This window comes from Haladaptatus rarus (genome assembly GCF_054177585.1).
On record NZ_JBPEHG010000005.1, the window covers coordinates 1 to 110,495 of the forward strand.

119 protein-coding genes and 1 pseudogene (1 of these 120 running past the window's edge) are annotated in these 110,495 nt (G+C 59.6%); 67 read left to right on the plus strand and 53 right to left on the minus strand.

The features are described from left to right. Window positions 1-138: 138 nt before the first annotated feature. The 4 genes from ACR3FE_RS12920 (at window position 139) to ACR3FE_RS12935 (ending at window position 4,515) form a co-directional block, all read left to right on the plus strand. The gene (locus ACR3FE_RS12920; RefSeq protein WP_458207563.1) at window positions 139-549 is read left to right on the plus strand and encodes a DUF4870 domain-containing protein; all 411 of its coding nucleotides are present in this window, start codon (window positions 139-141) and stop codon (window positions 547-549) included. Window positions 550-619: 70 nt separating this feature from the next. After that, entirely contained in the window at window positions 620-1,192 is a 573-nt protein-coding gene (locus ACR3FE_RS12925) for a hypothetical protein (RefSeq protein ID WP_458207564.1), read from the plus strand. 118 nt (window positions 1,193-1,310) lie between these two features. Further along, window positions 1,311-2,027, plus strand: a complete 717-nt coding sequence (locus ACR3FE_RS12930) for a winged helix-turn-helix transcriptional regulator (protein ID WP_458207565.1) — start codon at window positions 1,311-1,313, stop codon at window positions 2,025-2,027. Window positions 2,028-2,454: 427 nt separating this feature from the next. Further along, complete coding sequence (locus ACR3FE_RS12935; RefSeq protein WP_458207566.1) at window positions 2,455-4,515, plus strand: S9 family peptidase; 2,061 nt, start codon at window positions 2,455-2,457, stop codon at window positions 4,513-4,515. 52 nt (window positions 4,516-4,567) lie between these two features. On the opposite strand, the gene ACR3FE_RS12940 is transcribed toward ACR3FE_RS12935, so the two are convergent. From ACR3FE_RS12940 to ACR3FE_RS12960, 5 genes are all read right to left on the minus strand, one after another. Continuing rightward, window positions 4,568-4,759 carry a DUF7511 domain-containing protein gene (locus ACR3FE_RS12940; protein WP_458207567.1) on the minus strand — a complete coding sequence of 64 codons (192 nt, stop codon included), beginning with the start codon at window positions 4,757-4,759 and terminating at the stop codon, window positions 4,568-4,570. Window positions 4,760-4,828: 69 nt separating this feature from the next. Then, entirely contained in the window at window positions 4,829-5,263 is a 435-nt protein-coding gene (locus ACR3FE_RS12945; RefSeq protein WP_458207568.1) for a universal stress protein, read from the minus strand. Between the two features lie 116 nt (window positions 5,264-5,379). Then, on the minus strand, window positions 5,380-6,747 hold the full coding sequence (locus ACR3FE_RS12950; protein WP_458207569.1) for a serine hydrolase: 1,368 nt from the start codon (window positions 6,745-6,747) through the stop codon (window positions 5,380-5,382). A 216-nt stretch (window positions 6,748-6,963) separates the two neighbouring features. Next, window positions 6,964-7,332, minus strand: coding sequence for a hypothetical protein (locus ACR3FE_RS12955; protein WP_458207570.1), 369 nt, complete (start codon window positions 7,330-7,332; stop codon window positions 6,964-6,966). Window positions 7,333-7,427: 95 nt separating this feature from the next. Next, complete coding sequence (locus ACR3FE_RS12960; RefSeq protein ID WP_458207571.1) at window positions 7,428-7,619, minus strand: DUF8028 family protein; 192 nt, start codon at window positions 7,617-7,619, stop codon at window positions 7,428-7,430. Between the two features lie 372 nt (window positions 7,620-7,991). Here ACR3FE_RS12960 and ACR3FE_RS12965 point away from each other — a divergent pair, with 372 nt between their 5' ends. From ACR3FE_RS12965 to ACR3FE_RS12990, 6 genes are all read left to right on the plus strand, one after another. Next, the gene (locus ACR3FE_RS12965; RefSeq protein ID WP_458207572.1) at window positions 7,992-8,309 is read left to right on the plus strand and encodes a HalOD1 output domain-containing protein; all 318 of its coding nucleotides are present in this window, start codon (window positions 7,992-7,994) and stop codon (window positions 8,307-8,309) included. Window positions 8,310-8,484: 175 nt separating this feature from the next. Then, window positions 8,485-9,579: a tyrosine-type recombinase/integrase gene (locus ACR3FE_RS12970; protein WP_458207573.1), complete on the plus strand. Its 1,095-nt coding sequence runs from the start codon at window positions 8,485-8,487 to the stop codon at window positions 9,577-9,579. A gap of 119 nt (window positions 9,580-9,698) precedes the next feature. Beyond that, window positions 9,699-10,040, plus strand: a complete 342-nt coding sequence (locus ACR3FE_RS12975; protein ID WP_458207574.1) for a DUF7344 domain-containing protein — start codon at window positions 9,699-9,701, stop codon at window positions 10,038-10,040. 126 nt (window positions 10,041-10,166) lie between these two features. Next, window positions 10,167-11,498: a hypothetical protein gene (locus tag ACR3FE_RS12980; protein WP_458207575.1), complete on the plus strand. Its 1,332-nt coding sequence runs from the start codon at window positions 10,167-10,169 to the stop codon at window positions 11,496-11,498. Between the two features lie 88 nt (window positions 11,499-11,586). After that, window positions 11,587-12,882: a DUF7405 family protein gene (locus ACR3FE_RS12985; protein WP_458207576.1), complete on the plus strand. Its 1,296-nt coding sequence runs from the start codon at window positions 11,587-11,589 to the stop codon at window positions 12,880-12,882. Window positions 12,883-13,578: 696 nt separating this feature from the next. After that, entirely contained in the window at window positions 13,579-14,637 is a 1,059-nt protein-coding gene (locus tag ACR3FE_RS12990) for a DUF7350 domain-containing protein (protein ID WP_458207577.1), read from the plus strand. Window positions 14,638-14,697: 60 nt separating this feature from the next. Here ACR3FE_RS12990 and ACR3FE_RS12995 read toward each other — a convergent pair whose 3' ends face one another. The 3 genes from ACR3FE_RS12995 to ACR3FE_RS13005 form a co-directional block, all read right to left on the minus strand. Further along, window positions 14,698-15,987, minus strand: a complete 1,290-nt coding sequence (locus ACR3FE_RS12995) for a hypothetical protein (protein ID WP_458207578.1) — start codon at window positions 15,985-15,987, stop codon at window positions 14,698-14,700. Between the two features lie 156 nt (window positions 15,988-16,143). Beyond that, entirely contained in the window at window positions 16,144-17,133 is a 990-nt protein-coding gene (locus tag ACR3FE_RS13000; RefSeq protein ID WP_458207579.1) for a transcription initiation factor IIB, read from the minus strand. 323 nt (window positions 17,134-17,456) lie between these two features. Continuing rightward, a complete protein-coding gene (locus ACR3FE_RS13005; RefSeq protein ID WP_458207580.1) occupies window positions 17,457-18,080 on the minus strand; it encodes a phosphoribosyltransferase in 624 nt (207 codons plus the stop codon). 123 nt (window positions 18,081-18,203) lie between these two features. Between ACR3FE_RS13005 and ACR3FE_RS13010 the strand changes: the two genes are divergently transcribed. From ACR3FE_RS13010 to ACR3FE_RS13035, 6 genes are all read left to right on the plus strand, one after another. Continuing rightward, on the plus strand, window positions 18,204-18,800 hold the full coding sequence (locus ACR3FE_RS13010; RefSeq protein ID WP_458207581.1) for a hypothetical protein: 597 nt from the start codon (window positions 18,204-18,206) through the stop codon (window positions 18,798-18,800). A 37-nt stretch (window positions 18,801-18,837) separates the two neighbouring features. Beyond that, window positions 18,838-19,866, plus strand: coding sequence for a zinc-dependent alcohol dehydrogenase (locus ACR3FE_RS13015; protein WP_458207582.1), 1,029 nt, complete (start codon window positions 18,838-18,840; stop codon window positions 19,864-19,866). Between the two features lie 2 nt (window positions 19,867-19,868). Further along, window positions 19,869-20,255 (plus strand): 6-pyruvoyl trahydropterin synthase family protein, encoded by a 387-nt coding sequence (locus ACR3FE_RS13020; protein WP_458207583.1) that lies wholly within the window; start codon window positions 19,869-19,871, stop codon window positions 20,253-20,255. Then, window positions 20,252-21,331, plus strand: coding sequence for a glycosyltransferase family 4 protein (locus ACR3FE_RS13025; RefSeq protein WP_458207584.1), 1,080 nt, complete (start codon window positions 20,252-20,254; stop codon window positions 21,329-21,331). The genes ACR3FE_RS13020 and ACR3FE_RS13025 overlap by 4 nt, the downstream gene beginning before the upstream one ends. Next, window positions 21,328-22,191, plus strand: a complete 864-nt coding sequence (locus ACR3FE_RS13030) for a class I SAM-dependent methyltransferase (RefSeq protein ID WP_458207585.1) — start codon at window positions 21,328-21,330, stop codon at window positions 22,189-22,191. Before ACR3FE_RS13025 ends, ACR3FE_RS13030 begins: the two co-directional genes overlap by 4 nt. A 150-nt stretch (window positions 22,192-22,341) precedes the next feature. Further along, window positions 22,342-23,742, plus strand: coding sequence for an aryl-sulfate sulfotransferase (locus ACR3FE_RS13035; protein WP_458207586.1), 1,401 nt, complete (start codon window positions 22,342-22,344; stop codon window positions 23,740-23,742). 9 nt (window positions 23,743-23,751) lie between these two features. Here the strand turns inward: ACR3FE_RS13035 and ACR3FE_RS13040 are convergent, their stop codons facing one another. Genes ACR3FE_RS13040 through ACR3FE_RS13050 form a run of 3 tightly spaced genes read right to left on the minus strand, consistent with a single transcriptional unit; the run spans window position 23,752 to window position 26,515 of the window. Continuing rightward, window positions 23,752-24,213: a NuoI/complex I 23 kDa subunit family protein gene (locus tag ACR3FE_RS13040; RefSeq protein ID WP_458207587.1), complete on the minus strand. Its 462-nt coding sequence runs from the start codon at window positions 24,211-24,213 to the stop codon at window positions 23,752-23,754. Beyond that, the gene (locus ACR3FE_RS13045) at window positions 24,210-25,856 is read right to left on the minus strand and encodes an NADH-quinone oxidoreductase subunit D (RefSeq protein WP_458207588.1); all 1,647 of its coding nucleotides are present in this window, start codon (window positions 25,854-25,856) and stop codon (window positions 24,210-24,212) included. Before ACR3FE_RS13045 ends, ACR3FE_RS13040 begins: the two co-directional genes overlap by 4 nt. Then, complete coding sequence (locus tag ACR3FE_RS13050) at window positions 25,853-26,515, minus strand: NADH-quinone oxidoreductase subunit B (protein ID WP_458207854.1); 663 nt, start codon at window positions 26,513-26,515, stop codon at window positions 25,853-25,855. Before ACR3FE_RS13050 ends, ACR3FE_RS13045 begins: the two co-directional genes overlap by 4 nt. 112 nt (window positions 26,516-26,627) lie before the next feature. Here ACR3FE_RS13050 and ACR3FE_RS13055 point away from each other — a divergent pair, with 112 nt between their 5' ends. Continuing rightward, entirely contained in the window at window positions 26,628-26,819 is a 192-nt protein-coding gene (locus ACR3FE_RS13055) for a hypothetical protein (protein WP_458207589.1), read from the plus strand. On the opposite strand, the gene ACR3FE_RS13060 is transcribed toward ACR3FE_RS13055, so the two are convergent. Both ACR3FE_RS13060 and ACR3FE_RS13065 read right to left on the minus strand, forming a co-directional pair. Further along, window positions 26,812-27,387 (minus strand): DsrE/DsrF/DrsH-like family protein, encoded by a 576-nt coding sequence (locus ACR3FE_RS13060; RefSeq protein WP_458207590.1) that lies wholly within the window; start codon window positions 27,385-27,387, stop codon window positions 26,812-26,814. The genes ACR3FE_RS13055 and ACR3FE_RS13060 overlap by 8 nt on opposite strands. Before the next feature lie 2 nt (window positions 27,388-27,389). Then, complete coding sequence (locus tag ACR3FE_RS13065; protein ID WP_458207591.1) at window positions 27,390-27,647, minus strand: sulfurtransferase TusA family protein; 258 nt, start codon at window positions 27,645-27,647, stop codon at window positions 27,390-27,392. A gap of 281 nt (window positions 27,648-27,928) precedes the next feature. Between ACR3FE_RS13065 and ACR3FE_RS13070 the strand changes: the two genes are divergently transcribed. From ACR3FE_RS13070 to ACR3FE_RS13125, 12 genes are all read left to right on the plus strand, one after another. Next, window positions 27,929-29,119, plus strand: a complete 1,191-nt coding sequence (locus tag ACR3FE_RS13070; RefSeq protein ID WP_458207592.1) for an MBL fold metallo-hydrolase — start codon at window positions 27,929-27,931, stop codon at window positions 29,117-29,119. Between the two features lie 24 nt (window positions 29,120-29,143). Next, complete coding sequence (locus ACR3FE_RS13075; protein ID WP_458207593.1) at window positions 29,144-29,641, plus strand: YeeE/YedE family protein; 498 nt, start codon at window positions 29,144-29,146, stop codon at window positions 29,639-29,641. Beyond that, window positions 29,638-30,099 (plus strand): DUF6691 family protein, encoded by a 462-nt coding sequence (locus ACR3FE_RS13080; RefSeq protein WP_458207594.1) that lies wholly within the window; start codon window positions 29,638-29,640, stop codon window positions 30,097-30,099. The genes ACR3FE_RS13075 and ACR3FE_RS13080 overlap by 4 nt, the downstream gene beginning before the upstream one ends. Before the next feature lie 183 nt (window positions 30,100-30,282). Next, window positions 30,283-31,461: an inorganic phosphate transporter gene (locus ACR3FE_RS13085; RefSeq protein WP_458207595.1), complete on the plus strand. Its 1,179-nt coding sequence runs from the start codon at window positions 30,283-30,285 to the stop codon at window positions 31,459-31,461. Between the two features lie 160 nt (window positions 31,462-31,621). Continuing rightward, window positions 31,622-31,810: a hypothetical protein gene (locus ACR3FE_RS13090; protein WP_458207596.1), complete on the plus strand. Its 189-nt coding sequence runs from the start codon at window positions 31,622-31,624 to the stop codon at window positions 31,808-31,810. Further along, window positions 31,810-32,793, plus strand: coding sequence for a sulfite exporter TauE/SafE family protein (locus tag ACR3FE_RS13095; RefSeq protein WP_458207597.1), 984 nt, complete (start codon window positions 31,810-31,812; stop codon window positions 32,791-32,793). Before ACR3FE_RS13090 ends, ACR3FE_RS13095 begins: the two co-directional genes overlap by 1 nt. Before the next feature lie 204 nt (window positions 32,794-32,997). After that, the gene (locus ACR3FE_RS13100) at window positions 32,998-33,147 is read left to right on the plus strand and encodes a DUF7512 family protein (RefSeq protein WP_458207598.1); all 150 of its coding nucleotides are present in this window, start codon (window positions 32,998-33,000) and stop codon (window positions 33,145-33,147) included. A gap of 3 nt (window positions 33,148-33,150) precedes the next feature. Continuing rightward, entirely contained in the window at window positions 33,151-34,182 is a 1,032-nt protein-coding gene (locus tag ACR3FE_RS13105; RefSeq protein WP_458207599.1) for a sulfite exporter TauE/SafE family protein, read from the plus strand. A 70-nt stretch (window positions 34,183-34,252) separates the two neighbouring features. Further along, window positions 34,253-34,651 (plus strand): helix-turn-helix domain-containing protein, encoded by a 399-nt coding sequence (locus ACR3FE_RS13110; RefSeq protein ID WP_458207600.1) that lies wholly within the window; start codon window positions 34,253-34,255, stop codon window positions 34,649-34,651. 66 nt (window positions 34,652-34,717) lie between these two features. Next, a complete protein-coding gene (locus ACR3FE_RS13115) occupies window positions 34,718-35,155 on the plus strand; it encodes a CopD family protein (protein ID WP_458207601.1) in 438 nt (145 codons plus the stop codon). After that, complete coding sequence (locus ACR3FE_RS13120; protein ID WP_458207602.1) at window positions 35,155-36,435, plus strand: MFS transporter; 1,281 nt, start codon at window positions 35,155-35,157, stop codon at window positions 36,433-36,435. Before ACR3FE_RS13115 ends, ACR3FE_RS13120 begins: the two co-directional genes overlap by 1 nt. A gap of 67 nt (window positions 36,436-36,502) precedes the next feature. Beyond that, complete coding sequence (locus tag ACR3FE_RS13125) at window positions 36,503-36,772, plus strand: hypothetical protein (RefSeq protein WP_458207603.1); 270 nt, start codon at window positions 36,503-36,505, stop codon at window positions 36,770-36,772. On the opposite strand, the gene cydB is transcribed toward ACR3FE_RS13125, so the two are convergent. Together cydB and ACR3FE_RS13135 are read right to left on the minus strand one after the other, a co-directional pair. Further along, on the minus strand, window positions 36,727-37,689 hold the full coding sequence (gene cydB / locus ACR3FE_RS13130) for a cytochrome d ubiquinol oxidase subunit II (RefSeq protein ID WP_458207604.1): 963 nt from the start codon (window positions 37,687-37,689) through the stop codon (window positions 36,727-36,729). The two genes, ACR3FE_RS13125 and cydB, sit on opposite strands and share 46 nt — an antisense overlap. Further along, entirely contained in the window at window positions 37,682-39,079 is a 1,398-nt protein-coding gene (locus tag ACR3FE_RS13135; protein ID WP_458207605.1) for a cytochrome ubiquinol oxidase subunit I, read from the minus strand. The genes cydB and ACR3FE_RS13135 overlap by 8 nt, the downstream gene beginning before the upstream one ends. 101 nt (window positions 39,080-39,180) lie before the next feature. Here ACR3FE_RS13135 and ACR3FE_RS13140 point away from each other — a divergent pair, with 101 nt between their 5' ends. The 4 genes from ACR3FE_RS13140 to ACR3FE_RS13155 all read left to right on the plus strand — a co-directional run bounded on the left by ACR3FE_RS13140 (window position 39,181) and on the right by ACR3FE_RS13155 (window position 43,619). Continuing rightward, window positions 39,181-39,624, plus strand: a complete 444-nt coding sequence (locus ACR3FE_RS13140) for a universal stress protein (RefSeq protein WP_458207606.1) — start codon at window positions 39,181-39,183, stop codon at window positions 39,622-39,624. A 196-nt stretch (window positions 39,625-39,820) separates the two neighbouring features. Then, on the plus strand, window positions 39,821-41,080 hold the full coding sequence (locus tag ACR3FE_RS13145) for an ABC transporter permease (protein ID WP_458207607.1): 1,260 nt from the start codon (window positions 39,821-39,823) through the stop codon (window positions 41,078-41,080). 318 nt (window positions 41,081-41,398) lie between these two features. After that, the gene (locus ACR3FE_RS13150; protein WP_458207855.1) at window positions 41,399-41,779 is read left to right on the plus strand and encodes a response regulator; all 381 of its coding nucleotides are present in this window, start codon (window positions 41,399-41,401) and stop codon (window positions 41,777-41,779) included. 214 nt (window positions 41,780-41,993) lie between these two features. Next, complete coding sequence (locus ACR3FE_RS13155) at window positions 41,994-43,619, plus strand: ArnT family glycosyltransferase (protein ID WP_458207608.1); 1,626 nt, start codon at window positions 41,994-41,996, stop codon at window positions 43,617-43,619. A 54-nt stretch (window positions 43,620-43,673) separates the two neighbouring features. Here ACR3FE_RS13155 and ACR3FE_RS13160 read toward each other — a convergent pair whose 3' ends face one another. Then, a complete protein-coding gene (locus ACR3FE_RS13160) occupies window positions 43,674-44,504 on the minus strand; it encodes an SIR2 family NAD-dependent protein deacylase (protein ID WP_458207609.1) in 831 nt (276 codons plus the stop codon). 146 nt (window positions 44,505-44,650) lie between these two features. On the opposite strand from ACR3FE_RS13160, the gene ACR3FE_RS13165 reads away from it, so the two are divergent. Next, the gene (locus tag ACR3FE_RS13165) at window positions 44,651-45,052 is read left to right on the plus strand and encodes a universal stress protein (protein ID WP_458207610.1); all 402 of its coding nucleotides are present in this window, start codon (window positions 44,651-44,653) and stop codon (window positions 45,050-45,052) included. Window positions 45,053-45,188: 136 nt separating this feature from the next. Continuing rightward, complete coding sequence (locus tag ACR3FE_RS13170; protein ID WP_458207611.1) at window positions 45,189-46,943, plus strand: cbb3-type cytochrome c oxidase subunit I; 1,755 nt, start codon at window positions 45,189-45,191, stop codon at window positions 46,941-46,943. 25 nt (window positions 46,944-46,968) lie between these two features. On the opposite strand, the gene ACR3FE_RS13175 is transcribed toward ACR3FE_RS13170, so the two are convergent. Then, entirely contained in the window at window positions 46,969-47,445 is a 477-nt protein-coding gene (locus ACR3FE_RS13175) for a DUF6789 family protein (protein WP_458207612.1), read from the minus strand. 146 nt (window positions 47,446-47,591) lie between these two features. Here ACR3FE_RS13175 and ACR3FE_RS13180 point away from each other — a divergent pair, with 146 nt between their 5' ends. After that, window positions 47,592-48,437: an aldo/keto reductase gene (locus ACR3FE_RS13180; protein ID WP_458207613.1), complete on the plus strand. Its 846-nt coding sequence runs from the start codon at window positions 47,592-47,594 to the stop codon at window positions 48,435-48,437. On the opposite strand, the gene ACR3FE_RS13185 is transcribed toward ACR3FE_RS13180, so the two are convergent. Next, window positions 48,434-48,940, minus strand: coding sequence for a DUF6653 family protein (locus tag ACR3FE_RS13185; RefSeq protein ID WP_458207614.1), 507 nt, complete (start codon window positions 48,938-48,940; stop codon window positions 48,434-48,436). The genes ACR3FE_RS13180 and ACR3FE_RS13185 overlap by 4 nt on opposite strands. A 59-nt stretch (window positions 48,941-48,999) precedes the next feature. Between ACR3FE_RS13185 and ACR3FE_RS13190 the strand changes: the two genes are divergently transcribed. Further along, window positions 49,000-49,542 (plus strand): SprT-like domain-containing protein, encoded by a 543-nt coding sequence (locus tag ACR3FE_RS13190; RefSeq protein ID WP_458207615.1) that lies wholly within the window; start codon window positions 49,000-49,002, stop codon window positions 49,540-49,542. 53 nt (window positions 49,543-49,595) lie between these two features. Here ACR3FE_RS13190 and ACR3FE_RS13195 read toward each other — a convergent pair whose 3' ends face one another. The 3 genes from ACR3FE_RS13195 to ACR3FE_RS13205 all read right to left on the minus strand — a co-directional run bounded on the left by ACR3FE_RS13195 (window position 49,596) and on the right by ACR3FE_RS13205 (window position 51,021). Continuing rightward, entirely contained in the window at window positions 49,596-49,958 is a 363-nt protein-coding gene (locus ACR3FE_RS13195) for a DUF7344 domain-containing protein (RefSeq protein ID WP_458207616.1), read from the minus strand. A 103-nt stretch (window positions 49,959-50,061) separates the two neighbouring features. Continuing rightward, a complete protein-coding gene (locus ACR3FE_RS13200; RefSeq protein ID WP_458207617.1) occupies window positions 50,062-50,508 on the minus strand; it encodes a universal stress protein in 447 nt (148 codons plus the stop codon). 51 nt (window positions 50,509-50,559) lie between these two features. Then, window positions 50,560-51,021 carry a VOC family protein gene (locus ACR3FE_RS13205; RefSeq protein ID WP_458207618.1) on the minus strand — a complete coding sequence of 154 codons (462 nt, stop codon included), beginning with the start codon at window positions 51,019-51,021 and terminating at the stop codon, window positions 50,560-50,562. 136 nt (window positions 51,022-51,157) lie between these two features. On the opposite strand from ACR3FE_RS13205, the gene ACR3FE_RS13210 reads away from it, so the two are divergent. Next, window positions 51,158-51,472: a winged helix-turn-helix transcriptional regulator gene (locus ACR3FE_RS13210; protein ID WP_458207619.1), complete on the plus strand. Its 315-nt coding sequence runs from the start codon at window positions 51,158-51,160 to the stop codon at window positions 51,470-51,472. Here ACR3FE_RS13210 and ACR3FE_RS13215 read toward each other — a convergent pair. Beyond that, on the minus strand, window positions 51,469-53,256 hold the full coding sequence (locus tag ACR3FE_RS13215) for an ABC transporter substrate-binding protein (protein WP_458207620.1): 1,788 nt from the start codon (window positions 53,254-53,256) through the stop codon (window positions 51,469-51,471). The genes ACR3FE_RS13210 and ACR3FE_RS13215 overlap by 4 nt on opposite strands. A 535-nt stretch (window positions 53,257-53,791) precedes the next feature. Here ACR3FE_RS13215 and hemH point away from each other — a divergent pair. Together hemH and hemG are read left to right on the plus strand one after the other, a co-directional pair. Further along, a complete protein-coding gene (gene hemH, locus ACR3FE_RS13220; protein WP_458207621.1) occupies window positions 53,792-54,841 on the plus strand; it encodes a ferrochelatase in 1,050 nt (349 codons plus the stop codon). Continuing rightward, window positions 54,814-56,127, plus strand: a complete 1,314-nt coding sequence (gene hemG, locus ACR3FE_RS13225; RefSeq protein WP_458207622.1) for a protoporphyrinogen oxidase — start codon at window positions 54,814-54,816, stop codon at window positions 56,125-56,127. Before hemH ends, hemG begins: the two co-directional genes overlap by 28 nt. Window positions 56,128-56,173: 46 nt before the next feature. Here hemG and hemE read toward each other — a convergent pair whose 3' ends face one another. The 3 genes from hemE to ACR3FE_RS13240 all read right to left on the minus strand — a co-directional run bounded on the left by hemE (window position 56,174) and on the right by ACR3FE_RS13240 (window position 58,243). Further along, complete coding sequence (gene hemE, locus ACR3FE_RS13230; protein WP_458207623.1) at window positions 56,174-57,178, minus strand: uroporphyrinogen decarboxylase; 1,005 nt, start codon at window positions 57,176-57,178, stop codon at window positions 56,174-56,176. A 133-nt stretch (window positions 57,179-57,311) separates the two neighbouring features. Then, window positions 57,312-57,509: a heavy-metal-associated domain-containing protein gene (locus ACR3FE_RS13235; RefSeq protein ID WP_458207624.1), complete on the minus strand. Its 198-nt coding sequence runs from the start codon at window positions 57,507-57,509 to the stop codon at window positions 57,312-57,314. A gap of 44 nt (window positions 57,510-57,553) precedes the next feature. Beyond that, window positions 57,554-58,243 (minus strand): plastocyanin/azurin family copper-binding protein, encoded by a 690-nt coding sequence (locus tag ACR3FE_RS13240; protein ID WP_458207625.1) that lies wholly within the window; start codon window positions 58,241-58,243, stop codon window positions 57,554-57,556. Between the two features lie 108 nt (window positions 58,244-58,351). Here ACR3FE_RS13240 and ACR3FE_RS13245 point away from each other — a divergent pair, with 108 nt between their 5' ends. The 6 genes from ACR3FE_RS13245 (at window position 58,352) to ACR3FE_RS13270 (ending at window position 65,040) form a co-directional block, all read left to right on the plus strand. Continuing rightward, entirely contained in the window at window positions 58,352-58,708 is a 357-nt protein-coding gene (locus tag ACR3FE_RS13245; protein ID WP_458207626.1) for a helix-turn-helix domain-containing protein, read from the plus strand. Further along, a complete protein-coding gene (locus ACR3FE_RS13250) occupies window positions 58,708-58,971 on the plus strand; it encodes a DUF7521 family protein (protein ID WP_458207856.1) in 264 nt (87 codons plus the stop codon). The genes ACR3FE_RS13245 and ACR3FE_RS13250 overlap by 1 nt, the downstream gene beginning before the upstream one ends. A 116-nt stretch (window positions 58,972-59,087) precedes the next feature. Next, window positions 59,088-59,684, plus strand: coding sequence for an AsnC family transcriptional regulator (locus ACR3FE_RS13255; protein ID WP_458207627.1), 597 nt, complete (start codon window positions 59,088-59,090; stop codon window positions 59,682-59,684). 63 nt (window positions 59,685-59,747) lie between these two features. Beyond that, entirely contained in the window at window positions 59,748-61,487 is a 1,740-nt protein-coding gene (locus tag ACR3FE_RS13260) for a Rieske (2Fe-2S) protein (protein WP_458207628.1), read from the plus strand. 110 nt (window positions 61,488-61,597) lie between these two features. Further along, entirely contained in the window at window positions 61,598-64,033 is a 2,436-nt protein-coding gene (locus tag ACR3FE_RS13265; protein ID WP_458207629.1) for a ribonucleoside-diphosphate reductase subunit alpha, read from the plus strand. An 11-nt stretch (window positions 64,034-64,044) separates the two neighbouring features. Further along, a complete protein-coding gene (locus ACR3FE_RS13270; protein ID WP_458207630.1) occupies window positions 64,045-65,040 on the plus strand; it encodes a ribonucleotide-diphosphate reductase subunit beta in 996 nt (331 codons plus the stop codon). On the opposite strand, the gene ACR3FE_RS13275 is transcribed toward ACR3FE_RS13270, so the two are convergent. After that, window positions 65,037-65,513 (minus strand): acyl-CoA thioesterase, encoded by a 477-nt coding sequence (locus tag ACR3FE_RS13275; protein WP_458207631.1) that lies wholly within the window; start codon window positions 65,511-65,513, stop codon window positions 65,037-65,039. The genes ACR3FE_RS13270 and ACR3FE_RS13275 overlap by 4 nt on opposite strands. A gap of 115 nt (window positions 65,514-65,628) precedes the next feature. On the opposite strand from ACR3FE_RS13275, the gene ACR3FE_RS13280 reads away from it, so the two are divergent. Then, window positions 65,629-66,006 (plus strand): SPW repeat domain-containing protein, encoded by a 378-nt coding sequence (locus ACR3FE_RS13280; protein ID WP_458207632.1) that lies wholly within the window; start codon window positions 65,629-65,631, stop codon window positions 66,004-66,006. Window position 66,007: 1 nt separating this feature from the next. On the opposite strand, the gene ACR3FE_RS13285 is transcribed toward ACR3FE_RS13280, so the two are convergent. Beyond that, a complete protein-coding gene (locus tag ACR3FE_RS13285) occupies window positions 66,008-66,832 on the minus strand; it encodes a DUF7537 family lipoprotein (RefSeq protein WP_458207633.1) in 825 nt (274 codons plus the stop codon). Between the two features lie 211 nt (window positions 66,833-67,043). Here ACR3FE_RS13285 and ACR3FE_RS13290 point away from each other — a divergent pair, with 211 nt between their 5' ends. The 5 genes from ACR3FE_RS13290 (at window position 67,044) to ACR3FE_RS13310 (ending at window position 75,330) form a co-directional block, all read left to right on the plus strand. Continuing rightward, window positions 67,044-69,665 (plus strand): heavy metal translocating P-type ATPase, encoded by a 2,622-nt coding sequence (locus ACR3FE_RS13290; RefSeq protein WP_458207634.1) that lies wholly within the window; start codon window positions 67,044-67,046, stop codon window positions 69,663-69,665. Window positions 69,666-69,785: 120 nt separating this feature from the next. Then, a complete protein-coding gene (locus ACR3FE_RS13295; protein ID WP_458207635.1) occupies window positions 69,786-70,157 on the plus strand; it encodes an ArsR/SmtB family transcription factor in 372 nt (123 codons plus the stop codon). Then, window positions 70,154-70,426 (plus strand): DUF7521 family protein, encoded by a 273-nt coding sequence (locus tag ACR3FE_RS13300; protein WP_458207636.1) that lies wholly within the window; start codon window positions 70,154-70,156, stop codon window positions 70,424-70,426. Before ACR3FE_RS13295 ends, ACR3FE_RS13300 begins: the two co-directional genes overlap by 4 nt. A gap of 31 nt (window positions 70,427-70,457) precedes the next feature. Further along, window positions 70,458-72,929, plus strand: coding sequence for an Eco57I restriction-modification methylase domain-containing protein (locus ACR3FE_RS13305; protein ID WP_458207637.1), 2,472 nt, complete (start codon window positions 70,458-70,460; stop codon window positions 72,927-72,929). A gap of 571 nt (window positions 72,930-73,500) precedes the next feature. Then, the gene (locus ACR3FE_RS13310) at window positions 73,501-75,330 is read left to right on the plus strand and encodes an SLC13 family permease (protein WP_458207638.1); all 1,830 of its coding nucleotides are present in this window, start codon (window positions 73,501-73,503) and stop codon (window positions 75,328-75,330) included. Between the two features lie 79 nt (window positions 75,331-75,409). Here the strand turns inward: ACR3FE_RS13310 and ACR3FE_RS13315 are convergent, their stop codons facing one another. Beyond that, a complete protein-coding gene (locus ACR3FE_RS13315) occupies window positions 75,410-75,772 on the minus strand; it encodes a hypothetical protein (protein WP_458207639.1) in 363 nt (120 codons plus the stop codon). A gap of 89 nt (window positions 75,773-75,861) precedes the next feature. Continuing rightward, window positions 75,862-76,059 (minus strand): HVO_2901 family zinc finger protein, encoded by a 198-nt coding sequence (locus tag ACR3FE_RS13320; RefSeq protein ID WP_458207640.1) that lies wholly within the window; start codon window positions 76,057-76,059, stop codon window positions 75,862-75,864. A gap of 117 nt (window positions 76,060-76,176) precedes the next feature. Between ACR3FE_RS13320 and ACR3FE_RS13325 the strand changes: the two genes are divergently transcribed. Then, window positions 76,177-76,452: a MarR family transcriptional regulator gene (locus tag ACR3FE_RS13325; RefSeq protein WP_458207641.1), complete on the plus strand. Its 276-nt coding sequence runs from the start codon at window positions 76,177-76,179 to the stop codon at window positions 76,450-76,452. Between the two features lie 33 nt (window positions 76,453-76,485). Here the strand turns inward: ACR3FE_RS13325 and ACR3FE_RS13330 are convergent, their stop codons facing one another. The 3 genes from ACR3FE_RS13330 to ACR3FE_RS13340 form a co-directional block, all read right to left on the minus strand. Then, on the minus strand, window positions 76,486-76,716 hold the full coding sequence (locus tag ACR3FE_RS13330) for a hypothetical protein (RefSeq protein ID WP_458207642.1): 231 nt from the start codon (window positions 76,714-76,716) through the stop codon (window positions 76,486-76,488). A 64-nt stretch (window positions 76,717-76,780) separates the two neighbouring features. After that, on the minus strand, window positions 76,781-77,836 hold the full coding sequence (locus tag ACR3FE_RS13335; RefSeq protein ID WP_458207643.1) for a zinc-dependent alcohol dehydrogenase family protein: 1,056 nt from the start codon (window positions 77,834-77,836) through the stop codon (window positions 76,781-76,783). Window positions 77,837-77,899: 63 nt separating this feature from the next. Beyond that, entirely contained in the window at window positions 77,900-78,220 is a 321-nt protein-coding gene (locus ACR3FE_RS13340; RefSeq protein WP_458207644.1) for a hypothetical protein, read from the minus strand. A gap of 291 nt (window positions 78,221-78,511) precedes the next feature. Here ACR3FE_RS13340 and tuf point away from each other — a divergent pair, with 291 nt between their 5' ends. After that, on the plus strand, window positions 78,512-79,777 hold the full coding sequence (gene tuf, locus ACR3FE_RS13345) for a translation elongation factor EF-1 subunit alpha (RefSeq protein WP_458207645.1): 1,266 nt from the start codon (window positions 78,512-78,514) through the stop codon (window positions 79,775-79,777). Window positions 79,778-79,935: 158 nt separating this feature from the next. Here tuf and ACR3FE_RS13350 read toward each other — a convergent pair whose 3' ends face one another. After that, window positions 79,936-81,789 carry a glycoside hydrolase family 15 protein gene (locus ACR3FE_RS13350; RefSeq protein WP_458207646.1) on the minus strand — a complete coding sequence of 618 codons (1,854 nt, stop codon included), beginning with the start codon at window positions 81,787-81,789 and terminating at the stop codon, window positions 79,936-79,938. Window positions 81,790-82,151: 362 nt separating this feature from the next. Between ACR3FE_RS13350 and ACR3FE_RS13355 the strand changes: the two genes are divergently transcribed. Next, window positions 82,152-82,814 carry a uracil-DNA glycosylase family protein gene (locus ACR3FE_RS13355; protein WP_458207647.1) on the plus strand — a complete coding sequence of 221 codons (663 nt, stop codon included), beginning with the start codon at window positions 82,152-82,154 and terminating at the stop codon, window positions 82,812-82,814. On the opposite strand, the gene ACR3FE_RS13360 is transcribed toward ACR3FE_RS13355, so the two are convergent. The 3 genes from ACR3FE_RS13360 to ACR3FE_RS13370 form a co-directional block, all read right to left on the minus strand. Then, window positions 82,780-82,965: a hypothetical protein gene (locus tag ACR3FE_RS13360; RefSeq protein ID WP_458207648.1), complete on the minus strand. Its 186-nt coding sequence runs from the start codon at window positions 82,963-82,965 to the stop codon at window positions 82,780-82,782. The two genes, ACR3FE_RS13355 and ACR3FE_RS13360, sit on opposite strands and share 35 nt — an antisense overlap. Window positions 82,966-83,073: 108 nt before the next feature. After that, window positions 83,074-83,265 (minus strand): DUF7576 family protein, encoded by a 192-nt coding sequence (locus tag ACR3FE_RS13365; protein ID WP_458207649.1) that lies wholly within the window; start codon window positions 83,263-83,265, stop codon window positions 83,074-83,076. A 144-nt stretch (window positions 83,266-83,409) separates the two neighbouring features. Further along, a complete protein-coding gene (locus tag ACR3FE_RS13370) occupies window positions 83,410-83,724 on the minus strand; it encodes a hypothetical protein (RefSeq protein ID WP_458207650.1) in 315 nt (104 codons plus the stop codon). Window positions 83,725-84,082: 358 nt separating this feature from the next. On the opposite strand from ACR3FE_RS13370, the gene ACR3FE_RS13375 reads away from it, so the two are divergent. Further along, the gene (locus ACR3FE_RS13375; RefSeq protein ID WP_458207651.1) at window positions 84,083-84,676 is read left to right on the plus strand and encodes a DUF7344 domain-containing protein; all 594 of its coding nucleotides are present in this window, start codon (window positions 84,083-84,085) and stop codon (window positions 84,674-84,676) included. Window positions 84,677-84,848: 172 nt separating this feature from the next. On the opposite strand, the gene ACR3FE_RS13380 is transcribed toward ACR3FE_RS13375, so the two are convergent. Further along, a complete protein-coding gene (locus tag ACR3FE_RS13380) occupies window positions 84,849-85,223 on the minus strand; it encodes a DUF4112 domain-containing protein (protein ID WP_458207652.1) in 375 nt (124 codons plus the stop codon). Between the two features lie 199 nt (window positions 85,224-85,422). On the opposite strand from ACR3FE_RS13380, the gene ACR3FE_RS13385 reads away from it, so the two are divergent. Beyond that, on the plus strand, window positions 85,423-86,157 hold the full coding sequence (locus ACR3FE_RS13385; protein WP_458207653.1) for a ferredoxin--NADP reductase: 735 nt from the start codon (window positions 85,423-85,425) through the stop codon (window positions 86,155-86,157). Window positions 86,158-86,166: 9 nt separating this feature from the next. Here the strand turns inward: ACR3FE_RS13385 and ACR3FE_RS13390 are convergent, their stop codons facing one another. Further along, window positions 86,167-86,592: a VOC family protein gene (locus ACR3FE_RS13390; protein WP_458207654.1), complete on the minus strand. Its 426-nt coding sequence runs from the start codon at window positions 86,590-86,592 to the stop codon at window positions 86,167-86,169. Between the two features lie 133 nt (window positions 86,593-86,725). On the opposite strand from ACR3FE_RS13390, the gene ACR3FE_RS13395 reads away from it, so the two are divergent. The 6 genes from ACR3FE_RS13395 to ACR3FE_RS13420 all read left to right on the plus strand — a co-directional run bounded on the left by ACR3FE_RS13395 (window position 86,726) and on the right by ACR3FE_RS13420 (window position 93,276). Further along, on the plus strand, window positions 86,726-87,460 hold the full coding sequence (locus ACR3FE_RS13395) for a ThuA domain-containing protein (RefSeq protein ID WP_458207655.1): 735 nt from the start codon (window positions 86,726-86,728) through the stop codon (window positions 87,458-87,460). 81 nt (window positions 87,461-87,541) lie between these two features. After that, complete coding sequence (locus ACR3FE_RS13400; protein ID WP_458207656.1) at window positions 87,542-88,345, plus strand: response regulator; 804 nt, start codon at window positions 87,542-87,544, stop codon at window positions 88,343-88,345. Next, window positions 88,234-88,749, plus strand: coding sequence for a GAF domain-containing protein (locus ACR3FE_RS13405; protein WP_458207857.1), 516 nt, complete (start codon window positions 88,234-88,236; stop codon window positions 88,747-88,749). The genes ACR3FE_RS13400 and ACR3FE_RS13405 overlap by 112 nt, the downstream gene beginning before the upstream one ends. A 32-nt stretch (window positions 88,750-88,781) precedes the next feature. Next, complete coding sequence (locus tag ACR3FE_RS13410; RefSeq protein ID WP_458207657.1) at window positions 88,782-89,132, plus strand: sensor histidine kinase; 351 nt, start codon at window positions 88,782-88,784, stop codon at window positions 89,130-89,132. 139 nt (window positions 89,133-89,271) lie between these two features. Beyond that, complete coding sequence (locus ACR3FE_RS13415; RefSeq protein ID WP_472850187.1) at window positions 89,272-90,075, plus strand: DUF8054 domain-containing protein; 804 nt, start codon at window positions 89,272-89,274, stop codon at window positions 90,073-90,075. Window positions 90,076-92,034: 1,959 nt separating this feature from the next. Continuing rightward, window positions 92,035-93,276 carry an orc1/cdc6 family replication initiation protein gene (locus ACR3FE_RS13420; protein ID WP_458207659.1) on the plus strand — a complete coding sequence of 414 codons (1,242 nt, stop codon included), beginning with the start codon at window positions 92,035-92,037 and terminating at the stop codon, window positions 93,274-93,276. A gap of 504 nt (window positions 93,277-93,780) precedes the next feature. Here ACR3FE_RS13420 and ACR3FE_RS13425 read toward each other — a convergent pair. Both ACR3FE_RS13425 and fdhF read right to left on the minus strand, forming a co-directional pair. Further along, on the minus strand, window positions 93,781-94,773 hold the full coding sequence (locus ACR3FE_RS13425; RefSeq protein ID WP_458207660.1) for a S1C family serine protease: 993 nt from the start codon (window positions 94,771-94,773) through the stop codon (window positions 93,781-93,783). 159 nt (window positions 94,774-94,932) lie between these two features. Then, a pseudogene (gene fdhF, locus ACR3FE_RS13430) lies at window positions 94,933-96,990 on the minus strand (formate dehydrogenase subunit alpha). A 181-nt stretch (window positions 96,991-97,171) separates the two neighbouring features. Here fdhF and ACR3FE_RS13435 point away from each other — a divergent pair. Then, window positions 97,172-98,170 carry a succinylglutamate desuccinylase/aspartoacylase family protein gene (locus ACR3FE_RS13435; protein ID WP_458207661.1) on the plus strand — a complete coding sequence of 333 codons (999 nt, stop codon included), beginning with the start codon at window positions 97,172-97,174 and terminating at the stop codon, window positions 98,168-98,170. A gap of 77 nt (window positions 98,171-98,247) precedes the next feature. On the opposite strand, the gene ACR3FE_RS13440 is transcribed toward ACR3FE_RS13435, so the two are convergent. The 10 genes from ACR3FE_RS13440 to ACR3FE_RS13485 all read right to left on the minus strand — a co-directional run bounded on the left by ACR3FE_RS13440 (window position 98,248) and on the right by ACR3FE_RS13485 (window position 105,009). Further along, window positions 98,248-98,595, minus strand: a complete 348-nt coding sequence (locus ACR3FE_RS13440) for a thioredoxin domain-containing protein (protein ID WP_458207662.1) — start codon at window positions 98,593-98,595, stop codon at window positions 98,248-98,250. A 355-nt stretch (window positions 98,596-98,950) separates the two neighbouring features. Next, entirely contained in the window at window positions 98,951-99,304 is a 354-nt protein-coding gene (locus ACR3FE_RS13445; RefSeq protein WP_458207663.1) for a DsrE family protein, read from the minus strand. 79 nt (window positions 99,305-99,383) lie between these two features. Beyond that, complete coding sequence (locus tag ACR3FE_RS13450; protein WP_458207664.1) at window positions 99,384-99,701, minus strand: DUF7853 family protein; 318 nt, start codon at window positions 99,699-99,701, stop codon at window positions 99,384-99,386. A gap of 158 nt (window positions 99,702-99,859) precedes the next feature. Further along, window positions 99,860-100,234: a winged helix-turn-helix transcriptional regulator gene (locus ACR3FE_RS13455; RefSeq protein ID WP_458207665.1), complete on the minus strand. Its 375-nt coding sequence runs from the start codon at window positions 100,232-100,234 to the stop codon at window positions 99,860-99,862. A gap of 107 nt (window positions 100,235-100,341) precedes the next feature. After that, entirely contained in the window at window positions 100,342-100,842 is a 501-nt protein-coding gene (locus tag ACR3FE_RS13460; protein ID WP_458207666.1) for a hypothetical protein, read from the minus strand. Window positions 100,843-101,173: 331 nt separating this feature from the next. Further along, window positions 101,174-101,728 (minus strand): class I SAM-dependent methyltransferase, encoded by a 555-nt coding sequence (locus ACR3FE_RS13465; protein WP_458207667.1) that lies wholly within the window; start codon window positions 101,726-101,728, stop codon window positions 101,174-101,176. Window positions 101,729-101,768: 40 nt separating this feature from the next. Continuing rightward, complete coding sequence (trxA, locus tag ACR3FE_RS13470; RefSeq protein WP_458207668.1) at window positions 101,769-102,167, minus strand: thioredoxin; 399 nt, start codon at window positions 102,165-102,167, stop codon at window positions 101,769-101,771. Window positions 102,168-102,407: 240 nt separating this feature from the next. Further along, window positions 102,408-102,818, minus strand: coding sequence for a DUF7970 domain-containing protein (locus tag ACR3FE_RS13475; protein WP_458207669.1), 411 nt, complete (start codon window positions 102,816-102,818; stop codon window positions 102,408-102,410). Next, complete coding sequence (locus ACR3FE_RS13480) at window positions 102,815-103,648, minus strand: ParA family protein (protein WP_458207670.1); 834 nt, start codon at window positions 103,646-103,648, stop codon at window positions 102,815-102,817. Before ACR3FE_RS13480 ends, ACR3FE_RS13475 begins: the two co-directional genes overlap by 4 nt. Before the next feature lie 386 nt (window positions 103,649-104,034). After that, on the minus strand, window positions 104,035-105,009 hold the full coding sequence (locus ACR3FE_RS13485) for an ornithine cyclodeaminase family protein (protein ID WP_458207671.1): 975 nt from the start codon (window positions 105,007-105,009) through the stop codon (window positions 104,035-104,037). Window positions 105,010-105,081: 72 nt separating this feature from the next. Between ACR3FE_RS13485 and ACR3FE_RS13490 the strand changes: the two genes are divergently transcribed. From ACR3FE_RS13490 to ACR3FE_RS13500, 3 genes are all read left to right on the plus strand, one after another. Continuing rightward, window positions 105,082-106,227, plus strand: coding sequence for an NAD(P)/FAD-dependent oxidoreductase (locus ACR3FE_RS13490; RefSeq protein ID WP_458207672.1), 1,146 nt, complete (start codon window positions 105,082-105,084; stop codon window positions 106,225-106,227). 81 nt (window positions 106,228-106,308) lie between these two features. Continuing rightward, window positions 106,309-108,378: a S9 family peptidase gene (locus tag ACR3FE_RS13495; protein ID WP_458207673.1), complete on the plus strand. Its 2,070-nt coding sequence runs from the start codon at window positions 106,309-106,311 to the stop codon at window positions 108,376-108,378. A 72-nt stretch (window positions 108,379-108,450) separates the two neighbouring features. Next, on the plus strand, window positions 108,451-108,867 hold the full coding sequence (locus ACR3FE_RS13500) for an SPW repeat domain-containing protein (RefSeq protein WP_458207674.1): 417 nt from the start codon (window positions 108,451-108,453) through the stop codon (window positions 108,865-108,867). On the opposite strand, the gene ACR3FE_RS13505 is transcribed toward ACR3FE_RS13500, so the two are convergent. The 3 genes from ACR3FE_RS13505 to ACR3FE_RS13515 form a co-directional block, all read right to left on the minus strand. After that, entirely contained in the window at window positions 108,864-109,100 is a 237-nt protein-coding gene (locus ACR3FE_RS13505) for a hypothetical protein (RefSeq protein ID WP_458207675.1), read from the minus strand. The genes ACR3FE_RS13500 and ACR3FE_RS13505 overlap by 4 nt on opposite strands. 92 nt (window positions 109,101-109,192) lie before the next feature. Then, entirely contained in the window at window positions 109,193-109,516 is a 324-nt protein-coding gene (locus ACR3FE_RS13510) for a HalOD1 output domain-containing protein (RefSeq protein ID WP_458207676.1), read from the minus strand. Between the two features lie 165 nt (window positions 109,517-109,681). Continuing rightward, window positions 109,682-110,495 carry the 3' portion of a hypothetical protein gene (locus tag ACR3FE_RS13515; protein ID WP_458207677.1) on the minus strand. It continues 683 nt past the right edge of the window, so 814 of the gene's 1,497 nt are visible here — the last part of the coding sequence; the start codon falls outside the window, past its right edge; its stop codon occupies window positions 109,682-109,684.

Here is a 110,495-nt window from a genome sequence, read left to right on the forward strand (position 1 = left end):
GTGCGTGCTCGCACCTGGTACCGAGAATTTCGTGAACTCGTCGTGAAATGTGTCGTTTACAACATCAAGCGAGCCGTGATACGGTGAAATCAAGCGCTGTATGGCGATTCACCAGAGCCAATCGTTCAAATTAATGCTATGGCAGTAGAGCCGACGACTCGGTCAGACGTGGAAGAATCGACTCACTCGGAGACAGGAACGGGACTCGACGAAAATCTCGCCGGTGCATTAGCGTATCTGCTCGGCCCACTGAGCGGACTCCTGTTTTTCGTAATCGAGAGCGAAAACGAGTTCGTGCGGTTTCACGCCGCACAGAGCATCGTCTTCGGTGTCGGGATGTTCGCCGTCTACATGCTCATGGGCATCTTCCAGTTCGCGTTGCTTCTCATCCCGCGCATCGGGGGACTGTTCTCCCTGCTGTTCACGCTCGTCTACTTCGTCGTCGGTTTCTTCACGTTCATGGCGTGGCTCTTCCTGATGTACAAGGCGTACTCTGAAGAGAAGTACGAACTACCAGTGTTCGGGAATCTGGCGGCCCGCATCGCGTAGGTGCGACTCACCGTTTTCGTGGTCGTCGCAGTACTCCTCGCAGGATGTACTGGCGGTACCGATCTACTCGATGACGAAAACGTTCCTGAAGGGTCAGGGATCGAGGATACGACCCCCCAACCGTAATGCGTTCACCCCCTTCGCGTTCGACCACCCCGCGACGTACACGTTCGAGATACGTGACCAGCGAGAAAGATCTGGAAATCTCGTCTGGGACGTGGAATCGATCGAGGGAGACCGGATAACGATGCGAATCGTGTTCACATTCGAAGGTGAGACACAGGAGAAGACGATGACGTTCGCACGCGACGATGCGTTCGCGCAAGTCGCGTTCTCACCGGGAGGTCACTACGCGATGACGACGATATTCTCGTCGTCGATGAGCAGCGTATACGAGAAAGACCTCCGAGTCGGTCAGTCGTGGACTGCGGTGTCCGGAGAGGGAACCATGCGGTACGACGTCGTCGAGAAACGAAACTACGCCGGAGTCGAGTGTTACTTCTCCCAGATCCGGATGAACGGAAGCGTATCGATGGAAGGTTGCTACGCGCCGAATCACGGCGTCGCACCGTACGGAGCCTACTACGACGACTCCGGAACGCAATTGGTCGAAGTGAAGTTAGCGTCCTACGAGCGAAAGTAGCTTCTATCGAGCGACTTCAGCATTTTTTTCCAGCGATTTTCGAAGAATTCCTCCATAAGAGAGATAATCTTTCAGTACCCACGGTGTCTTTCAGACAGTCCAGGGGCATCTCGATATCATGACTCGACATAGACAGCGAGTAGGCGCTGCGTTCGTCGTCTTTCTCGTCGTCGCCACCGTCTCCCTCCCGTTCGCGCTCCCCGTGAGCGCGAACGCGCCATACGCGACGCCAGCAGACGACGCGGGTACAGACCTCCGAACCATCGACGTTCCAAGCCACACGGGGACGAACCTCCCCTACGCGGGGTACATCCTCTCGTCCACGGAGTACGCCGAACTGGACGCTATACCGGGTTCGAGCACCGTCCGGAGCTATAGCCGCCACGACAGTTCGAATCCACTCGACAACGTGACGCGGGCGACGGTACACGATGCCGTCACCGACGACCCCGGTCTCTCCCTGTCGGCGCTCAGCGACCGGGCCGGGATTCCGCGCTCGACGGTTCGCTATCACGTCAGGATCCTCGAAGAGGAAGGGCTGGTCGAGACGGCGACGGTTCGTGGAAAACGTCGAGTCTCCCCGACTGACGGCGTCGATCCGGAACTCGCCGCGTCGCTCTCCGACGATTCGACGGCCCAACTGCTCGAAACCGTCGCTCGCAACGGCCCGGCCAGCGTCTCGGAACTCGCGGAGGCGCTCGACCGGACGCCGGGAACCGTCTCGTACCATCTAGACCGCCTCGCCGACGACGGACTCGTCGAACGGGAGCGTGCAGGTAACGCCGTCGTCACGACGCTTCCCGACCGAGTGCAGGCCGCTATCGACGCCGACTGAGTCGGTTTCGAGAGATTGGTCAAAACTTCCTTTGTGTCGTCGTGGATGATTCCGACTGGGGAACGACACCGGGGAACGTTCCCCCTAAAAAACGACGACGAACCTGACACACCAGACGTGACACACGGCAACCGAATCGTGAGACAGATTCGTCCGCCCAGATAACGAAACACCACACTGTTCGCCCGAGATGCACGCGCTCGGGAGGCGAGGAACATCTGACGACGAACCCGCTGACGAACTGCTATCGAGCTCTCGGCCGATATCGATAGCGAATAACCGTCTGAACAGCACTCGAGGCTTCGGCCCTCCCGAGTCGCCGCGACCCGAAGATCCTGATTTTCCCGCCGACCGTACCGGTATCGGCGTCGAGCACCGCCTTTCCGCTTGGCATACATTCACAAACCAGGACTGAGAGAAGATGTGTATGCCCCTGGATTTCGCGGTCGAAGACGCACTCGACCTCGCATACGTGTCTGAGCACGCGTGGAACGCGGATGATTCCCGACTCGGCTATCTCCGGTACGAGCGCGGCGAGACGAAACTAGCGGTGTGTGACGTGCCGAATGCCGAGGAAACCGACCTGTCTCCGGGGGGCGACCGACGACTGATCGGTGAAGACGTTTCGGAGTTCGCGTGGCGACCCGACCATCCGACAGAAGCCGCGTTCGTGGCAGATGGTGCGATACGGCTGTTCGATTACGATACCGGCGAGACCGACGAAACCAGTGTCGTCGCCTCGGGCGGCGACCACAGTTCGCTCGCGTGGCATCCCGCTGGAGACGTGTTAGCGTACCTCCGCAACGAGACACTGTGGTTACACGACCTCGACGATGGGAGTGTTCGAGCCATCGAAACGAACGTCGCAGACCTCTTTTCGGGAACACCGGTTCGGTGGAGTCCAGACGGCCGCTATCTGGCGACGATGGTCGCTTCCGAACACGGGACGCTCGGACTGGCTGTCTTCGAGGCTGGACGAGTCGGGGACGAAGACGAATCGAACGAAGTAGCGTGGACGCGAGAACCGACCCCCGCAGAGGAACGTGCTGTCTCGTCGTTCACGTGGGTCGGCGACGACCACCTCGTCTACGCCGAGGACGCAACTGACGGGACGGCACGAACGTATCGCTCGGTTCGACCGGGCGAAGACGACAGTGGCGTTCCCATCCTCACGGAGAGCGACGACCGCGTCCTCGCGCACGACCAGCCAGTCGGCAACGACTACGGACAGTTCGCACTCTACTCCGGGCGAACTGGATTTCACCATTGCTACGTCGTCGATGCCGAAGCTCGACGCGGGAGTGGAGAGACGAGCTTCGAAAGCGAAGGTATCACTCAGGTCACAGCAGGCGGGTTCGAAGCGCGTGGTGATGCCCCGGACGTGCCTGCGTGGAGCGACGACGGCACTCGCGTTGCCGTCGTGACGAACGAACACGACCCCGGAGAACGACGCCTGCACGTGGCGACCATCGAGGATAGCGCGGTCGCCGACACGACCGCCTTCGAGTTCGACGGGAACGCCTTGCGTCCGACGTGGGCCAGTGACGGTGACCACATCGCCGTCATTCGTGCAGGAAGACGAACCCCGGCGGATGTTCACGTGGCGAATCGGAAAACCGGTTCGTTGGTTCGCGTGTCGTCGGCCTATCCGAACGGCGAGAAACTCGACGCCTTTCCCGACCCGGAACCGATATCGTTCACGGGGACGGGCGATACGACCGTCCACGGCTACTGCTACGCGCCACCCGACGCCGAACCCGGCGACGACCTCCCTGCGGTCGTCTGGTGTCACGGCGGCCCGATCAGGCAGATGCGCCGTGGCTTCCACCACATGCGCTCGTACGCCTTCTTCCACGTCTTCAACCACGTCCTCGTGAGCAAGGGCTACGTCGTCCTCGAACTGAACTATCGCGGTGGAATCGGCTACGGCAGGGAGTTCGAACACGGTATCCACCACGCTATCGGACGCGACGACGTGGCAGACTCTGTGGACGCTGCAGCGTTCCTCCGTGACCACGAACTCGTCGGCGACCAGGTCGGGTTATGGGGGCTCTCCTACGGTGGCTTCCTCGCCAACGCGGTGGCGACACAGACGGAGGCGTTCGACTGTGCCGTCAACTTCGCGGGCATCTGGGACTGGCGACCGTGGGTCGAGTACGTCGCCGACATGTACTGGGGTGCAGGGCGGCGATTCATCGCTAAATTCGACGGTATGCCCGACGATGATGGAGCGAAAGAGCACTACGCGGCAGGGTCGCCCGCCGACCACTACGACGGTCTCGACACACCGCTGTTCGCACTGCACGGCACCGACGACCCAAACGTCCCCTTCGAACAGATGGATCTGCTCGTGGATGCGCTCGTCACGGGTGGCGACGAGTTCGAGATGGCGCACTACCCCGGCGAAGACCACATGTTCGAACAGGCGACGACGTGGCAGGACGCGCTGAGTCGGGTTCTCCCCTTCCTCGAATCGCATCTGGAGTGACTATCGGATGTGAAGTTTCGAACGAAGATCTAAGAGCGAGTGAAAAGAGGCGTCAACGCATCGATTCGAGATCGACGTACGACCCTTCTTTTGCCGTGATCCAGTGGGTCACGAGCGCCTCTCCATCCACGTCACGGGGGTAGACTGTGTATTCGTCGGGGCGGGAATCGTATTTGACAACGGTTCCGATCAGTTCCTTCTCTCTCGTCGGTTCGTCCTGCTTCGTGCGGTAATCTATCGCCATGATGGTGGGCTGGTGGATTGGTTCGGGTGTTCGTCTGCGATAGCTGCGGGGTGTTCTACTGTCGATATCCTACTCTTCGGCGGAGATATCTACGACGAGTACCGGATGTCGTGAGAGGGTGACCACCTTCTGGGAGACGCTTCCGAGGAGGTTGCGTCGGGGGTCTGCACCGTGAGTGCCCATGACGACGAGGTCGATATCGTTCTCGTCGGCGTAGGTGACGATCTCGTCCGCGGGATTCCCCTGACGGAGTTCGCCCTTCGCGTCGAGTTCGGCGGATTCGACCTTCGTTACGGCGTAATCGAGAGCCTGTTCGCCCTCGGCATGGAACTCGTCGGTCACTGCTGGAATCCGTTCCTCGTCGAGCGTCAGAAATGCCCTGTCGTCGACGACGTGCAGGACGTGGATCGTTGCGTCACGTCTCCCTGCGATCTCGAGCGCGTGCTCGATGACGGTTTCGGTGGCCTCGCTTCCGTCCGTGGGGAGCAGGATATCGTCGTACATCTGTATCTGTACGTTCTGACTGGGTCAGTATATAGTGGAACTGTCGTTCTCGGGGGATGAAAACGGTTCTCAGCGGCTGAAAATCACCTGTAAGCGAAGCAATAGCAGGATACCGATCAGTTCGTCCGATGCAACCGCCAGCGTTCGTAGAAACAGTCGACACCCGATTCGGTCTCCTCGAATGTTACCGTGCGCTTTTCGCCTTCGGGCGAGAGGGTGTAGAACTCCCCGCCTTCGATATCCTGTGTCTTCGGGACCAAGGTTTCACCCGACCCCGAGTACGGCCCCTCGAACGAGAGTCGGAGGACTTCGCCATCCCGCGAGACGGTCGCACGCCTGACACCGCGATAGGCTTCGTACTCACCCGTCAAATCGTCGAGGCGTTTTCGACGGGCGAAGAAGGAAGTGGGCTTCTCGGGATTCGCACCGAGGAGGAGCGCCAGTACCCCTTCGCCGAGTGCCGAGAGCGCGTGATCTGGGGCTGTGTTCGCGGCGAGCGCGACGCCGTACTCACCGTCTTCGAGGAAGCCGAGGTAGGACGACGAGACGCCGAGCGACCCACTGTGTCCGACGACCGTGCGGTCTCGCAGGTCGCGTCGTCGCCAGCCGTAGCCGTACGGCCCCGCTTCGGTTTCGACGTGTCCAGCGTGCATCGAATCCAGGGAATCTTGCGAGACGAGGGCGGTTCCCTCGAACTCGCCGTGCATCTGGAATCGGAGGTAGTTCGTCAGTTCGCGCACCGAACTGAGCAGTCCACCCGGTGCGTGACTGAGCTCTCTGACGGGAAGGGGCGTGGCCCTCGAGATGGGTTCGTCGTCTTCCAGGATGTAGGGCGTCATCACGTCGTCGTCCGACTCGAACTCGCTCGCGTCGAACGTCGAGCGCGTCATCCCGAGGGGGGCGAGGATCTCCTCGGTGGCGTACTCGTCGAACGACCTCCCTGAGCAGGCTTCGATAACCTCGCCGAGGAGCATGTAGCTGCTGTTCGAGTAAAAGAACTGGTCGCCGGGGGCGGCGGCGATCTCGTCCGTCGCGTTCCGCAGGTGGTAGTGGAAATCACCGTCGTCTGCCATCGGGATTCCGACTTCCTCCAGTTCCGCCCGGCGTGAGATGAGCGTCTCGCTGACGCCGAGGGAGGGCATCCCGGAGGAGTGGGTCAGTAGGTCGTGGATCGTCGCGCCGTTCAGGTCGATGTCGAGGTGGTCTGCGACGGGGTCGCCCACGTCGAGGTCGCCAGCCTCCTGCAATTGGACGATTGCGAGCGCGACGAACGATTTCGTGACGGACGCGACCCCGTACAGCGTGTCAGGTGTCGCCGATCGGTTCGTCGTCAGATCACGTGACCCGTACCCGTCGGCGAAGACGACCTCGTCGTCCTGAACAGCCGCGATACTCAATCCGGGGACGCGATGGTCGGTCTGCCACTCGACGAGAAGCGTTTCCAGTGCTCGACGATTGGTCTCAGAAAGCTCCGAATCGGCCATATGCGCGGGATTCGAACCGATCGACGATAAAACCAACCCGGCGAGATTTCACTTTCACCGTGCTCTGGTGAACTATTTACTTCTTACCTTCGAAGCGCGGGGCATGGGACTGATGCGACGACTCGGAGTATCCTCCGACCAGGAGACCCCATACGAATGCAAGGGGTGTGGTACCACCTTCGGGGTTCTACCCCAAGTCTGCCCCGAGTGCGGTAGCTACATCATCGAACGAGACGACTGGGACTGACGAACGACGAGTTCGTCTCCCGGTTTCACGCCGTCCACCCCTCCCGCCGAAAATTCGAAGACACGATCTCCCTCCCCGTGCGCGATTCCCGTCCACGAACCCAGTCGGGCGACTCCCGTCACCCGGCCATCGTTCGTCCAGACGACGTCGAGCGACAGCGGCGTCAGTGCTGTCGACGCACGACGTTCACCGACCGAATCGAACTCGAACTGGAGCGCGTACTCGTCGTGCCGAACCAGTCTGGCAAGTCCACAGATTCGAGCGCGGAGCGAATCGACCTGTTGGACCCGAGATGCAAGCGTTCGTTCGGTCCCATCCCGGCGGTGGACGACGTACATGATCGGTGACTATGCGGTCGGGACGATTATCGTTTTCGTGGGTCGGTTCGGTGGGCCGTTCCGGTGGGTCGGGTCGGACGTGTCGCGCACTGCGGTCACGCTTTCTCGCGGTGGTAGTTGCGCCCAAGGAAGAGGGTAAGGACGTGGAGGGCGACCAGTCCAGCGAACAACGTGAAGAGCTTTCCACTCGATCCTTCGAATAGCAGCGGAACGTATAGTATCGGGAGGGCGACTGACAGCCAGAAGCTGACGACCTGTAACGGTGCAGTGACGAATTGGTGGCTCATTGTGGAGAGGACATCGACCCACGACATACCAACGTATACGCGAACAGATACGAATACTATTGACCGGTTAATCACTTCTAACTGACTGTTAAACCGGTGTCGGACAATCAAAATCGAACCTTTCAAGACAGTGGTGGTTCGGAAAGGAGAGACTATCGTGATGTTCTCACACTGTCTGTCACAGCGCAGACAGACAAGAATCGCAAGACGGAAGCGCGTAAGACAATCTTCGAAACGGGACGGAACCCCCGTCTTGCTTTTTTTCGTCCGACTGTATGACTTCTACCCGTTTTTCGTCTGACAGGGCTTTATGATTTTTCAGGTGCTATGTGAGACGCACACGATTCCCGTGTCCCACGGAGGCAATCCCCAATGAGCAAATCAGAACCCGAGACGTGGCGAACCGGAACGAACCGGTCGACGTACCACACCCAACACGATTGGACCACGACAGAACCCCTCAGCACGACGGTGATGACGGCTGTTGCCGATGCGATGGGCGAAGACCCGGCCGAGATCGGCCCCCTGTACGAACGATTCGACCCCGATGCGCTGGACGGGTTGTTCTCTCCCCGACCAGATGGAGCGCCGCGAACGGGTGGTCACGTCGCGTTCACGTTCGAAGGCTATCACGTCTTCATCCAGAGCGACGGTCACATCGCCATCCACCCACCAGCAGAAAGGACGTAACTTTTTGTCTCTTCCGTTCCCACGGAACGACAGATGCGATGATCCAGCTACCGATACGGCGCTGTTCGGCCTGTGGCTACATCGGCCCAGTCGGCCGGTTCAAGACTGACGAGCGAGAACTGACGTGTCCCCGGTGTGGCCACGAACTGGCAGGGACGTTCGATCCACGACTGGCATGACAGGGACGACACTCGCCGCCGTCATCGAAGAGTACCTCGTCAGTATCGAGGGTGGAAACTACCGCACCAACACCGAATCCGTGCTCCGACAGTGGGAAGCGTGGCTCGCGCGCGAACGCGACGTTACCCACGTAGAGGACGTCGAGGTCATCGATTGTCGTCGGTACGCTCGTCACCTGAAACGAGAAGTGCGTGAGGGGAACCTGAAGGCATCGACGGCACACACCTACTACGCCTACGTCCGGGCGTTCCTCGGATTCTGTGAGGCGGACGAACTCATCTCGCGCAATCCCGCAGCCGTCTCGCGTGCACAGGCCGAACTGCCGGAGGACAACGCCGACACGAACCGCCAGTTCTGGTCGGAACGCGACCGGAAAGCGATCCTCGCGTTCATGGACAGACGGGTCGAACAGGCGCTAGACGAGGAGGCCGACGTCTCGCGCGAACGAGCGTACCGCGACCGTGCGCTCGTCCGCCTGCTCGCGCTCTCGGGTGTACGCGGCGCGGAGGTGTTCCGTGACCCCGGCGACGAGAAACGAACCGGCATCACCTGGGAAGACGTGGACATCGAAGGCGGCGCAGTCCGAGTCTTCGGCAAATCGCGGGAGTACGAGTACGCCCAGCTACCCCGCAAGGCAGCCGAGGCACTGGAACGCTACCACCGAGTGTCCGACCCGCCGACACCACGATTTCCGGTGTTCCCGACCGACCACGCACCCTCGAAGTATCGGGCCGTCCGCGAGCAGTTGGCCGACGACTACGACGAGGAGCAGATCGAGACCATCCTCGACGCGAACGACATCGACGACGTGGTACGAGAGTACGAGATCGTCATCCCCGCCATCTCGACTCGCGGGGCGCGCAACCTGATGAAGCGTCTCTGCGAGGAGGCCGAACTGGACATCGACGGCGAGTATCTGAAACCACATGGTGCGCGGCGGGGGTTGGGCCATCATCTCTACAGCGCGGGCCACGCCGAACTGGCACAGTCCGCACTTCGCCACGCCTCGATTGCGACCACCCACGAGAGCTACTCGAACATCCGAGCGAGCGAGACGGCAGAGCGCGTCGACGACGTTCTCGAAGACTGATCACTGGAATCCGTCCCCGTCCGGAGATCCTGTGACAGGGCTCTGCCTGTGCCGTTTTTCCGCCACCAACCCAACCAGGAAGGGGATGTGACTATATTCGTGATGTCCAATGTGAAGGTATGGAGCACGGTGAATCCCTCGACGGCTCATCCGATTCCCTGACGACGGCGTTCGAGGTTCTCTCAAACGACCAACGACGACAGATCCTCTTCGAACTCCTGGAGGAGTATCCACAGAAGGACGACGTATCGCTTCGCCTCGGCACCGATTCCGAGCTTCGATTGACCGCCGAAGTGATGCTTTTCAACTCACATCTGCCGAAACTCGAAGACTACGGTCTCATCGAGTGGAATCGGGAGGAGGGAGTGATAGCGAAAGGTCCACAGTTCGACGAGATTCGACCCGTTCTCGAACGTCTGGAGCCGTATCACGCCGAGTTGTTGGAAGACGTGTCGTCGTAACGCGGAAACCGACCGACTGAGCAGGGGACCGAGCACACCAGCGATCACGATTCGGGGGCAGACTAACGACCGCGATTCGAGAGACAGACCAACAGCCCCTTTTCCTCGCACTGCCGAGATTCGCCAATGCGATTCCGCCGGACGCTGACGGTCGCCCTGCTCGCCCTTCCACTCCTTGGGGGCGTGGCGACCGCACATGGCGTCACGACGCGGTTCGACGCGCCGATTCCGCTTTCCCTCCTGTTCGGGGGAGCGGGGGCGACCGTCGCGCTCACAGCGCTCGCGCTCACCGCCACGGTCGAACACACACCGACTGGAACGCGCCACGTGTCGCTAGTCTCGTCCGAAACTGCTCGTGCACTTCAACTCGCTGCTCGCGTGCTCTTTCTCGCAGCGTTCGTGTCTGTGTTGGTGGCTGGTGCGCTCGCGTCGCCGAACCCACGGGAGAATCCCGCGACCCTGTTCACGTGGTCGGTCTGGCTGAAGGGTGTCGGCCTACTGGCGGTGCTGTTCGGCAGTCCGTGGCAAACGCTCTCACCCTGGCGCACGATCCACGATGGGCTTTCGTGGCTCGAAGACGGGGAACTGGCCCTTTTCTCGTATCCCGACCGGCTCAGCGATTGGCCCGCGCTCGTCGGGTTTCTCGCCCTCGTCGGCGTCGCGGAGAACCTGACCGCGATTCCGGACTCACCACGACTGACCACTGCGCTCCTCGCGAGCTACGCCCTCTTCATGCTCTTCGGGGGTGTGCTGTTCGGTCGCGTATGGTTCCGACGTGCCGACCCCCTCGCCGTTCTCTATCGGCTGTTCGGTCGCGTCGCACCCATTCGAATCGCGGGAAGGGAAACAACCCTTCGACCCCCGTGGCAGGGGTGTCATCGTGCAGGCCGCTCGTTAGTGCTCGCGGCCTTCGTCGTGGCGAGCGTCTACACGGTGAGTTTCGACGGGTTCACCGAGACGCCGGAGTATCAGACGCTCTCGTTCGCGGCTCGGGACGTGACGGGACTGGGGGCTGTCGTCTCCCTCCCGCTCTACCTCGTGGGCTTTCTCGCGTTCCTCATCCTCTTCGGGGCAATCGCGGAGCTTACTCGACAGGTTTCGGGGACGGAAGATACGTGGCAGGAGATGGCCCGCGCACTTGCACCGACTGTGGTACCCATCGCCGTCGCCTACGAGGTCGCGCACAACTACCCGTTCGTGCTTCAGCAGTCGGCACGACTGCTGGAGGTGGTCGGCGGGCCGGAACTGTCACTCCTCGGGTGGCTCTCGCTTCCGGTGTTCTGGACGTCGCAAGTCGTGCTCGTCGTCGTGGGCCACCTCGTCGCCGTCGTCGCGGCCCACTACGTCGCGCTGGAGCGCACTGATCGGGTGGGATGGGCACACCTCCCGTTGACCGTCCTGATGGTGGGCTACACCGTCCTCTCGCTGTGGATCATCTCCCGCCCGGTGGCGACGTGACAGGGTTGGATGATGGGGTGGGGATCGCTCTCTGAATTCGACGGGCATACCAGAACCCCTTTTCTCGCGTGGTCGCTAGCGTGGGGTGATGAGCGAATCGACGCGCGGAATCCCCCGGCGCGAATTCATGAAAGCCGCCGTCGCTATCGGTGGGTCTGCGGCGCTGTCGGCCTGCCTCGACAGGGGTGGGATGCCAGACGTACCGCAGGGGCCAGACGATCTTTCGACGCTTCCGCAGCGCCAGCACGCATGGAATCAGTTCCTCGCCACGGACGATCACGGGAACGACGTGGCTCCCCGCCATCACGTGCTCCTCTTTCTGAACTATGCTGGCAGCGGTGGTGAGACGGGAACGCCCAGCGGTTCGGAGCGAAAGTCGGTCGAGCAGGCGTTTCGAAGCCTCGAACGCGCCTACCGTCGGAGCAACGACGGACTGCTCTTCACGGTTGGTTACTCGCCATCGTACTTCGCACGATTCGGCGGGGATGGAAGCGGTGAAGTCGGAATCGGCGTGCTGGCGAAACCGAAAGCCCTCGCGCCGTTCGAAGACCCGAAACTGGACGAACAGGATGCCGTCGTCCACCTCGCCAGCGACCACGCACAGCTCGTGCTGGCGGCGGAAGAGGCGTTGCTCGGCAACCGCGACGAACTGAACGGGGTCGACGTGACCGGTCTGTCAGGCGTGTTCGAGAAGGCCGACCGCCGAACCGGATTCGTCGGTGACGGCCTCCCTGCCGAGCATCAGGACGTGAACGGGATTCCCGACTCGAACCCCGTTCCCGAGGAATCGCCGCTCTACATGGGGTTCAAATCGGGGTTCCGGAAGAATCAGGCGTCGGAAGACCGGGTGACGATCCAGGACGGCCCCTACGCGGGCGGGACGACCCAGCACGTCTCCCGGCTTCGACTGCATCTCGACCAGTGGTACGAACAGGACAGCCGCGACCAGCGCGTCGCCAAGATGTTCTGTCCGGTACACGCCGAACGGGACATGGTCGACGGCGTGGGTGACAACCTCGGCGCTTCCAGCAAGATGGACGACGACTGTATCGAGCAGGTGGAAGACCACGCTCGGAAACGAGGTATGGTCGGCCACTCGCAGAAATCCGCCGGAGCGCGCGAGGGTGATTCGCCGATCATCCTCCGCCGTGATTTCGATTCGACCGATGGGGGCGAGGCGGGCCTTCATTTCGTTGCCGTCCAGCGAACCATCGCGGATTTCGAGACGACCCGTGAGGCCATGAACGGCACCGACCTCGCCGAGAACTCCTCCGTGGGACAACGTGTGAATAACGGCATCTTACAGTACATGACCGTCGAGCGCCGGGGGAACTTCCTGCTCCCACCGCGTTCGCTTCGGTCACTTCCGACACCGAATCCGTGAAAAATCGGGTGTGTTGGTGAAAGTGGTTTGCGGGATTTTCGAGGGTACCCGGTTTCCGTAGTTTCGGAAGGACGACACTTGCGTTACATTGACTCTGACATCGATGTGACGCGATCTTCGAAAGCCCCCGCTCGGTCGCGGTCGCTCTGCGACATCTCGACTCGGCACGCAAAGCGTGCCTCGCCGAGAGGGGTCACAGAGGCGATCACGTAAACGCGACCGAGCGGCCCCTTTCAGTCCACCCGAACAGTACCGCCACCGCACGCATGGCTGAACTACCGCCGAGCGTTCACACCGATCGATCATAGAAGTTCGCCAACCTGTCTGTGCCTCCCCCTGGCGGACTGAAAGGGCGAGCGGCGGTACGGGAAGCACGGCCCCGTAAGCACCGCAACCGAGTGAGCGAAGCGAACGAGGTGAGGCGCGCAGCGTGGGGCGAGCGTAGCGCCCGAGGGCTTTCGAGGACACAGTGACGTTGTTGGTAGCGTCTTCGTGGTGAGAGCGATAAGAGACGTTCAAGAACGTCGCTACTGCGAACACTCGTTCCGAGAGGTCCCTCGATACCGTAAACGAAACGTACTAAGACGTACTGATTTGTACTGAAATGTACTGACCAGATTCCAAAGCCGACGAATCGAACTCGTTTCGACGGGTGTACCAGAACCCCTTTTCCTGACCGATTATAAATCCCATTCGATGAACCGTCGCAGGTTTCTGCAGGCTGCGAGCGTCACCAGCACCGCCGCGGTGGCGGGGTGTTTCGGACTGTTCGAGACGAAGACCCTCCCGCGCGAACCGCCGATGGTGGAGAACCGCCCGAACGCGGTGTACTACCCATCACACGTCGAAGGGATGGAGATGGCGGGGATGGCGAAGAAAGGCCGTCTTCGATTGGCCCTGTTCTACTCGTTTCCGCACCGATTCTGGCTGATGGGTGGCGGGACGGCCAAACAGCAGGAGAAGGTCACCGTCCAGAAGGACGACGACCTGCATCTGATGGCCTCCGTCTGGGACGCGGAGACGAAGACGGTGCTCCCCACCGGAAACGTCCGGATCGACCTCTCGAAAGGGGACTGGAGCGACACTCGAACCATGTGGCCGATGCTCTCACAGAACATGGGCTTTCACTTCGGCGACAACATGTCGCTCGATGGCGACGGAACCTACGAGGCCGAGGTGCAGGTCGGTGGGCTGAGCATCCGCCGAACGGGGGCGCTCGCGGGGCAGTTCGGGTCGAGTGAGACGCTCTCCACCCAGTTCGAGTTCAGTCAGCAGAAACTGGAAAACACGCCGTACAACAAACTGGACGACAAGAAGGGAACGAAGGGTGCGGTGAACCCGATGGAGATGGAGATGCCGACGAGTCACGTCCCGCCGAAGTCCGACCTCCCCGGCCAACTCGTCGACGAGAAGTCGAGCGGTGACGCGAAGTTCGCCGTCTGCACGCATAGCGACACCGACCTCGCGGAGAACACCTATCTCCTCGTCTCGCCGCGGACGCCGCACAATCGCTACCCGATTCCGATGATGTCCCTCTCGGCGCGGCTGAAACGCGGCGGGAACGCCATCTTCGACGGGACGCTGAAGCCGACGCTCGACCCCGATATCGGCTATCACTACGGCGCGGATGTGAAAGGCGTCGAGTCGGGCGACGAACTGACCGTCCTGGTGGATTCGCCACCGCAAGTCTCCCGGCACGAAGGGTACGAGACGGCGTTTCTCTCGATGCCGAAGCTACGGTTTTCCGTGCAGTGATCGAAGCGGTAGTTTTCAGCGCAGGGACCAAAGCCACGGTTTCGGAGTGCTATCCGAGCCTCAGAAGTCGAGGAACAGCCCCCATAGTAGGACACAGACCCACAGGACGAGACCTGCTTTCACCAGCAGGTTCCAGCGCCCGTCCTCGCTCTGGCGTGCGCCACCGACCGCCATCACACCGACCGTCGTGAGGACGGCGATTCGATGTAACACGACCGCGATGGGAAGCACGTTCACCCCGATACTCTGGTAGTCCATGAGGAACCCGAGACCGAGACCCACGACTGCGACGACGAACCAGTCCAGCGACCGACGACCGTTCGGTAAGCCGATGGCAGCCAGCGGCAGTCCGATGACGAAGGTGAGATAGCCGACACCAGCGATGGCTTTCACCGGAACGAAGGGGAAGGTCGTCTCGACGAAGATGCTCGTCGCACGAACGACGAGCGGTAAGCTGAACAGTGAGACGGCGAGCGCGCCCCCGCGCTGGGTCGTCTCGTTCGAGAGTAGCGACGAGAGTTCTCGAATCGACTCCTTCACCGAGCCCTGGATGCCGACGGAGCCGAGCAGCAACAGCCCGAACAGGGCTGCTGGCACCGGTCGTAGATCGGTCTCCTGCCGTAGATCGACGACCGAAACCCAGCCGTCGGTGTCGATGATACCGCCGTTCGCGTAGCGTTTACGCGAGATATCGTCCACATACCACTTGCCGTAGTACTGACTGTCGAGGTAGTACTGTGCCTTCGAGAGCGACCCGACCGAGTGGCGAAGCCGGAACCAGTCCCAGTGCTCGTGGTGGGCCTGTATCGCCGTCCACGTGTTGTTCCCCTGCCCGCCTTCGTAGAGTCGAAGGTGGTAGCGCGACCCGAAGTAGGTTCCGTCGTGGAGCTGTGCCGTCTCCGCTACCCAGCCACCGCGCGAACCGGGAGCCTTGATGTACGTGTACCGAACCGCGCCCGTGGTCTTACTCCACCTGTCTGCCGAATCACCACTGCCTTCCGGACTATCCTCTTGTCTAATCCCTTGCCACTCGTTCGAATCGTTGTTCCACTGTGCATCCCGCTGATTCCGGAGTTGCATCTTCACCCGAGCGGAGTGGCCCTGAACGATCGCGTTGATGGGGAGCGTCAACGAGTCGAAAGACTTCTGACGGCTGGTGAACGGCCACAACTCCGCCGTGCTGTTCTCCTTCGGCGAAACCATCCGCACCTCGTCCGGATCTTTCGGGTTCTGTTCGTCGGACGACTGTGCGATGAGGAATCCGGGCTGGAAGATAAGCGCCACTACGAGTAAGAGGAGTGTTACACTGATCGCAGCGCGGCGGTCGAACCCGATTCGTGACTCGGGCATGCGTGTTCGTAATGATTCGAATCGTCCAAAATTAGTGTACCGGCCAACTTCAGTTACTAGAGATAATCGATATGACAAACGAGACGATAGCGACGTCGCTCCACGAGACGAACGGATCTGTCACACTGCTACTACGAGGAGAGAAAACAGGAACGGTTAGGCGACGACACGGTCATCCTCAGCGGCTTCGAGCAGTTCCTGATACCGATTTCGGATGGTGACTTCGCTCACGCTGGCGACCTCGCTCACCTGCGCCTGCGTCACCTTCTCGTTGCTGAGGAGGGCACCTGCGTACACGGCGGCGGCGGCGAGTCCGACCGGCGACTTCCCGCTGTGGACGCCCTGCTTTTTCGCGGCTTTGAGCAGGTCGTGGGCACAGCGTTCGGACTCGTCGCTGATGTCGAGGTCGGAGGCGAACCGCGTCACGTAGTTCTGTGGGTCGGCGGGCTGGATTTCGAGGCTGAGTTCGCGGACGATGTAGCGGTAGGTGCGCTTGAACTCCATCTCATCGATGCGGCTGACGCTCGCCACCTCGTCGAGACTGCGGGGGACGCTGGTCTGACGGGCCGCCGCGTAGAGCGACGCGGTCGCCACACCTTCGATGGAGCGTCCGGGGAGCAGGTCTTCTTCCAGTGCGCGGCGGTAGATGACGCTGGCCGTCTCCCGGACGTTCTTCGGCAGTCCGAGTGCGCTCGCCATCCGGTCGATCTCGCCGAGCGCCTGTTTGAGATTGCGCTCTTTGGAGTCGCGCGTGCGGAACCGCTCGTTCCACGTGCGGAGTCGCTGCATCTTCTCGCGCTGGCGCGAGCCGAGGGTTCGACCGTAGGCGTCTTTGTCCTGCCAGCCGATGTTCGTCGAGAGCCCCTTGTCGTGCATCATCTTCGTCGTCGGCGCACCGACACGGCTCTTCTCGTCTTTCTCCTTCGCGTCGAAGGCACGCCACTCTGGGCCGCGGTCGACGGAGTCCTCCTCGACGACGAGACCGCACTCCGAACAGACAGTCTCCCCGCGTCCCTCGTCGGAGACGAGTTTGCCGCCACATTCGGGACAGACGTCTTCTCGCTCGGTCTCGCCCTGGCTTTCCTCTTCTCGTTCGTGAGTCGCTACACCGGACTCACTGTTATTTTGGATCTTGGTCGATGTCATGGTGGTGGGTTGGCGGACGCTCCGGGAGGAGAAAACCTGAAGAATCCCGGGGAGCTACTTCCTAACCAACGGTTAGGGCGAAAACTACTTAAATGTTTCGCAATATGGTGCGTTTTGCACCGTTCCGCGTCACCCGTTACCAAGGTCTGAAACGATGATTTTCCGTATTTTAGCTCCCCAGTGGTCGGCGAAATCGTGAACCGAAAGGGACAAAATAATACCGGTTTCACGTCTGGTGATTTTACGGTGCAATTCGTACGTTTTGTCAGGCGCGTCGTGGTACTGGTTCGAATCGATCTCAGTGGATTCGAACAGCGATTAGCTCATCCCTCCAGATACGTCCTCGCTACCTCGTCGGGCACCTGTTCGAACACCCTGTAGAACTGCCCGACTGCGCTGAAATACGGTGGTATCTCCACGCAGAGCACGTCGTCAGCTTCACCTTGCAGTCGTTCGATCGACGAGGGTGACCCGACGGGAACGGCGAGGACGACGTGACTCGCACCCGCGTTGCGTACTTGCCTGAGACAAGCGATGGTCGTCGCACCTGTGGCGATACCGTCGTCTACCACGACGACTCGCTTCCCCGTTACGTCCGGAATCGGGTCGTCACCACGATACTGTCTCGCCTTCTCTCGGGCCACTTCGGCCTGTCGCTCACGCTCTCGTTCGATGTACGTGTTACCGACACCGATCCGGCCGACGAGGTCGTCGTTCAGCCACACGCTCCCGTCTGCTCCGACCGCACCGATAGCGAGTTCGGGATTACCGGGTGCGCCCAATTTCTTCGCCACCACTACATCGAGCGGAACACCGAGTGCATCGGCGACTGGCCTTCCGACGGGAAGTCCCCCGCGTGGAATGGCGAGCACGATGTCCGCGTCTACTCCTTCGCTCACGACGAGTTCTGCGAGTCGTTCTCCCCCGTCCGTTCTGTCGTCGAACATCTTTCACCCCTGTTCAGAGTAATGCGGTCGGTCGCTAAAAGTACTCGGCGCGTCGGAAGACCGACTCTCACCGAACGACCGAAGGTTCAACGAGTAAGTTCACGGAGGTCGAACGGGCTGTCGATGACGCGCGTCTCACAGGGTACCGTCCTCGAACAGTGGCTCGAACTCGAACGTCGAAAGACGGAGACACCCCCGTTCGACCTCGAATCGCTGTCGGAGCGAGAGTTGCTCGACCAGCTTCTCGACCTGAAGCCGGGTGCAGCGTCGTTCATCTGGCGCGAGCCGCCCAGAGAGTGGCGGAGAATAACGCTCTCCCGGCAGGCGTTCGAGCGGTTGCGGGTCGTGGCGGGACCGGACGACATGCAGTGGCGCGCGCTCTCGCCAGATGGAACGATCCTCGGAGCGGCCTGCCGGATTCGGGACAGCGACCCCGACCAGTTGACCGCCGAGACGGGCATCGATGTTCGTCATATCCTGTCGTGTCGAGACGACCCGCCAGACGACCCCCTCGTGCTGGTAGACCGGCGGGACTGTCGGCCACCTCGCGTGGCAGACGGAAACTACCGAGCGACGGCGCGAGCACTGACACTGCTCGAAACCGGCCAGTACGAGCCAGTTCGCGCGTATCTCGCCATCTGCCCGAACCCAGTGCTCGACCACCTTCGTCGTCGAGCGTGTGACCTCGCGTGCCGTGTCCTCGGTCGCCGAACGTGGTAGCCGAAAGGAATTTCATGGAATCCGTCGCATGAGGTGTGTGCCATCTGCACACACAGTCTACTTCACTGGGCCACACGAACTCGACGTTCGCGTGGAGGGGGTTTCCGAACCAGGGCCGGACGAGGTGCTCGTTCACGCCGAGGTGTCGGCGGTCAGCTCCGGCACCGAACTCCTCGTCTATCGCGGGGACGCGCCGACCGAACTGGCGACCGACGCGACCATCGACGCGCTCTCTGGAACGCTCGACTTTCCGCTCCAGTACGGCTACGCGACGGCGGGGACCGTCGCTGCGACGGGAAACGACGTCTCGGACGACTGGCTGGACGAATCGGTGTTCGCGTTCCACCCCCACGCCAGTCACTTCCTCGCATCGCCCGACGACCTCCTCCGGATTCCAGACGAGTTTTCTCCCGAGGAGGCCGTCTTCTTGCCGAACGTCGAAACGGCGGTGAACTTCGTTCTCGATGGTGTCCCCCGAGTCGGTGAGCAGGTCGTCGTCTTCGGACAAGGCGTCGTCGGGTTGTTGACCACTGCCTTACTCGCGGCGTACCCTCTCGCCGACCTCGTGGCGCTCGATTGCTACCCGGCCCGTCGTGAACTCTCCCGTGAAATGGGTGCAGACCACTGTCTCGACGCGACGGACGACATCCGCGAGCGAATCGAAGCCATTCTCTCCCGACCAGACGCGCCGAGCAGATCGGATCTGACCTACGAACTGTCCGGCAATCCGGCCGCACTGGACGATGCAGTGGCGGTGACGGGTTACGACGGGCGAGTGCTCGTCGGCTCGTGGTACGGCGAGAAGCGAGTAAGCCTGGATCTGGGAGGGTCGTTTCACCGAAGTCGGATCGACGTCACCAGTACGCAGGTGAGCACCCTCGACCCGACACTTCGCGGGCGGTGGGACACCGACCGCCGACTCGCCGTCGCGTGGCGACGACTCGCCGACATCGACACGAAACGACTCGTCACGCATCGAATCCCTGTCGAGAACGCACCTGAGGCGTACCGACTGCTGGACGAATCCCCGAACGAGGCGGTGGCCGTCCTCCTGACATACGAGTAACCATGTACGAAGTGAGCGTTTCACGGACGTTCGTCGCACAGCACTACCTGACCGTTCCGAATCCCGGCCCGGAAGGTGAACTTCACTCCCATCGGTACGGAGCCGAACTTCGTCTTCGCGGGGAGGCGTTGAACCAGTTGGGTTATCTCGTCGATATCGACACCGTGCGCGACTCGGTGGACGACGCGGTCGCCCGTTACCGAGACGAGACGTTGAACGACCTTCCGGAGTTCGACGGGTTGAATCCAAGCGTCGAGCACTTCGCACGCCTATTCTGCCACCGCGTACTCGATGGTATCGACGAGTCGGCGGTCAGCGAGGTGAGCGAATCGGCAGTCAGGATACGAGAAGATGACGATGCCTGGGCCGCCTTCGAGCGATCGATATGATGCGCCTTGGCTTCGTCGTCTACGGGTCGCTCGCCGAACAGTCCGGGGGGTTTCAATACGACCGAAAACTGGTCGAGCACCTCCGAGAGCGTGGCCACGAGGTACAGGTCGTCGGCCTGCCGTGGGATAGGTACGGTCGCTGTCTCCTGCACAATCTCTCGCCGGGACTTCGGTCGGATCTCGCGGGATTCGACGTGCTTCTCGAAGACCATCTCTGCCACCCTTCGCTCGTCTGGGGAAACCGGTCGCTCGACACGCCGATCGTCTCCGTCGTCCACCATCTTCGGTCGAGCGAGCCACGCGCCACGTGGAAAAATCGCATCTATCGCGCCGTCGAACACCACTATTTCCGGAGCGTCGATGGGGCGATCTGCAACAGCGAGACGACGCGTGAATCCGTTCTGGACCTCCACGACTTCCACGACCTCCGATCGACGGTTGCGTACCCTGCGGGCGACCGATTTGCGCCGATTTCACCACGTCGAACACCGAACTGGTTCGACGAACCACTCCGACTCGTCTTCCTCGGCAATCTCGTTCCGAGGAAGGGCCTTCACGTCCTCCTTTCGGGACTCTCACGGGTTCGCGGCGACTGGCAGCTCTCGGTCGTCGGTGCGCCAACGAATCCGACGTACGCGGAACGAGTTCGGCACTACTGCAAGGAACTTCGGTTAGGTGAGAAGGTCACGTTCACGGGACGACTTCCGAACGATGGGGTCGCCCGGGAACTCACCCGGAGTCACGTGCTCGCCGTTCCATCGCTGTACGAGGGGTTCGGACTGGTCTATCTCGAAGGGATGGCTTTCGGATTGCCCGCGATCGCCACGGCTGCAGGCGGTGCGGACGAGATCGTCTCGGACGGCGATACCGGATTCGTACTCCCGCCGGACGACCCCGATGCTGTCGCAGCGGCGGTTCGCATCTTCCGGGACGACAGGGGCCTCCTCAGACGGATGAGCGAGGCATCGCGGGAACGATTCGAATCCCATCCCGATTGGAACGATGCGACGGATGCGGTCGAGCGACTGCTCGACGAAGTGACCGGGGGCGCAAGCACTATTCCCGCAGAGACATGACGTTCCAGCAGTATCTCGACGCGAAGCGAACCGTGGACGACCGGGCGCTGAACCGCCGGGTTCTCGGCCAGTTTCGACGGGGGCTCCCGGACGCTGCACGGATTCTGGAAGTCGGTGCCGGAATCGGTGCGATGGGAGAGCGACTGCACTCGTGGGACTGCTTGCCGCCGCGCACCCACTACACGGTACTCGACATCGACCCGGAGAACATCGATGTAGCTCGGGAGCGACTGCTGGCACGAGGATTCGAACCGTGCGACGATGAGCGTCGAAGCGACGAACTTCGGTTCGAGCGCGGTGACCGACGCAGTACCGTCGTCTTCGAGGTCGCGGATGCAGTCGAATTCGCGGGGGAGACCGACCGAACCTGGGACGCTCTCGTCGGCCACGCTGTCGCGGATCTGTTCGACCTCGACTCGGTACTGCCCGTGTTCCTGTCGGTTCTTGATTCGGGCGGCCTCTGCTACTTTCCCATCACCTTCGACGGCGGGACGTCGTTCGACCCATCCCATCCACTGGACGACCAGGTCGAATGCCTGTATCATCGGCACATGGACGACGGGGATGGGAGTAGCCGGGCGGGACGACGACTGCTCGCGGGCCTGCGTGCGCAGGACGCGCAGGTGCTCGCCGCAGGCAGTTCGGACTGGGTGGTGTTTCCCCGAAACGGCTCGTATCCAGCGGACGAGCAGGTCTTTCTCGACCACATCCTCGAAACCATCGACGGTGTGCTCGCAGGGCATCCCGACCTCGATTCGAGGGGGTTCTCAGACTGGCTGGCGACACGGCGGCGACAACTGGCAGACGCGGAACTCACGTACATCGCCCACCAGCTCGACGTGCTGGCGAAGCGAGTATGATCGATTCTCGTCGTAGGCCGAACTCGTGTCATGAACGATTCGATGACGATTCTCGGATCTAGTATTCGAGTTGACTGGAACGAAATCACCAGCCAGCAATGGTAGATGAAACACAAAATACTCAAAGTGAACGTTACTGAGTACAGATGTATGGACTGGACGGACCGACTTCCGCCGCGAGCGTGGCTCGTGCGCGGCGTCGTCTTACTGCTGATCGTCGCCCTACTCGCGCCCTCCGCGGTCTCCGCGATAACGTACGACCAAGAGGAATCGAACCTGCAGCGGGGAACCATCGAAAGCCCCGCCAACGGAACCACCATCATCAGCGTTCAAGGCTACCACTTCCAGGGTAAAGGGAACAAGAAAAAGCCCGCCCGTCTCGTCGCAGTCGGCCCGAAAGGCAACGTCGAATGGGTACACAACGGCTCGAAAGAAGGTGCGGCGTGGTTCTACGACGTCGACCCCCTGGAGAACGGAAATCTCCTCGTCACCTCGACGCAGCGCGGCGGCACGCTCGTCTACGAGTACAACCCCGACACGAAGGAGAAGGTGTGGAAGCGATTCCTCGAGATCCACGACACGCACGATATCGACCTCATCAACAACGGGACGCAGTTGCTCGTTGCCAACATGCGTGCATACAACGAAAGTGCCAACCGGAACGACGACAGCATCTACGTCTACGACCTGGAGAAGGACGAGATCGTCTGGCGCTGGTACTTCCGCAACCACTACGAGAAGAGTGCTGGCAACAAGTTCACCAGCGACTGGACGCACGTGAACGACGTCGACAAGATCGGGCCGGGTAAGTACATGGCCTCACCTCGGGACTTCGACCAGGTCATCGTCGTCGACCGCGAGTCGAAGGAGATCACGATGAAACTCGGGGAAGATCAGAACTATGAGACACTCTACAAACAGCACAACCCCGACTATCTCGAAAGCGAGGATGGCACCCCGACGATGCTCGTCGCGGACTCCGAGAACCACCGCATCGTGGAGTACGCAAAACGCGGCAGCGACTGGGAGAAGACGTGGCAGATGGGGTCGTCCGAGAAGTTCAACTGGCCTCGTGACGCCGACCGATTGCCGAACGGAAACACGCTCATCACCGACTCTTCGAACCATCGCGTCATCGAAGTGACGCCGAAAGGCGAGATCGTCTGGGAGTTCTACTCACCGTGGCTCCCCTACGAAGCAGAGCGTGTAGCCCACGGCGGCAGTTCCAACGGCCCGACCATGGCAGACCAGGGCGTGACTGGTGACTATCAGGTCTCCGGCAGCGCGAACATCGACCCCGGAACCGGTGACCGCGTGAAGATGTCGGTGTTCCTCGCCAACACGTTCGACGGAACGTCCTACGAGGACGACATGCGCTACTACGGCGAACGCTGGGATCAAGTGACGCCGTTCATCCGCCCCATCTGGATGAGCGAGTACGCCTTCATCGCCGCGCTGTTCGCCATCCTGTTGGTGCTCGGTTTGATCGTCGGCGAACTGGTGTATCAGCGACAGCGGCTATATTACGGTGTGAAAAGGCGAGTGGCCTAACTACAGACCCTACTGATAATCCACGTCTCCTTCTCCTTCACCGATCCACGCACCTCTATCGGGTTCCCGCGACGCCAGCGGGTCGATGTCCTTGTACCACGGCACGTTCTTCAGTTGCTCCTTGTTGTAGACCAGATCGTCTTTCGTGTCACCCGTGAACTCGAAGTTCTGGGTGAGCAAGATCGCGTCGACGGGGCAGACTTCCTCGCAGAGTCGGCAGTAGATACACTGGCCGACGTGGAGGTTGTACTGCTCGCCGTTGCGCTGGTCGTCCTGCACGATCTGGATCGTGTCGTTCGGGCAGACGTTCTCGCACTGCCGACACCAGATACAGCGCTCCTGGCTGAACTTGTGGATGCCGCGGAAGCGCGGGCTGACTTCGGGAGCCACGTCGGGGTACTCCACCGTGAACGTCGAGCCGTCCAGCGCGTGTTTCATCGTCGTCGCCATCGATTTGAGCAGTCCGATCATCGGTCGACCTCCCCCAAGATGATGTCGAGACTGCCCAACGACGCGACCAGGTCCGGCACGAACTCGCCTTCGGCCATCTCCGGGAGTGCCGAGAGGTTGTGGAAACACGGACTTCGAATCTTGAATCGCGCCGGCTTCGATGTGCCGTCAGAACGGATGTAGATGCCGAGTTCGCCTTTTGCACCTTCGACGGCGCGGTACGTTTCGGTGTCCGCCCCGGGTTTGAGCGTCCGGGGGACGTTCGACTGGATCTCGCGCTCGTCTTCCGGCCAGTTTTCGAGCAGATCGACACACTGCTCGATGATCTTCGACGATTCCGCGACCTCGCGGAGACGCACCAGCACGCGCGAGTAGTTGTCACAACCGTCTTCGGTGACGACGTCCCAGTCGAGCTGGTCGTAGTAACCGTAGGGGTCGTCACGGCGCAGGTCGTAGTCGATGCCCGAAGCGCGTGCGACCGGGCCGGTCGCACCGTACTGCTTGGCAACGTCGGGTTCGAGAACTCCGGTGTCGATACACCGCAGCTGGAATATCTCGTTGCCAGTGATGAGGTTGTGATACTCTTCGAGCGCCTCCGGCAGTTCGTCCATGAAGTCTCGAACCTTGTCGAAGAACTCGTCACGTGGCTCCGGAAGATCCCACACGACTCCACCGAGCCGGAAGTAGTTGAACATCATCCGCTGACCGGTCAGATCCTCCAGGATGTTCTGGGTTCGCTCCCGGTCGCGCATCGCGTACATGAAGATGGCCGTGAAGTCACCGTATACGTCGAGCGCGAAGGTTCCGACCGCGAGCATGTGCGCGGCGATCCGGCATAGTTCTGCACTCATCGTCCGGAGGATCTGTGCGTACTCAGGTACGTCCAGATCCGCGAGATCCTCTGCAGCGCGCGCGTAGGCCCACTCGTTGAGCAGCCCGGCCGATGCGTAATCCCAGCGGTCTGGATACGGCATTATCTCGTGTCGGTAGTTCCCCGATTGGGCCATCTGCTCCTCACAGCGATGGAGATAGCCAACGTCGGGTTTCACGTCGATCACCTGCTCACCGTCCAGCACCGTCTCCAGGTGAAGCACTCCATGCGTGGCGGGATGGTGTGGCCCGATGTTGAGGAAGATGGTGTCCGCTTCCTCGACGAGGTGGTCTTCCTGCAACGGATTCCTGTGGGCTTCCAACGTCACTATCTGCGGTTTGTCCTGGTCGTAATCGAGCGAGAGCGGATGGCCCTGCCACGTCTCCGGGAGGAGGATTCGCCGCATGTCCGGATGGCCTTCGTACTCGATACCGACGAGGTCGTATGCCTCGCGCTCGTGCCAATCCGCCGTCCGGAACACGGGTTCTGCCGTCTGGCTCACCGGATTCTCCGTGCTCGTCGGCACGACGATGCTCACCTCCTGCTGTGGATCGACGTACTTTTTCAGGTGGTAGATGCTCTCGTATCGGTCGTCGTACTGCTGGGCCGTCAGACACGAGAGGTGGTCGAATCCGGCCTCGTCGCGCAGGATGGTGAGCACGTCCTGCACCTCGTCAGGCCGAATCACGAACCCCGGCGCATTCAGATGTTCCTCTCGACCGATGACGTGGTCACCTAACAGTTCGGCGAGTTCGTCGTCGCGGAGACGCTGTTCCTGTACCGGCGAACTCATGGCGAATCCACCCAGTTGTAGCGCATGACGAGCGAATCCTCGTCTATCTCGTCGGCGAGCGTCTCGACCAGTTCGTCACGTTCTAAGTCACCGAACCGCTCCAGTTCGTACGGTTTCACGACGACCGGGCTCGCCTCGCCGTGTGCGATCCGCTCCTGTAGCTTGGCGATACCGTAGATGAGCGCCTCGGGGCGCGGCGGGCAACCGGGGACGTGGATGTCCACCGGGATGACCTCTTCTGCGCCCTTGATGACGTTGTACCCCTCCTGAAACGGCCCGCCGGAGCAGGTACACGACCCCATGCTGACGACGAACTTGGGCTCGGGCATCTGGTCGTAGACGCGCTTCATGCGCGGCGCGAACTTCGAGACGATGGTTCCCGGCACGATGATGACGTCTGCCTGTCGTGGCGATGCTCGTGGGACACCTGCCCCGAATCGATCGAGGTCGTGTTTGACCGCGTAGGTGTGCATCATCTCGATGCTACAGCAGGCGATACCGAACTGCAACATGAACATCGACGACCCTCGAACCCAGTTCATGAAGGCGTCGAACTTCGTCAGGATGAACGGCGACGTTCCGAGCGCGTCTCTGAGCTTCGAGTCGAATCGATTCGGTAACTCTTCTTTCGCTTCCCGACGACTGGTCGGTGTCGCCATCCGACCTTCGGGTAGATTATCTGCTTGTCGTACTGGCTGTGATTTTTCACTCACGTTCCCCCACCCCACCGCCCGTCTCACGGGCGTCAGAGGGCGTTAGGGAGGGACAGTCATGAATATTCGGGGTGGTTCGAGCCGCGATAGCGTCGGCTGTCACAATCGAACGCTCAACCACGTTGGGTTCGGCGTTGACCGTGGTCAGTCGGTGACCAGCATCGCCGCCGTGACTATCGCGCTAAAATGGGAAGGGAACTTTCGACAACGGGACAAGGGGGACAAGAACGAGCACTCGACGGTCAGATGAGCAACTGGATGTCGGAGTCGGCCATGTGTTCGAGGGCGGTGGCTGCACCCACACCGCTCACGACGCCGTCGTAGAACTCGTCGTCCTCGTAGTCCATCAAGTCCATCGTCATCTGGCAGGCCTGCAGTTCGACGCCGCTCTCTACCGAGACGTCGATGAGTTCTTCGATGGTCGCCGTGCCGTTCTCGTCGATCTTCTTCTGCATCATCTTCGTCGCCATCGAGTCCATGCCGGGGAGCGCAGCGAGCGCGTTCGGCATCGGCATGCTGGGGTTACCGACGGCGCTGAGTTTGAGCTCCTTCGACTTCTTCTCGTGGAGGATGTCGAGGCCCCAGAACGTGTGGAAGACCACGACATCCCAGCCGAATGCTGCGGCGGTGCTGGCGAGGATGAGGGGCGGGTACGCCATGTCCAGGGTCCCCTTCGTGGCGATGATGGTCATCTTCTTCTGGCCGCCGACCTCCTCTTTCAGGTCGGCGAGTTCCTGCTCTAGCTCATCTAGCTGTTCCTGGAGCGCCGCCTCACTCAGGCCATCGGTCTGCGAAGTGTCGGGTGTGTCCGTACTCATGTTTACGCCGTTTTACGGACGAAGTGGCGGTACACAGCCTCACCGTTCTCGGTGCCTTCCTCCTGGTCGAGGAGTTCGACACCGTCGGTGGTGTTCGCCCATCCTTTGATGTCGCTCATGCTCCCGGAGTCGGTTGCGACGACTTCGAGTATCTCACCCTCTGCGAGGCCGTCCGTCGCTTGCTTCGTCTTCACGACGGGCATCGGGCAGTTCATTCCTTTTACGTCGAGTGTTTCCGTGATTTCGTATTCCGTACTCATAGTGTTCACCAGTGTTCTATCTTGGACGTATCCAACAATACTGGTGCGAGGGTTAAAAGTGTGTTGGTCGATGGGGATACCACACACAACCATCGACACGAATCGACGATACCCCCGTTCGTTCGACTATAGCTTCGTTCCCAGCGTACTTCTTAGTTGCGCTCGTGCGATAACAAACTGGTTACAACGAGGATAGCCGAAGACACCGCAATCAGTATTGCAGGGTATTCGGAATACTATGCAAACACTTATACGTCCGTATCCGATAGGGATGACCGTACATGAGTGAACAAGAGTTCCCGACCCCAGAAGTGGAGGTCGAGTCGATTACGCCAGAAGAACTGAAAGAGAAGATCGACGCGGGCGACGACGTGACGATCCTCGACGTGCGGATGGAAAGCGAGTTCGAAGAGTGGCGGATCGAAGGTGACTCGGTCACGAACATCAACATCCCCTACTTCGAGTTCCTGACCGGCGAGCCCGACGAGGAACTGTTCGAAGACATCCCCGAAGATGAGCACGTGACCGTTCTCTGTGCGAAGGGTGGCGCGAGCGAGTACGTCGCCGGACTGCTGAAGGAGCGTGGCTACACCGTCGACCACCTCAGCTCCGGTATGAACGGCTGGGCGAGCATCTACGAGTACCACGAACTCGACACCGAATCCGACGCGACCATCGCCCAGTACCAGCGACCCTCCAGCGGTTGCCTGGGCTACCTCGTCGTGAGTGGTGACGAAGCCGCCGTCATCGACCCGCTTCGCGCGTTCGCCGACACGTACGTACAAGACGCACGCGCGCTCGGCGCGGAACTGAAATACGCAGTCGACACGCACATCCACGCCGACCACATCAGCGGCGTCCGCACGCTCGCCGAAGAAAATGGCGCAGAAGCGGTCATCCCTGCCCCTGCAGAGGGTCGTGGTGTCGAATACGACATCGAGTACACGACCGTCGAAGACGGGGAAGAACTCTCGGTCGGCGATACGAGCATCGAGGTCATCCACACGCCCGGCCACACCACGGGGATGACCTCCTACCTCGTGGACGATGTGTTGTTCACGGGTGACGGCCTGTTCACCGAGAGCGTCGCTCGCCCCGACCTCGAAGAGGGTGACGAAGGCGCACCGGATGCGGCAGGGATGCTCTACGACTCCCTGCAGAACAAGGTTCTCACGCTCCCCAACGAGACGTACGTCGCTCCGGCGCACTTCAGCGACGCAGCGACCCCGCGTGCGGACGACACCTACACCGCGACGATCGCGGAACTGACCGAATCGATGGACGCACTCTCCATGGAACGCGACGAGTTCGTAGAGTTCATCCTCTCGGACATGCCGCCGCGCCCGGCGAACTACGAAGACATCATCGAAACCAACTTAGGCCTCAAGGACGCAGACGACGAAGAAGCGTTCGAGCTCGAACTCGGCCCGAACAACTGCGCTGCCAGCCAAGACGCGATGACGAGCGACTGAATTGGCGCGCTGATTGACTAACATATGGTATACGAATTGGCACCGATATTCACGTACGCTGAACTGTTCCCCAACGGAATCACACGATACGCAATCGGGGGGCTGCTTATCGGTCTCGGGGCAGCGGTCATCTACCTCGGGACGGGCATCATCGCTGGTGCGAGCACGTTCCTCGAATCGACACTGTCGTACGTCTCGGACATACCGCGGTTCCAGCGACCGCAGTACATCGCATCACGAGACTGGCGTGTCGTCTTCACGCTGGGGATCGTCGGCGGGGCAGCCATCTATCAGGCCGTCTTCCACGGCGAGATCTGGACGACGGACGTGCAGTGGTGGCGACTGCTCGGTGGGGGCATCCTCGTCGGTGTCGGCACCCGGATCGGGAAAGGATGTACGTCCGGCCACGGCGTCTGTGGCGTCGGCTCTGCCTCGTCGACGTCCATCGCCAACGTGGCGACGTTCATGGCGGTGGCGATCGGAACGGCACAGCTAGTGCAGGCGCTGGGGGTGACACCATGAGCGGCCAACGTGGCCCGCTGTTCCTACCACTGATACTGGTGGGCGGACTGATCTTCGGATTCGGACTCGGCTACAGCCACATGGCTCAACCCGAAGTCGTCCTGGACTTCCTCCAGTTGGAAGATCTTGGCCTCCTGTTCGTGATGGGGGGTGCCGCCGTCGTGACGGCTATTACGTTCGCCATCGCAACGCATCTCCTCGACCGCGCACCACTGACCGGAAACGAATACAAACGTCGGCTGAAATCGTTCGACCGGAACGTGCTCATCGGCGGTAGCATCTTCGGCGTCGGCTGGGGGGTCTCCGGAATCTGTCCGGGGTCTGCCTACGCCAGCGTGGGAATCGGAAACTACCCGATGTTGCTCGGCGTCGGCGGGATGTTCCTCGGAGCGTACCTCCAGGGACTCTGGCGCAAACACCGTTCCGAATCGTCTTCCCCGACGTCGACCGCAGACTGAACCCCCTTTTCGCCCGTTTCACGTTCGTTTTCCAGTGCCAAACCGAAAACGGATAGCGTACTGAATCCCACATGCATAGTTTTGTAACAACCACACAAAACTGTTTTATTCCGTCACTCCGTACCCACGACCGATGAATCAAGCGAATCGTATCGAACCGGCGCGTCCGGGGAGGAGGCTGTGATGGCCGACCTCGTGACGGTGGTTCCGATCCTGATCGCTATCCTGAGTAGCGCCTTCATGGCGTGGGTTCTCGGGGCAGGGTCGAGCGGTGCGACTCCATTTGCGCCAGCGGTCGGTGCAAACGCCATCTCGATTCTTCGTGCCGCGTTCGTCGTCGGAATCCTCGGATTTGCTGGTGCCGCGATCCAGGGAGGAAACGTCTCCGAAGCAGTCGGCAGTGGACTCGTGACAGGGGTGACGCTCACACCGATGGCCGTCATCGTCGCGCTGTTGACGGGTGCCGGACTGATGGCGATCGGCATCTACGCTGGAATCCCTATCGCAACCGCATTCACGGTCACAGGGGCAGTCATCGGTGTCGGACTCGCACTCGGCGGCACGCCCGCGTGGGAGAAGTACCGCGTGATAGCAGCCCTGTGGCTGTTGACGCCGGTCGTTGGTGGCGGCCTCGCGTACGGTATCGCTAGCCTCCTGCCCCGTAAAGACGTGCCAGAACGAATCAGCATCCCTGTACTCGGCGCGCTCGTGGGTCTCGTCGTCGCGAACATCGATTTTACCTTCCTCGGACCGAACGGAGAGGCACGGTCGCTCGCAGAGTCAGTCGCTGTCAGTGTGCACGTGCCAACACCCGCTGCTCGTGTCGTGGTCACGCTCGTCGTCGCAGTCGCTATTGCTCTCGTTCTCCGATGGGACATCGAACGGGACGAGGCAGTGGCGCTCAGACGATTTCTCCTGGCTCTCGGCGGATTGGTCGCGTTCGCCGCAGGTGGGAGTCAGGTCGGATTGGCGGTCGGCCCACTGCTACCGCTATTGGATGGGTTCGCCGTTCCGACAGTGCTCATCCTGGTCGGCGGTGGCGTCGGTCTCCTCATCGGTTCGTGGACGGGTGCGCCCCGGATGATACAGGCGCTTTCGCGGGAGTACTCCTCGCTCGGGCCGCGCCGGTCGATCGCCGCACTCATCCCGTCGTTCCTCATCGCGCAGACCGCGGTCTTGCTCGGCGTTCCGATCTCGTTCAACGAGGTCATCGTCAGCGCCATCGTCGGAAGTGGTGCTGCCGTCGGCGGAAACGGAAACGTAGAGAGCACGAAACTTCTGAAGACGGTGGGTGCGTGGGCCGGTTCGTTCGTCGTCGCGTTCGCAGTCGGATACGGCGTCTTCATCGTCGCGCTTCTGTAGGCACTGGTCGAGAAGCGATTCATAGGTTATCGATACGATTCTTGGATTCAATATTGCATAGAAATCCCAAAGTTGTTAGTAGCAGAAGCCGGTAGCTGCCAGCCGTACAGAAAAGCATGGTTCCCACAAAACAACGAAATCCCGACAGGTGGAAACAACGATGACCTCGTCTGGAATCGAGCCCCTCGACAGAATTGCGGTTACGGTCGAGACGGACGGCACGGTGCTCGATATGGCACTGTACGCCGGGTATGGTTTGCTAGCGATGATAACCGAGTCGGGTGTCGAAACAACACCGAGTAACCAGATAATACCAGGAAATCAAACGATACTGGGTGACCAGACGTGATGGGACTCGGATTGAGTCCGACGACATTCGCGGTGTTCGTCGGGTTCGGATTGCTCATCGGCGTCCTGTTCGGCTTCTTCGGGATGGGTGGGTCGTTCCTCGTCACTCCCGCTCTCCTCGTGATGGATTATCCGGCACGGGTCGCGGTCGGAAGTGGGCTGGCATTCGTCTTCGGAACGTCCGTCATCGCTGCGCTCAAACACCGCGACCATGGGCAGGTCGATTACAAACTGGGTGTGCTCTTCATCACCGGCATGACGGTCGGTATCGAGGGTGGAAAAGAGATCGTCTTCCTCCTCGAAAAGCTCGGGATGGCCGACCTCGTCGTCGGAACCGCCTACGTCGTCCTCCTGGGGGCGGTCGGACTCATCATCCTGAACGACGCACGTACCGCCACCGACGAAACCGACCCGCCGCTCGTCGAACGCTTCGAAACCTTACAGCTCCCGCCGACCGTCACGATCAAGGGTGGAACGGAGGTGTCGGTGTGGCTCACGCTGGCTATCGCGGCAGCCATCGGCGTCCTCTCCGGGTTCCTCGGCGTCGGCGGCGGATTCCTGCTGATGCCCGCCATGATGTACGTACTCGGTGTGCCTGCGGCTGTCGCGGTCGGAACGGACGTGTTCCAGATCACCGCATCCGGCGCTGTCGGTTCGTTCCTCTACGCGCAGAGTGGCGCTGTCGATCTCTCTATCGTCGTCCCGCTGTTGGCCGGAAGCGCACTCGGCGCACGCCTCGGCGCGGCGGCGACGGCCATCGTGGACGAAGACGACATCAAGGGATACTTCGCCGCCATGCTGTTGGCCGGGAGTGCCGCCGTGGCGAGCAAACGGCTCGGCAACACCTTCGACATCGATGCGCTGGTCACGCTGAGTATGGTGCTCATCTTCGGCGCGGCGTTGCTCGTCAGCGGTGCGATCGTGTACGCAACCGTCAAGAATCTTCGCCAGGAGGGGACGACCACAGTCTCGACTGCAGACTGATACCGAACCAATATCTTTCATATCGGCTCGAATACTGTGCGGTAATGGGCGGCTAACGGTTGTCTCAGGTGTTCGTTCGCCCAAAATAGTATTGTATTCTATTCCCAAAACCGTTATAACCCTTCGGCGGATAGGTATGGCTGAGTAGAATAGTATGATTCGCACACAACCGGTAATCGAGCCCCAGACTGGGTGTGGTACGGTATGGTAGGAATCGAATCGTTCGGAGGAAACGTCCAGGCAGTATCGACCGTTGGTATCGTGCTCGTCGAGGCGATAGTGCTGTACGTCGGCTATGGTGCGCTCTCACGGGTCATGGGAGACGAGATCATGGACGCCGTCCGAGGTGAGTGAGTGATGGAATTCTTCGGAATGGGCGCAGAGCTGATCGCACTGTTCATCGGCTTCGGGCTGATGATCGGCGTCCTGTTCGGTTTCTTCGGGATGGGTGGGTCGTTCCTCGTCACTCCCGCCCTCCTCGTGATGGGCTACGCACCGAAAGTGGCGGTCGGGAGCGGCCTGGCGTTCGTCTTCGGTACCTCCGTCATCGCGACGCTCAAACATCGTGACCTCGGACAGGTCGATTACAAACTGGGTGTCCTGATGATCGCCGGGACGACAGCTGGTATCGAAGTCGGTAAGGAGATGGTGTTGATGCTCGAAGAGCTTGGGATGGCCGGGAGTATCATCAGCGTGACCTACGTCGTCCTGCTCGGCGGTATCGGCCTGTTCGTCACCTACGAGGCACTGAAAGGTGACGGTGGCGGTGGAGGTATCGACCACGACGCGGACGGCGAGGTCGACGCCGACGCCATCCCGGATATCGCCAAACGGATCCAGAAGTACCGCCTACCGCCGATGATATCGCTTCGCGGTGGCGTCACGGTGTCACTGTGGGTTATCCTCGGCGTTGGATTCGCAACCGGTCTGCTGTCGGGACTGCTCGGGGTCGGCGGTGGCTTCATCCGCATGCCAGCGTTGTTCTACCTCATCGGCGTCCCGGTGCCCATCGCCGTTGGGACAGACCTGTTCGAGATCGTGTTCTCCGGCGGTATCGGTAGCATCCTGTACGCCAGTTCGGGCGGTGTCGACCTCACCATCGTCGCGCCGTTGCTGGCCGGGAGCGCCCTCGGAGCTCGCGTCGGGTCGGCTGCAACGAACATCGTCGACGAAGACGAGATCAAACAGTACTTCGGCTACATGCTGCTCGGTGGCGCTATCGCCGTCGCGTTCCGTCAGATCGGCAACGCCTACAGCATAGAGGCGCTGAACACGGTCAGCCTGGTGTTGATCCTCGGGTCGGCGCTCCTCGTCAGTGGGGCGGTCATCTACACCAGCGTCCACACGCTCCGCAAGCAGAGTCGTCAGCCCTCGCCGATGGCTGACTGAACCCGAAACCGGAGTTTTGCACGAACTATACAAACTCTTTTACCTTCGCAGTTCCTAGCGAGTACTAGACATGGCAGATTCGATGGCAGAGTACCTCCAGCAGGACATGGAGTGTGAAGGGCTGCTGGAGTGTATCCACGGGCTAAAAGAACTCGACAGGAAGTGCTATCAGGTCGTGGTCAGCAGTGATCAACCGCTGACCATCGACGAGATCGCCGAGTGTATCGAACGTGAACGCTCCACGGCATACCGTTCAATCCAGCGATTGCTCCAGTCGGGATTCATCCAGAAAGAGCAAGTGAACTATGAACAGGGCGGCTACTATCACGTCTACAAGCCGACCAACCCCGACGAGGTGTCCCACGAGATGCAGCGAATGCTGAACGAGTGGTACGCCAAGATGGGCCAGCTCATCCAGGAGTTCGAGGATAAGTACGCCGAAACGGAACAAGCGACCCCGACTGTCTGATCCGGAATCTCCCTCTAGCGGGCTTTATCCGAAATTATTTGAAGAGTCAGTAGCAACCCCTGCCCGATGACACTCCTCGACGTGACGATGCAGGTTTTTCATACGTTGTTCGCAGGCGTCTGGGCTGGTTGGACGCTGTTCATGGCTGCCCTCGTGATTCCAGCGGCTCGTGATGGGCGGCTTTCTGCGGACGCTCTCGGGTGGATGACCACGCGGTTTTCACGGTTCTCGATGGGGGCTGCGCTCGTCTTGTTCGTGACCGGCGGCCACCTCGCTGGTACGGGATACTCCTTCGAATACCTCCTGAACCAGCCCCGTGGCCACCTGATTCTCACGATGGTCGCACTCTGGTTCGTGCTCGCCGGTCTGAGTCACATGGCGAGTAGTCGGCTGACGAAACGGCTCGACGACGGGCCAGTACAGGCTGCGAACGCCAACGTCTCGTTATTCTATGCGGCGGGCGTCGTCGCACTCGGCCTCCTCCTCGTCGCAGGGAGGTTGTGATGGCTGACGGGATGGGGAATCGTCGCGCACTGGCGACGGTGTTCGCCATCGTCTTCGTGGATCTCCTTGGATTCGGCATCCTCATCCCGATCATCCCACTGTACGCCGAGGCGTTCGGCGCGAACGAGTTCGTCGTCGGACTCTTGCTCGCATCCTACTCTATCACGCAGTTCGTCTTCGCTCCGATACTCGGTCGCCTCTCGGACGAACGTGGACGACGACCGATCCTCCTGCTCTCGATCTTCGGAAGCGTCGTCGCGTGGACGCTCTTCGGACTCGCCGAGAGCCTCCTCGTGCTCTTTCTCGCTCGCCTCCTCGCAGGTGCGATGGGTGGCAACATCGCTACCGCGCAGGCCTACATCGCCGATATCACACCGCCCGAAGACAGAGCGAAAGGACTCGGTCTCATCGGTGCCGCCTTCGGACTGGGATTCGTCTTCGGCCCCGCGCTGGGCGGCATCTTCTCCAGTGACGCTGCCGTCACGGTCGGACAAAACCTCCTCCCGACAGCCGTTCCGCTGAACCAGTTCTCCGTGCCGAGTTTCGCCGCCGCGGCTATCAGCGCGCTCAATCTCAGCGTCGCTTTCTTCGTCTTACCGGAGACGCGAACCGAGCGTACGATGACCGATCAGAGATCGAGAATCGCTCGTCTCATCGATTCTCTTTCCGACCCGGCGCTCTCGGGACTCGTCGTCTCGTTTTTCCTCTTCTCGCTCGCCTTCTCCGGGATGGAGAGCATGTTCGTCCTGTTCACGAAACAGGAGTACGGCTACGGCCCGGAGATGAACGGCTACGTCCTCGCCTACGTCGGCGTCGTCATCGCTATCGTCCAGGGCGGCCTCGTTGGGCGACTCACCGGCCGGTTCGGTGAACGAGCCCTCGCGCTCGCGGGGGCTGGACTGGAATTCGTCACGCTCGCTGCACTTCCATTCTCGCCCACGCTCGGAACCCGACTCCCGTCTGTCGGCCCGCTGTCCGGCGGACTCCTCGCACTGCTCGGTGTGCTCACCGCACTCGCTGTGGGTAACGGGCTGGCGAACGTCTCGCTCAATACACTCGTCTCGAAGAGCACGTCCGCAGACGAACAGGGTGGTGCGTTCGGTCTCACCCAGAGTGCAGGAAGTATCGCCAGAGCTATCGGCCCCGTCGCGGCGGGCGCGCTGTACGCAGGAGTCGCCTACTGGCTTCCCTTCGTTCTCGGTGGCTTGCTCATGGTTCCCATCTGTTACGTCCTCGTGACTTCGGTGACGGCTGGCGGTCGTCCGACACCAACGGGATAGACCGAGGATTTGTCGCAGCATTTTGACCGAGAGTTTATGATAGAAGACGGAACCAGTCGGTTCCGAGATGTCATTCGAACACTGGCGAACCGTCGGCCGAGAACTCATCATCGTTCTCATCGACGCCCTCATCGTCGCACTCGCCTTCGGGTCGGCGTTCGACCGACACGTCCTCCAACAGCGTGTTCGACAGATGCGTCTCTCACAGGTGAATCGTTCAGCGACGGAACTCACCTCTCTATGGAACTCTCCCGTACAAATCCCGAAAAATCGGTGCCGCTGGCCACCCCCTCAGTACGTCTCTGAAGGATCTGCCGGGCCACTGAAAACGGAATAGAGAACACCGAAGTACGTCAACACGACCGGGAGGAGGAACGCCGCTGCCACGGTCATGATCGTGAGCGGCAGGTCTGAAACGACACTCCCTCGAACCGTCAGACCGACTGCGGGGTCGATAGCGGGATACAGCAGGTTCCCGACGAAGGTGACCAGCGCGTACGGCAGACCCGCAGCGGCGACGAACGCGACCAGGTATCGTTCATTGCGCATCGCGAGGACGACGCCCACGACCAGTCCGACCGTCGCCACGACCGCGAGCAGCGAGAGTGGCGACACGAGCGCGTCGCGGAGGTCAGGGCGGGTCAGTCCGAGGTAGGCGATGACCACCACCACGAGCGCGAGGTATGCAGGTGCGACACGGGTCGCGTACCGCGCCATCTCGGCACGCAGGTCGTTGCGGGTCTTCAGGCCGAGGAACGCGACTCCCTCGACGATCGTGAGCGCGACGACGACCAGTCCGAACGCGACTGCGGGGACGTTCACGATACCCGACGCACCGAGCACCCAGTTCGCGGTGAACATCCCGAGAAAGAACGGCGCGGTGACGCTCCCGACGACGAAGGCTCTCCCCCACGTCCGTCGCCAACGCTCATCTTCGCGTTGTTCGTAGAACTCTGGCGAGATACCGCGCAGGATGAGAGCTCCCAGGATGGCGAACATCAGGAGGTAATTGCGGCTGAACAGCCCGGCGTACGCGGCTGGGAAGACGGCGAACAGTGCACCACCGAACACGACGAGCCACACCTCGTTACCGTCCCAGACCGGCCCGATAGCCGCCAGCAGGGTTTCGCGCTCTTCCTCGTCGTCACGGGTGGCGAACAGCGCACCGACGCCGAAATCGAACCCGTCGAGGAATAGGAAGGTTCCGAGTAGGGCAAACACGAGGGCGAACCAGAGGTCTGGAAGGTCAATCATCGCTGACCACCTCCACGCCCGGCGTCTCGCGGTTTATCCGTTCGACGTCCGGTGCGCCACTGCGGACGATTCGCCAGATGATGTGACCATAGATGGTGAGCAGCCCCGCGTAGACGGCGACGAATCCGGCGAGCGTCAGTGTCGCCTCCACCGACGAGAGCCCCGGCGAGACACCCTCGCTCGTCTTCATCACGCCCTGCACGACCCACGGCTGGCGACCGACTTCGGTCACGATCCACCCGACCTCGACCGCGAGGAATCCGAGCAGTGACGACCAGACGAGAGCTCGGTGAAGCAGATCGTCGTCGAACAGCTCACCCGTCCGCCAGCGGTAGCCTGCCCAGAACGCGAGCAGGACGAACCAAAAGCCCATGGCGACCATCGCTCGGAACGACCAGAAGACGACCGCAACTGGTGGAGACCCCTCGAACTCGTTTAGCCCCTGGATTTCGGCCTGTGCATTGCCACCACTCGCGAGCCACGACGCTCCACCGGGGATGCCGATGCCGAAGATGTCCTTCGCGCGCGGATTCAGGAGGTCGTCTACGTCGGTCGGAAACGCGATGATGTACTCCGGAACGTAGCTGTCCGTCTCCCAGACCGCCTCCATCGCGGCGAACTTCTGCGGTTGCGTTTCCGCGACGTGGCGACCGTAGGCGTCACCGTGGAGAACCTGGAACGGTGCGGTCACGATGAGCGCGACCAGGGCGATTTTCAGCGTTGCACGCCAGAAGTTTCGGTCGCCGTCGGCCTGTGTCTGTCGAAGGTTGTACGCCGCGACACCGGCCATGAACAGTGCGACCGTCAGGACGGCCGCATTCTGCATGTGGACGAACATCCACGGGAATCGAGGATTGGCGTAGGCCGCGATTGGGTCGACGAGCATGACGACTGGCTGCCCCCCCTGTGTCGCCATCTCGAACCCTCGTGGGGTTTGCATCCACGAGTTCGCAACGAGAATCCACACCGCAGAGAGCCACGTCCCGAGACCGACCAATATCGCGGAGACAAGATAGAGTCGATCGGAGACGCGCTCACGCCCGAAGACGAAGATTCCGAGGAACGTCGCTTCGAGGAAGAACGCCATCATCCCCTCGATAGCCAGTGGCCCACCGAACAGCTCCCCGGTCGTCGTTGCGAAGGCCGCGAAGTTGGTTCCGAATTCGAACTCCAATACCAACCCGGTCACCGTTCCGACGACGAAACTGATGGCGAATATCTTCAACCAGAACCGTCGCAACTGTTCGTAGAGCGGGAGACCGGTTCGTATCTCTTTCCACGTGAAATAGACGAGAAACGGTGCTAGCCCCATGCTCATCACAGGGAAGATGATATGAACGATGGTCGTCAGTGCGAATTGGAGGCGGCTCGCTATCGTGGGGTCGAGCATCGATTGAACCTTGGTGTGGAAAGCGTTTCACCGGGGGGCTGATTCCCATCGATTGAAAATCCCCCACACCGATTTGAGTATGGACAACGTATTTCAGGAGGATGTACGACCGAATCCTCCTGCCAACAGACGGAAGTGAAACGACGGAAAAAGCAGCTCGGCAAGCACTCGACATCGCAGCGACCTACGATGCGGCCCTCCACGTTATCTCTGTCGTCGATAGAACGGTCGTCCCACCGGACGTCCGTGCCGACATCGTCTACGACGAACTCGAACGCGGAGCCGACGAAGCGGTGAGCGAAATCGAGGCTGAAGCGAAGGACGCCGGGACCGACGTTGAAACGGCAGTGATCACCGGAACGCCGCACCGCGCCATCCTCGACTACGCAGACGACAACGACATCGACCTCATCGTGATGGGAACGCACGGTCGCCGGGGAATCGACCGCTATCTCCTCGGAAGCGTCACCGAGAAGGTCGTGCGTCTCTCCGACGCTCCCGTTCTCACGGTTCGGATGGAAAAGCAGAAGAAGCAGAAAAAGTAGGTCATTCCGCGTCGAAAAGACGGTCGAATCCGGTATAATCTGGCGTTTCAGCCGTTTAAGCCACCGTTTCGCGTCATAGGTTTTTGTCGGTGGGTCCCGTAGCCGGTACCGGGGAGACGGGAATGAGTGACACGCGGACGAGAGATGCGAGAACGAGAGACATGCAGACGAGAGACGCACGGAACGACACGGGCGGATGAACGTCTTCGAGAGCCTTCGAATCAGTTGGAGAAACATCCGTGAACACAAACTTCGATCGACGCTGACGACACTCGGCGTCATCATCGGCGTCGCAGCGGTCATCACGTTCGTCACGCTTGGCGCGAGTTTGCAAGCGGACATCGTCAGTACCGTCGCGGGCGGCAACGCGGCGACGATGTACGTCTCCGCACAGTCACAGAGCCAGACCGGACTCCCGAATCTCGGCAGTGGTGGACAGACCATCTTCACCGAACACGATATACGGGGAATCCGGTCGCAACAGGGTGTCGAAGCAGCAGTTCCGGAGAGTGGCATCGCAGCTTCGACCGTCGAGTTCAACAACTCGACGGTCGGGCGCCAGTGGGTCGTCGCCACGACGCCACCGTACTTCGACGTGAAGAATCAGGAGTTCATCGCGGGAGGGTCGTTTCGAAGTGGCGAGCACGAAGTCGTCTTGAATCGCCCCGCCACGCGTATGTTCGGCGATGAAAACGTCACGGTCGGGGATAACATCACCCTCACGCGCGCTGCGGGCGGGCAGCAGGTGAACGCGACGGTCGTCGGGATCGTCGAACCGTCGGAGGAATCCGCCCTCGGTATCAGCGAAGGACCGTCGCCGCGCATCTTCGCACCGACCGACCCATTCTACAAGCGAACGGTGTACAGTCCCTCGGCGAACGAGAATCAGCGCGTCTACGGTCGCGTGCTCGTACTGGCGGAGAATCCGGAACAGGTCGATTCCGTGCAGGGTCGAGTGTACACGTATCTCGGAGAAAGATCGGATGCCAGACAGTTGAAATCGAACAACTACAGGTTCAAAGTCACCACACAGGAGGAACTCGTCGATCAGGTCAAACAGGTAAGTAACACGTTCACGGCGTACATCACGGGCATCGCGCTCATCTCGCTCGTCGTCGGTGCCATCGGTATTGCCAACATCATGCTCGTCAGCGTCACCGAACGAACCCGCGAGATCGGCATCATGAAAGCCGTCGGCGCACAGAATACCGATGTTCTCCAGTTGTTCCTGTTCGAAGCGGTCTTGCTCGGTCTGTTCGGTTCGGCATTCGGGGCACTCGTCGGACTCGGTGGGGGGTACGTCGCGGCGGAGTTCATCGGACTACCACTCGCGTTCCGACCCGAGTGGTTCGGCGTCGCGGTCGTTGTCGGCGTCTTCGTCGGCATCCTCGCCGGAATCTATCCTGCGTGGGACGCGGCACACACCGATCCCATCGACGCACTGCGCTACGAGTGACTGACGCGAACGTTTTTATACCATCATCAAACGATTTTATTTTAGAAAGGAATTTTTATTGTACGAACACTCGAAGGAATCGCACCAGTCATCGAGGCGATCAGCTGGCCGCTCGTCGTATTGTTTCTGGTGATACATTTCGGTGACATCATCCAGAACTTCCTCGACCGGACTGGGTCACTGACCCTCGAAGGAGCAGGGTTCAGTGCGACGGCGAAGACATGAGGGTTCAGAGCGGGCGCATTCTACGGGGCTGCACTCGAACGAAAATCGGACGACGAACGCGACGACATCGCCGCAGATATCGACACCGAGTCGATACTCGCAACGGAGTCACTCGAAGGATCGTCGCTTCTCTGGGTAGACGACGAACCGGCGAACAACGAGTACGAACGAGCGGCACTCCGTGCGCTCGGCGTCTCGGTGATCACCAGTCGGACGACGGACGATGCGCTGGTGAAACTCCGATCGAACGATTACGATGTCATCATCTCGGATATGAGCCGAAACGGATCCCGCGCGGGACTCGACATCCTCGAAGCGAAGCAGAGGGTCGGCGATTCGACGCCACTCATCGTCTACTCTCGATCCGTGTCGGCGAGCGACTGCGAGAACGTCCACGCAACCGGCGCGTTCGACTGTACGAATCGCCCACACGAACTGTTTCGACTGCTTCGAACCGCACTCGTGAACGCCTGAGACCCGTCGCCAGTCGGCCCGTCTCTCGGCATCGATGGGTCAGAAATCTGTTGTTACCACGAACGGAACGACTGCCTACCCTCATCCGACAGTCAGTAATAATCGCTATCACGCCGATAGCCACTGGATAACAAAGAGTGAATCCTGCGATAGTTCTTTCGAACGAGAACGCCCGCCGCCACGCTTCGCCGAGCGGTTGCCCCCGACTTCAACCATGGCCAGTCATCAGACGGATTCCAAAACGACCCAGAAATCGCACGGACTTGGTTACGAACTGCCATGGCTCGTCCCCGCCCTTCTCGCCGGATTATGTATCCTCTACTTCTATCTCGACTCACATTCGTACCCCTCGTTCGGTGCTGGACTGTACTTCCAGATCGCAGAACGTATCAGCGAGAACGGTTACGCGCTTCCGAAGACGATCCCTGGCTACACCGCTGAGGGCGTACCGTTCGCCTATCCGCCACTTATGTTCTACGTGTCGGCGGCGATACTCGACGTGACGAACCTCGGGTCGTTCACCATCGCGCGATACCTCCCCGGAATCGTCACAATCCTGTATCTCGTTCCGCTGTACTTTCTTGCGCGCGACCTGTTCGATTCACGACCGCAGGCGTCGCTTGCCACCCTCATCGTCGCTGTCAGCCCACCGATACTTCAGTGGCATCTCTCTGCCGGTGGAATCGTCCGTGCGCCAGCCATGCTATTCGCACTCACGGGCATCTACTCGGGGCTCCACCTCTTTCGAGAACGGGACCTGCGATGGCTCGTCCCCGCACTCGTCACGTTCTCGTTGACTATCCTGACACATCCGATGTACACCGTCTTCTTCACGATGAGCTTCGTCCTGCTGTACGTTCAGTTCGACCGGTCGCTCCGCGGCTTGCTCTACGGCATGGTCGTCGGTGTCGGGGGGGTTCTCCTCACCGCACCGTGGTGGAGCGTGGTGCTCTCGACCCACGGCGGAACCGTGTTCACAGCGGCGGCAGGCACCCACGGCGGAATCGGCGGGGCAGTCCCCACACTGAAGAGCCTAATCAGACAACAACTCAACGAACCACCCGTCCTGTCCCTGTGGCATGTGATTCCATTCGCAGGATGCTTCTGGCTCGTGCTGAAACGCGAGTTCTTCCTGCCAGCGTGGTTGCTCGTCGTCGTCGCGACGATGGGTGAACCACGGTTCGTGTTTCTCATCGGTGCGCTCGTCACCGCTCGATTCGTCTTCGACGGGATCGCCAGATGGTTGAAAGAAGGTGTGGCGACGCTGAACCGGGAAGAGGTCGTGACGTTCTCGGTCGTGTTGCTCGCGACCATCGGACTCAGCGGCGGAACGCTGTACGCGACGGGAGGGTTGAACGCCCACGCCGGGAGTCCGTCACTGCCGCAGTTCGTGGACGGCGACGACGTAGAGGCGATGGAGTGGGCTAAAGCGAACACTGCTTCAGATTCGACGTTCGTGGTGCTCGGTGACGCAGCGGAATGGTTCCCACAGCAGACCGATCGAGCGATCTTGATCGGGCCGTGGGGCGTCGAATGGAAAGGCCAGTACCAGTACCAATATCAGTTACGACAGTTTCGCCGACTTTCGCGGTGTCACAGTTCCTACTGTCTGACGGGGAGATTGATGCAGATTCGCGTACGTCCCGATTATGTCTACGTCCCGAAAGAGATGTACACGATCCGCGGGATGCAGCGATACCAGCCGAATCAGATGATGACGACGATGCTTTCTTCCCCGCAGTATCACCTCGTGTTCGAGAACGACGAAGTCGCCATCTTCGAACTGTCGAAAGGATGGTATCCGACGAAATCAGGGTCGACCGGCCCACGACCGACGTAAAACGGAGTCTCGACGACTGTTTTCGGTGATCCGCTTCCAGCGTATATATCGCGCTCACGAATCGTCGGCGACGCGCTCGACGAGTTCCGGAAGCACCTCGGTTACGTCTCCGCGGATGTCGAAATCGGTGAGTTGACTGACGGGCGTCTCGTCCAGGTTGATGATCGCCGTCGTCGCACCGGTTCGGACAGCGGTTCTCGGCAGTGACGCGGCAGGCTCGACACTGAGCGACGACCCGATGGCGAGGAACACGTCGGCCCGTCTCGCACACTCACGAGCACGCTGAAGGGCGAACTCGTCCAATCGCTCGCCGAACAGCACCACGTCGGGTTTGTAGATGCCACCGCACTCATCACAGTGAGGTGGACATTCTCCCGATTCGACGCGCGCTCTGACCGGGGCTGCATCGGTTCGGTGACTGCAGTCGTCACAGACGACTCGACGGGCGTTGCCGTGCAGTTCGATCAGTTCCGTCTGCGTCGTCGCATCGTATGCTGTCTCGTCGTGCATTGCTCCATCATCTATCGACTCGTCGTGTGCCCCCCTGTCGAGTATCGCTCCTTCGTGTAGCCCGTCCGTGTTCTGCGTGAGAATCGTGTGCAGGTGGCCGTCCGCTGCGAGTTCGGTGAGTGCGTCGTGGGCTGCGTTCGGTGCGATATCGTCACCGAACATCGCCTCGTGTAGTTCGAGTCGGTCAGCCCAGAACCCCGCTGGATCCGAGCGAAATCGTCGATAGTGGAAGTCCTCGGGATCGAATCGATTCCAGACTCCCGATTCGCTCCTGAAATCGGGGACTCCCGACGCGGTGCTCATCCCGGCACCCGTGAGGGCGACGACGGTCTCTGCCTCACTGAGTTCGTCCGCGAGACGTGCGACCTCCTCCATACGAGTAAGTTTGGAGCGGCGAGGTTGAATAACTATGGAGATACGAAAGACCGGAGTCGCTTTCGATTTCCCGTCCTGTTGCGAAGAATAGATGTGACACACCCTCTGCCACCCGGTTTATGGCGTTGCCGGTCGTGGCTCCGAGCATGACCCACATCGTCGCTGGAACCGACAGTGAAGAGACGAGCGAGCGTATCTGTGAGTACCTCCAGTCACGGCTCGATAGAGACGATGTCGTGTCCGTCCTGAACTCACTCCACGGCGGAAACGACGAGGAGGCGGTCGAAGAAGGGCAGCGAGCACTCGGCGTGTTCGAAGATTGGCTCAGCGAGGAGTTCGACATCGAGATGGAGCAGAACACGGACGCGACCGACCCGGCGCACGATCTTCTCACCCTCGCGGACGAACTCGAAGCAGACGAGATCGTCATCGGACTCAGTCAGAAACGGAGTCCGGCCAAGAAGGTGCTGTTCGGGAGCATCACCCAATCGGTACTCTTACAGACGAAACGCCCGGTGGTCGGCGTCCCGATTCAGAAGACAATGTAATAACCGGGTCGGATTTTCGAAAAATGGGAACGGCCCGGACGGTTAAGGGGAACCCATCCTAACCCCGGAGTACCACCCGCATCGCGCTGCAAACCATCGCCAGCACTCGACGACAATCCGTTCGCACACGCCCACAATGAATCGATTCGGTCAGGCCGCCGCTGGTACACTCCTCGGACTCGCACTGGTAGCGGTCGCACTCTGGCTCGCTCGTTCGATAGATAGTCCCGGAAACGAACCCGACTCCAAAACGGAACCCGACCCCAAAGCCGATGGCGGCTACGTCACCGGCTTCGAGGCAGGATACGGCAAGCCCACTGGTCTCATCAGATGGATAACGACCGTCGATCACAAGGACATCGGCGCACTCTATCTGTTGCTTGGAGCCGTGGCGTTCTTCTGGGGCGGAACGGACGCGATGATGATGCGGACAGAGCTGTTCACGGCCAACGTGGACGTGTGGAACGCCGAGACGTACAACGGCCTGTTCACGATGCACGGCATTACGATGCTCTTTTTCTTCGCAACACCCGTGCTGTTCGGGTTTGCCAACCACTTCCTGCCTTTACTCCTCGACGCCGACGACATGGCATTCCCGCGGTTGAACGCCATCGGGTTCTGGCTCCTCCCGCCAGCATTACTGTTGGTTCGCTTCGGTCTCATCTCCGACGTCGGCGGGCACGTCATCGAACCGATACTGGGTGAGGCGGCCGCGAGACCCTTCTTCCTCCTCAAGCCACCCGAGACGGGATGGACGATATACACGCCCCTCTCGCGTCAACAGCCGAATCCGACGATCAATCTGATGTTGCTCGGGCTCCACCTCTCGGGAGTCAGCACCACTATCGGCGCGATCAACATCATCGCCACGACGTTCACGCAGAAAGGCGATGGCGTCGATTGGCAGGACTTGGACATCTTCTCGTGGACGTTGCTCACGCAGGCCGGCCTCATCCTGTTCGCGTTTCCACTGCTCGGCAGTGCGCTCGTCATGCTCCTGCTCGACCGGAACTTCGGCACCACCTTCTTCGCGCTGGATGGCGGTGGCCCCATCCTGTGGCAACACCTGTTCTGGTTCTTCGGCCACCCCGAGGTGTACATCCTCGTCCTCCCACCGATGGGACTGGTCAGCCTCATCCTCCCCAAGTTTGCGAGCAGGAAACTGTTCGGCTTCAAGTTCGTCGTCTACTCGACGTTGGCAATCGGCGTGCTCTCGTTCGGCGTCTGGGCCCACCACATGTTCACCACCGGTATCGACCCACGCATCCGGGCGAGTTTCATGGCGGTGTCGCTGGCTATCGCGGTGCCGAGCGCGGTGAAGGTGTTCAACTGGATCTCGACGATGTGGAACGGTCGAGTCCGTCTCGAAGCCCCCATGCTGTTCTGTGTCGGGTCGATAGCGACGTTCATCATCGGTGGCGTGACAGGTGTCTTCCTGGCGGCGATTCCGATCGACCTCATCTACCACGACACCTACTACGTCGTCGGCCACTTCCACCTCATCATCATGGGGCTGATACCGTTCGCCATGTTCGCCGCCGTCTACTACTGGTATCCGCTCTTCACGGGGCGGATGTTCAACAAGACGCTCGCCAGCATCCACTTCTGGTTCACCTTCGTCGGCGTGAACGTCACGTTCATCACCCTCATCGTCATCGGGATGCTCGGACAACCACGACGGTACGCACAGTACCCGGTCGAGTTCGAACCCCTCCAACAGATCGCGTCGGTCGGCGCGATCATCATCGCTCTCGGGACGGTGGTCTGGGTGTGGAATATGCTCCAGTCCTACCGGAAGGGGCCGGTCATCACTGATGCAGACGTGTGGAACCTGAAAGAGGACGGGTTCTTCTCCCGCGAGTGGCAGTGGTTCGAGAACCGTCTGGAATAGCTATCGAGAGGAACGTTTTGGCGATCTATCGGGTGAATCTTCCGTACAGGACGCCCAGCGAATAGCCATACACCACGTGGGCGATGAGCGTGAAGACGAGATAGAGCACGAGGAACGGCCCCGCGAGTTTGAGGCCCGCCGACCCCAACACGAGGAACGCAACCCAGAGTAGCAGCGCGAAGACGATTCCACGGATACCGACATCCTCGCCACCTGGGAGTGCGGTGAGATAGCCCTCGATGGCCGCGAACACGAGCGGCCAGAGGACGATCCCGGCGAGAACGAAGACGATGAATCCGAGATACAGTTGGCCGGGCATCCTGACGAACTTCGCTATCGCGGCGGGGACGCCGAGATTGAATCGAGCCTCTGCTTCGGCGACGAGAAAGATGAACACCATCAGGCCCGTACTCAGCACACCCGCCTTTAACGATTGTACTGCTTGCCATGCGGCGGGCGGAAGCCCGGATTCACCGTCGTGCTGAGCGACTTCCTGTGACATAGTATCAAGCAAGAGCGGGAGCGATTTATAAGTACTCCCTCTCGTCGTCGATTCCACATGAATCGGAAATGGGAGCGGTGATCGGGGGGACTGAAAGCGGTCGAGGGTGCCAAAAGAGGTTACTCGCTATCGCACAATCTCCCTGCATGGCCCTCGAAAACGAGAGTGACACCTTCGACATCGGCGGGGAGATGACCATCCACCGACTCGGCTTCGGAGCGATGCGCCTGACCGGTGAGGACATCATCGGACGCCCCGACGACGAGACCGAGGCACGACGCGTCCTCCACGAGGCGATCTCGCTCGGCGTAGATTTCATCGATACGGCAGATTCCTACGGACCGTGCGTCAGCGAGCGTCTCATCAGAGACGCCATCCATCCGTACCCTGAGAAGCTCGTCGTGGCGACGAAAGGCGGACTCCTCCGAAACGACGACGGTGACTGGCTTCCGAACGGCGACCCGGACTACCTGCGAAACGCCATCCTGGGGAGCCTCGACCGGCTCGGCACCGACAGCATCGACCTCTATCAACTCCATCGTCCCGACCCGGACGTGGATTTCGAAGACTCAGTTCACGCGCTGGCGGAACTGAAAGACGATGGGAAGATAGAACACGTCGGGCTGAGCAACGTCGACGTAGACCAGCTCGAAACCGCCCGCGACATCGTCGAGATCGCGACCGTCCAGAATCAGTACAACGTCGCAAATCGAGAACACGAAGCCGTCCTCCAGGCCTGCGAGGACGCTGGAATCGGGTTCATCCCGTGGTACCCACTCGCTGCGGGCGAACTCGGCGACAAAGCAGACACGCTTTCCGACATCGCGGATGCACACGACGCTTCACACCGGCAGATCGCGCTCGCGTGGCTGCTCCATCACTCGCCCGTCACGCTCCCGATCCCCGGCACGTCGAGCGTCGAACACCTCCACAAGAACGTCGCGGCATCGACCATCGATCTCTCCGACGACGAGATGGCTAGACTCGATTAGCCTCTCGCAGGCGATGAGTCGAACTCGTCGTGGGACGAGTCGAACTCCTCGTGGTGTGTCTCGTAATAGCGAACCATCTCACCGACGAACCAAAACTTGAGTCCGGCGGAGAGAAGCGTACAGAGTGCAGTTGCCGTCGGTTGCTGGCGATACGCAGCGTACAGTCCGTAGAAGAAGATTGGGACGTTGAGCCTGTTCAGAAGGTTCGGATAGCCCCGCTTGTCGCCGTGTTCTATCCAGAGTTGCTCGCCGAGGACGCCCCTGTACATCCAGCTATCCGCCACTTTCTCCGGGTCGGGCTTCGAGAAGAGGACGGGGTTGACGACGATGAAGAGAATGGTCGCACCGAGTAGCTTCCAGTCGTGGCGATACAACGCGAGCATCATGGCCGGATAGGAGAGTACCCTCGTCCAGCCACTCTTCGGGTTCGAATGGCGTTCCCAGAACGTCTGTCGCAGCCGCTCTCTAGTGGTCTCGGTCGAGTGCGTCGCTGTCTCGGTCATGCTCGTACTACGCTCGCAACGGGGAAAGTTATGACCCGCGGGTGAGAAGTCAGCACCGAATGGAACCGGCAACGCGCGCCGAACTGCTCGCCGCTGCGGAACGATACGCGGAGACCGTCTCCATCGACATCGACCTCTCCGCTGTCGACTGGGAGTGTTCGGATCGAGCGATGCGCCGTGCCGGAGCCTGCATCTACGACCGCCGGACTGGAAACCTGACGATTCGGCTGACGTGGGACGCTTACCGCGCGTTCGGCTGGGAGGAGTTCACCGGAACGATCCGGCACGAACTGGTACACGCGTGGGAGTTCCAGCAGTTCGGCGAATCGGGGCACGGGCCACGATTCGAGGAGAAAGCGCGGGAACTCGACGCCCCCCGCCACTGTCGGTCGTTCGCCGACGCACGTCTTCGTCTCGTCTGTTCGTCCTGCGACTGGGAGGCGCGTCGCTTTCGCGCGTCGGAGGCCGTCAAAAATCCAGATCGGCGGCGCTGTGGATCGTGTGGGGCACGCTATCGCGTCGAACACCAAGAAAGCGGGAGGCGATGGCGAACTCACGCAGGGTATCTGGTCGCACGCAGGAGACTCGGCAACGAATGGTGACGAGCGATAAGGTGTTGCTAAGATGTCGTGGGGGAACCGAGATCAGTCCGAGATCAATCCGAGATCTCGTCGACGTACGACAGCAGTTCTGCGATGGATTCGGCGTTCTCGTCGGGATAGAGCATTCCGCTCGGGCCGTCGGGAGCGGAGAGCACACCGGCGTCATCTAGCACGGAGATGTGCTGTTGGTAGAACGTCGTGTAGACGGTTGTGCGCTCGTCGGTGGTCGCGTCCGAACCGAACTCCCGAGCAGTCACCTCTTCGACGAGCGTCCGCATCGGGATGACGTCTTCCACGTCGGCCAGAACCGAGATCGCGTGGCGACGGCGCTCGACGCGACAGAGGTTGAACAGTTCGTCCCTGGACAGTGCTATCGATTCCGAAACTGGCCCACTCTTAAGTAGACTGCCCAGCATTCGCTCAGAGTGTAACTAGTGAACAACTTACCAGTTACGATTCGAACAGAATCTAGATTGCTTCGAACTGCCTCGAACTGCCCCAACCTGCTTCGAAAGGGGATTACTCCGTCACGACGGTGACCGCACCGTCGAAGTCGAGGATGACCGACTGCGTGCGGTCGCCGAAGAGTGCTTTTCCGGTCGGGGAGCGTTTGCGACCAGCGAGGAAGATGTGGTCACAGCCGTGCTCGCGGGCAGCGTCGAGGATCTTGTCACGCTCGTCACCGACCCGTCCGACGGCTTCGAACTCGACGTCGACCTCGTCGAGTACTTCTCGCCCGATGTCTGCCGCGAAATGGCGCGCCCCTTCGAGTGCCTGTCCAGCGGTGTAGGAGGTTTCGATAGACGGGATACGCTCCAGCGAGTTGCGCGTCTCTTCGTACTCGTCGTTGGTCGTGACGTGGAGCAAGACGAGTCCCGCACCGACGCCTGCTGCGAGTTCTCCCGCCTCTCGAACCAGATCCTTGGCCGATTCAGATCCTTCGACGACCGCTAGTGCTCGTTCCATATCAGACGACGCACACAGTCGGGAAATAAATAAATTGGGCTTTCGATGGGCTCAGTTCGGTGGTTCGACGAACCCACTTCCGGGAGTCTCCTCGTCCACTTCGAATCCCGGCCCCGAAGTAGCGAACTCGATGACGAGTCCGTCGGGGTCGGTGAGGTAGATGCTCTTGAAGTACGTCCGGTCGCGGACTGGCGAGACGCGAACACCTTCCGATTGCAGGTGGTCGCGCCACTCGCGGAGCGCGGGTTCGTCTTCGACACCGAGCGCGAAGTGGTGGCTGGCCCCGCCGCCGGGTTGGCCCTGCGAACCGGGATACTCGAAGTAGCTAATGACGGTTCCCCGTTCACCCGCTGGCGTCGGTGAGAAGTAGTAGTGGAGGGTTCCGGGGTCGTCGTAGTTCTCGGTCATCTTCACCGTATGGAAGCCGAGTGCGTCCTCGTAGAACGCTCGCGTCTCCTCCATGTCGGTACAGATGTTCGTCACGTGATGCAGTCCGGTGGTGGATGGTGTCATGGATGGAGTCAGGCGAGGCAGACATTTCCGTCCATCGTAGAATCGAGCTCGACCGGTTGCAGTATCATCTCGTTACCTGATTCGGGCCCGAACCGATTTATAGGTTCGCGGACATAGACGTAACCAGATTACACCGATGTCATCGGAAACCGTCGAGGAAGGCCCCTGTTCCGTCGTCGAATCGTTCGAGCAGATCGGTTCGCAGTGGCGACTGGTCGTTCTCTACGATTTGCGAGACGGCGAGAAACGATTCAACGAACTCAAACGTTCGACTGGTGCGAGTTCGCGGACGCTCTCGCGCGTGCTGGACGACCTCCGCGAGATGGATTTCGTCAGTCGCCGCACCGAAGTAGACGCGCCGATCGCGACGTACTACAGTCTGAGCGACAAAGGCCGGTCGCTCTGTCCTATCTTCGAAGAAATCGAGGCGTGGGCTGCCGAGTGGCTCTAGTTCCGTGAGCCGACCGTCGTCGTGTTGTACATCTGCCTGCTCGCACCAGCGGCCCCGAATTTCGGGATATCGACCCACTGGTAAGAGAACTCTTCGTCGACGCGGTGATACACCGGAAGGAAGGTCACGTCCTCCCAGTTCGCCTCCTCCATGGTGACGTAGGCCTCGTTGCGGGCACTCTGTGCCTGGTCGGTCGGCGCTGGGTTGTTCTGTATCTTCTCCCACGCTTGCGTCGCCTGATTCGCCGCTTCCGTGTCAGACCAGTTCGTGTACGATATCGGATCGGATCTCGACGTGTCCGTCAGCGGCGGATTCAACAGTTGCAGGAAGTTGTCCGGCGCAGGCCAGTCCATGATCCAGCCGAGCGTGTACGCCTGCAGGTTCCCCTGTCGACCACGGCTGAGCAGGGTCGAGAACGGAGCCTCTTGAAGTTGCAGGTCTATGTGTGCCGCCTGCAGCTGGTCGCGCAGTATCTTTGCGATGGCCTGCCACGTCGTCGATTCGTAGGTAGTGAGCGTGAACTGGTAACGGTTGTTGCTTCCGTAACCCGCGTCCTCCATCACCTGTCTCGCCTGCTGGAGTTGCGTCTCGTTGTACCCATACGGGTAGTTGTTCTGTGCGTGCTGGGTGTACGATTGCGCGCCACCTGGGTAGATCCGCGGCGGTGTGAAGTGGTACGCGGCCTCCCCACGTCCTTTGAACACCTGATCGACCGCGACCTGCTGGTTCAGGACGTACGCAACGGCCTGCCGCGCCGGCTTCTCGACCGCGTTCGTGTTGAAGCCGAGATAGAACGCGTTGATGGTCGGCACGGCGAGATAGTTCATCGTCTTCCCGTTCTGTAACGGGCCGTACGTCCCCGATTTCCGTCCCAGGTCGTCCGTGTTCTGGACGGTCACTTTGTTCGGGTCGTACTGTGCCGTCGGGATGGTCTCGTTGAACACGACGTCGGCGTTCTCGTTCGACACGTAGGTGAACGCCGCCTGATCGTCTTCGATGATGGCCCACCGAACTCCACCGACCTTCGCCGTCTCGCCGTGATAGTCGTCGTATCGAGTGACGACCGCCTCGTTGTTACTCTGCCAGCGGTCGAACTCGAACGGCCCTGCACCGATCGGGTTCGAGGTCGCGAACCGCTGATAAGGCATCTCACCCTCGTAACCCGGTATGTCCCCGACGATACCCTCGGGAACCGCGGCGAACGCGGTGTACGCCATCATCTCGAGGGTCGAGTGGAACGGTTCTTCGAGTTCCATCTCCACCGTGTACTTATCAGGTGCCCGTACTGCCAACGAATCGAGGTTAAGTTCTCCCTCCTCGCTCGTCTGGTGTTTCACCCCGATGGAATCGAGGATGAAGTACGACCGCCGGGAGTTCTCCGATGCCGCCAGTCGTTCCCAGGAGTAGACGAAGTCCTGTGCCGTAACCTCCTTCCCGTTGTGGAAAGTCGCACCCTGCTTCAGGGAGAAGGTGTAGGTCGTGAAGTCGTCGGACACCTCCTGACTTTCCGCCAGCAGGCCTTCGACCGCGACCTGCCCGTTCGGGTAGTTCATCAGCGAATCGAACACCTGCTGGATAACCGTTCCCGACGCAGTGTCCGTCGCCTTCACCGGGTCGATGGTAGTCATCGTCCCGTTGACAAGCTGCAGCGTCGTGTCACTCCCCTGTTGATTCGACTGTTCGGCAGCACTGCTACCAGCCATCCCTGCGAGTGCAACGGACGACGCCGCACCCCCCGTCGCTTTTAAGAAGTTTCGCCGTGTGACGTTGGATTTCTCTGACATCCGAAAGGAGTACACGAGCGTCGAACATATGTAACTAATTATTGGTATGTGTACTGATAGCGATTGCAAAAAGTGACTCTACGGAAATATCTTCTATAATTTGTGTATAAAGCGATAGAATAGCTCGCAGTCACATTGTCAGAGAGTTATGTAATAATATTTTATATAAATAAGTATTCAGATGGCGAATACGGGAAGAAATCGGCCATTGCCGACGACCATCGAAAATGAATCGAAACCGTCGAAGATCTCTTGGCTGTCACCGAAATTCGAGACGAAAGAAGAAATACGACGATTCCCCCTTCTCAAATTTGTCCGAGACGAAGAAACGAACGCAAACGAGCCGAACTGACGATTCGCGGAGAAGTAAGCAAGGTTACTATCACGTTTCCGGTTCGTGCTGATGGATTCGAAAGCGGTCGAGAGGATTCCTCGGACGGGATTTACACAGCAAATCGGGAAGCGACCCCGGAGATTCGAAAAGGCCGTGTCTATAAACGACAACTATTCGGCGCACCCGTCCCGAGAGTCGAATATGACAATCGGCGTCGTCGTGCTCAACTTCGGAGAACCGTCCGAACCGACACGGGAAAACGTCCGCGGCTATCTGGAGCGCATCTTCATGAACAACGCCGACCTCGAAGGTGACACTACCGAAGAGGAGGCACGAAAGCGTTCCCAGCAACTGGCCGAACGACGCACCCCCGAACTCATCGAGGAGTACGAGGCTATCGGTGGCTCGCCGCTCGACCCACAAGCGCACGCGCAGGCGGAGGCGCTGGAAGCCGAACTCGAAGCTCGTGGGTTCGACGTGCGAACCTACGTCGGCATGCAGTTTACGGAACCGTTCATCGCCGACGCGGTCGAGCAGGCTCACGAGGATGGGGTCGACGAACTCGTCGGGCTTCCCGTCTACCCTCTGTGTGGCGCTTCGACGACCGTCGCGTCACTCGAAGAACTCACGAACGCGGTCGCCGAGCGCGACTGGGATATCCCGATTCACGAGATCACCGGATGGCACCGCCACCCGACCTACAACCGGATTCGTGCCGAGAACGTCCGGCGATTCGCAGAGAACGAAGGACTCGATCTTACGGACGACGACACCGAACTGGTCTTTTCGGCACACGGGACGCCGGCACACTACCTCGACGAGGGGAGTCGATACGACGTGTACGTCGACGAGTTCTGTGACGTGATGGCGAGCGAACTCGGCGTCGAATCCTACTCGCTCGGCTTTCAGAACCACGGCAACCGCCAGATTCCGTGGACTGAACCCGAAGTCGAGGAAGTCATCGAAGCGATCGACGCGGAACGCGTCGTCGTCGAGCCGATCAGCTTCATGCACGAGCAGAGTGAGACGCTGTCGGAACTGGACGACGAACTCCGTGAGGATGCAGAAGCCGTCGGCCTCGATTTCTACCGCGTTCCGGTTCCACACGACGACGACCGATTCGCAACCGTACTCGCCGACCTCGTCGAACCGTTCGTCGCCGGATTCGAACCGTCCTACTATCAGTTCCGCCAGTGCCAGTGTAAGGACACCCCCGGCACGATGTGCCTGAACGCCCCGTTCGTCAGATGACGGTCGGACGGACGAAGGTCGGTATCGTCGGTGCGGGAATCACCGGACTCGCGCTCGCCCACCACCTCGACAAAACCGGCGTCGAACACGTCGTCCTCGAAGCCGATTCGGAACCGGGCGGCGTGATCCGAAGTGGCCGAGTCGATGGCTACCTGCTGGAGTGGGGACCGCAGCGACTCCGCCGAACCGAACCAGTCGACGAACTGATCACCGACCTCGGATTAGCGGACGAAGTCCTCGAAGCCGGAGAGACGAAGCTGTTCGTCTACGCGCGAAGAGAACTCCGGCGGGCACCCTTCTCCATCGAGGAGTTCGGACAGACCGACCTGCTCTCGTTGCGCGGGAAACTCGACGTACTGAAAGAACCCCAGACAGCCACCGCAGACCCGGAGGAAACCGCCGCCGAACTGTTGACTCGAAAGTTCGGTGAAGAGGCCTATCGGAACCTCATCGGCCCCCTGTTCGGGGGCATCTACGGTTCCGAACCCGAGCAGATGCCAGCCAGGCACGCGCTCTCGGGGATGATGAAACTGGAACAGAAGCACGGGTCACTGCTCAAGCCAGCCCTGAAACGAGCGATGGCAGGCGGGTCTTCGGCACCCGCCATCTCCTTCGAAGATGGGGCACAGCGACTTCCCGAAGCCCTGTACGATGCTCACGGGGAGAGCGTCCACCTCGAAACGCCCGTCACCGAGATTCGGGAAGCCGAAGACACCGAGGAGGGCTACCTTCTCGAATCCGATGCTGAAGAAATCGCGGTGAACGAGGTGGTCGTCACCACACCCGCCGATGTGAGTGCCGACCTGCTGGAAACCCTCACGCCCGACTCCGCGAATGCCCTTACCCGCCTGAACTACAACCCGCTCGCGCTGGTACACCTCCGTGCCGACTGCAACCGTGATGGGTTCGGCTATCAGGTGCGCCACGACGAGGGGCTCGATACGCTCGGCGTCTCGTGGAACGCGAGCATGTTCGACCGGGAAGGTGTTTATACGGTCTTCCTCGGCGGGATGAAGAATCCCGAGTTAGTCGAAGAAAGCGATGAAACCCTCGGCGAAATCGCGTCGATGGAGTTCGAGGAAGTGATGGGCGCGAAAGCGGACGTGCTGAGTATCGCCCGACTCGACCGAGGATTCCCGGCCTACGACACGTCGTGGGACGCGCTGGACGAGGTGGCGATGCCGGAAGGCGTTCACCTCGCCACGAACTACACCGCGAGAATGGGCGTTCCAAGTCGTATCCGGGAAGCCAGACAGCTAGCCGAATCACTCGCCGACCGGACGTAGATTTATAACCGAAGGCGAAACCAGTTCGCCTCGGTGAAACGATGGCCTAACGATCGACTTCTTTCGCCGCCTCCACGAACGCCTTCGCGTTCTCGACGGGCGTCGTTCGGTCGATTCCGTGACCGAGGTTCAGGATGTGACCCGAATCGCCTGCCTTCTCGATGATCTCGTGGGTCTTCTGGCGGACGAACTCGGGATCACCGAGCAGGTACGATGGGTCGAGATTCCCTTGTACAGGCGTCTCTCCCAGTTGCGTTCGCGCCTCCGCCATATCTATCGTCCAGTCCAGTCCGACCACGTCCGCACCGGATTCGGCCAGTAAGTCCAGTTTCCCGCCGGGATGGCGCGCGAAGACGATCGACGGCACGTCGATGGCGTCGAAGATGCGCTGGTGGAGTGGCAACACGAACTCCCGATAGTCGTCCGGTGTCAGCACGCCAGCCCACGTGTCGAATATCTGTACGACGTCCGCGCCGTGTTCGACCTGATATTCGACGTACTCGCAGACGACCGCCGTGAACGCTTCGAGCAAGTCCCGGAACGCATCGGGGTGGTTCGCCCGGAAGCGACGGAGGGGCTTTCGAGACGTGGGTTCGTCACCCACGACGTAGGAAGCGAGTGTGTACGGGCCACCAGCGAAGCCGATGATACTGGTTCGGTCGCCGATTCCCTCCTGGAGTCGAGTGAGCAGTTTCCCGACGTAGTCGATATCGGTCGCTACGTCGCCGGATTCCGCCGGTACGTCGTCGGGTTCCATGACCGGGTTCGAGACGACAGGCCCGACACCGCTCTCGATGTGATAGTCGAAACCGAGCGGTTCGAGGACGGTGAGGATGTCCGAGAACATGACGAGTCCGTCGGGTTCGAACAACTCCCAGGGAAGCATCGTGATTCGCTCCGCCACCTCGGGCGACTTGATCGCCTCTTTGAACGTATGCTGTTCGCGAATCTCGCGGTACTCGGGGATGTATCGCCCGGCCTGTCGCATCAACCAGACGGGTGGGCGTTCGGTGCGTTCGCCGCGGGCCGCACGAACCAACAGGTCGCTCATGGGACGAGATTAGCCGGATGGCGTCTAAGCGTTTCGACTCGGTAGCCGTTCGATACTCGGAATCGACGCCTCCACGTTCGAGCGGAGAGGTCTCTCACGATCGGGAGGAGGTACTGTAGAAAAACGGGTGTGTTCAGGCAGAGGCTGAGTAGCCAGCATCTTTGACGGCAGCGACGAGATCGTCGGTTGCGACGTCGCCATCGACGGTGGCCGTTCCGTTCTCGTGGTCGGCGCTCGCCTCGGAGACGCCCGAGAGGTCTTCGAGTGCTTCGACAACGTTCTCTTCACAGCCGCCGCAACTCATTCCGTCAACTTCGATCGTAGTTGCCATGCAGTATGGTCATCACTCATTACTTTTTTCGGTTTCGGAAAAGGTCAGTGATCGTGCGGAAGCGCGTTCGTGACGCGGTCGTTGAGACTTCGAATCTTCTTTCGGGTCATCTTCGGAAGCGACTCCTGTGGCGACCTGAGAGCCGGTTGCCCTTCGTGGTCGGGTTTGCCGACAATGATGCTTCCGACCATTCCGGTGGACTCGTGAGGTGTACAGAAATAATCGTAGACGCCTTCGGTATCGAACGTCTGTTCGAACGTCCCGCCGGATTCCGAAATAGTACCACTATCCCACGAGGAAGCGTCATTCGGAACGCGCTGGGGACGGTCGTTGTCCGGATGGTAGGCCGTTGTCGAATGTGCGCCGCTTTCGAGTGACCACGTGACGGTCGCGCCCGGTTCCACCCAGACGACGTGGGGCTCGAAGTGTGTTCCGTCGTTCGTCGTCTTCATCGACACCGTTGCATCTTTCTTCGGCCCGGATAGTTCGCTTCCGTGGGAACCGTGGCTATCGTCGTTGCCCGAGCCGTTCTCGTGATGACCGGATTCGGTCTGCTGGGTCGAACCACCGTGATGATGGTCGTCTCCATTCGTGGTCGTAGTCGTCGAACTCGGTGAACTCGTCTCGTCATTCGATGCCTTCGGGGATGCACCGATACACCCTGCGAGACTGGCGACGGTGAACGCCACGCCTCCTGTCAAAAACCGCCTGCGAGTCGTCGATTCGTGACTCATGTAATCACCAGTTACGGCAAAGAACGGTGTGATTATAACGATGAGAGTGGTTTTTCTCTGCGTGAAAAACCTCGCGAACTTCTTTATCGCTCCGGACAATCGGCCATCGTGAGCGGAGAGTGCGACCCGGATGACTTACTGGCGATCATCGGTGACGAGTACGTCCGGAGCATCCTCTCTGCCACGAGCGAGGAAGCTATGTCTGCCAAACGACTCAGCGAACGATGCGGCGCATCGTTGCCGACCGTGTACCGTCGAATAGACGATCTCCTCGAATACGGTTTCCTCGCGGAGGAAGTGGAGATGGATCCGGATGGGAACCATTTCAAAACCTACGAAGCCACCGTCGAACACATCGAGATCGAGCTGGTAGACGGAAATTTCGAAGTGGCCTACTCGACCCGGGAAGAGGACGCAGTCGACCGATTCACCCGGATGTGGCGACAGGCACGGGGGGACGAATGATGCACATCGGTCTCGTGATAGCGAAACTCATTACGGTGTTTCTCGGAATCGTCATCTCCGTCCAGGCGTATCGTGGCTACCGACGAAGTGGAGACACGCCGATGCTCCATCTGGCTGCCGGATTCTCCGTCGTCAGTGTCGGTGCGGTCGTCGAAGGGGTGTTGTACGAACTCGGGCGAACGATCTTCCTCGCCGGGATGATTCAGTCCGTCATCGTCGCCGTGGGAATGGTTCTCGTTCTGTACTCGCTCTACGGGCAGTGATAATTCGGTTATTATTCGAATGGAATTATCTAGCTCACCCAGTTTCTACAGGATTCAGAGGGGAGAGAACCGTGATAATGAAAACCGTTTTTAATATCCACCCCAATTAGACGACAATGCGACAACTCGACGACACTGACCGGGAGATAATCCGGTTGCTCGTAGAGGACGCACGCCGCCCGTACAACGAGATAGCTGACACGGTCGGTCTCTCGCCGCCGACGGTGTCAGACCGTGTCGAGCGCCTGCAGGACCTGGGTATCATCCGGCGGTTCACGGTCGATCTCGACCACGAACTCCTCACCGACGGATTGGCCCTCCTCGTCACCGTGAACGCAAGACCGGGCCACGTCGACGAAGTCAGGCGGTCTCTCGCGGCGTTCGAAGGAGTCGAACACATCTTCGTTACCGCAGACGCACACATCGTCTGCAAGACGAATCTCCGCGAACAGGCGGTCGAGTTGCTCCTCTCCGACGCCATCGGAGAAGACGCCGTTTTCGAATACGACGTGCAGTTGCTCGTGGACGACGAGTGGAATCCGCAACCGGGAACCATCGATTTCGCGCCGGACTGCGTCGAATGCGGCAACACCGTTACGAACGAAGGAGAATCCACCCACATCGAGGATGAACTGTATCATTTCTGTTGTTCTTCGTGTAAATCGAGATTCACCGACCGTTACGAACGCCTGCAAGAGGGGGCGGCTAACTGAAATTTAATCTACAATAACTCGTTTCAGGGAAGGGTTTTGTTGCCGTGTGACAATGCAACATATATGGCAACAGACCAGACGTTCGTTCGTGTCGCCGACGCCGACGAACTCAGGGACGAAGGACGACTCCTGGTGAACCGCGATGGGCGGTCGCTCGCACTGTTCTACCACGAAGGAAAGTTTCGTGCGGTGGACAATCGCTGCCCCCATATGGGATTCCCGCTCAGTCAGGGAAGCGTCGATGACGGGATCCTGACCTGCCACTGGCATCACGCCCGGTTCGAACTCTCCTGTGGCGACACGTTCGACCCGTGGGCAGACGACGTCCAGGCGTATCCCATCGAAGAACGCGATGGCGACGTGTACGTGAACCTCGATCCGATAACGGACGAGTCGCCGGAAGAACACTGGAAAAGTCGGCTCGAAACCGGCCTCGAAGAGAACCTTCGACTCGTGGTCGCCAAGTCGGTCATCGGCCTGTCGAACGAGGACGTTCCGGCGGCAGAACCACTCGGAATCGGGGCGAAGTTCGGAACGCGCTACCGCGACCAGGGGTGGAGTTCGGGACTGACGATCCACGCCTGCATGGCGAACGTCCTCCCCGACCTCCGCGAGGACGACCGCCCGCGAGCACTCTACACCGGCCTACGACACGTCGCCTCGGACTGCCAGGGCGAAGCCCCACACTTCGACCAGCCATCGTTCGAGACGCAGGACGTGTCGGGAGACCGACTCCGCCAGTGGTTCCGCGACTGTATCGAAGTACGCGACGACGACGGTGCAGAACGTTGTCTCCAGACCGCGATTTCGACGCTCGACCCCGAGCAGGTCGCCGAGATCCTCTACACCGCTGCGACCGACCACCTCTACCTCGACGCGGGTCACAGCTTCGACTTCATCAACAAGAGCCTCGAACTGCTGGATCACATCGGCTGGGAGCACGCTTCGACCGTCCTGCCGAGCGTCATCCCGCGACTCACCGAGGCCCGCCGGAGCGAGGAACTCTCCTCGTGGACACAGCCCATCGACCTCGCGGAACTCCTGTTCGACACCTTCGACGACCTGCCCGAACTGGTCGAAGCGGGTGCCGACGAGACGTGGGAGGAACCGGACGACTTCACCGCCACCCTGCTCTCGGACGACCCCCACGTCGTCCTCGATGCGCTGACGGACGCCATTCGAGGCGGTGCGACCTGCGAACAACTCGCAGCGAGCGTCTCCTTCGCGTCCGTGATGCGGGTCGCGCAGTTCGGTACGTCGAACGAGTTCAACGACTGGAACACCGTCCACCACACCTTCACCTACAACAACGCCGTCCAGCAGGCAGCGAGACGTGCCAGTTCGACCGCGCTGTACCGAGGCGTCCTGACCGGCGCGATGAGCGTCTATCTCGACCGTTTCCTGAACACGCCACCCACGCCTCTCCCGAACGTCGAATCGTCGGATGCTGACCCCGCGGAACTCCGCGACGAGCTGCTCGAAACGTTCGACGAGGAAGGCAACGTCAACTACGCCGCCGCGATCGTCGCAGAGCATTTCGCGGCAGGTGGCGACCCCGCAGACCTGAAACGAACGCTCGGACAGGCTCTCCTGCGTGAGGATGCCGGGTTCCACACGCTCCAGAACCTGGAGGCTTCCTTCACCCAGTTCGACCTGCGTACGGACGACCGAGAGCGAGAAGTGACGCTCGTCGCGCTCGCCCGATACATGGCCGCCCACTTCCCGACACGTCGGGAGGCAGAACAGACTTACACCATCGCAGACCGACTGAATCGAGGCGAGAAGATCCACGAGACGAACTGATGAACTGAAGAGATGGCGACCGAACCCTCGAAAACAACTAGACTTTCATTTTGTAAAGTCTAGTTGGAAAGCTTTATACCTCCGTCGTCGGACAGGGCAGGGTGTAACCAATGAGTCTCAGCAAGACGACGAACGAGGGGATTCGTTCGATAGTAGAACGAGCACGATCGGGGGCTGAATCGGTCGGAGACGACGCAGTAGACGAACTCGTCCACGAAGTGGAGCGGGAACTCTACGACAGTGCCACACGTGAGGAGATGTTCGACGCCGTGGCGAAAGCGGCGGCTGCGCGGATAGAACGCGATCCGGCGTACGATGACCTCGCCGCGAACGTATTTCGGCAGGGCTATCGAAAGACGGTCGCCGGTTCGTGCGACGACGAGGCGAACTATCGAGCGACGTTCGTCGAAAACGTCCAGCAGGGTGTCGAAAGCGATCTGCTGGACGAACGATTACTGGCGTACGACCTCGACGGACTCGCCGATGCACTTCAGCCCGGACGAGATGACCTGCTCTCCTACATGGCGATGGAGACGCTCTCGCAGCGATATTTTCTCGAAGCAAACGACACCCCCATCGAACTGCCACAGGCGTTCTGGATGCGAGTGGCGATGGGTCTGGCACTCCGTGAGTCGGTGAGCGACCGACAAGAACGGGCGAAGGAGTTCTACGAGGTCATGTCGACACTCCGCTTCGTTCCTTCGACGCCGACCCTGTTCCACGCGGGGACGACCCAACCACAGCTTTCGTCGTGTTACGTCACGACGATAGCTGACGACTTAGACCACATCTTCGAACGATACGGGGACCATGCGCGCCTCTCGAAGTGGTCTGGCGGAATCGGCACCGACTGGACGAACCTCCGGGCGTCCGGTTCTTTCATCGAATCGACGGGCGTCGAATCGAGCGGAATCGTTCCGTTCTTGAAGATCAGCAACGACGTGACCGCAGCCATCAACCGCTCCGGAAAGCGGAGAGGGGCGGCCTGTGCGTACCTCGAACCGTGGCACCTCGATTTCCCGGCGTTCCTCGACCTCCGGCGCAACACCGGCGACGAGCGTCGACGCACCCACGACATGAACACGGCGGCGTGGGTTCCCGACCTGTTCGTTAAGCGCGTTCGTGAAGGTGAAACGTGGACGCTCTTCTCGCCGGACGAGGTTCCCGACCTGCACAGGACCTACGGAGCCGAATTCGAGGAACGATACGAAGCCTACGAACGAAAGGCCGAGCAGGGCGAACTTCGACAGTACGAGCAAGTCGACGCGAGGGAACTCTGGCGGACGATGCTGACGAGACTGTTCGAAACTGGACATCCGTGGATAACGTTCAAAGACGCCTGTAACGTTCGGTCGCCGCAAGACCACGATGGCGTTATCCACTCCTCGAATCTCTGCACCGAGATCACGCTCAACACGAGCACCGACGAAACCGCAGTCTGTAACCTCGGATCGGTGAATCTCGCCCAGCACGTGGACGATAGCGGTCTCCAGCGCGAGAAGTTAGCCGACACCGTCGAAACGGCGATGCGAATGCTCGACAACGTCGTCGATCTGAACTTCTATCCGACCGAGGATTCCGAGCGTTCCAACTTGCGTCACCGTCCCGTCGGCCTTAGCGTGATGGGCTTCCACGACGCACTGTTGCAACAAGGGATTCCGATGCAGTCGGAGCGCGCTGTCGAGTTCGCGGGAGCAACACAAGAGTTCGTCTCGTACCATACCATCCTGAACTCCTCTCGACTGGCGTGCGAGCGAGGTACCTACGACAGTTACGATGGGTCGAAGTGGAGCCGTGGGTTGCTGCCACAGGATACCGTCGGCGTGCTCGCTGAAGAACGAGGTCACGAGATTCCGGTCGAGTTCGAAGAGCGACTCGACTGGAATCGCGTCCGCGAACACGTAGACGACCACGGCATGCGCAACTCCAACACGATGGCCATCGCACCGACGGCGACCATCTCGACTATCGCGGGAACGACGCCTTCCATCGAACCGATGTACTCGAACCTGTACGTGAAATCGAACGTCACGGGGGATTTCACCGTCGTGAACGAGCATCTCGTCGACGACCTCAAGACGCACAACCTGTGGGACGCAGAGATGCTCGACCGGATCAAATTCCACGACGGGTCGATACAGGAGATAGAATCGATTCCTGCCGAACTCCGGGAACGACATCGGGGTGCCTTCGAGATCGATCCGCGCCACCAGATTCGACTGACCGCCCGGCGAGCGTGCTGGATCGACCAGAGCCAGTCGCACAACATCTTTTTCCCCTCGACCGATGGGCAACTGCTCGACGAAGTATATCAGTTCGCGTGGGAACACGGGCTGAAGACGACGTACTACCTGCGCACGCTCGGTGCGAGTCAGATAGAGAAATCTACCGTCGACATGGCCGAGTACGGGAAGACACAGACCCGAAGCGACCGGACTCGGACGGACGACGAGAGTAGAAAGAACGACGAGACGCAGACGGACGACGAACCGCGATCCGGCGACGTGCCGAGTGTCGAAGACCCGACGTGCGACGCCTGCCAGTGAGGTGATCATGAATGCCAATACTCGACATCGACAACCAGCACGATCCGAACAAGATCCTCCCGATCGACTACGAATGGGCGCGAGAGTACTACCGTGCAGGCGTCGCCAACAACTGGACGCCCGAAGAGATTCCGATGGGTGACGACGTGCGGCAGTGGAATGGCGACGAATTGAGCGACGAGGAGCGACAGTTGGTCGAATGGAATCTCGGATTCTTCTCGACCGCAGAATCGTTGACCGCGAACAACATCGTGCTCGCCCTCTACGAGTACGTGACCGCACCGGAGTGTCGCCAGTACCTGCTCCGGCAGGCGTACGAGGAGGCGATACACACGGACACGTTCATCTACTGCTGTGACTCGCTCGGCTTCGACCCCGATCATCTGTACGGGATGTACGACCGCATCCCGTCCATCGCCGAAAAGGACGAGTTCGTCGTCGATCTGACGCAGGCGATCGACCGCGACGATTTCAGCATCGATACGACCGAGGACGTTCGAGCACTGGTTCGCGACCTCGTCGGATTCTACGTCATCATGGAGGGAATCTTCTTCTACGCAGGATTCGCCATGATGCTCGGCCTGAAACGACAGGGAAAGATGGTTGGAGTCGGAGAGCAGTTCGAGTACATCATGCGCGACGAGTCGCTCCACCTCGCGTTTGGCATCGACCTCATTGGGGAGATTCGCCGCGAAAATCCCGACGTCTGGACGGACGAGTTCGAGGCGGAGATCGACCAACTCGTGAAGCGAGCCGTCGAACTGGAGAAGATCTACGCCCGCGAAGCCTGTCCCGAGGGAATCGTCGGGATGAGTGCCGACCAGTTCGCTGAGTACGTCGAGTACGTCGCCGACCGCAGGCTGAGTCAACTCGGGATGGACGAGCGATACGGGACGAAGAACCCGTTCTCGTGGATGTCGGAGGCAACCGATTTGAACCGGGAGAAGAACTTCTTCGAGACGAACGTCGCTGAATACCAGAACGCTGGGTCGCTCGACTGGTCTTAGTGGATCGCTCCGAGCGACTCTCTGCGCTCATGACGGCGACGAAGCGCGTCGTTCCGGAGCGTCGTCTGTTCGTCGGTCGGACAGGCGACGTCAGGAACCTGCGTCGGACGTTCGTCTTGGTCCAGCGCAACCATCGTGAAAAACGACGTCGCGGTGTCCTGAATCTCACCTTCGCTCGGCCGTTCCGCGCGAACGTTGACCAAGACGTCCATGCTCGTCTGTCCTGTTTCGAAGACGTATCCCTCGATGATCACGATGTCGCCGAGGTCGATCGCGCCGAGGAAATCGACGTGATCCATCGACGCGGTGACGACCTGTCGCCGGGCGAACCGGCGTGCAGCGATGGCCGCACAGATGTCCATCCAGTGGAGTATCGAGCCACCGAGTGCCCGACCGAGGTTGTTCGCATCGTTCGGCATCAGGATTTCACTCATGACGGTGTGCGAATTCGATAGCGTCGCGGTTTCTCGCATCGGTCGTCGCTACACGGCACATGCAGTTAAAACATCTGTACTTGTTCTAATGAAAGTTCATTTGTTGGATGGCCGTTCGACTTATCATCGAGAACACCGATTATGTGGGACAGCAATGCGAACGAACAGGGCACTCGTGGCGGGCATCCCGCTCGGTATCTGGTTGTTGATCGCACCGTTTTCCGTCTACGAGGCGATGTTCGCACCGAACTTCTGGAACGACGTGCTCGTCGGCGTCACGGTGTTATTCCTTGCCCTCTACGGAGTCGTCGCTTCGCTCCGAAATCAGCCAGTGAGCATCGCGGCAGGTGGTCTCCTCGGCCTCCTCGGTCTCTGGCAGACGACGCGCCCGTTCGTCGTCGCAACCGCCGGGCCGCTCCCGCTCTGGGGAGACGTGATAGTCGGTATTTTACTGGCGGCGCTCGGCGGACGCACCGTTCGAGAGGCGCGTTCTGCTCGGGTGCCGGAGCGAGCATCGACCAGTCAGCGATAGGTTACCGCTTCGAGGTGTTCTCCATCGCCGCCGAGTACCACAGTGGACGCGAGATCGTCGTCACTCCGGCGTTCGTAACCTCGAACGTCTCCATTCGATGAACGGTCTCGCCGTCGATGGTTACGGTCACTTCGAATCGATACCGGTGAACCATTCCCCACGTATCGATCACAGCCACGAGTGATACGTTTTCGACTGAATCGAAGCCGCCGCTGTTCGTGAGGGAAACCGGATAAACGAGGTCGTTTGCGACGACTCTGTACGTCGGCGTGTCGGTGTCGTTCGTTTCGATCCGATCGACGTGGGTGACGTTCATCGCGGTGAAAAGGACGTACAGGCGGTCGTGATTCGTGGTCGCTTCTGCACCCCCGATCAATAATTCGTCCGGATTCCGGCTACGCCAGTAGTAGGTTCGATGGTCTATCGTTCTTGCCATCAGCGATAGTCTTCCGTTCGACCACGCTGCAAATTCGTAGTGATCGCGTTTCGGTGCCAGCGACCCGTTTCTGGTGGAACGGATGAAGTAGTGACTGTGATTCGACCCGATTCGGGTAGTGGATTCGAGTCGTCCCCGAACGGTACCGTCGTTAGCTCGCTCGACGACCCGACGCCGGATCGTGAACGACTCTTCGAGAAATATCCGAATATGCGCATTCGTCAGTTCACTTCGGTCGGTGAACCCCTCTGCCGACAATCCGGGCGTGAGTTCGCCCGAGAGGGTCGTCGTTTCGGGATTCGGGGGCGGGTCATCGCTGTCGAAGAGTGAACTGCAACCAGCAGTAACGACGCAGAGGGCCAGCACGACCGCGAGGAGGGCAGGACGCATCACCACGAATTGTTTTCGTTTTGATTTAAAAACCCACGTATCGAGGCGTCCATGGTTTGCGATCCGGAGAGATGCCGAGATCAGCCTTCGCAGATAAAACGTTTTGGAGCTTCGACCAAATATATCGAAGGTTTTCGACCCAGATACCCGAAGAACGCTAAGGACAAGGTGCATGAATAGGGAGACCGTAGGTAGTCGCAAGGAGACATCTATGACGGAAAAAACGCAACTCGAAATTCGCGGGATGAGTTGCGCGAACTGCTCAGGGACGGTCAGTGAGGCATTGAGTGCTCTCGACGGCGTACAGGAGGCGAACGTCAATTTCGCCACCGACGAGGGAACCGTCGAGTACGACCCTCGGAAAGTCTCACTGGCGGATATCTACGCGGCCATCGAGGACGCGGGATACGAGCCGGTTCGCGCGCGAACGACCATCGGAATCTCGGATATGTCCTGCGCGAACTGCGCGGACGCCAGCGAAGAGGCACTCGAACGGGTTCCGGGAATCGTGAATGCAGAGGTGAATTTCGCAACCGACGAGGCGAGTATCGAGTACAACCCCGCAGCAGTGGGCATCGGGGATATGTACGACGCCATCGAGAAGGCGGGATACACCCCGGTTCGTGAGGACGGAGCGGAAGCTGGAGAGAAAGAAGAAGACGCACGGCAGGTGGCCCGAGACGCAGAGATCCAAAGGCAGTTCCGACTGACGCTTTTCGGGGCAGTGCTCGCACTCCCGTTGGTCGTTTTCATGTTCGAACATCTCTTCTTCCCCGAGGTACTGGACGAGACGCTGTTCGGCATCGACATCGGTCTCGTCCAATTCCTGCTGGCGACACCCGTCCAGATCGTGCTGGGCAAGGAGTTCTACGAGAACTCCTACACGGCGCTCGTGAAGAACAAGACGGCGAATATGGACGTGCTCATCGCGCTCGGTTCGACCACGGCGTACCTCTACAGCGTCGCCGTCCTGCTCGGCCTCATCCCCGGCGGGATGTACTTCGACAGCGCGGTACTCATCCTCGTGTTCATCACGATGGGCAACTGGCTGGAAGCCCGGTCGAAAGGCAGAGCCAGTGACGCACTCCGCGAACTGCTGGAACTGGAAGCCGACACCGCGACGCTGGTGGAAAGAGAGGCGTCGGAGACGCCTCACGAAGACGGTGGAACCGTCGCAAACGGAGACGAGCGTGAGGTCGCCCTCGAAGACGTCGAGGAAGGCGACCTCCTCCGTGTCCGACCCGGCGAAAAGATTCCGACCGACGGCGTCGTCGTCGACGGCGAGAGCGCGGTTGACGAGTCGATGGTCACCGGAGAATCGGTTCCGGTCGAGAAGCGCGAGGACGACGAAGTCATCGGCGCGACCATCAACGAGAACGGAGTGCTCACGATTCGTGCGACGAAAGTCGGCGAAGAGACCGCCCTCCAGCAGATCGTCCAGATGGTCAAGGAAGCACAGGCCCGCCAGCCCGAGATCCAGAACCTCGCCGACCGTATCAGCGCCTACTTCGTCCCGGCGGTCATCGCCAACGCGCTGTTCTGGGGCGTCATCTGGTATCTCTTCCCCCAAACGCTCGCCGGATTCGTCGACGCCCTCCCGCTGTGGGGACCGGTCGCCGGTGGCCCCGAAGTCGCTGGCGGAAGCGTCACGCAATTCGAGTTCGCCATCGTCGTCTTCGCGAGCGCGGTGCTCATCGCCTGCCCCTGTGCGCTGGGACTCGCAACGCCGACCGCGACGATGGTCGGCACGGCCATCGGCGCTCGTACCGGCGTCCTGTTCAAAGGCGGAGACGTGCTGGAGCGTGTGAAGAACGTGGACACCGTAGTCTTCGACAAGACGGGAACCCTGACGAAAGGCGAGATGCGCCTGACCGGCGTCGTTGCCATCGAACCGACGGCGGACGGTGGTACCGAAGTGATCGAAGGCGACGCGACACCCGTCACCGAGGAGTTCGTCCTCGGCGCAGCGGCCAGTGCGGAACACGGGAGCGAACACCCACTCGCGAAGGCGATCGTCGAGGGTGCCAAAGAGCGCGGCATCGACGTCGAAAAACCGGCCTCGTTCGAGAACATCCCTGGACACGGAATCCGTGCCGAGACGAGTCACGGAACGGTCGTCGTCGGCAATCGGAAGCTACTGCGTGACGAGGAGATCGACCCCTCGCCCGCGGACGACGTGATGGAGCGACTCGAACGCGACGGAAAGACGGCGATGCTGGTCGCGGTGGATGGCCGGTTGGTGGGAGTGGTCGCCGACGCTGACGAAGTGAAAGCCAGTGCCAAAGAAGCCGTCGCCGACCTCCGAGCGCGTGGGCTGGACGTACTCATGCTCACTGGAGACAACGAACGGACGGCCCGTGCTGTCGCTCAGCAGGTCGGTATCGACCGCGACAGCGTCCGCGCCGAAGTGCTGCCCGACGAGAAGGCGGATGTGGTCGAAGACGTACAGTCGGGCGACGAGAAAGCGATGATGGTCGGAGACGGCGTGAACGATGCCCCTGCGCTCGCCGCGGCCTACGTCGGAACCGCCATCGGAAGCGGAACAGACGTGGCGATAGAAGCAGCCGACGTGACGCTCATGCGGGACGACCCGCGCGACGTCGTGAAAGCAATCCGTATCTCGGAGGGGACGCTCTCGAAGATCAAACAGAACCTCTTCTGGGCGCTCGGCTACAACACGGCGATGATTCCATTGGCGTCCCTCGGTCTCCTGCAACCCGCGCTCGCGGCAGGGGCGATGGCGTTCTCCAGCGTGAGTGTGCTGACGAACAGCCTCCTGTTCCGACAGTACGTTCCGGATCACGATTACCGGTTGCTCGGGTTCCTTCGCTGAACAGCGGAAACGGTGGGGTATCGGTCGACGCCATCTTTCACTTTTCGGTGACTCTCAGCGTTCGAGAACGACGATTGTAGTCGAACGTATTATATATCCTCCCACGAAACGTGCGCCCGAATGGTGCGGGACTTGGTAGATGATACTCCCGAGTTGCAGGACGTCCTCGACGCCCTCGACGACCCCGCTTGCCGACGAATCATCATGGAATTGAACGATCCGATGACAGCACGCGAACTTGCCGACGTGACCGACATCCCGCTTTCGACACTCTACCGGAAACTCGACGTATTGAGCGATGCCTCACTCGTTACAGAGTTGACCGAGATCAGAGAAGACGGCCACCACACGTCCCGATATCGGCTCGCGGTCGAATCGGTGAACATCTCACTGACCGACGACCGTGAATTCGATGTGAGCATACAACGACCACCGCAGACGACCGACGAACGTCTCGAACGACTGTGGGCAGAGGTGCGAAAGGAAACATGAACGTCACACCACTCGTCATCGCCTTGAAGACGCTCACGCTCGCACTCGGCGGCGTAATCACCTACTTCGCGTTCAAAGCGTACCGTAGAACAGGCTCGCCAGCACTCCGTTCGCTGACGATCGGCTTCGGCATCGTCACGCTCGGTGCGTTTCTGGCTGGAGTCGCAGATCAGGCGTTCCGAGTCGACCGTGAGTTCGTGCTCGTCATCGAGAGCGCACTCACTGCTATCGGTTTCGCGGCGATCGCCTACTCTCTGTACGCAGAATAGTTTTATCACGCTTCAGAGAGATACGAAACTGATGGACTCGTCGCGTGGGAGCGACCGGGGACGGACAGTAGAAACGCTGGACGAGACTGTCCGCCACGCACTCGAACTCGTGACGAACGATCTCCTCGATGAGGGATCCGAGCGGGCGTTCGAAGCCGCCACAGTCGGTGTTTTTCGTACCGTCGTCTCCGAGTTCGCGACAGCGCGAGATCGAGACGAGCCACCGTTCGCCGCCGGGGTCGAATTCGAAGCCGAACGAGCGTTGCTGGACGGACTTTCTTCGGGCGTGTTTCACCGCGTCGAGCGTGCCGTGGCCGAAATCGACTACGACGCCCTCGCGGTGCGACATCTCGGAAGGGTCTACGAGCGTCTCCTCGACAGCGAACCGGTAGTGACCGAGGATGGGATGCGGCTCACCGGAGCGAGGTCGCGCAGGTCGACGGTCGGCGCGTACTACACACCGAAGCGCGTGGTCGAGTACACCGTCTCTCGCGCGCTCGCAGGGACGCGGGTGGGTGCAAGTGCTCGGGCAGACGCACGGGCGGTGGGGCCAGATGCACAGACGGGAGCAAACACGCGAGTGCTCGACCCCGCGATGGGATGCGGTCGCTTTCTAACCAGCGCCATCGACCAACTGGCGGCGTTGCGCGACGAACCCGAACGACAGGCCCGCCGGAAGGTAGCCGAGAACGGCATCTTCGGCGTCGACGTCGATCCGGTCGCGGTCGAACTCGCCCGGTCGGCAGTGTGGCTCGAAACCGGCGTCTGGCCGGACGACAACCTCCAGGTGGGCGATACACTGGCAGACGACGGAGCGGCGATCCTCGACGGCCGACAGTACGACGCAGTGATCGGAAATCCGCCGTACGTTCGAAGCCGACACATCCCAGCGGAGACGAAAACCGACCTCAAAGAGCGATACGATACCGCGATGGGTGCGTTCGACCTCTACGTCCCGTTCGTCGAGCGGATGATCGAACTCGGCGACCGGGTGGCGTGTGTCGTTCCGAACAAGTGGACGACGGCACGGTACGGTCGGACGCTCCGGAACCGACTGCTCGACCGACACCGACTGGTGGAACTGCTCGACGTCTCCGCGGTGTCGGTGTTCGAAGATGCCAGCGTGTATCCGCTCGTTCTCACCGTCGAGACCGGTGCTGGACCGGCCGAGTCGATCCGCGTCCAACAGGCCGGTTCACTGACGGATCTGAACAGCGCGACGGAGACCACGCTCTTACGGTCGTTCGTGGACAGCCTCGGTGACCGGGTGATTCCCGTCGGTATCGACCCGGATTTCGTCCCTATCGCAGAACGATTACGGCAGGAGCACGACGGGCTCGACGACCACGCCACCCTGACCGAAGGCATCCACACCGGCAACGTCCGGGAGAAACTCGTGGTGGATGACGACTGCCCGGAGTGCGAGAAACTCGTCGGCGGCGGTGATATCTCGCGCTACGGGCTGGAATGGGGTGGCGAGTGGGTGCGATTCGATCCGTCACTCATCGGCGACGACGAGTACGGAGGTCTCCGTGGCCGGGAGGTCTTCGAGTGCGAGAAACTGCTCCTTCGAGATATCAGTGCTCGACCGGTGGCGGCGTACGACGACGAGGGGTTCTACGCTCTCAACACGCTCTACAGCGTTCGACCGCGAGCGGACTCCGACCGTTCGCTCCGCTATCTGCTCGCGGTTATCAATTCGACTGCGACGGCCTGCTGGTTCCAGCAGGTGTACGGCGGCACACACGTCAGCGGAGGGTATCTCCGGTTGAAGCCGATGTTCGCCGGGCAGTTGCCCGTCCCTACCGGAGAAGACGAACGAGACGCACTGGCCGTGCTCGCAGACCGGATGGGCGACCTCAAACGAGAACGAGACGCCATCGAGATTCCGCTTCCATCAGCAGATGGCCCGAAACTCGGAGATCTCGTCCGACCGCTCGGAAACTCGATACTTACCGAGACGACGAAAACGCGGGACGCTCTCCGACTCGGGACGGTATCGGTCGAGGAGCGTGGGCAAGAACTCGTCTTCTCGGCGACGGCGCGATATCGTCCCGATGAAGGCGATACGGACGATGATGGTGAAAACGGTGATGAACAGATCGAAGATACCGATTCGTGGGGATTCGTCGAGACCGAGCCGATTCCAGTGCTGGCGTTCGACGCTGACGCCTCGTTGAACGCCAGCGAGATGTTCGACACCGACGAAGGAGTCGAGGGTCGAGAAGATCGGTTCGACCTGCTCAGGTGGTACGTTCCGCGAGCAACTTCTGATGGGGAGTTCCCCGAGCGAGCGACGAAGACCATCTCGCTTCGTGACAGACTCGAATCCCTTCGCGTGCCCGCGCCTGCCGATGCCACGGTGTTTCTCGAACGCTGTCGTCGGGCCGAGCGACTGGACGAGAAGCTGGCTCGCACGGACGCGGCCATCGACCGACTCGTCTACCGGGCGTATGGCCTTTCGGTGGACGAGATCGAAATCGTGGAACGACTGGTCGAGTGACGAATCTCCGGAATAGGCGAAATCTACGTGGCGACTACTGGTGTTCGAACGGAGATACATCTCTGGTGAGTAAACGAAATCATAGACCGAACTGCAGTGTCTGCCCACGCTAGCGGCTGGTCACGCCAACGGAAGAGCCGCGCTCTTCCGTGGCCGAGGAAATCTTCGATCTCCCCTGCTCTTACTCGGTCGCTCTCTTTGAGACGCTTTGCGTCTGCTCCGTCGCTCCCTCGTTCGCCCGTTGCCACCAGACCGCTGGCCGGGCGTCTGTATCCGCCCGGCCAAGCCCGATCCGGTCAGCCGTTTTCCGTAGTCGTTCGGATAGCGACCTGTAGCGGCAGGACGATCAACCACCAGATATCGCACAAGCAGATAAACAGTACATTTCAGTACAATTCAGTATATTTCAGTGCAGTTGCTGACGGGACGAGTCGGGAAACTATTTTGTACTTATTAATACGTAAATAATATAATATATCGATCGATTATCGTTTATCGTCGTAACGTATAGATGTGGTTTCTCGAGTGCATCTACAAACCTTTTTCCGGCAGTCTGCCGTAATTTCGGTCGATGTTGCAGACCGGGGTGGCGGGTGTGACGACGGATATGTGGGTAGTGTTCGCTATCGTCGTCCTCGCTCTCGTGCTCTTTGCGACCGAGTTGTTGCCTGTGGACGTGACGGCGATACTGGTGATGGTCACGCTGATGGTGCTCGAACCGTGGACCGGGATCGACACGGTGGAGGGGATCTCCGGGTTCTCGAACGAGGCGACCATCACCGTTCTGGCGATGCTTATCCTGAGTTCGGGCGTCAGCCAGACCGGTATCGTCCAACTGCTCGGGAGCAAGTTGGCGAGATTCGCGGGCACCGACCTCCGAAAGCAGTTGTTCGCCACCATCGGCGTCGCCGGGCCCGCCTCCGGTTTCGTGAACAACACCCCCGTCGTGGCGATCCTCGTGCCCGTCATCACCGACCTCGCACACGAAGGGAAGACCTCTCCCTCGAAACTTCTCATCCCGCTCTCCTACGCCTCGATGCTCGGTGGGATGCTCACGCTCATCGGAACCTCGACCAACATCCTCGCCAGCAACGTGACCGGACGACTTGCCGACGAACATCCGTCGCTCCACTCCTTCTCGATGTTCGAGTTCACCGGCCTCGGACTCGTCGTCCTCGTCACCGGAAGTCTCTACCTGCTGTTCGTCGGCCATCGTCTGCTTCCCGAGCGCGTGCCGCCGGAAGAAGACTACATCGAGGAGTACGAGTTGGAAGACTATCTGACTGAGGTGCGCGTCGACGACGGCTCACCGTTCGTCGGCAAGACCGTAGAAGAGGCTATCGACGGGGCGATCTTCGACGCCGACATCCTCCAACTCGTCCGTGACGACGAGACGCTCATCGAACCCCCGATGCAGATGACGATCCAGTCTGACGACATACTCAAACTTCGAACCGACCGCCTGACACTTTGGTCGCTCGTGACGCTGGACGACCTCACGATGGTCGGAACACCGACGACGGAAGCCGAGATGCAACCCGCAGAAGAACAGACGCTCGTCGAAGTGGTCATCCCCTCCGGTTCCAGGCTCGTCGGCGAGACGCTGGAGAGTTCGACGTTCAGAGAACGCTTCAACGCGACCGTCCTGGCGTTCCGAAGTCGAGGTGAGATCATCCACGAACGGCTCGACCGCGTGCGGATTCGAACCGGCGACACTCTGCTCGTGCAGGCGTCTGCGGACGGCATCGACCGTCTCGCTTCTAACCGGGACTTCATCGTCGCGCACGAGGTCGCCGACCCGGACTACCGAACCGACAAGATCCCGGCGGCGCTCGCCATCATCGCTGGTGTCGTCGGACTCGCTGCTGCCGGACTCTTTCCCATCCTCGTGACCGCACTCGGCGGCGTGGTCGCCATGGTCACAACCGGCGTGCTCCGACCCACGGAACTGTACGACTCCGTGGAGTGGAACGTCATCTTCCTCCTCGCTGGCGTCATCCCGCTCGGTATCGCCCTCGAACAATCCGGAGGGGCGGAACTTCTTGGTGGACTCGTCGCCGCAACCGCTGGATTCCTTCCCGTCATCGCCGTCCTCTGGGTGTTCTACATCGCAACGGGTCTCGTCACCGAGGTCATCAGCAACAACGCCAGCGTCGTCCTCATGATTCCGGTCGCTATCGAGGCTGCGATTCGCATCGGTGCGAACCCGTTCGCGTTCGTCCTCGCTGTGACGTTCGCCGCCTCGACCTCGTTTCTCGGGCCGGTCGGCTACCAGACCAATCTGTTCGTCTACGGGCCGGGCGGGTACAAATTCACGGATTACTTCCGGGTCGGTGCGCCGCTCCAGTTGCTCCTGTCCATCGTGACGGTAGCTGGAATCGCCTCCCTCTGGGGCCTTTGAAACCTATACTCGCCGGAATCCACTGACCACGTCGAGCCACGAGACGAAGATGAAGGTACCGATGAGCGCGGTCGTCGTCTTACCGAACAGGGTCGCCATCCGCTCGGTGATATGCTCGCGCTTGGAGATATCGAGTGCGTAGACGCCGTTTTCGGTTTTGACGAACGAGTGTGTCTCCAACTGTGTGGGAGGCTTCTCGGGGAGTTCGTACGAACCGCTTAAACTTCGCGCGGCCAAACGCGATGCGCGCCTCGCGCGAGAGGTCGCTGTACTCGACCGACTCGGAGCGCACGCCTGGTTCGTTCTCGTTCACCTGTTCGACGGAGAGCGTGTACGTCGTGTCGCTTTGCTGTGGCTGGAGGAGCGCGTAGCCGGTGAGCACGACGCCAGCAACGAGCATGAGTGTCGCGAGCACCTGGATGAGTATTCCGTCGAACCGCATTCGGTGTTCGTCTTCGTGCAGTGTGGCGACTTAAAGTGTTTCCATCGAACTGCCGTCGAAAGAAACGAGCGGGGAAAGATGTATCGAAGTTATCGGTGAGATGGCAGGACGTCCTCTACCGGGTAGAGATCCTCCCGGATGCCTGCCCCCTCACAGTCGTCGTTCGGGCATCGATACCGCCAGCCGTCGTCGGTTGCAGTGTCAGCGTCGAAACGCTCTCCACACTCTCGGCAGAAGAGTCGGTCGATGTCAGACGCATGCTCCCGACTTGCAAGTTCAGGCTGCATACAATATCTATCGCAGTCATCCATCAAAGAACCTCCGCTTTTGCTGGTGACACGCACGACACTGGGTTACCCTGAAGTTAGCGAGTAATTTAGTGGCTTGCGTCCGTCGAACCGTCCATGCAAGAACGAACTCTCACGAACCTCTGTGAACTCCCACCGAGTGCGAAGCTCGTGTTCAAGGTTCTGGAGTACAACGGCTCGCACACGCAGAAAGAACTCGTCCAACAGTCGCGGCTCTCCGCACGAACCGTCAGGAGCGCACTCGATAATCTCACCGAGATCGGGGCCGTCAAAGAGGAAGTCTACATCCCCGACGCTCGCCAGCGACTTTACAAACTCGACGAGACGCGCAACTGGGAGCAAGTGAGCTGTCTCGAAGAGACCCCGGTCTGATACGCGTTCGATCGATTCGACCCGCATCTCGTTCTACACCCGTCGTCCGACCGAAGACCACCAGTCGGGTCTGTCACCAGTCAGTAAGTACAAGCCCGTGCCGAGGAGGGTAAGGGGGACGACGACTATGAGAATCCAGCCCACCGTTCCCGCGTCGGTAGTCGCCGCACCCGCGATGAGAAAGAAGGTGATACCCTGTGTGGTCAGTAGGAGAAGGCCGATAATCGCGATCCTGGTCGTGCTGAGGCCGAAGCGGTAACTCATATCGGAATCGGAAATGTTAGTCTTCAAATAATTTTGGTTCGCGCTCGCCGTTCGACGGCCATCACTACGAAAATTCGACGACTTCGATACCCGACGTTTCGAACTCGCTCATCGCGTCGAGCCTTTCCGGAACCTCCGCCAGCGACACCGTCTTCGTCACGAGTTGTCCGGGCGAGAGCACGTCTCGTTCCATCATTCGAAGGAGTTCGTTGTATCGAGAGGGCGGCATTCCCCGCGACCCGTAGAAGGTTATCTCGCGCATCGTCATCGCGTCCGTCGGAATCGAGATCTCCCCTTTTTCCTCCTCCGTCGTCAACCCGAGTTGGACGTGTTGCCCCCGGCGACGGAGGCAGTCGATGGAGTTCCGACAGGTTTCTGCGATACCGAGCGCGTCGATGGAGACGTGTGCCCCATCGATTCGGTCGTGAATCGCCGACGGGACGTCCTCCTCACGGCCATTGACGACCTCCACCGCGCCGAGTTCCATCGCTTGATCGAGTTTCGCATCATCCAGATCGACCGCGACGACGTTCGCACCGAGCGCGTCCGCGACGTGAACCGCCGAGAGGCCGACACCGCCACAGCCGTGCACCGCCACCCAGTCGCCGGGCGTCAGGTCGATTCGATGCACGAGGGCGTGATACGCGGTGACGAACCGACACCCCAGTCCGGCCATCTCGACCGGGGAGACACCTTCAGGAAGTTGCACCGCGTTGTAGTCGGCGTAAGGGACGTGTACCTGCTCGGCGAACGCACCGGGGGCGGCCTCCTCGAAGCCGAGAGCGATTCCGTTCTTGCAGACGTTCCCGTGCCCGTTCTGGCAGTACTCACAGGTGCCCCTACCGAGATTGAACGGAACCGCGATCTGGTCGCCCTCGCGGATTCCCTCGACCTGCTCGCCGACCGCTACGACGCGCCCGGCGGGTTCGTGACCGAGAATCTGCCCGATCGGTACCTGGTCGTCGGCCCACTCGCCGTGACCCTGCCAGGCGTGCCAGTCGCTCCGGCAGATTCCACAGGCCTCGGTTTCGATGACGACGCCGTGGTCGTCGGGGTCGGGGTTCGGCACCTCCTCGATGGAAAGCGGTTCACCGTAGGCGGTCAGGACTGCGGCTTGCATACTGGTGAAAGGGGTGTGTATGGCTTAAAACGGCGGGGAGCGGCAAGCCTCGATTTGCCGAGTTTACGTTCCTGCGTCGCAGTTCGTCGTCTTCCAGATGGACACTCTCGAAGTGGGTTCGCCGAAATATCCGACGTGAATCTGGAAGCCGATACACTCCGTTTCGTACTCTCTGAAATCGAGTTTGCGTCGCTGGTCTTCCGGTTGGTCGTCTCGCCACGCATAGAGAACGTCGGCACCTGACTCTGCCGGATATCCATCGAACGTCCCCTCAGAAGGGTCGTCCGAACGACCGGCCTTCAGTCGAAGCGACTTCCGGTATACGGTTTCGCCATCTCTGCGAAGAAGTACGTGGACGGTGTGCGGTTCGTCGTCGAAATTCATGGTTCTAGACTCCACGATTCGTGGAGGGTCGGGTTCCGACCATGAAGTGAGATAGAACATCCTGCCATGCCGGAAGCAAGTGTCGTGCCACCGAACCGGAGAACCGTACGACGGGAGAGCGAGGACATGTGGCGCATCGTTATCATCACGACCCGATGACAAATACTTTCTCCGGAAATGGTAGCATCCACGAGCGAGTTATTTCGGCCGACAGCGGCGCGAAACGGGTGATTTCGGCACAACTGTTTTTGTAGCTCGAAGTGAAGGATATCTAGTACGGGGGACGGGAATATGCCAAACAAACCACACCAGAACCTAGCGATCATCGGCCACGTAGACCACGGGAAATCCACCCTTGTCGGAAGACTGCTCTTCGAGACGGGGAGCGTACCCGAGCACGTCATCGAACAGCACAAGAAGGAAGCCGAGGAGAAGGGCAAAGGCGGCTTCGAGTTCGCCTACGTGATGGACAACCTCGCCGAAGAGCGCGAGCGCGGCGTCACCATCGACATCGCCCATCAGGAGTTCGACACCGACGAGTACTACTTCACGATCGTCGATACGCCGGGCCACCGCGACTTCGTGAAGAATATGATCACGGGTGCCTCGCAGGCAGACAACGCGGTGCTCGTCGTCGGTGCGGACGACGGCGTCCAGCCACAGACCCAGGAACACGTCTTCCTCGCACGCACGCTCGGCATCAACGAACTCATCGTCGCCGTGAACAAGATGGACGCAGTCGATTACGACGAAGACCGCTATCGTGAGGTTGTCGCCGAGGTGAAAGACCTGCTGAATCAGGTGCGATTCGACACCGAGGACGCCGAGTTCATCCCGATCTCGGCGCTGGAAGGCGACAACGTCGTCGAACACAGCGACAACATGTCGTGGTACGACGGACGGGTCGTCCTCGAAGCACTGAACAACCTTCCGCTACCGGAACCGCCGACCGACGCACCGCTCCGCCTGCCGATCCAGGACGTCTACACCATCTCGGGCATCGGTACGGTGCCGGTCGGGCGCGTCGAAACGGGTGTGCTGAACACGGGCGATTCCGTCTCGTTCCAGCCGAGCGACGTGAGCGGCGAGGTCAAGACCATCGAGATGCACCACGAAGAGGTGCCACAGGCCGAACCGGGCGACAACGTCGGGTTCAACGTCCGTGGCGTCGGCAAAAACGACATCCGACGTGGTGACGTTGCAGGCCCGGCAGAGGACCCGCCGACCGTCGCGAAGACGTTCAAAGCCCAGATCGTCGTGATGCAACATCCCTCGGTCATCACGTCGGGTTACACGCCGGTCTTCCACGCACACACAGCGCAGGTCGCCTGCACCATCGAGAACATCGACCAAAAGATCGACCCAGCGAGCGGGGAGGTCGAAGAGGAGAATCCCGACTTCATCCAGAGTGGTGACGCCGCCGTCGTGACCGTCAGACCGCAGAAACCACTCTCCATCGAACCGTCGTCGGAGATTCCCGAGTTGGGAAGTTTCGCGGTTCGCGATATGGGACAGACCATCGCAGCGGGGCGGGTGCTCGAAGTGAACGAGAAGTAGGTCAGCTCACCCCTTCGTTGCTACTTACGCCGAACTCGCATTCGAACTGGCGTCGAACCTCACGGAGTGTCTCGCAGTCTTCGGCGGGCTCTTCGTTCTCGAACAGCAAGAGTGCGGAGACGACCGTTCGTGCCTCCGGTCGATGGGGAATTTCGTTCTTACTCGGGCGTAGATACCCCTCGCCCCAACTCCAACCCGATCGGTGGAACACCCTTACTGTCTCGGCCTGCGACACGCCCGAGATACAGTGCGGAGTTGATGAGGCCGATGTGACTGAACGCCTGCGGGTAGTTGCCGACCTGAACCCCTTCCTCGTAGTCGATCTCCTCGGCGAGGAGTCCCAGCGGACTCACGTAGTCAAGGACGTTCAAGTAGATCTCCCGGGCCTCCTCGATGCGCCCGGAGAGCGCCAGCGCATCGACCAGCCAAAACGAACAGAGGACGAACGCGCCTTCCTCGCCGGGGAGTCCGTCGTCGCCGTCGTAGCGACGAACCAGACCATCGTCTGTCGCTAACTGGTCTTTAATCGCGTCGATGGTGTTCTGGACGCGCTCGTCGTCGAAGGGAAGAAACCCGACGAGCGGGATGAGAAGGGCAGTCGCGTCGAGCGTTTTCGTATCACCGAACGCTTGTACGAACGCTTCGCGTTCCTCGCTGTATCCCTCTTCGAGGATGGTCCTCGCGATCTCGTCGCGCACTGCACGCCAGCGATCGAACGGCGCATCGAAGTCGCGTTCTTCGGCGATGGCGATGGCGCGGTCGAGAGCGACCCAGCACATCAACTTCGAGAAGACGAAGTGACGAGACTCACCTCGCACTTCCCAGATACCCTCGTCTTTCTTCGTCCAGACGTCACAGACGTAGTCGACGACTGCTCGGAGTTCGTCCCAGTCGCCCCCGCTCAGATAGTCACCGTCGGTCGTTTCGTAGACCGCGAGAACGAGCTCGCCGTAGATGTCCAGTTGTCGCTGGTCTTTGGCTCCGTTGCCGATTCGGACGGGCGACGAGTTTCGATAACCCGAGAGGTGGTCGAGTTCCGTCTCGTCGAGGTCGACATCGCCGTGGAGACCGTACAATGGTTGGATCTGCTCGGGGTCGGTGATACGACAGAGGTCGAGGAACCAGTCGTAGTACGCTTCGGCCTCGTCCGTGTGGTGGAGGTTGGAGAGGGCCTGGATGGTGAACGCGGCATCCCGAATCCAGTTGTATCGGTAATCCCAGTTGCGAATCCCGCCGACATCCTCCGGAAGCGACGTGGTTGGTGCTGCTGCGATCGCACCGGTATCGTGGTGGGTCAGCAGTTTGAGCACCAATCCGGATCGGACGACGATGTCGTGCCACGGGCCACCGAAGACACACTCCGATTCGTTGCAGGTATGTGCCCATCCTCGCCAGAACGAGAGGGTGTCACCGAGCAATCGAACTCCTACATCGGCATCTATCGGTTCGGTATCATCGTAACAGAGGACGAACCACTCGGTGTCGCCGTCTTCTAGCGTCTCGGTACTGGTCGCAGTCGCGTCAGCCACGTCGAACTCGCGGTCGGTCGTGAGAAACACGGTCGCATCGTCACCCCGAGCGAGGATTCCGCCCGCTCGCGTCTCCACCGTGGTCGGCGTTCGTGCGTAGTCGAATCGCGGTGCGAAAGCGACGTCGACATCGACCGTTCCACGCTCGCAGATCACTCGTCGGTAGAGCGCCCGTTTTCGGGACTGACCGTCCTCTTCTTCGATGACCGGCATGAAATCCGTCACGACCACGTCACCCAGCGCGGTCTGAAACTCGGTTCGAAGGACGTTCGTTCGGTCGATGTATCGCTGCGTCGATTCGTACGAGGCGTCCGGCCTGATGCTAAAATGGCCGCCTGCTTCGTCGAGGAGCCGTGTGAACACGCTCGGCGATTCGAGATGTGGAAACGGACACCAGTCTACCGAACCCTCGGCACTGACGAGCACGCAGGTTTCGAGATTGCCGACGAGACCGTACGCTTCGAGTGGGACGTAGTCAGTCATGGAACCCCCTGTGGTCGACTAGGAGACGAGTCTACATCAACTTCGAGGAACCCCGGAGTACCCTCGTAACCCTGTCGTTACTCGATAACCTGAAACTCAGATGAAAGTTAAGACCGTGATGCTCGTCCATGATAGCGTATGGCACGAGGTCACGACCATAACCACGGAACCGAATTCGAGTGCGACTGTGGAGAGACGTTCGAGACGGAAGAAGAACTCAAAGACCACGACCGAGAGGAACACGGCGCGGGAAGCTAGAAACAGCTAACGACAGGAGACAGAGAAAGAACGCTATCGGAAGAGACGACGCTGAATCGCGTCGAACCGCGTCGCCTTTAACGCTCACGCTACTATCGAGTTCCGTGCAGAACGTTACGGATAGAACGAGCAATCCATTCGGAATGTCCCCGCCCTGTGAGTACGAATGTGTTCCCGATGGACACTGTGCGGTGTTCGGCTATGGCGATGCGAACGCCGACTTTCACGTCGTCGGCGACCATCCGGGAATCCACGGTGGCACCGCGACGGGCGTCCCCTTCACCGGAAGTGAGGTCGGCGAGAAACTCCAACCGGTGCTGAACGACGTGGGATTGCTGGGAGACGCGTACAGCGACGAACCGTCGGTTGCGAACCTGTTTACGAGCTACCTCCACATGTGCTGTCTGCCCGATGGTCGGGAACCGTCTCCCTCGGAGTACAGCGACATGGAACGATTCTTCGACGCGGAACTCCGGGCGATCGCGGCCCACGTTTTGCTCCCCGTTGGCGAGCGCGCGACCGAACACGTCTTCTGGGAGTTCACCGCGAAGGCAGGGAAGTTAGACATCGACATGGAATCGCTCCACGCTCAGGAGATCAAGGGACGTGGCTTCCTCGTCGTTCCCATCCGTGACCCCCGCGAGTGGGGGCCGAGAGATGATGACCGACTGCGCACACGTCTGAACGCGCTTCTCAGCTCTGACTACCAGCAGACGGTCGATCTGGGTCGGTTCATGCCGGACGCAGATCCCTACGAGGTTCGGTAATCACCGAGACGACCGTCACGACGATTCCGACGACGATCTCTACACCGAGCAGTACGATCGGTAGTGCGACGAGCGAGAGGAGGAGTCCGAGCGCGATACCCACGACGAGTGCAGCGCGCTTCAGACGTGAGTCCGGGCGCGGGATGTCCATAGAGTAGTGAACGATTCGAGGAAAGAAAACTCCAGCGAGCGTTTCTGTGGTATGTGCAGGTTACCGGACTCTGGAACTGTGTCGGCCAGTCTCGAAATCAGGAGCCGATCACTCCGGAAACGGCCCCGTCCACTCGTGTAGACAGTCGCCGCTACAGAAGTGGAGTGTCACTCGTTCGGTTTCGTCGGAGAGAGAAGCGTGCTCGACGACCACTGTTGGGTGGTGGTCGACGAGGTCGACAAGTTTATTGCAGTTTGCACAGTGTCGAAATTCCTCGTCGGGATGTGCAGTGCCGGACATAGGGAGACGAACGAACTGAAGGTGGGTAAACTTGATGGGATAGATTACCATCTATTCCTAAACTTATTAGTAAAATTTCCATATTTTTCTAATATCAGTGAACTCGAGAGACAGGTACCCAAATATTGTGAGTTGATTTCCCGTCTATTCTGGAAGCTCGCGCGTGTCGGTCGGGTCGGTGACCTCACCATTGACCCTGATGGTGTGCTCGACCACTGTCCGAACGTCCTGTGAAAGGACGGAGAACGCCATCGCTCGAATGTAGATCTCGTAGTCTGCGTGCGTGTCGCTCGCGTCCTCGGCGATGATATCGGCGACCACTTCGATCTCGGGGTCACGCTCCGAGAGTTCACAGACGCGAAGCGACACCTCACGATTCCAGAGATCGACCACACACTCCCCGACCGACCGATACAGGGCGGAACGCATACCCATCCCGGCAGTCATTCGGTCGTGCACGTCGTTCGCAAGGCGTCGAACGACGTGCCTATACTCTCCCCTATCGAAACTCGCCATCGTCTGAGAAAGCTTCGCTTTCGAGATATTAAAAGCCCAGTGACGAACGCGACGAGGAACCAAGATAGATAACGAGAACGAAACTACCATCTTGCGGCCAAAAAATAAATTAAAGGTTTATCATTGACGTAGACCCGACACCTTTTTAAAATCTCCAAAAAGTATTGAAGTACATGGCACGCGAGCAACGAAACGACCGATTACCGGGACGGGAAAGACACCCGGAACGAACCACCGACGATAATCTCGGCTTGAACCCGCCAGAACGGAGAGAAAGCAGAACTTACTGGACGGCTGTACGATGAGTGCCGGTACAGAATCGATGGCAGCAGACGAGTACGAAACTCCCACTGAAGAGCGTCCGGAACCCCTCTCGCGCGATAAGATATTCCACATCCTCCAGACGCAACGCCGTCGGTACGCACTTCGATACCTGAAAGGAACCAATGGCACCGTCGAGATGCGCGATGTCGCCGAACAGGTGGCCGCGTGGGAGAACAACACGACGGTTCAGGCACTCTCGTCGAACGAACGCCAGCGCGTCTACATCGCACTCTATCAGTCCCACCTCCCGAAACTCGACGGCGAAGGAATCATCGAGTACAACAAGAGTCGGGGAATCGTCAAGCGAGGCCCGCTGGCCGACCAGTTCGACCCCTACCTCGACCTCTCACCGACCGATGCAACCGAGTCAGAACCCGATGGTGACGTCGAAGACGAGAACCCGTGGCTCAGCTACTACCGCCGTCTTACTGCTGCCGGCGTGATGACCGTGATTGCGGCAGGGCTCGGTATCCCCCCGATATCTCTGATTCCAGACCTCGTATTTGGTGTCGTTCTCGTCGCGGCGTTTGCGGCGCTTTCGCTCGCTCAGATCCTTACGAACGACACATAGTCGGTCTCTATTTTCGGTACTAGCAGGCGAGCAGTCGTCTGGGAGGATGTCGATTCGATAAATTCGGACGACAGTTCGAGCCGAAAGCGATGGTCGCGTCGGGACTGTTCGACACGATGGCCGCTTCAGTAGAAGCGATACGCAGGTCAATAACGTCTGAAGCGTTAGCTCGTCAGTACTGTTCGACGTGTCTCTCCAGTAGTTCGAGATTTCGGCTGTTGGCCTTCCACGCCGCGTCGAATACCGACCCGAGGATAGGAATCACCCCACCGAGAGTGTCGACGAGAATGTTCATCACCATCCGTGCGAGGACGTGACGTGGAACGTCCATCAGGTAGGCTTCGAGGACGACGTACAGCGAGATGACCGCGGCGGCGGCGTCGCCACCGACCGGAAGGAGACCGAGGATGGGATCGAGTCCGATACGGTAGTTCGTGCTGGGGATACGGAACGCTTCGTCCAGCAGGTTGCTCACCGCCCTGACTCGCTTCATTGACCGACGTTTGCTCAGGGGTAACTCGTCAGGGAAGTCAGAGTACTCTACCATAGAATATCACAGTCGGTCTGTGTAGTTATGCCCTCCGGCCTAGTGTGAGAACGTCTCCCAGTCTCTCTACTCACATTATTCCATCTCTCCGATCAATCTCCCCATTGCACTTTTCTATTCCTCCTCACCTCGGTCATTTTACTCCCGTCCCTGAGCACCGGCCAGTTCGTTTACGGACGTCACGACCGGATGGACATCCATGCGCGAGGTCGAGATCACGTCGATCCACCAGATGACACCGCGAGTGAAACAGTTCCAGCTGGTCGACGACGACCCCTTCGATTTCGAACCCGGCCAGCACACGCAACTCCACTTCGAGCGAGATAGCGAAGAGGGCGATGAAAGTAGCGGAAATGGTGAGAGCGACGAAGTTGTTCGTCCCTACACTGCAACGTCGCTTCCGGGGACGAACAGCCTCACGTTGGCCATCAAGCGGTACGACGATGGAACCGCCTCGGTGTATATGCACGGCCGAGAACCCGGCGACACGATTCGGGTCGAAGACCTCGATGGAAATCTCCATCTCAGAGATCTCGATTCGGACGTCGCGTTCGTCTCGACTGGAACCGGAATCACACCGATGATGGCGATGTTGAAACAGTACCTGCGGGAGGGCAACGGGCACGCGACCTTCCTCTACGGCGAGAAGACACAGGAGGATATCATCTACCGGGAGACCCTCGACCAGTTCGAATCCCAACACGAGAATCTGACCGTCGCCTACTCGCTCTCCGAAGCGGAGTGGCCCGGGAAGACCGGTCACGTTCAAACGCACATCGAGGAGGTAGTGCCAGAGCCGGAGACGACCGACTTCTACGTCTGTGGGGTTCCCGAAATGGTCGTGGAAACGAAAGACGAACTCGCGGAGATCGGGGTTTCAGACGAGTCCGTATACAGCGAAGGGTGGGAAGACGACGAAGTATCCGGCGACTGACCGTCTCTTTCAGCGCCCTGTTCGATCGACTTCTTCGAACTCCCAGTAGGGGTTCCACGCGACTTCCCAGAGATGGCCGTCCGGGTCTGCGAAGTAGCCGGAGTATCCGCCCCAGTCTACGTCCTGTGCTGGTTTGACGAGGTCTGCGCCCGCGTCGACTGCCTCGTCGAGAACGGCGTCTACTCGCTCTTTCGATTCGACGTTGTGAGCGAGTGTGACTCCTTCGAACCCACTTCCAACAGGGGAGACTGTCGCGTCTTCGGCGAGTAGTTCGCGCGGATAGAGCGCGAGCCACGCTCCCGCCAACGTGAAGAAAGCGATGGGTGAATCCTCCTCTCGGTCCTGAATCGGCAGTCCGAGACCGTCTCGGTAGAATCGGATCGATTCGTCGAGATCTGAAACGCCAAGCGTGATGATGCTGATTCGAGGTTCCATATGGTAGTTTCGTCGATTGGCGAGATAAACGCGCTAGTGGAGAATTCTCACACACTTTGGAGAATCTCGGTCGTGATTTCGGAGTGGGTGCCGGGCCGAAAGGGTAAATCCCTCTCGGCAGACAGTGTGGGCCATGACTGACCCGATTCGAGTAACGGTCTGGAACGAGTTCCGTCACGAACGAGAACGAGCGGCGGCACGCGATTGCTATCCGGACGGAATTCACGCGGTGCTTGCGGATGCGTTCGAATCGCGGGGATTCGACGTCCAGACAGCGACACTGGACGAGCCCAAACACGGACTTACTGAAGACGTTCTTGCACGAACGGACGTCTTGACCTGGTGGGGGCACGCCGCACACGAAGCGGTCGCTGACGAGATAGTCGAACGAGTTCACCAGCACGTTCTCGACGGGATGGGTCTCATCGTCCTCCACTCCGGCCATTTCTCGAAGATATTCAAACGGCTAATGGGAACGAGCTGTGACCTGAAGTGGCGAAACGAGGGCGAGCAAGAACGCCTGTGGGTGGTCGAGCCGAGCCATCCGATCGCCACCGGAGTCGACGAACAGATCATCGTCCCAAAAGCGGAGATGTACGGCGAGCGGTTCGACGTTCCCGCACCCGACGAACTCGTCTTCGCGAGCTGGTTCGAAGGAGGTGAAGTGTTCCGGAGCGGTTGCTGTTATCGTCGCGGTTCGGGGCGAATATTCTACTTCCGTCCGGGTCACGAGACGTATCCCATCTACCGGCAGCCGGAGATTCAGCAGGTGTTGGGGAACGCTATCGAGTGGGCCGCCTCCGACGATGGCTCGCAGCCAGCGTTCGGCGAAGTACCCGTCGCTCCCGAAAACCGGGGTCGTCAATGACTACTATGTGATATGAAGGAGTAATAATGGAGAAACAGGACAAAGTTATTTATTGGTCACAATCAAGACCTGTATGGTAGGATGGAACGTCGCCCGACTCGGGTACTGCACGTCGAAGACAACGAGTTCTTCGCGACGGTCGCATCGACCGTCCTCGAAGAAGAACAACCGAACGTGACAGTTCATACGGAAACGAATCCGGAAAACGCCCTCACCCGACTCGAACGAGAGCAGTTCGATTGCGTGGTCAGTGACTACGAGATGCCGGAGATGAACGGTCTCGAACTGCTAGACGCCGTCAAGGAGGTCAACCCAGAGATTCCATTCATCCTCCTGACCGGTGGGGGAAGCGAGAAGACCGCGAGCAAGGCGATTTCGGCAGGAGTTACCGATTATCTCCAGAAGGGAACCGGGCGACGCCAGTTCGTCGCGCTGGCGAACCGTATCGAGAACGCTGTTTCACATCATCGAGCCGAACAGGCCGTCCGAAGGCAGATCGACATCAACGACCTCATCTGGGACGTCAGTCAATCGCTTCTCGAAGCCTCGACCCGCGAAGAGATCGAAGAGTCCGTCTGCGAGCGCCTCGCAGATTCCAAGTCGTATCTGTTCGCGTGGATGGGAAAAGTCGACGAGGGGCGAATCATCCCGCGCGTCTCTGCTGGAATCGAGGCGGGGTATCTCGACGCAACGTACCGTGGCGATTCGACGGAAGATGAGTCGAAACCTTTCCCCGTGCGCTCGAAACTGGAACGATCCAGATCACGCAGAAAATCGCAGATGAATCCTCGTCAGAACAGTGGCGGGAGAAAGCGCTCGAACGTGGATACCAGTCGAGAGCGGTCATTCCACTCCAATACGAAAACTCCATCTATGGCGTGTTGAACGTGTATGCCGACCACCCGAATGCATTCGACGAGACCGAACGACGTGTTCTCTCGAAGTTCGGAAACAGCATCGCTTACGCCATCAATTCCGTTCGAACGCGGCAGGAACTCCTTCGGCGGGAACAACGGCTCCAGGTGTTCAACCGTATCCTCCGGCACAATCTCCGAAACGATCTGAACGTCGTCCTCGGTCACGCAGATAATCTCATGGAGTCGATTCCGGAGACCTCCGAAAGTGCCGAGATAATCAAGCGCAAAGCGACAGAACTGATAGAAGTCAGCGAGAAAGCTCGGGAAGTCGGGAAAACGCTCGACGGAAGAAGCCAGACGAGAACGCCGATCGATATCACACCTCTCATCGACCGATCCTGTTCGACCTCCGAGAGTCGTACCCGGACGTAAATCTCACTGCCGATCTTCCAAACGAAGCGTGGGTGTACGGAGACAAGACGCTGGACACCGTCGTAAGCGAGGTACTCGAAAACGCTGCCGAACACAACGACACGGACAGTCCTGACGACACGATCTCGGTGACGACGGTCGATTCCAACAGAGGAGAGTGGGTGGAGATAACCGTCACCGACGACGGGCCAGGGATTCCGAAAGAAGAACAGTCGGTTCTGAGCGAGGGACGAGAGACGGCTCTCCAACACGGAAGCGGACTCGGATTGTGGTTGACGAACTGGGTCGTCGGGAAGTTCGGTGGTGAACTCACGTTCAGTGTGAACCAACCCAGAGGAAGTGTCGTAACCATGCGACTTCCACGAGCGGAATCGTCCGAGTGAATAGTCAGGAAAGTTATAAATGCCAGAATATACCTGGAAGGAATATCACTGATAGAATGTGCCAACGGAGCCTCACTCCTTTTTTCAATCTCGTTCAGCAATAAGTATATATTACTGAAGCAAATTAGTAGTGAATGAGATGAGCGCGGAACTCCCAAGATTCATTGATCGTTTCCGACAGCCAGAGTACACTGGAGAGAATCGCTGCACCCCCTGTACTATTGTCAACGTAACGATAGCCGTCTTCGTCAGTGCAGGATTGATGTTCCTCACACCGATCCTGGGTGTTGCATTCTTCGTCTTCAGTTTGACGGCGATCTACCTTCGGGGGTATCTCGTTCCAGGGACACCAGCGTTGACGAAGCGATACTTCCCGGACTGGTTGCTACGAAAGTTCGACAAACACGAGATGGCGACGCCTGCTCCGGATGAGACGGGCAGAGAACCCGAAGAGGTACTAAGCGAAGCGAACATCATCGCCCCGTGTGAGGATTTCGACGACCTTTGTCTCGACGAGGAGTTCAGGACGACCTGGCACGACACCATGGAGCGCGTCATGGAAGACGGTGCCGAAAAGAGTGACCTGAGCCGTATCCTCGACACCGACGAGGACGAACTGGAGTTCGAAGAGCACGACAGCGCCTTCCTCGCTCGAATCGATGGCCGCCGACTCGGCCAGTGGGAATCCCACGGGGCACTGGTCGCGGATCTCGCTGCTGCTCGCATTCTCCGGAAACGCTACGACGACTGGGACGATCTCCCCGTCGATAACCAGAGTCGCATCCTCAGTGGTCTCCGCATCTTCCTCGAAACCTGTCCCGACTGCGGTGGCGCGATCGCGATAGAACAAGAGACGGTCGAATCCTGCTGTCGTTCGATGGATGTCGTGGCTGCGACGTGTGAGAGTTGTGAGGCGCGGATACTGGAAGTCGAACAGAACTAGAAAACGGCTCTATCGAAGTTTCTGGGCGTAATACGGGTTTACGAGATATCCTTCAGATGTTCAAGATTCAGATGTTCAAGCGCAGTCGAGGATGCAAAATCGTGACATCTGATCGGATGGTGGAAGATGGTGGATAAGTAGAATCGAGAGGAGTGCGAAGAAGAAGAAGCGATAGGGGGTTCGATGCAGATTCACGCAAGACGGGGTCAGTGGAGACTCGATCGAGACGGATTCAATCGGATACGATGGATGGAAAAGCAAGAGCGTCGTCCGTCAGACACCACCGTTTCCGTTGTTTAGATCTGTAGAAATCTCGTAGAAGAACGCCTACTCGGTGGGAATAGCAGACCATTCGAATGTACGTCGAATGCGAACGACTCGGCAAGGCGTGATCGTCCTAATCCGTTCGAAATTCGTGTGGGAAAAATAAGTTGGGGGCGACGAATAGGGGAGTAGCGTGGAGAGAACAGGGAAAACAAGACAGGGAGTATGGTGCAGGAAAAACAGGGTGGAGCGACAGGAAAAACGAGGGGAAGAGTCGGAAAAGAGGTGCAGTAATGGGCGGAAGAACGGAGGGTGGGAGCACTGATTTCGGCCTACTACGATTCCACGGGCAACGACAGCGTCACCATGAACAGATTCGCATGAGAGCGAACGAATTCCGAGGTTCGACCCGACTCGACACCAATATTTCCGTTGTTCTCAATCGGTCGTCGTTCGGTAACACCGCGATTTCCGTTGTCTTTCGTGTGTTGAGTACGTTGGTGTTGACGAACCGGTGGCCGAGTGGACGGGGAAGACACAGACCCCACAATTTCCGTTGTCTTTCGTGTGTTGAGTACGTTGGTGTTGACGAACCGGTGACCGAGTGGACGGGGAAGACACAGACCCCACAATTTCCGTTGTTTTGATGGCGGTAGGGTGGGTGATGGCGTGGGATTCAACGCGAAAAGTCGAGTCTACAAGACGGAGGAACCGAACGGAGATCGACAGCGATACGTCGACACGAGCATAGCGAGGTGTTCTCGTACAGTTTCCGACTGCTGAGCGGTATCTGAATGGACACCCACCCCATCGTTTCCGCTGTTTTGTGGGGACGACGTTAGCTGCCAGAAGCGACAAAGATGACGGGAGTGACCACGACTCGATCACAATCACAAGACGGCTTCGAGACGATGACGAGACAAGTGCAAGACGAGTATAAAACGGCTACAGAACCGCTACAAACCGAAGAAAGCACCCACAGAACGGTGGCGCAATAATGAACCGTGACGCGTAAATACGGTTAGGAACGATCGATGGCAGTAAAACCCGGAGAATTTGACCCTTTCATGAATTAGAGTTCAGTTGAACTTAGTTCAATTCTAAACTCGTTTCCCACTACGGATATGGTTGCATATACTATCTAATAAATCTATCGCTTTCATAGTGGATCTTTTTCGACCACTCATCTCTCACAAAACACAGGAAATAGTGGGGTGGGTGTGTCTTTATAAGCAACGACGAAAGACGGTGTCTTTCAGCGAGAGACGCCAGATGCGATTCTCCCGAGAACCCGCGTATTTAGCCGAATGGAGCGGCTCTGTAGAATCATCCACGTCTTTCTACCCCATCGTTTCCGTTGTCTTTCTCCTATCTTTCTACCCTCGTTCTTCCACTTTGATTCTCATTTTCTCGCGCGAGTGTTCCCCGATATGTGATCGTCGAGTTCGTCGAGTTCATCGAATGTATTTGTTTCTCGAGAACGAGACCGAACGAATCCTTGCATCGGTTCAACCACGCTGCATGATCACATCCTGCAGTGCTATAGCCGACATCGCCATTCATCATCGAGATCATCCTGTCCCAAACACCGGAAATGCTGCACCCCTACGAATGACGGAACTATTTAAACGCACCGGAACAGAAGAAACAACGGACGCCCCAGTTTTATATACTATTCAGTGAAAGCATGTAGTAATGTCTTCGTTCAGTTTCGACCGGGATAACTCTCTCTACAAGAACCGGGACGCTCTGTTGGAGGAGTACACCCCCAACAACCTCGTCGGACGAGACGACGAACTCGAAGAGTACCACGCTGCGCTGCAACCGATCATCAACGGTGAAGCCCCATCCAACATCTTCCTCTATGGAAAAAGCGGCGTCGGGAAGACGGCAGCGACGCGATTCCTGCTCAAGCAGCTCCAGGAAGACGCTGCCCGGTACGACGACATCTCTCTGTCGGTCATCGAGATCAACTGCGACGGTCTCAATTCGAGTTATCAAGTTGCGGTTCGACTCGTCAACACCCTTCGCGACCCTGCCGACCAGATTAGCAACACGGGCTACCCACAGGCACAGGTCTACAGTTTCCTCTGGGACGAACTCGACAAACTCGGTGGAACTATCATCATCGTCCTGGACGAGGTAGACCACATCAACGACAACTCCATCCTCTACCAGATCCCACGCGCTCGGAGCAACGGCTACCTCGAACACGCCAAGATCGGGCTCATCGGCATCAGTAACGATCTCTCGTTCCGTGATTCCCTGTCGGCGAAAGTCCGCTCGTCCCTCTGTGAGAAGGAGGTCTCGTTCCCACCGTACAACGCGACGGAACTCCAGAAGGTACTCGGACAACGTGAACAGGTCGCGTTCCACGACAGCGCACTCGCCGAAGACGTTATTCCACTCTGTGCAGCGTACGGAGCGCAGGATGCTGGTGACGCCCGGCAGGCACTCGACTTGCTCCTCGAAGCGGGCGACCTCGCGCGAAAGGATGCCGCCGAACAGGTCGTCGACCATCACGTTCAGGAGGCCCGACGGAAACTCGAACGCGACCGGATCATGGAAGGTGTCGCCGACCTCACCCAACACGCCCGACTCATCCTCTACGCACTCACATCTATCGAAGCCGAGGGGAACACACCCGCCCGGTCGCGGGACATCCGCCCACGGTACGAACAGTTGTGCAATCACATCGGTACCGAGGCGCTCACGAGCAGACGAATGCGTGACCACCTCGCCGACCTCGCGATGCTCGGTGTCATCTCCTCGACGGAGAAGAACGAGGGAATGTCGGGTGGGAAGTACCGTGAGCACGCACTGAAGCAGGATCTACAACTCGTCGTCAGTGCGCTCGAAGAGACCATCGAACTCGCTGGCGTCCACGAGAGCATCCGCCCGTACTATCAATCGCTTCTCGACGAACGCGAAGCCTAACTTTCTTCCGACTACCATCGACTGTGCCAATATAAGACAGAAGCCCCACCAACAGATGAGATCAATTCGCCTCATTTCTGGCAGAAGGCGTCGTGTCTGACACCACCATTTCCGGTGCTTTCGGTGACCACTTCGTCGAAATCTTCTATTGTTCATCACCCACTTCATGTCGACGAATCTATCAGATGAACCCTGTCGAATCTTCCAGATTATCTCACAGAAATCTACCGATCGACCCCGATTCTACCGTCGAATTGATCTCGGGTCATGTATTCGATTCCGTAGCCTTTACCATCACCTTCAAGTTCATCGATCAACCCCACTATTTCCGTTGTTTCTGATACACTGAGACATTCGAATTATCACCAGTATTTCCGTTGTTTGCGAAAGTCGAAATCGGCCTCTCCGACTCGAACGCTTCGACACTGATTCGTCTACGTTTTCAACGACCGTGATATCTGTCTTCAACGACCGTGATTCAGGATTAGCCGACCGTGATGTCGGTTACTCGATCGTGATACCGACACTACCGTGACCGGTCGATTTGGGTCGTTCTCCGAGGGTTACGAACTCGGTCATCTGTTTTCCCTCTCGGAGAAGTTCGACCTCGATCTCCTCCCCAGGTTGGGTTTCGGTGATGAGATATCGCATCAGTTCCTCGTGAGAGCGAACGGTTCGTCCATCTACTCCGACGATGACGTCGCCACCGGTCGGAATCTCGCGCGTTCGAAACATTCGAACCGCTTCGCATCCGAGGAGAGCACCACTTGCCGGGCCGAGCCGTACATCCACGACGAGGACGCCACCCGTCTCGTTGAGTTCGTTCGCCTTCGCGACGAGTGGGGAAACGTCCAACGTCGAGATCTTGAGAAACGGATGTCGATAGTAGCCATCGCTGACGAGGTCGGGAACGACACGGGCGACGATCGCTGCTGAGATAGCGAAGCCGATATTGTCGCCCTGTCGGGCGCGGTTGACGCCGACGACTTCGCCGTCGAGCGTCACGAGTGGGCCACCACTGTTACCGGGGTTGATGGCGGCGTCGGTCTGTACCGTGTCAGGGATGACGTACCCGTTCCCAGTCGGAAGCGAGCGATTCGTTCCGCTGACGACGCCAGTGGTGATGGTTCCGTCGAGACCCATCGGATTTCCGAGTGCAGCAACTCGTTGCCCCGGTTTCGGCGCGTCCGTCGCAACTGGAAGGGGTTTCGCGTACTCCGGTACGTCTGCGACTTGCACGACGGCGAGGTCGGTGTCGATGTCACGCCCGACGACACTGCCGATTCTCCAGTCGCCCTCACTGAACCGGAGTTCCACTTCCTCGGTATCACCGACGACGTGTTGGTTCGTGATGATGTGCCCTTCGTGGTCGTAGACAAATCCCGACCCCGCCCCTGATCGCGCACGTCGAGTGTCGTTCTGGGGTCGGACGTAGACCGAGACGACCGAGGGGATCGTTTCGCTGTACAGCTGTTCGTACGTCTTCTGCTCGCTCATGTTCAACTCCGACCGGTTGGAATCGTACTCGGAATCCGGTCGTCAGCCGATTTGAATCGTGACAGACGAAGGAAGACCCTGACTCCGACAGCCGGACTTACCTGAGGTTAGGGCCGAGCACGTATAACTGCGTCACTCGGTGGCAGCCCGGACGCGATTTCATCCTGCTTTCTGCACCTCTACCACGACGTGCTTGTAGGTGGGAATCTTCGATTCGGGATCCAGTTCGTCCCCGGTCAGTCGATTGACCAGCGGGTCGGCAAAGTGAAACGTAAGGAACACCACTCCCTGACGGATCGCTGGCGTTACTGCCGCCGAAGCGTCGACTTTTCCGTGTTCGTTTTCGACGACGACACTATCACCGTCTTCGAGATCGAGATTCGCCGCATCCTCCGGATGAATCTAGAGTGCGTCAGTGCCCCGGAGACGGGTCAGCACGTCCGACCGCCGGGTGACGACACCACTGTTGAAGTGTTCGATGACGCGCCCAGTCGTCAGTACGAGTGTTCTGTCGCCTTCGTCTCGGTCGACCGAATCCAGTGGGTCGACGTGTTCGACCGGAACGAGTTGCACCCGTCGATCACCGTTGGCGAACTCGTCGCGGTGGAGGACGCCGGTACCCTCGCTTGCACCTTCGGGAAACGGCCAGCGCTGACTTCCTTCGCCGATTCCGTCGTAGGTCATCCCGGCGTAGGGGGGTGTCACCTGCGTCAACTCCTCGAACACTGCTTCCGGGCCGTCGTAGTCGAACGCATCGTCGGCCAATCGGGCATCGCCTTTCGTCAATCGCCGCCCCAGTTCACAGATGATGTCGAGATCGGTACGCGCGCTGCCCGGTGGGTCTGTGAGTGGGCGCATCCGCTGAACCTGCCGGTCGGTGTTCGTGACGGTACCGGCCTTCTCGGCCCACGAACTCGCCGGGAGCACGACGTCTGCGTGTTTCGTCGTCTCCGTGGGGAAGATGTCCTGGACGACGAGACAATCGAGTTCTTCGAGTTCCTTTGCGGTTCGGTTCACGTTCGGTTCCGTCTGCGCGATGTTTTCGCCGAACACGAAGGCACCGTGAATCCCATCTCCGAACTCGTGGGTCATCTCTACTTCCGTCAGTCCCGGCATTGCGGGGGGTTCGACCCCCCAGACCTCGGCGACGGCTTTGCGGGCGATAGAATCCGTCACTGGTCGATAGCCGGGGAGAACGTCCGGCAGGGCACCTACGTCGCTGGCTCCCTGGACGTTGTTCTGTCCGCGAAGTGGATTGACACCGACACCACGCTTTCCGATGTTTCCGGTTATCAGCGCGAGATTGAGAAGGGCGTGGACGTTCGTCGTCCCGTATCGGTGTTGGCTCATCCCCATCCCCGTGAACGCCGCCGCACGGTCGGCATTGGCGTAGACTCGCGCGGCTTCCCGAAGGTCGGCTGCGTCGACACCCGCGAGTTCGGCACACTCGTCTACGTCGAATTCGTTGATGAACTCACGGAACGCTGCGACGTCGGAGATACGTTCTCGCAGGAACTCCTCGTCTTCGAGTCCTTCCTCGAAGATGACTGTACACATTCCGTTCAGGAGTGGGATATCGTATCCCGGTTTGACGGCAAGATGGTGGGTCGCGGCGTTCGTCGTCCGATTTTCGCGCGGATCGACGTGGATCAGTGCCGCCCCTTCTTTGACCGTCGGTGCGACGTACGAGCTGAAGATGATGGGATGTTGCTCGGCAGGGTTCGCGCCACAGACCAGAAAACAGTCGGCTTCGACGAGATCGTCTATCGTGTTCGTCATCGCACCCGCGCCGAACCGCGACTGCATGGCCGCCACGGTCGATGCGTGACAGAGCCGCGCGCAGTTGTCCACGTTGTTCGTCCCGAGAACGCGGACGAGTTTCTGATAGACGTAGTTCTCCTCGTTCGTGCAACCCGACGAGGCGAAAAACCCGAGCGCATCCGGGCCATGCTCGTCCACGATACGACCGAACTCCGCTTCGACCCGCGTGAGGGCCTCGTCCCACGAGACGGGGACGAGTTCGCCATCTTTGCGAATCTGTGGTTCCGTCAGTCGTTCGTCGTGTCCGACGACTTCGTAGGCCGCTACCCCCTTCGGGCAGATCTCTCCCCGGCGGTTGACCGGTGCATGCCACCCTCGCCCTTTCCCATTCTCTGCCCGGCGAACACCACAGCCGACACCGCAGAACGGACAGATGCTTTTCGTGTCGTTATCCATGTCATTCCCTGTGTCCCCGACCTGCTAAGGTCTACCGAAGCTATCGATTCCAACGTGATTCGACCCGAGATGGTCGTGAGACGCTACAGTTGCCGAGACCGCAATTTCTAACAGATAACACCGGCCGCCAAATTGCTGTGTGATACCAATATCCAAGATGACTTCAGTCGTCATCGAGTGTATGGGGGAACCAGAACCGTTCGGATACGAGGGAGGACGCGTCGAATCGGGAGAAACCAAACACCTCCGGTATCCGACCAGCGAAACGTATCTCGGCGATCCGGTTCGTATTCCGGTCACCATCATCAACGGAACTGAAGCGGGGCCGACTATCTTCCTCGCGGCGGCGCTGCACGGTGACGAACTCAACGGCATCGAGGTCGTCCGTGAAGTTGCCCAGGAGTGGAAACACTCCGAAGTCTGTGGAACGATCGTCTGTCTCCCCGTCTTGAACGTCCCCGGTTTCATCGCACAGGAGCGATATCTCCCTGGCTACGAACAGGACTTGAATCGGGCGTTTCCGGGCGACCCGGACGGAACGACGGATCGACGGATCGCACACCGAATCTACGAGAACTTCATCAAGCCCTGTGACATGGGCATCGATTTCCACACGTCCACGCGCGGTCGAACCAACATGCTCCACGTCCGGGCGGATATGAGCGACCCTGCAGTTTCCCGTCTTGCCAATGCCTTCGGAACGAATCTCGTCATCGATGGGTTTGGGGCCTCGGGGATGCTCCGCCGTGAGGCCACGGATCGTGGGCTTCCGACCATCACCATCGAGATGGGTGAAGCCCATCGGTTCGAACGCGACCTCATCGAACACGCGTTGGAGGGGGTTCGAAGCGTCTTCGCGGAGTACGGTGTCTTCCAGCAGGAACTCGTTCGTTGGCCCGGATGGCGGACGGTCGTCGAGGCTGGTGCGGAACGAACGTGGATTCGCGCAGACGACGGCGGCATCGTGAACATGCAAGGAGAACGCGGTGATCTCGTCTACGAAGACGAGATCATCTGCACCATCGGCGATCCCTTCAAACGCAAACGTGTCGAGGTGGTCGCACCGTTTACCGGTCTCCTCGTCGGCATCCTCGAAAATCCAGTGGTGTTCCCAGGTAATCCGCTCTGTCACATCGTATCGGTTGGTGAGACTGTCAGGCGTTCTATCGAGTGGGAGTGAGTCGTCGGTGTAACTGTCTGGCGTTTTATCAAATGGGGGTGAGTCGATCGGTTACGACAGAGCGGCTCAGCTACGATCTACGTTGATTCCATCAACTCTCGTTCCAGAAACGCGTTCACCTCTATCGGATTCGTCCAGAGACTCTTGTACGCTATCGTGCCAGCCGGGTCGACGATGTACAGCATGTTCGGAGCACCGCCGTATTTCGCAGAGACGTTGCGGGGGATTTCGTCTACGAGGACGGCCATCGGGACGTCTTCCTCCGCGACCAATCGCTCGGCCAGTCGTCGCCGACCATCGTCGGTCGCTGGGTCGTCGACGTCGAGAAACTGTCCCTGTCGTGGGTGGGCTTCTTTCTGATACACGAGCGCGAACGTCACGTCTCGCGGCTTCGACGTTCCACTCGTCGACGTAGACTTGTTCATTGTCTTCGACGTTTCGGACGTTTCTAACGTTTCCGTCGTCGAACCAGAGGTGCCGTCGTTCGTGGTTGCCTCGGAGGTCGTCGTCTCCGCTGACTGATTGGGTCGCTCCCGAGACAACCAGCGAGAGCAGTCGTTCCGAAAAGCGCGCTCGAAACGAGCAGGAACCGGCGACGAGCTACAGCGGCTCGCGTCATACCCTTCACCGGTCTTCCGGCACGATAAAAGGCAGATAACCGCTTCGTTAGCGGGTAACAACGCCGTAACCCTGTCACAACGATAACGTCCCCCGTCACGACCTTTGATTCTGTGTCCGATGGAACGAATCGTCACCGTCGATATTCGTCACTGCCTGGATTCAGAAGGTGATGACTTCGTACCCTTCCGTGACGAGGCTTCGGATGCTCGGGTGCCCTTCGAACTCACCGACTTTCGTCGCCTCGCTCTCCTCGACGGGTTCGCTCACGTCGAACGCTCCGGTACAGTACTCACAGACGCTGGCGTGCTCCTCCAGAGACTTGTACAGCGAGTGAAGGGCGTGGTCCTCGTCTGTGAGTTCTGCGACCCACTGGGTTCCTGCACCGTCGAAGATGAGCTCTACCTCGTCACCCTCGTCCGCGAACTCCTTTGCGGCATGAAGGGCGTTCGTGACGCGCCCGAGGTCGGCGTGCGATTCCGTTCCTGCGAGAACGACGATTGCTCCTTTTGCCATACCGTGAGGTGGAGGTGAGTACGAATATCCTCACCGAAGGCAGAGACGCGTGCCGATACTCGAATCGTTGATACTTACGTCACGATTTCGTCGGGTGGATGCGGTCGATCTTCTCGATGATACGGTGTGTCAGCGGGCGATCTTGGTCAGGGGTGAGACTGTCACGAGCGTAGTAGTCCAACTCGTATCGAAGTCGGTCGAGTTCGAAATCGGTGAACACGAACTCGCCCGCTTCGACCCGTTCAAGGAGCAGGAACTCGACGTCCGGCTCTGGAAGTTTCGTCTCTGGGAGGGCAGCGGCTTCGATGTACTGAAGCAAAGCCACGTGAACCACCCACTGCTCTTCGCGGGTCAGATACAGTTCAGCTGTGGGGGCGTCGTGGGTGACTGGGGGCATACGCGTAGTATCTAGTCGTTATTCGGTTACGCTACGTTAGCTAGTAGGAACTGGTTACATATAAATGCATGCTAACGACTGGCACGGTAACCTACCACCACGTAACGACGAACGACGCCAGCGCGGTGGCCGCTACGGCCGAGACAATTTTCTTCGATTCAGACGAGCGACCTGTTCTTGTCCGCTGCCGGGGTGAGATACTCCATTCCCCAGTCACGCATCGCCATGACGACTGGTTCGAGCGACTCTCCGTATTCTGTCAGCGAATACTGCACCCGTATCGGTTTCTCACTGACTATCTCACGCAGGACGAACTGCTTGTTCTCCAGATCTTCGAGACTGTCGGAGAGAACTTTGCTGGAGATTCCATCGACTTCCGTCTTCAGTTCGTTGAATCCGCTCGGGCCATGGACGAGTAACCGATGGACGATGACTGGGTGCCATTTCTTCCCGATGAGCGACGTCGTGGATGTGATCGGACACCACTCTTCCCCCTCACACCAGATTTCTAGTTGATTCACCGGTTCTACCATGCTTCTAGTTGACGTTCCACAACCTTATAGTTACCTCTAGTAATTCGGTTGTTCATGGTAACTATTAAATATTCGTTTGCTGCTTCCAGGATCACGATATTCGACCATTACCGGCCGATATCGGCAATTACGGTGAACGAATCGTTCCTTTCCAGTTGCAGTCGATATCTTCCAGTAGTTCGCTCTATCAGATGGGGACTCCGATGTAACGCCGGGGAATACTGGGGGATCACCCCAAGCAAGATCAGCACGGCGACGATAAACACTCCACCGTAAAGGCCGAACATCGTCAGCGGTGCGGTCAAAACCCCGATAACGCCGCCGACTTCTCGGGAGACCGCTACCGCGACCGTGAACACCATCGACGCCGCCGAAAGTACGGTGGCACGGCCACCCGGCCTGATATGATCGTTGAGATACAGGCTCCGCAGAATGGTCATTAGACTGCGAATACCCCGGAAGACGAAGAAAAAGGGAAGCGCAAGGAGGGGGACGAATGGTGTCACGACCAGCACCAACGCCACTCCGAGCGGTGGGGCGATGAACCAGATTCTCTCGCCGATTCGTTCACTGACATCGCCAGCGACGTAGCTGGCACCTTTGGCCACGAGGCTAAAACCCGCGTATAGCGATTCCAATGCCGCAAGCGACGGCGTACAGGTAGTATCTCAGCAAAAGCCGGTTCGAGAGCGGCATCGCGTTGGTTATGTGTCGATTACCTCATATAACTACCTTACTGGAATCCTATTTTGGCTTATTCAACCACGTCCCTGTAGGATTCGCAGTTCTACCTACCGACCGATTCAGTGGGAATTGTCGTGGAAGAGCGGAAGGTATCAGTTCCATTCTCCGGTGTCGGAGTGGTCGAATTTCCATGGAACGATAGATATAGCGAAATGCGGTTCATCCAGGTGCGGATCCGAAAAGGAATGCTGTGTCTCAACGACGGGCGACGATGACGAACGTCTCGGGTCGCTCCGCTCCGTATTGAAGTTCGAACCCAGCCGATTCGAGCAACTCCCTGGCTGTTTCGAGATCATACCGCTCGTCTACTGGTGGCCCACTTTCGCCCTGACCTCTGGCGCTCCAGTCGGCGATGACGAATCGCGCACCCGGCTCCAGTACCCGACCGACTTCGACGAGGGTGTCTTCGCTACCGAACTCGTGGAACGTCATGGTAGAGAACACTGCATCGAGTTCGTCGTCTTCGAACGGCAGGTTAGAGATGTCTGCCGTGACGAGCGAGACGTTTTCGGGAACGCCTTTCTCACGGTAGTGGTCGTGCATCGCTTCTTGCACGTCTACAGCGTACACACTCCCGACGAATGGCGCAACATCGTCGGTGTAGAAACCGGTGCCGCTACCGAGATCGGCGACGATGTCGTCGCTGGACGGGTCGAGGTGGCCGACCAATTCTTCGCGGGAGACGTGCCGATATCGATCCGTCTCTTCGAGTTTACTCGCTTTCTCCGGGTCGAACGTGTGAAATCCCATCTCGTATCACTTCCACCGGCAGGTACAAAAAGGGCTTTTCTCAGGCGTACTGCTCGATGAGGTTGGCAAGTTTCCCCTCATCCTGGACGCCAACCAATCGTTGCACCGGTTCACCGTCGGCATACAGGCCGAGCGTCGGAACCCCTTGAACGCCGTTCTGTCGCGCGAGCATCTGATATTGGTCGATATCGACCTTCGCCACTGCCGCGTCCGTATTCTGCGCCAGCCGTTCCATAACCGGCTCTATCATCTTGCACGGGCCACACCAGTCTGCATAGAAATCGACCAGCACGACATCGTACTTTTTCGTGATTTCGTCGAGGTGACCGGACCCCTCGACGTAGATCGGTTCGGACGGGACTGACTGCTCTTCTTCTGCGCCTTTGTTCAGCATCTGCTCACGCTTCTGCTGTCTGATTTCTTTGATATTGTCGGTCATCTACGCCACCGTATGGTCCACACTGACTTAACGGTTTTGTATGAATGGCGCAATACAATCGACCTTATCTCTTCTCGCTTGTTTCCCAAACCGATCCTGTCGAAAGCTCTGACTCGTGCGATTACCCGAACGGTTCGTTTAGATGTCTTCATAGATATCTGCTTGAGAATCCATCTAGAAATCTTCCCAGGAATATTGGTGGAAAGCTATCGAGATATCCGCAAGACGAGAGCTACTTCGCTATCGACGACCGTATCCCCACTCTTCCATTACACGCCGGACATCGTCGACGTTCTCGAGGCCTGCGCGGATGAGTGCCTCGCGCACGTCGAGGGCCATCACTTTGTCACCACCGAACTGCTGGCTCAGTTCACGTTCGAGTTCGTCGATCTCTGCTGCGGTCTCGTCCTGGACGTACACGGGTACTGCTTCCCTGTCAGCTTTCACCGTTCGGCGCGCGAAAATGAACGGGAGTTCATTCGTGTTCGATTCGGCGCTACGTTCCGTCGATCCGGAGTTCGAGTCAGTCATTTCTCGATTCTTCTCGGTGGACTCCGTGTTCGAACTCGTAGTCGTCGTCTCGGACGAGTAGCTGTCGAAATCGTCACCGTAGTCGTCGTCGGTCGCTCCGTACCGGTCGTCCTTGGTCATGCTTCGACCTCCACGTCGACCGAGCCCCGCTCGATAATCTGTGCGAGCAGTTCGAAGTTCGAGAGGAGATCTTCTTCGTACTCTCGAAGGTCACGCGTTTCGTCACTTTCCGCGAACTCGAACACGTTCATCTGGTTCTTCCACGCTTCTTTCAGCACGTCTCGCTTTCGAACGCCGAAGGGGGTGACCGGTTTCCCGCCACTTTCGAGTTCTTCACGTGTATCCCGGTAGATGTTCGAATCGCCTACTTCGTTCGGGACGATGGCGAGAATGCCGAGCTTGAAGCTGTCGTCGAATTTTCGAAACCCTCGTTCCATGCTGTCGAGCGTATCTTCCAGCCCTTCGATGGAGATGCTTCCTTTCCGTGTGAGTTCGATCGGGATGACGACGTTCCGCGCTGCGACGAGCGCGTTGTCCACGAGCACGTTCAGCGTCGCGGGCGGGTCGATGAGGAAGTAATCGTACTCGGACGCGACCGGTTTGAGCGCGGATCGAAGCTGGAACTCTCGAAGCGAGGTGTTTCGTGCAGCCATCTCGCTCTCGATGTTAGCAAGTCCTTCGTGCGAGGGAACGAGGTCGAAATCCTCGGTCTCGACGATGAGCGAGCGCAGGTCTTTCTCGTCGTCCAACAGGACGTCTCCGAGATGCTCTCGGTCACCGGTCTTCAGCTCTTGGTAGCCGACGTGGTCAGTCAAGCTACCCAGTTGGGGGTCCAGGTCGACCACGAGAACTCGTTCACCTCGTCGTCCCAGCGCGGCGGCCACGTTGGTCGCCATGGTCGTCTTGCCCACCCCGCCGGATTCACTCCACAGTGTGACGGCTCGCTTCATACAGTCGTTCGATATACACTACCCCCTCATAAAATTTCGTCAGACGACTGGGCTGAACTATTCGGATAGCTATCCAGCTATCTGTCTCTCTAAATATATATCTGGACATATATTGGTATGGCTCTCCAGATATCTGTCTAGATAACCGCAGTATGTAGCTCGGGCTTTCCCTGCGAAAGATGGTACAATATGCGTAGGTGATCCAAACGAAGATGATCCGAAACTGGGCGATCTCATCAGAAATCTATCCAGAAAGCTATCCATATTCCTCTGCTGTCTGTGCTATACATCCACTACAACCTCGAGATAGCTATCCAGATAGCTCTGTAGATATCTAGTTGTCGAACCTCTGTGGCTGTCCGGCTATCGAAGCTCTCCGGCTACCGCTACAGGTCGAATTCCTCGCCTACCTTCGAGGCGACTGCCCGGTCGAAAACGTGTTCGCTCGCGGCGGCATCCAGCACGGCGGTTCCGACGCTTTCGACCACGACGATATCTGATTCGGCGTCACGACCAGCGAGTCCTTCGAACACGTCGGAAAGGGGTACGAGGTCGTCTTCCAAGAGGTCGGTGGCTTGGAGGTCGCCGATCTCCGCTACCTCGTCGGGAACGTCGGCGAAGATTCGGTCGGCACGGTCGAACGTCGTTCGGTCGAGTTCGTGCATCTCGGCCGTGTACGCACCGATGGCGACGACGAGTGTTCCCGGTTCGAGCGCGTTGCCGGGGAAGACAGGTGAGGTCGCTGTCGTGGCGGTGACGACGACGTTCGCATTCGAAACGGCGTCGCTGGGCGATTCGACAGCTGTCGCCGGTATATCGAGTTCGGATTCGAGGTCTCTTGCACACTCCCGTTTGGAATCGCTCGGCGAGTACACGCGGATGGATTCGAGTTCGCACGCGGCACCGATACAGCGCGTCTGCCAACGAGCCTGCGTTCCGGCACCGATGACTCCGAGCGTGATTGGCGACTGTGCGAGTTCTGCGGCAGCGAGACCGCCGATACAGCCTGTTCTCGCGTTCGTGATTCTCGTTCCGGCGACCAAGGCGGTTGGTTGGCCTGTCTCGGCGTCCGTGAGGGCGATCTGTGCGTTGACGGTCGGCAGGCCTCGGTCGACGTTCCCTTCGTGGACACCGACCAGTTTCGTCGCGTAGTTGTCCGCTCCGTGGATGTATGCGGGCATGACGAGGCCAGTTCCGAGGGGGTCGTCGCCCCGGAGCCCTGCACCGACTGGGAAGTGCGGACGATCTGGGCGCTCTACCTCGCCGCGACCTTGTTTGACGAACGCCTCGCGCACGACCGGAAGCAAGGATTCTACGTCGAGAATCGACGCCACGTTGGCATCAGAGAGGATTCGAACCATGGGGGGAGTTCGTTCTGGGGTGTCTTATCTCCCGGCGATGGAACCATTATCCGGCAGTTCGTACGCCATCTCATGCGAGTAGTCGTCGTCGGCGGGGGGATCGTCGGATGTGCAAGTGCGTACTATCTCGCCGACCGTGGTGCCGAGGTCGTCGTCTGTGAACGCTCGAACGTCGGTGCCGGGAGCACCGAACGTTCGGCGGGTGGCATTCGCGCCCAGTTTTCGACGCCCGTCAACGTCGCGCTCTCGCAAGCCAGTATGCAAGTCTGGAACCGGTTCGAAGCGGCGTTCGATACCGACATCGCCTACCGCCGCTCCGGTTATCTCTTTCTCGCCCGAGAGGAAGCGACTGCGGAGGGGTTCGCCGACACCGTTTCCATGCAGAACGAACAGGGAGTCCCGAGCGAACTGCTCACACCAGCAGAAGCCCGCGAGCACTGCCCTGGCCTGCGAGACGAGGAGTTCCGTGCCGCGACGTACTCTCCGACGGACGGCTTCGCCGATCCCCATCTCGCACTGCAGGGGTTCGCCAGGGCTGCCCGCGAGGCCGGTGCCGAGATACGAACCGGTGTCGAGGTCACGAACGTCCGCCGCGAGGAGGGCGCTGTCGTCGGTGTCGAGACGACAGAGAACCGTATCGCGGCGGACTTCGTCGTCAACGCGACGGGGCCATGGGCGCAGCGAGTCGCGGAGCTCGCTGGTATCGACCTTCCTGTCGCCCCCGAACGGCGGCAGATCGCCGTCGTCGAACCGGAGACGCCGGTTCCCGAGCCGGTGCCACTGACTATCGACCTCGACACCGGGTCGTACTTCCGCCCCGAGCGCGAGGGCGCGGCCCTCGTCGGTGGCCATTTCGGCCGGCCTTCGGCCGCCGACCCGGACGCCTACGATACGACGACGGATCTCGATTGGACCGTCGAGGCGCTGGAACGCGTCTCCGAGTGGACGACCTACTTCGGCCCGGAGTCCCGGATCAAACGGGGATGGGCTGGCCTGTACGCCGTCACGCCCGACCACCATCCGATAATCGAGGAAACGATTCCAGGATTCGTGAACGCCGTCGGATTCTCGGGCCATGGATTCCAGCACGCACCTGCAACCGGCCAGCTCGTCGCCGAGCTGATTTTCGATGAAAAACCATCACTCGTGGACATCTCTGGACTGGATAGCGCTCGATTCGCGGAGGGACGGACGGTCGAAGAGCGAAATGTGGCGTGAGTCTCGTCGGCCTTACGCGCATTCATCGCTTGATTTGCTGGCGAGCGTACAACTATAACCCTCGCGTGAGACGTGCCACCGATGACCGATACGTTCGAACTGGACGACTTCTACGACCTGACTCTGGCGACCGACATCGCCCTCTCACCGGATGGCGATCGTCTCGCGTTCGTCGCCAGCGAGTTCGACGGGGACGAGGACGATCGACGGACGTCGCTGTTCGTGGTTCCGACCGACGGGAGTGACGACCCGTATCGTCTCTCACGAGCATCCGACGCCTCATCGCCAAAGTGGTCGCCAGATGGGTCGAAACTCGGCTTTTTGGCCGCACGGGATGAAGACACCGCGCTCTCGGTACGGGGTGATTCCGACGACGGGGGAGACGAAGACGACGAGAGCGGAGGAGACGATGAGGATGACGAGGACGCTGCCGGGGCTGATGACGACGAACCCAAGTCGCAGTTGTGGGTGTTCGACCTCCAGCGCGGCGGTGATGCTCGCCAGGTGACCGACCGTGACGAAGGTGTCCGAGAGTTCGACTGGGCTCCGGAGAGCGACCGTCTCGTGGTCTCGGCGCGCGACCCGACCGAAGACGAACAGGAGTATCTCGACGAACTGCGAGACGGCGGTCCGGTCGAGACCGAGCGACTCCAGCATCGCTTCGACGGCAAGGGCTTCCTGGACGGCGTGACGACTTACCTGTTCGTCGTCGACCTCGCCACCCGCGAGGAGCGCAGACTGGACGACGCCTACGGTGCCGGAACCTACGAACCCATGGCCGGTCTGCAACCTGCGTGGGGGCCGGAGCGAATCGCGTTCGTCTCGAACCACACCGAGCGCCCGGACGATTCGAGCGTGATGGACGTGTTCACCATCGACCCGGATGGAGACGACCTCCGGAAGGTCACCGACTCCGAACTCACTGCTGGGTCACCCCGATGGAGTCAGGACGGTTCACGCCTCGCGTTCGTCGGGGGTGACGCCACGAACTGGCACATCCCGACGCAGGTGTTCGTGGCGGAAGACGGCGAGTACCAGTCGGTCACCGAATCGCTCGACCGGACGGTGTCCCACGCAAGTCGGCTCCGTTGGCTGGACGACGAGACGGTCCTCGCGCCCATCGCAGACGAAGGAAGTGTTCGGCTCGCACGCTGTTTCGTCGATGGAAGCGCCCCCGAATACGTCTTCGAATCGCAGGGTGAGTACCGGACGATTCGAACGTTCGACCTCGCGGGGGAGACGGTGGGTCTCCTGCTCACCGAACCTGAGACCGTCGGCGACCTACACGCGATGGACACGGCTGACCTCGAATCCGGGGAACCAGCTAAACTCACAGGTCTCAATAGGGTATTCGAGGAAACCCACTCGATGCCCGACTGTCAGCGAGTCGTCTACGAGAACGACTCGGGGAACGAAATCGAGGGTATCGCCTACCTCCCCACCGATTTCGACCCGGACGACCCCGACCCGCGACCGCTCGTCGTCTCGATCCACGGCGGGCCGGTCTCCTACGACGCACCCGAGTTCCAGTTCGAGTACGCATACTGGGCTGACCGTGGCTACGTCGTGCTCCGGCCCAACTACCGTGGGAGTAGTTCCTATGGCCGCGAGTTCAGCGAAGTCATCCGCGGCAAGTGGGGGCCACGCGAAGTCGAAGACGTGCTCGCGGGCGTCGACCACCTCGTCGAGCGCGGGTGGGTCGATTCCGATCGCACCTTCGCCACTGGCTTCTCCTACGGAGGGATCACGACGGGCTACCTCGTCACGAGCACCGACCGATTCGCGGCTGCCGCTGCCGAACACGGAATCTACGACCTGCGGTCGTGTTACGGAACCGACGACGCTCACAAATGGTGGGAGAACGACTTCGGCCTGCCGTGGGAGAATCCGGAGGCGTACGACGCCGCGTCGAGCATCACGGATGTCGGTAACGTCGAGACGCCACTACTGGTCACGGCAGGTGGGGAAGACTGGCGGTGTCCACCATCGCAGTCCGAACAGCTCTACGTCAGCGTGAAAAAGCAAGGCGTCCCGGCGAAGTTGGTCGTCTACCCCGACGAACACCACAACATCGGCGATCCAGACCGAGCGATCCACCGTCTCGAACAGCTGACAGAATGGTTCGAAACGCACGACCCTGGCCGTGTGTAACGGCACGTTAGCTCGTGAACGGTCGCGCTACTTATTCGCACGCTCGGTCTACTCTCGATTGGAGGGATAGTGATGAGTGAAACTGAAACGAGAGAACGAACGACACGACAGACCGACACCGACGAGTCGAACCTGAAGTGGCTGAGCGGTTTCGTGTCACTTATCGGCGCGTGGATATTCATCTCGGCGTTCGTCTATCCGGCGATGTCGCTGACGAGCTACTGGAACAACCTCATCATCGGTGCCGCGATCTTCCTCGTCGCGGGTTACAACTACTACCGCATGACGAAGGGACTGTCTGCCAGCATCGGCAGTTCATCGTTCGTGGCACTGCTGGGGCTGTGGATGATCCTCGTTCCGTTCGTCATGGACGTGGGGACGGCGTTCTGGAGCGACATCGTCTCCGGAGTGGTCGTTGCCATCGTCGCCGGATACAACGCCTACGCTGGCAGGGAGGCGAGAGCAGGTGCACCCGCCGGAACTGCCTAACGACGTTCCAGTTTTTGGAGTCGGAACGAGGCGAGATGGGTGCGGGTGACGAGTACCGCGAATCCGATCATGACGACCGCGAACAGGGCGTGAAACGAGAGTGCTGTTTCGTGAGTGTAGCCGTTCCACAGCTGTGCGAATCCAAGCATCACCGGGCCGACGCTGAACAGAGTCGTCTGCACCGGCAGTTCACGGAATAGCTCACGAAGAGTAACGGTTGCTTCCTCGGTCATCAATCGGTTCTTGAACCCATTCGTGGGTCCGTCGCCAATACCGTTTCGAAATCGCTTCGAGATCGTCTCGAAGTCGATCAGAAATGACCGGACTACTCGTCGGCGTCGGCTTTTGAAACGTGGACGACGATCTCACCGGAGGCGTGAGCGTGGATCTCACAACCGTGGGCGACGAAGACGACTTTCCCATCGTTTCGAGGTGTCCCATCGTGTTTGTGGTCGAAGATAGAGTCGAGTGCATCCGGGTCGATGCTGTCGTAGAGCCACGTATCGTTGTTGTTACTGGTGCCGACGAGCTCCTCGACGCCTCGGATGATCCGTGTGCTCACGTCGTCATCACTATCTTCGATTCGATAGGCCTCGTACTCGCCATCGTCGAGATCGGGCATTCGTTCCGCTAGCTTGTCTTCTTTCATCGTCTCACGTTCCGGTACCGTTCAGTTGGTGAGTCAGACTGGTTACAAGGATAAAAGAATCCCGATTACGAGTAAAAGCAACAATCGATAGTATTTCACTGACTGTATTAATAAATGACAATAATCGTTCGAACGGGGCAGTTTTCCGAATGGACGACTGTCGTATTACGACCGATACCGTCGCCAGAGAAGTACCGAGAGTGTGAGTGCGACGAGGGCCACTGGTGCGGTGAAGCCGGGAAGACTCGTCTTCCCTGTCTGAGTAGTCGTTCGATCGCTAGCTCGTTCTTCGCTCGTCGTCGATTCAGTCGCTCCGTCATCGCTGCCATTGCTGTCGCCGGTTTCGTCTCCTGTCGTCTGTGTCGATCCGGAAACCTGTCCGTCAGGGCCGAGGGCGAGCACCCATCCGTCTTTTCCCGCCGTGTCGAAGCTGCTGGTCTGTCCTGCGAGGATGTATCCGCCTCCGTGCGCTCGAATCGCAGGCCACGGTTTGTCCCAGCCGCTACTTCCATACACCGTCTCCCACTGCATGGTGCCCGCCGAATCGGTCTTCACGACGTAGCCGTCTGCGCTCCCGATTCCACCCGTCAGCGTCGCTCCGGTGAACAGGTAGCCCCCGTCGTCGGTTCGCATGGCCGAATCGAGCCAGTCGTCGCGCTCCCCACCGAACCGCTCTTCCCACGCGAGTTCGCCGTTCGCATCGTATCGAAGGATCCAGCCGTCACGGGAGTCGCCGCTCTCGGATTCACCAGCGAGGACGATTCCGTCGTCCTCGCCAGCCGCCGCCCAGATCGCTTCACGGGCTGACCCGCCGCGAGTTCGTTGCCAGCGCAGTTCTCCTTCGTTTCCGACTCGCAGTGCCCACGCATCTTGACTTCCGCCATCGACTTCACCAGCGAGCAAGTAGCCGTTCGACGTGGGGACGACCGCCTTCAGTCGCCCGGTCGAGTAGCCCTCCGGGGCGGCATACGTCTTCTCC

Excerpts from the sequence above, each read along its gene's own strand:
- ACR3FE_RS13060 (WP_458207590.1), bottom strand. The coding sequence starts at position 27,387 with ATGAGTACGGACACACCCGACACTTCGCAGACCGATGGCCTGAGTGAG.
- ACR3FE_RS13395 (WP_458207655.1), top strand. The coding sequence starts at position 86,726 with ATGACTGACCCGATTCGAGTAACGGTCTGGAACGAGTTCCGTCACGAA.
- ACR3FE_RS13360 (WP_458207648.1), bottom strand. The coding sequence starts at position 82,965 with ATGGACATCCCGCGCCCGGACTCACGTCTGAAGCGCGCTGCACTCGTC.
- ACR3FE_RS13490 (WP_458207672.1), top strand. The coding sequence starts at position 105,082 with ATGCGAGTAGTCGTCGTCGGCGGGGGGATCGTCGGATGTGCAAGTGCG.
- ACR3FE_RS13070 (WP_458207592.1), top strand. The coding sequence starts at position 27,929 with ATGAGTGAACAAGAGTTCCCGACCCCAGAAGTGGAGGTCGAGTCGATT.
- ACR3FE_RS13175 (WP_458207612.1), bottom strand. The coding sequence starts at position 47,445 with ATGTCACAGGAAGTCGCTCAGCACGACGGTGAATCCGGGCTTCCGCCC.
- ACR3FE_RS13100 (WP_458207598.1), top strand. The coding sequence starts at position 32,998 with ATGGTAGGAATCGAATCGTTCGGAGGAAACGTCCAGGCAGTATCGACC.
- ACR3FE_RS13160 (WP_458207609.1), bottom strand. The coding sequence starts at position 44,504 with ATGGAGGAGGTCGCACGTCTCGCGGACGAACTCAGTGAGGCAGAGACC.
- ACR3FE_RS13125 (WP_458207603.1), top strand. The coding sequence starts at position 36,503 with ATGTCATTCGAACACTGGCGAACCGTCGGCCGAGAACTCATCATCGTT.
- ACR3FE_RS13135 (WP_458207605.1), bottom strand. The coding sequence starts at position 39,079 with ATGCTCGACCCCACGATAGCGAGCCGCCTCCAATTCGCACTGACGACC.
- ACR3FE_RS13170 (WP_458207611.1), top strand. The coding sequence starts at position 45,189 with ATGAATCGATTCGGTCAGGCCGCCGCTGGTACACTCCTCGGACTCGCA.
- ACR3FE_RS12985 (WP_458207576.1), top strand. The coding sequence starts at position 11,587 with ATGAGCGAATCGACGCGCGGAATCCCCCGGCGCGAATTCATGAAAGCC.
- ACR3FE_RS13340 (WP_458207644.1), bottom strand. The coding sequence starts at position 78,220 with ATGAATTTCGACGACGAACCGCACACCGTCCACGTACTTCTTCGCAGA.
- ACR3FE_RS13365 (WP_458207649.1), bottom strand. The coding sequence starts at position 83,265 with ATGTCCGGCACTGCACATCCCGACGAGGAATTTCGACACTGTGCAAAC.
- ACR3FE_RS13280 (WP_458207632.1), top strand. The coding sequence starts at position 65,629 with ATGCGAACGAACAGGGCACTCGTGGCGGGCATCCCGCTCGGTATCTGG.
- ACR3FE_RS13415 (WP_472850187.1), top strand. The coding sequence starts at position 89,272 with ATGAGCGCGGAACTCCCAAGATTCATTGATCGTTTCCGACAGCCAGAG.
- ACR3FE_RS12935 (WP_458207566.1), top strand. The coding sequence starts at position 2,455 with ATGCCCCTGGATTTCGCGGTCGAAGACGCACTCGACCTCGCATACGTG.
- ACR3FE_RS13085 (WP_458207595.1), top strand. The coding sequence starts at position 30,283 with ATGGCCGACCTCGTGACGGTGGTTCCGATCCTGATCGCTATCCTGAGT.
- ACR3FE_RS13030 (WP_458207585.1), top strand. The coding sequence starts at position 21,328 with ATGACGTTCCAGCAGTATCTCGACGCGAAGCGAACCGTGGACGACCGG.
- ACR3FE_RS13295 (WP_458207635.1), top strand. The coding sequence starts at position 69,786 with ATGGTGCGGGACTTGGTAGATGATACTCCCGAGTTGCAGGACGTCCTC.
- ACR3FE_RS13485 (WP_458207671.1), bottom strand. The coding sequence starts at position 105,009 with ATGGTTCGAATCCTCTCTGATGCCAACGTGGCGTCGATTCTCGACGTA.
- ACR3FE_RS13375 (WP_458207651.1), top strand. The coding sequence starts at position 84,083 with ATGAGTGCCGGTACAGAATCGATGGCAGCAGACGAGTACGAAACTCCC.
- ACR3FE_RS12960 (WP_458207571.1), bottom strand. The coding sequence starts at position 7,619 with ATGAGCCACCAATTCGTCACTGCACCGTTACAGGTCGTCAGCTTCTGG.
- ACR3FE_RS12920 (WP_458207563.1), top strand. The coding sequence starts at position 139 with ATGGCAGTAGAGCCGACGACTCGGTCAGACGTGGAAGAATCGACTCAC.
- ACR3FE_RS12940 (WP_458207567.1), bottom strand. The coding sequence starts at position 4,759 with ATGGCGATAGATTACCGCACGAAGCAGGACGAACCGACGAGAGAGAAG.
- hemH (WP_458207621.1), top strand. The coding sequence starts at position 53,792 with ATGACAATCGGCGTCGTCGTGCTCAACTTCGGAGAACCGTCCGAACCG.
- ACR3FE_RS13275 (WP_458207631.1), bottom strand. The coding sequence starts at position 65,513 with ATGCGAGAAACCGCGACGCTATCGAATTCGCACACCGTCATGAGTGAA.
- ACR3FE_RS13005 (WP_458207580.1), bottom strand. The coding sequence starts at position 18,080 with ATGTTCGACGACAGAACGGACGGGGGAGAACGACTCGCAGAACTCGTC.
- ACR3FE_RS12950 (WP_458207569.1), bottom strand. The coding sequence starts at position 6,747 with ATGGCCGATTCGGAGCTTTCTGAGACCAATCGTCGAGCACTGGAAACG.
- ACR3FE_RS13480 (WP_458207670.1), bottom strand. The coding sequence starts at position 103,648 with ATGAAGCGAGCCGTCACACTGTGGAGTGAATCCGGCGGGGTGGGCAAG.
- ACR3FE_RS13185 (WP_458207614.1), bottom strand. The coding sequence starts at position 48,940 with ATGACCGAGACAGCGACGCACTCGACCGAGACCACTAGAGAGCGGCTG.
- ACR3FE_RS13155 (WP_458207608.1), top strand. The coding sequence starts at position 41,994 with ATGGCCAGTCATCAGACGGATTCCAAAACGACCCAGAAATCGCACGGA.
- ACR3FE_RS13265 (WP_458207629.1), top strand. The coding sequence starts at position 61,598 with ATGAGTCTCAGCAAGACGACGAACGAGGGGATTCGTTCGATAGTAGAA.
- ACR3FE_RS13050 (WP_458207854.1), bottom strand. The coding sequence starts at position 26,515 with ATGGCGACACCGACCAGTCGTCGGGAAGCGAAAGAAGAGTTACCGAAT.
- ACR3FE_RS13210 (WP_458207619.1), top strand. The coding sequence starts at position 51,158 with ATGTCATCGGAAACCGTCGAGGAAGGCCCCTGTTCCGTCGTCGAATCG.
- ACR3FE_RS13330 (WP_458207642.1), bottom strand. The coding sequence starts at position 76,716 with ATGAGTTACCGCTTCGGCCTCAGCACGACCAGGATCGCGATTATCGGC.
- ACR3FE_RS13495 (WP_458207673.1), top strand. The coding sequence starts at position 106,309 with ATGACCGATACGTTCGAACTGGACGACTTCTACGACCTGACTCTGGCG.
- ACR3FE_RS12980 (WP_458207575.1), top strand. The coding sequence starts at position 10,167 with ATGCGATTCCGCCGGACGCTGACGGTCGCCCTGCTCGCCCTTCCACTC.
- ACR3FE_RS13035 (WP_458207586.1), top strand. The coding sequence starts at position 22,342 with ATGGACTGGACGGACCGACTTCCGCCGCGAGCGTGGCTCGTGCGCGGC.
- tuf (WP_458207645.1), top strand. The coding sequence starts at position 78,512 with ATGCCAAACAAACCACACCAGAACCTAGCGATCATCGGCCACGTAGAC.
- ACR3FE_RS13080 (WP_458207594.1), top strand. The coding sequence starts at position 29,638 with ATGAGCGGCCAACGTGGCCCGCTGTTCCTACCACTGATACTGGTGGGC.
- ACR3FE_RS13270 (WP_458207630.1), top strand. The coding sequence starts at position 64,045 with ATGCCAATACTCGACATCGACAACCAGCACGATCCGAACAAGATCCTC.
- ACR3FE_RS13425 (WP_458207660.1), bottom strand. The coding sequence starts at position 94,773 with ATGAGCGAGCAGAAGACGTACGAACAGCTGTACAGCGAAACGATCCCC.
- ACR3FE_RS12955 (WP_458207570.1), bottom strand. The coding sequence starts at position 7,332 with ATGTACGTCGTCCACCGCCGGGATGGGACCGAACGAACGCTTGCATCT.
- hemE (WP_458207623.1), bottom strand. The coding sequence starts at position 57,178 with ATGAGCGACCTGTTGGTTCGTGCGGCCCGCGGCGAACGCACCGAACGC.
- ACR3FE_RS13350 (WP_458207646.1), bottom strand. The coding sequence starts at position 81,789 with ATGACTGACTACGTCCCACTCGAAGCGTACGGTCTCGTCGGCAATCTC.
- ACR3FE_RS13075 (WP_458207593.1), top strand. The coding sequence starts at position 29,144 with ATGGTATACGAATTGGCACCGATATTCACGTACGCTGAACTGTTCCCC.
- ACR3FE_RS13450 (WP_458207664.1), bottom strand. The coding sequence starts at position 99,701 with ATGCCCCCAGTCACCCACGACGCCCCCACAGCTGAACTGTATCTGACC.
- ACR3FE_RS13205 (WP_458207618.1), bottom strand. The coding sequence starts at position 51,021 with ATGACACCATCCACCACCGGACTGCATCACGTGACGAACATCTGTACC.
- ACR3FE_RS13310 (WP_458207638.1), top strand. The coding sequence starts at position 73,501 with ATGTTGCAGACCGGGGTGGCGGGTGTGACGACGGATATGTGGGTAGTG.
- ACR3FE_RS13180 (WP_458207613.1), top strand. The coding sequence starts at position 47,592 with ATGGCCCTCGAAAACGAGAGTGACACCTTCGACATCGGCGGGGAGATG.
- ACR3FE_RS13455 (WP_458207665.1), bottom strand. The coding sequence starts at position 100,234 with ATGGTAGAACCGGTGAATCAACTAGAAATCTGGTGTGAGGGGGAAGAG.
- ACR3FE_RS13065 (WP_458207591.1), bottom strand. The coding sequence starts at position 27,647 with ATGAGTACGGAATACGAAATCACGGAAACACTCGACGTAAAAGGAATG.
- ACR3FE_RS12970 (WP_458207573.1), top strand. The coding sequence starts at position 8,485 with ATGACAGGGACGACACTCGCCGCCGTCATCGAAGAGTACCTCGTCAGT.
- ACR3FE_RS13145 (WP_458207607.1), top strand. The coding sequence starts at position 39,821 with ATGAACGTCTTCGAGAGCCTTCGAATCAGTTGGAGAAACATCCGTGAA.
- ACR3FE_RS12975 (WP_458207574.1), top strand. The coding sequence starts at position 9,699 with ATGGAGCACGGTGAATCCCTCGACGGCTCATCCGATTCCCTGACGACG.
- ACR3FE_RS13010 (WP_458207581.1), top strand. The coding sequence starts at position 18,204 with ATGACGCGCGTCTCACAGGGTACCGTCCTCGAACAGTGGCTCGAACTC.
- ACR3FE_RS13165 (WP_458207610.1), top strand. The coding sequence starts at position 44,651 with ATGACCCACATCGTCGCTGGAACCGACAGTGAAGAGACGAGCGAGCGT.
- ACR3FE_RS13305 (WP_458207637.1), top strand. The coding sequence starts at position 70,458 with ATGGACTCGTCGCGTGGGAGCGACCGGGGACGGACAGTAGAAACGCTG.
- ACR3FE_RS12965 (WP_458207572.1), top strand. The coding sequence starts at position 7,992 with ATGAGCAAATCAGAACCCGAGACGTGGCGAACCGGAACGAACCGGTCG.
- ACR3FE_RS13250 (WP_458207856.1), top strand. The coding sequence starts at position 58,708 with ATGCACATCGGTCTCGTGATAGCGAAACTCATTACGGTGTTTCTCGGA.
- ACR3FE_RS13260 (WP_458207628.1), top strand. The coding sequence starts at position 59,748 with ATGGCAACAGACCAGACGTTCGTTCGTGTCGCCGACGCCGACGAACTC.
- ACR3FE_RS13045 (WP_458207588.1), bottom strand. The coding sequence starts at position 25,856 with ATGAGTTCGCCGGTACAGGAACAGCGTCTCCGCGACGACGAACTCGCC.
- ACR3FE_RS13475 (WP_458207669.1), bottom strand. The coding sequence starts at position 102,818 with ATGACCAAGGACGACCGGTACGGAGCGACCGACGACGACTACGGTGAC.
- ACR3FE_RS12995 (WP_458207578.1), bottom strand. The coding sequence starts at position 15,987 with ATGCCCGAGTCACGAATCGGGTTCGACCGCCGCGCTGCGATCAGTGTA.
- ACR3FE_RS12930 (WP_458207565.1), top strand. The coding sequence starts at position 1,311 with ATGACTCGACATAGACAGCGAGTAGGCGCTGCGTTCGTCGTCTTTCTC.
- ACR3FE_RS13285 (WP_458207633.1), bottom strand. The coding sequence starts at position 66,832 with ATGCGTCCTGCCCTCCTCGCGGTCGTGCTGGCCCTCTGCGTCGTTACT.
- ACR3FE_RS13300 (WP_458207636.1), top strand. The coding sequence starts at position 70,154 with ATGAACGTCACACCACTCGTCATCGCCTTGAAGACGCTCACGCTCGCA.
- ACR3FE_RS12925 (WP_458207564.1), top strand. The coding sequence starts at position 620 with ATGACGAAAACGTTCCTGAAGGGTCAGGGATCGAGGATACGACCCCCC.
- ACR3FE_RS13390 (WP_458207654.1), bottom strand. The coding sequence starts at position 86,592 with ATGGAACCTCGAATCAGCATCATCACGCTTGGCGTTTCAGATCTCGAC.
- ACR3FE_RS13110 (WP_458207600.1), top strand. The coding sequence starts at position 34,253 with ATGGCAGATTCGATGGCAGAGTACCTCCAGCAGGACATGGAGTGTGAA.
- ACR3FE_RS13255 (WP_458207627.1), top strand. The coding sequence starts at position 59,088 with ATGCGACAACTCGACGACACTGACCGGGAGATAATCCGGTTGCTCGTA.
- ACR3FE_RS13200 (WP_458207617.1), bottom strand. The coding sequence starts at position 50,508 with ATGGAACGAGCACTAGCGGTCGTCGAAGGATCTGAATCGGCCAAGGAT.
- ACR3FE_RS13445 (WP_458207663.1), bottom strand. The coding sequence starts at position 99,304 with ATGGCAAAAGGAGCAATCGTCGTTCTCGCAGGAACGGAATCGCACGCC.
- ACR3FE_RS13115 (WP_458207601.1), top strand. The coding sequence starts at position 34,718 with ATGACACTCCTCGACGTGACGATGCAGGTTTTTCATACGTTGTTCGCA.
- ACR3FE_RS13325 (WP_458207641.1), top strand. The coding sequence starts at position 76,177 with ATGCAAGAACGAACTCTCACGAACCTCTGTGAACTCCCACCGAGTGCG.
- ACR3FE_RS13435 (WP_458207661.1), top strand. The coding sequence starts at position 97,172 with ATGGGGGAACCAGAACCGTTCGGATACGAGGGAGGACGCGTCGAATCG.
- ACR3FE_RS13025 (WP_458207584.1), top strand. The coding sequence starts at position 20,252 with ATGATGCGCCTTGGCTTCGTCGTCTACGGGTCGCTCGCCGAACAGTCC.
- ACR3FE_RS13505 (WP_458207675.1), bottom strand. The coding sequence starts at position 109,100 with ATGACCGAGGAAGCAACCGTTACTCTTCGTGAGCTATTCCGTGAACTG.
- ACR3FE_RS13240 (WP_458207625.1), bottom strand. The coding sequence starts at position 58,243 with ATGAGTCACGAATCGACGACTCGCAGGCGGTTTTTGACAGGAGGCGTG.
- ACR3FE_RS12945 (WP_458207568.1), bottom strand. The coding sequence starts at position 5,263 with ATGTACGACGATATCCTGCTCCCCACGGACGGAAGCGAGGCCACCGAA.
- ACR3FE_RS13290 (WP_458207634.1), top strand. The coding sequence starts at position 67,044 with ATGACGGAAAAAACGCAACTCGAAATTCGCGGGATGAGTTGCGCGAAC.
- ACR3FE_RS13235 (WP_458207624.1), bottom strand. The coding sequence starts at position 57,509 with ATGGCAACTACGATCGAAGTTGACGGAATGAGTTGCGGCGGCTGTGAA.
- trxA (WP_458207668.1), bottom strand. The coding sequence starts at position 102,167 with ATGACCGACAATATCAAAGAAATCAGACAGCAGAAGCGTGAGCAGATG.
- ACR3FE_RS13020 (WP_458207583.1), top strand. The coding sequence starts at position 19,869 with ATGTACGAAGTGAGCGTTTCACGGACGTTCGTCGCACAGCACTACCTG.
- ACR3FE_RS13000 (WP_458207579.1), bottom strand. The coding sequence starts at position 17,133 with ATGACATCGACCAAGATCCAAAATAACAGTGAGTCCGGTGTAGCGACT.
- ACR3FE_RS13040 (WP_458207587.1), bottom strand. The coding sequence starts at position 24,213 with ATGATCGGACTGCTCAAATCGATGGCGACGACGATGAAACACGCGCTG.
- ACR3FE_RS13315 (WP_458207639.1), bottom strand. The coding sequence starts at position 75,772 with ATGCGGTTCGACGGAATACTCATCCAGGTGCTCGCGACACTCATGCTC.
- ACR3FE_RS13195 (WP_458207616.1), bottom strand. The coding sequence starts at position 49,958 with ATGCTGGGCAGTCTACTTAAGAGTGGGCCAGTTTCGGAATCGATAGCA.
- ACR3FE_RS13055 (WP_458207589.1), top strand. The coding sequence starts at position 26,628 with ATGAATATTCGGGGTGGTTCGAGCCGCGATAGCGTCGGCTGTCACAAT.
- ACR3FE_RS13380 (WP_458207652.1), bottom strand. The coding sequence starts at position 85,223 with ATGGTAGAGTACTCTGACTTCCCTGACGAGTTACCCCTGAGCAAACGT.
- ACR3FE_RS13500 (WP_458207674.1), top strand. The coding sequence starts at position 108,451 with ATGAGTGAAACTGAAACGAGAGAACGAACGACACGACAGACCGACACC.
- ACR3FE_RS13510 (WP_458207676.1), bottom strand. The coding sequence starts at position 109,516 with ATGAAAGAAGACAAGCTAGCGGAACGAATGCCCGATCTCGACGATGGC.
- ACR3FE_RS13385 (WP_458207653.1), top strand. The coding sequence starts at position 85,423 with ATGCGCGAGGTCGAGATCACGTCGATCCACCAGATGACACCGCGAGTG.
- ACR3FE_RS13095 (WP_458207597.1), top strand. The coding sequence starts at position 31,810 with ATGGGACTCGGATTGAGTCCGACGACATTCGCGGTGTTCGTCGGGTTC.
- ACR3FE_RS13465 (WP_458207667.1), bottom strand. The coding sequence starts at position 101,728 with ATGGGATTTCACACGTTCGACCCGGAGAAAGCGAGTAAACTCGAAGAG.
- ACR3FE_RS13335 (WP_458207643.1), bottom strand. The coding sequence starts at position 77,836 with ATGCAAGCCGCAGTCCTGACCGCCTACGGTGAACCGCTTTCCATCGAG.
- ACR3FE_RS13090 (WP_458207596.1), top strand. The coding sequence starts at position 31,622 with ATGACCTCGTCTGGAATCGAGCCCCTCGACAGAATTGCGGTTACGGTC.
- ACR3FE_RS13120 (WP_458207602.1), top strand. The coding sequence starts at position 35,155 with ATGGCTGACGGGATGGGGAATCGTCGCGCACTGGCGACGGTGTTCGCC.
- ACR3FE_RS13400 (WP_458207656.1), top strand. The coding sequence starts at position 87,542 with ATGGAACGTCGCCCGACTCGGGTACTGCACGTCGAAGACAACGAGTTC.
- ACR3FE_RS13190 (WP_458207615.1), top strand. The coding sequence starts at position 49,000 with ATGGAACCGGCAACGCGCGCCGAACTGCTCGCCGCTGCGGAACGATAC.
- ACR3FE_RS13320 (WP_458207640.1), bottom strand. The coding sequence starts at position 76,059 with ATGCAGCCTGAACTTGCAAGTCGGGAGCATGCGTCTGACATCGACCGA.
- ACR3FE_RS13105 (WP_458207599.1), top strand. The coding sequence starts at position 33,151 with ATGGAATTCTTCGGAATGGGCGCAGAGCTGATCGCACTGTTCATCGGC.
- ACR3FE_RS12990 (WP_458207577.1), top strand. The coding sequence starts at position 13,579 with ATGAACCGTCGCAGGTTTCTGCAGGCTGCGAGCGTCACCAGCACCGCC.
- ACR3FE_RS13440 (WP_458207662.1), bottom strand. The coding sequence starts at position 98,595 with ATGAACAAGTCTACGTCGACGAGTGGAACGTCGAAGCCGCGAGACGTG.
- ACR3FE_RS13140 (WP_458207606.1), top strand. The coding sequence starts at position 39,181 with ATGTACGACCGAATCCTCCTGCCAACAGACGGAAGTGAAACGACGGAA.
- cydB (WP_458207604.1), bottom strand. The coding sequence starts at position 37,689 with ATGATTGACCTTCCAGACCTCTGGTTCGCCCTCGTGTTTGCCCTACTC.
- ACR3FE_RS13420 (WP_458207659.1), top strand. The coding sequence starts at position 92,035 with ATGTCTTCGTTCAGTTTCGACCGGGATAACTCTCTCTACAAGAACCGG.
- ACR3FE_RS13215 (WP_458207620.1), bottom strand. The coding sequence starts at position 53,256 with ATGTCAGAGAAATCCAACGTCACACGGCGAAACTTCTTAAAAGCGACG.